General features: G+C 70.7%; 95 protein-coding genes, 6 tRNA genes and 2 pseudogenes (1 of these 103 cut by a window edge). 40 read left to right on the forward strand and 63 right to left on the reverse strand.

The genetic code is table 11. From position 1 onward, the window contains the following. Positions 1-97: 97 nt before the first annotated feature. Genes ACIBJG_RS09895 through ACIBJG_RS09905 form a run of 3 tightly spaced genes read right to left on the reverse strand, consistent with a single transcriptional unit; the run spans position 98 to position 3,728 of the window. Complete coding sequence (locus ACIBJG_RS09895; protein ID WP_399306319.1) at positions 98-2,668, reverse strand: ABC transporter permease; 2,571 nt, start codon at positions 2,666-2,668, stop codon at positions 98-100. Then, complete coding sequence (locus ACIBJG_RS09900; protein ID WP_399306322.1) at positions 2,665-3,441, reverse strand: ABC transporter ATP-binding protein; 777 nt, start codon at positions 3,439-3,441, stop codon at positions 2,665-2,667. Before ACIBJG_RS09900 ends, ACIBJG_RS09895 begins: the two co-directional genes overlap by 4 nt. Then, on the reverse strand, positions 3,438-3,728 hold the full coding sequence (locus ACIBJG_RS09905; RefSeq protein ID WP_399306324.1) for an SHOCT domain-containing protein: 291 nt from the start codon (positions 3,726-3,728) through the stop codon (positions 3,438-3,440). The genes ACIBJG_RS09900 and ACIBJG_RS09905 overlap by 4 nt, the downstream gene beginning before the upstream one ends. A gap of 201 nt (positions 3,729-3,929) precedes the next feature. Between ACIBJG_RS09905 and ACIBJG_RS09910 the strand changes: the two genes are divergently transcribed. Both ACIBJG_RS09910 and ACIBJG_RS09915 read left to right on the forward strand, forming a co-directional pair. After that, positions 3,930-4,526, forward strand: coding sequence for a TetR/AcrR family transcriptional regulator (locus ACIBJG_RS09910; protein WP_399306327.1), 597 nt, complete (start codon positions 3,930-3,932; stop codon positions 4,524-4,526). A gap of 1,445 nt (positions 4,527-5,971) precedes the next feature. Next, positions 5,972-6,139 carry a hypothetical protein gene (locus ACIBJG_RS09915; protein ID WP_399306330.1) on the forward strand — a complete coding sequence of 56 codons (168 nt, stop codon included), beginning with the start codon at positions 5,972-5,974 and terminating at the stop codon, positions 6,137-6,139. 1 nt (position 6,140) lies between these two features. On the opposite strand, the gene ACIBJG_RS09920 is transcribed toward ACIBJG_RS09915, so the two are convergent. Next, positions 6,141-6,620 carry a bifunctional DNA primase/polymerase gene (locus tag ACIBJG_RS09920; RefSeq protein ID WP_399306333.1) on the reverse strand — a complete coding sequence of 160 codons (480 nt, stop codon included), beginning with the start codon at positions 6,618-6,620 and terminating at the stop codon, positions 6,141-6,143. 404 nt (positions 6,621-7,024) lie between these two features. Continuing rightward, entirely contained in the window at positions 7,025-7,282 is a 258-nt protein-coding gene (locus ACIBJG_RS09925) for a hypothetical protein (protein ID WP_399306336.1), read from the reverse strand. A 589-nt stretch (positions 7,283-7,871) separates the two neighbouring features. On the opposite strand from ACIBJG_RS09925, the gene ACIBJG_RS09930 reads away from it, so the two are divergent. Beyond that, positions 7,872-8,114 (forward strand): hypothetical protein, encoded by a 243-nt coding sequence (locus ACIBJG_RS09930; protein ID WP_399306339.1) that lies wholly within the window; start codon positions 7,872-7,874, stop codon positions 8,112-8,114. Between the two features lie 268 nt (positions 8,115-8,382). Here the strand turns inward: ACIBJG_RS09930 and ACIBJG_RS09935 are convergent. The 7 genes from ACIBJG_RS09935 to ACIBJG_RS09965 form a co-directional block, all read right to left on the reverse strand. Further along, positions 8,383-8,456, reverse strand: a tRNA-Pro gene (locus ACIBJG_RS09935). 133 nt (positions 8,457-8,589) lie between these two features. Then, a tRNA-Trp gene (locus tag ACIBJG_RS09940) sits at positions 8,590-8,660 on the reverse strand. 74 nt (positions 8,661-8,734) lie between these two features. Next, positions 8,735-8,809, reverse strand: a tRNA-Arg gene (locus ACIBJG_RS09945). A 45-nt stretch (positions 8,810-8,854) separates the two neighbouring features. Beyond that, positions 8,855-8,926, reverse strand: a tRNA-His gene (locus ACIBJG_RS09950). 131 nt (positions 8,927-9,057) lie between these two features. After that, positions 9,058-9,130, reverse strand: a tRNA-Asp gene (locus tag ACIBJG_RS09955). Between the two features lie 102 nt (positions 9,131-9,232). After that, positions 9,233-9,317 (reverse strand) — tRNA-Glu (locus tag ACIBJG_RS09960). Between the two features lie 843 nt (positions 9,318-10,160). After that, positions 10,161-11,654 (reverse strand): recombinase family protein, encoded by a 1,494-nt coding sequence (locus ACIBJG_RS09965; protein ID WP_399306342.1) that lies wholly within the window; start codon positions 11,652-11,654, stop codon positions 10,161-10,163. A gap of 69 nt (positions 11,655-11,723) precedes the next feature. On the opposite strand from ACIBJG_RS09965, the gene ACIBJG_RS09970 reads away from it, so the two are divergent. Together ACIBJG_RS09970 and ACIBJG_RS09975 are read left to right on the forward strand one after the other, a co-directional pair. Beyond that, a complete protein-coding gene (locus ACIBJG_RS09970; protein WP_399306345.1) occupies positions 11,724-12,260 on the forward strand; it encodes a DUF4865 family protein in 537 nt (178 codons plus the stop codon). Next, complete coding sequence (locus ACIBJG_RS09975; RefSeq protein ID WP_399306347.1) at positions 12,254-13,159, forward strand: phosphotriesterase; 906 nt, start codon at positions 12,254-12,256, stop codon at positions 13,157-13,159. The genes ACIBJG_RS09970 and ACIBJG_RS09975 overlap by 7 nt, the downstream gene beginning before the upstream one ends. A 37-nt stretch (positions 13,160-13,196) precedes the next feature. Here ACIBJG_RS09975 and ACIBJG_RS09980 read toward each other — a convergent pair whose 3' ends face one another. Further along, on the reverse strand, positions 13,197-14,411 hold the full coding sequence (locus ACIBJG_RS09980) for an ROK family protein (RefSeq protein WP_399306350.1): 1,215 nt from the start codon (positions 14,409-14,411) through the stop codon (positions 13,197-13,199). 262 nt (positions 14,412-14,673) lie between these two features. On the opposite strand from ACIBJG_RS09980, the gene ACIBJG_RS09985 reads away from it, so the two are divergent. From ACIBJG_RS09985 to ACIBJG_RS10000, 4 genes are all read left to right on the forward strand, one after another. Continuing rightward, positions 14,674-15,795 (forward strand): MFS transporter, encoded by a 1,122-nt coding sequence (locus tag ACIBJG_RS09985; protein ID WP_399306353.1) that lies wholly within the window; start codon positions 14,674-14,676, stop codon positions 15,793-15,795. 115 nt (positions 15,796-15,910) lie between these two features. After that, positions 15,911-16,282, forward strand: coding sequence for an SCO4225 family membrane protein (locus tag ACIBJG_RS09990; RefSeq protein ID WP_399307183.1), 372 nt, complete (start codon positions 15,911-15,913; stop codon positions 16,280-16,282). A 21-nt stretch (positions 16,283-16,303) separates the two neighbouring features. Next, a complete protein-coding gene (locus ACIBJG_RS09995) occupies positions 16,304-17,059 on the forward strand; it encodes a maleylpyruvate isomerase family mycothiol-dependent enzyme (protein WP_399306356.1) in 756 nt (251 codons plus the stop codon). 63 nt (positions 17,060-17,122) lie between these two features. Then, entirely contained in the window at positions 17,123-17,437 is a 315-nt protein-coding gene (locus ACIBJG_RS10000; protein ID WP_399306359.1) for a DUF6332 family protein, read from the forward strand. Here the strand turns inward: ACIBJG_RS10000 and ACIBJG_RS10005 are convergent. From ACIBJG_RS10005 to ACIBJG_RS10015, 3 genes are all read right to left on the reverse strand, one after another. Further along, positions 17,398-18,063 (reverse strand): response regulator, encoded by a 666-nt coding sequence (locus tag ACIBJG_RS10005; RefSeq protein WP_399306361.1) that lies wholly within the window; start codon positions 18,061-18,063, stop codon positions 17,398-17,400. The genes ACIBJG_RS10000 and ACIBJG_RS10005 overlap by 40 nt on opposite strands. After that, complete coding sequence (locus ACIBJG_RS10010; protein ID WP_399306364.1) at positions 18,060-19,400, reverse strand: sensor histidine kinase; 1,341 nt, start codon at positions 19,398-19,400, stop codon at positions 18,060-18,062. Before ACIBJG_RS10010 ends, ACIBJG_RS10005 begins: the two co-directional genes overlap by 4 nt. A gap of 204 nt (positions 19,401-19,604) precedes the next feature. Continuing rightward, on the reverse strand, positions 19,605-20,399 hold the full coding sequence (locus ACIBJG_RS10015; protein ID WP_399306367.1) for a TetR/AcrR family transcriptional regulator: 795 nt from the start codon (positions 20,397-20,399) through the stop codon (positions 19,605-19,607). 128 nt (positions 20,400-20,527) lie between these two features. Here ACIBJG_RS10015 and ACIBJG_RS10020 point away from each other — a divergent pair, with 128 nt between their 5' ends. Next, positions 20,528-20,980, forward strand: coding sequence for a nitroreductase family deazaflavin-dependent oxidoreductase (locus ACIBJG_RS10020; protein ID WP_399306370.1), 453 nt, complete (start codon positions 20,528-20,530; stop codon positions 20,978-20,980). A gap of 114 nt (positions 20,981-21,094) precedes the next feature. Here ACIBJG_RS10020 and ACIBJG_RS10025 read toward each other — a convergent pair whose 3' ends face one another. Beyond that, positions 21,095-22,309, reverse strand: coding sequence for a geranylgeranyl reductase family protein (locus ACIBJG_RS10025; RefSeq protein ID WP_399306372.1), 1,215 nt, complete (start codon positions 22,307-22,309; stop codon positions 21,095-21,097). 183 nt (positions 22,310-22,492) lie between these two features. Here ACIBJG_RS10025 and ACIBJG_RS10030 point away from each other — a divergent pair, with 183 nt between their 5' ends. Then, on the forward strand, positions 22,493-23,857 hold the full coding sequence (locus ACIBJG_RS10030; RefSeq protein WP_399306375.1) for a dipeptidase: 1,365 nt from the start codon (positions 22,493-22,495) through the stop codon (positions 23,855-23,857). A gap of 123 nt (positions 23,858-23,980) precedes the next feature. Beyond that, a complete protein-coding gene (locus ACIBJG_RS10035) occupies positions 23,981-24,691 on the forward strand; it encodes an MBL fold metallo-hydrolase (RefSeq protein ID WP_399306378.1) in 711 nt (236 codons plus the stop codon). Here ACIBJG_RS10035 and ACIBJG_RS10040 read toward each other — a convergent pair. After that, the gene (locus ACIBJG_RS10040) at positions 24,650-25,687 is read right to left on the reverse strand and encodes an NUDIX domain-containing protein (protein WP_399306380.1); all 1,038 of its coding nucleotides are present in this window, start codon (positions 25,685-25,687) and stop codon (positions 24,650-24,652) included. The genes ACIBJG_RS10035 and ACIBJG_RS10040 overlap by 42 nt on opposite strands. A 216-nt stretch (positions 25,688-25,903) precedes the next feature. Here ACIBJG_RS10040 and ACIBJG_RS10045 point away from each other — a divergent pair, with 216 nt between their 5' ends. Beyond that, positions 25,904-26,080, forward strand: coding sequence for a hypothetical protein (locus ACIBJG_RS10045; protein ID WP_187284892.1), 177 nt, complete (start codon positions 25,904-25,906; stop codon positions 26,078-26,080). A 113-nt stretch (positions 26,081-26,193) separates the two neighbouring features. Here ACIBJG_RS10045 and ACIBJG_RS10050 read toward each other — a convergent pair whose 3' ends face one another. The 4 genes from ACIBJG_RS10050 to ACIBJG_RS10065 form a co-directional block, all read right to left on the reverse strand. After that, positions 26,194-26,460, reverse strand: coding sequence for a hypothetical protein (locus ACIBJG_RS10050; protein WP_362556150.1), 267 nt, complete (start codon positions 26,458-26,460; stop codon positions 26,194-26,196). Between the two features lie 89 nt (positions 26,461-26,549). Beyond that, positions 26,550-27,464: a carbohydrate ABC transporter permease gene (locus ACIBJG_RS10055; protein WP_399306383.1), complete on the reverse strand. Its 915-nt coding sequence runs from the start codon at positions 27,462-27,464 to the stop codon at positions 26,550-26,552. Further along, the gene (locus ACIBJG_RS10060) at positions 27,461-28,375 is read right to left on the reverse strand and encodes a carbohydrate ABC transporter permease (RefSeq protein WP_399306385.1); all 915 of its coding nucleotides are present in this window, start codon (positions 28,373-28,375) and stop codon (positions 27,461-27,463) included. Before ACIBJG_RS10060 ends, ACIBJG_RS10055 begins: the two co-directional genes overlap by 4 nt. Positions 28,376-28,391: 16 nt before the next feature. Continuing rightward, the gene (locus tag ACIBJG_RS10065; RefSeq protein WP_399307185.1) at positions 28,392-29,681 is read right to left on the reverse strand and encodes an ABC transporter substrate-binding protein; all 1,290 of its coding nucleotides are present in this window, start codon (positions 29,679-29,681) and stop codon (positions 28,392-28,394) included. A gap of 262 nt (positions 29,682-29,943) precedes the next feature. On the opposite strand from ACIBJG_RS10065, the gene ACIBJG_RS10070 reads away from it, so the two are divergent. Then, the gene (locus ACIBJG_RS10070; protein WP_399306388.1) at positions 29,944-31,986 is read left to right on the forward strand and encodes an NPCBM/NEW2 domain-containing protein; all 2,043 of its coding nucleotides are present in this window, start codon (positions 29,944-29,946) and stop codon (positions 31,984-31,986) included. 66 nt (positions 31,987-32,052) lie between these two features. Here ACIBJG_RS10070 and ACIBJG_RS10075 read toward each other — a convergent pair whose 3' ends face one another. After that, positions 32,053-33,009 carry an ROK family protein gene (locus ACIBJG_RS10075; protein WP_399306391.1) on the reverse strand — a complete coding sequence of 319 codons (957 nt, stop codon included), beginning with the start codon at positions 33,007-33,009 and terminating at the stop codon, positions 32,053-32,055. A gap of 184 nt (positions 33,010-33,193) precedes the next feature. On the opposite strand from ACIBJG_RS10075, the gene ACIBJG_RS10080 reads away from it, so the two are divergent. Further along, complete coding sequence (locus ACIBJG_RS10080; protein ID WP_399306394.1) at positions 33,194-34,222, forward strand: LacI family DNA-binding transcriptional regulator; 1,029 nt, start codon at positions 33,194-33,196, stop codon at positions 34,220-34,222. A gap of 21 nt (positions 34,223-34,243) precedes the next feature. On the opposite strand, the gene ACIBJG_RS10085 is transcribed toward ACIBJG_RS10080, so the two are convergent. From ACIBJG_RS10085 to ACIBJG_RS10105, 5 genes are all read right to left on the reverse strand, one after another. Then, on the reverse strand, positions 34,244-35,542 hold the full coding sequence (locus ACIBJG_RS10085; protein ID WP_399306397.1) for a DUF6986 family protein: 1,299 nt from the start codon (positions 35,540-35,542) through the stop codon (positions 34,244-34,246). Positions 35,543-35,716: 174 nt separating this feature from the next. Next, entirely contained in the window at positions 35,717-36,679 is a 963-nt protein-coding gene (locus tag ACIBJG_RS10090; protein ID WP_399306400.1) for an electron transfer flavoprotein subunit alpha/FixB family protein, read from the reverse strand. Between the two features lie 59 nt (positions 36,680-36,738). Then, complete coding sequence (locus ACIBJG_RS10095; protein WP_399306403.1) at positions 36,739-37,524, reverse strand: electron transfer flavoprotein subunit beta/FixA family protein; 786 nt, start codon at positions 37,522-37,524, stop codon at positions 36,739-36,741. A gap of 202 nt (positions 37,525-37,726) precedes the next feature. Further along, positions 37,727-38,233, reverse strand: coding sequence for a flavin reductase family protein (locus ACIBJG_RS10100; RefSeq protein ID WP_399306406.1), 507 nt, complete (start codon positions 38,231-38,233; stop codon positions 37,727-37,729). Between the two features lie 196 nt (positions 38,234-38,429). After that, the gene (locus ACIBJG_RS10105; protein WP_399306409.1) at positions 38,430-38,756 is read right to left on the reverse strand and encodes a thioredoxin family protein; all 327 of its coding nucleotides are present in this window, start codon (positions 38,754-38,756) and stop codon (positions 38,430-38,432) included. A 218-nt stretch (positions 38,757-38,974) separates the two neighbouring features. Here ACIBJG_RS10105 and ACIBJG_RS10110 point away from each other — a divergent pair, with 218 nt between their 5' ends. Further along, positions 38,975-39,697, forward strand: coding sequence for a lysophospholipid acyltransferase family protein (locus ACIBJG_RS10110; RefSeq protein WP_399306411.1), 723 nt, complete (start codon positions 38,975-38,977; stop codon positions 39,695-39,697). 74 nt (positions 39,698-39,771) lie between these two features. Here ACIBJG_RS10110 and ACIBJG_RS10115 read toward each other — a convergent pair. The 4 genes and pseudogenes from ACIBJG_RS10115 to ACIBJG_RS10130 form a co-directional block, all read right to left on the reverse strand. Then, a pseudogene (locus ACIBJG_RS10115) lies at positions 39,772-40,375 on the reverse strand (transglutaminase domain-containing protein). A gap of 70 nt (positions 40,376-40,445) precedes the next feature. After that, on the reverse strand, positions 40,446-41,528 hold the full coding sequence (locus ACIBJG_RS10120) for a threonine aldolase family protein (protein ID WP_399306414.1): 1,083 nt from the start codon (positions 41,526-41,528) through the stop codon (positions 40,446-40,448). Next, entirely contained in the window at positions 41,507-42,274 is a 768-nt protein-coding gene (locus ACIBJG_RS10125; protein ID WP_399307187.1) for an SDR family NAD(P)-dependent oxidoreductase, read from the reverse strand. The genes ACIBJG_RS10120 and ACIBJG_RS10125 overlap by 22 nt, the downstream gene beginning before the upstream one ends. Positions 42,275-42,300: 26 nt before the next feature. Beyond that, positions 42,301-43,698, reverse strand: a complete 1,398-nt coding sequence (locus ACIBJG_RS10130) for a DUF6421 family protein (RefSeq protein WP_399306417.1) — start codon at positions 43,696-43,698, stop codon at positions 42,301-42,303. A gap of 278 nt (positions 43,699-43,976) precedes the next feature. On the opposite strand from ACIBJG_RS10130, the gene ACIBJG_RS10135 reads away from it, so the two are divergent. Beyond that, positions 43,977-44,660 carry a glycerophosphodiester phosphodiesterase gene (locus tag ACIBJG_RS10135; protein WP_399306420.1) on the forward strand — a complete coding sequence of 228 codons (684 nt, stop codon included), beginning with the start codon at positions 43,977-43,979 and terminating at the stop codon, positions 44,658-44,660. Positions 44,661-44,678: 18 nt separating this feature from the next. Here ACIBJG_RS10135 and ACIBJG_RS10140 read toward each other — a convergent pair whose 3' ends face one another. Further along, entirely contained in the window at positions 44,679-45,248 is a 570-nt protein-coding gene (locus tag ACIBJG_RS10140; protein ID WP_399307189.1) for a GNAT family N-acetyltransferase, read from the reverse strand. Between the two features lie 243 nt (positions 45,249-45,491). On the opposite strand from ACIBJG_RS10140, the gene ACIBJG_RS10145 reads away from it, so the two are divergent. The 6 genes from ACIBJG_RS10145 (at position 45,492) to ACIBJG_RS10170 (ending at position 49,252) form a co-directional block, all read left to right on the forward strand. Further along, positions 45,492-46,085: a DUF5134 domain-containing protein gene (locus ACIBJG_RS10145; RefSeq protein WP_399306422.1), complete on the forward strand. Its 594-nt coding sequence runs from the start codon at positions 45,492-45,494 to the stop codon at positions 46,083-46,085. 86 nt (positions 46,086-46,171) lie between these two features. Next, positions 46,172-47,107 carry a M56 family metallopeptidase gene (locus tag ACIBJG_RS10150; protein ID WP_399306425.1) on the forward strand — a complete coding sequence of 312 codons (936 nt, stop codon included), beginning with the start codon at positions 46,172-46,174 and terminating at the stop codon, positions 47,105-47,107. A gap of 122 nt (positions 47,108-47,229) precedes the next feature. Continuing rightward, complete coding sequence (locus ACIBJG_RS10155) at positions 47,230-47,919, forward strand: phosphatase PAP2 family protein (protein WP_399306428.1); 690 nt, start codon at positions 47,230-47,232, stop codon at positions 47,917-47,919. A gap of 46 nt (positions 47,920-47,965) precedes the next feature. After that, a complete protein-coding gene (locus tag ACIBJG_RS10160; RefSeq protein ID WP_399306431.1) occupies positions 47,966-48,667 on the forward strand; it encodes an HAD family hydrolase in 702 nt (233 codons plus the stop codon). 70 nt (positions 48,668-48,737) lie between these two features. Then, complete coding sequence (locus ACIBJG_RS10165) at positions 48,738-48,917, forward strand: hypothetical protein (protein WP_359320212.1); 180 nt, start codon at positions 48,738-48,740, stop codon at positions 48,915-48,917. Between the two features lie 110 nt (positions 48,918-49,027). Continuing rightward, the gene (locus ACIBJG_RS10170; protein WP_327712705.1) at positions 49,028-49,252 is read left to right on the forward strand and encodes a hypothetical protein; all 225 of its coding nucleotides are present in this window, start codon (positions 49,028-49,030) and stop codon (positions 49,250-49,252) included. A gap of 258 nt (positions 49,253-49,510) precedes the next feature. Here the strand turns inward: ACIBJG_RS10170 and ACIBJG_RS10175 are convergent, their stop codons facing one another. After that, positions 49,511-51,001, reverse strand: a complete 1,491-nt coding sequence (locus tag ACIBJG_RS10175) for an LVIVD repeat-containing protein (protein ID WP_399306435.1) — start codon at positions 50,999-51,001, stop codon at positions 49,511-49,513. 175 nt (positions 51,002-51,176) lie between these two features. Here ACIBJG_RS10175 and ACIBJG_RS10180 point away from each other — a divergent pair, with 175 nt between their 5' ends. After that, positions 51,177-51,872, forward strand: coding sequence for a DUF305 domain-containing protein (locus tag ACIBJG_RS10180; protein ID WP_399306438.1), 696 nt, complete (start codon positions 51,177-51,179; stop codon positions 51,870-51,872). A 108-nt stretch (positions 51,873-51,980) separates the two neighbouring features. Beyond that, the gene (locus ACIBJG_RS10185) at positions 51,981-53,354 is read left to right on the forward strand and encodes an FAD-dependent oxidoreductase (protein ID WP_399306441.1); all 1,374 of its coding nucleotides are present in this window, start codon (positions 51,981-51,983) and stop codon (positions 53,352-53,354) included. A 116-nt stretch (positions 53,355-53,470) separates the two neighbouring features. Here ACIBJG_RS10185 and ACIBJG_RS10190 read toward each other — a convergent pair whose 3' ends face one another. Beyond that, positions 53,471-53,839 (reverse strand): ArsR/SmtB family transcription factor, encoded by a 369-nt coding sequence (locus ACIBJG_RS10190; protein WP_399306445.1) that lies wholly within the window; start codon positions 53,837-53,839, stop codon positions 53,471-53,473. A gap of 150 nt (positions 53,840-53,989) precedes the next feature. Between ACIBJG_RS10190 and ACIBJG_RS10195 the strand changes: the two genes are divergently transcribed. Continuing rightward, positions 53,990-54,574: a YdeI family protein gene (locus ACIBJG_RS10195; protein ID WP_399306448.1), complete on the forward strand. Its 585-nt coding sequence runs from the start codon at positions 53,990-53,992 to the stop codon at positions 54,572-54,574. 7 nt (positions 54,575-54,581) lie between these two features. Here ACIBJG_RS10195 and ACIBJG_RS10200 read toward each other — a convergent pair whose 3' ends face one another. From ACIBJG_RS10200 to ACIBJG_RS10230, 7 genes are all read right to left on the reverse strand, one after another. Beyond that, on the reverse strand, positions 54,582-54,998 hold the full coding sequence (locus ACIBJG_RS10200) for an acyl-CoA thioesterase (protein ID WP_399307191.1): 417 nt from the start codon (positions 54,996-54,998) through the stop codon (positions 54,582-54,584). A gap of 64 nt (positions 54,999-55,062) precedes the next feature. After that, positions 55,063-56,142, reverse strand: coding sequence for an aldose epimerase family protein (locus tag ACIBJG_RS10205; protein ID WP_399306451.1), 1,080 nt, complete (start codon positions 56,140-56,142; stop codon positions 55,063-55,065). Between the two features lie 100 nt (positions 56,143-56,242). After that, positions 56,243-57,268, reverse strand: coding sequence for a LacI family DNA-binding transcriptional regulator (locus ACIBJG_RS10210; protein WP_399306454.1), 1,026 nt, complete (start codon positions 57,266-57,268; stop codon positions 56,243-56,245). A gap of 98 nt (positions 57,269-57,366) precedes the next feature. Then, complete coding sequence (locus ACIBJG_RS10215) at positions 57,367-58,410, reverse strand: ABC transporter permease (RefSeq protein WP_399306457.1); 1,044 nt, start codon at positions 58,408-58,410, stop codon at positions 57,367-57,369. Then, positions 58,407-59,381: an ABC transporter permease gene (locus tag ACIBJG_RS10220; RefSeq protein ID WP_326734576.1), complete on the reverse strand. Its 975-nt coding sequence runs from the start codon at positions 59,379-59,381 to the stop codon at positions 58,407-58,409. Before ACIBJG_RS10220 ends, ACIBJG_RS10215 begins: the two co-directional genes overlap by 4 nt. Beyond that, positions 59,378-61,120 carry a sugar ABC transporter ATP-binding protein gene (locus ACIBJG_RS10225; RefSeq protein ID WP_399306460.1) on the reverse strand — a complete coding sequence of 581 codons (1,743 nt, stop codon included), beginning with the start codon at positions 61,118-61,120 and terminating at the stop codon, positions 59,378-59,380. The genes ACIBJG_RS10220 and ACIBJG_RS10225 overlap by 4 nt, the downstream gene beginning before the upstream one ends. A 186-nt stretch (positions 61,121-61,306) precedes the next feature. Next, the gene (locus tag ACIBJG_RS10230; RefSeq protein ID WP_399306463.1) at positions 61,307-62,392 is read right to left on the reverse strand and encodes an ABC transporter substrate-binding protein; all 1,086 of its coding nucleotides are present in this window, start codon (positions 62,390-62,392) and stop codon (positions 61,307-61,309) included. Between the two features lie 528 nt (positions 62,393-62,920). Between ACIBJG_RS10230 and ACIBJG_RS10235 the strand changes: the two genes are divergently transcribed. Further along, complete coding sequence (locus ACIBJG_RS10235) at positions 62,921-65,368, forward strand: RICIN domain-containing protein (RefSeq protein WP_399306466.1); 2,448 nt, start codon at positions 62,921-62,923, stop codon at positions 65,366-65,368. A 94-nt stretch (positions 65,369-65,462) separates the two neighbouring features. On the opposite strand, the gene ACIBJG_RS10240 is transcribed toward ACIBJG_RS10235, so the two are convergent. The 12 genes and pseudogenes from ACIBJG_RS10240 to ACIBJG_RS10295 all read right to left on the reverse strand — a co-directional run bounded on the left by ACIBJG_RS10240 (position 65,463) and on the right by ACIBJG_RS10295 (position 82,943). After that, the gene (locus ACIBJG_RS10240; RefSeq protein WP_399306469.1) at positions 65,463-65,975 is read right to left on the reverse strand and encodes a GNAT family N-acetyltransferase; all 513 of its coding nucleotides are present in this window, start codon (positions 65,973-65,975) and stop codon (positions 65,463-65,465) included. Between the two features lie 136 nt (positions 65,976-66,111). After that, on the reverse strand, positions 66,112-69,393 hold the full coding sequence (locus ACIBJG_RS10245) for a LamG-like jellyroll fold domain-containing protein (RefSeq protein ID WP_399306472.1): 3,282 nt from the start codon (positions 69,391-69,393) through the stop codon (positions 66,112-66,114). Positions 69,394-69,611: 218 nt separating this feature from the next. Then, positions 69,612-72,050 carry a GH92 family glycosyl hydrolase gene (locus ACIBJG_RS10250; protein ID WP_399306474.1) on the reverse strand — a complete coding sequence of 813 codons (2,439 nt, stop codon included), beginning with the start codon at positions 72,048-72,050 and terminating at the stop codon, positions 69,612-69,614. A 420-nt stretch (positions 72,051-72,470) separates the two neighbouring features. After that, positions 72,471-73,568, reverse strand: coding sequence for an NADH:flavin oxidoreductase/NADH oxidase (locus ACIBJG_RS10255; protein WP_399306477.1), 1,098 nt, complete (start codon positions 73,566-73,568; stop codon positions 72,471-72,473). Between the two features lie 114 nt (positions 73,569-73,682). After that, on the reverse strand, positions 73,683-73,955 hold the full coding sequence (locus ACIBJG_RS10260; protein WP_399306480.1) for a DUF1876 domain-containing protein: 273 nt from the start codon (positions 73,953-73,955) through the stop codon (positions 73,683-73,685). Positions 73,956-74,035: 80 nt separating this feature from the next. Then, positions 74,036-74,419, reverse strand: coding sequence for a hypothetical protein (locus tag ACIBJG_RS10265; RefSeq protein WP_399306483.1), 384 nt, complete (start codon positions 74,417-74,419; stop codon positions 74,036-74,038). Positions 74,420-74,453: 34 nt separating this feature from the next. Further along, positions 74,454-75,967: pseudogene (locus ACIBJG_RS10270) on the reverse strand (glycosyl hydrolase); the annotation flags it as partial. 165 nt (positions 75,968-76,132) lie between these two features. Next, on the reverse strand, positions 76,133-77,230 hold the full coding sequence (locus tag ACIBJG_RS10275) for an endo-1,4-beta-xylanase (RefSeq protein WP_399306486.1): 1,098 nt from the start codon (positions 77,228-77,230) through the stop codon (positions 76,133-76,135). Between the two features lie 166 nt (positions 77,231-77,396). Next, the gene (locus tag ACIBJG_RS10280) at positions 77,397-79,811 is read right to left on the reverse strand and encodes a glycoside hydrolase family 3 N-terminal domain-containing protein (protein ID WP_399306489.1); all 2,415 of its coding nucleotides are present in this window, start codon (positions 79,809-79,811) and stop codon (positions 77,397-77,399) included. 51 nt (positions 79,812-79,862) lie between these two features. Continuing rightward, positions 79,863-80,756 (reverse strand): carbohydrate ABC transporter permease, encoded by an 894-nt coding sequence (locus ACIBJG_RS10285; protein WP_399306492.1) that lies wholly within the window; start codon positions 80,754-80,756, stop codon positions 79,863-79,865. Positions 80,757-80,760: 4 nt separating this feature from the next. After that, positions 80,761-81,690: a carbohydrate ABC transporter permease gene (locus ACIBJG_RS10290; RefSeq protein WP_399306495.1), complete on the reverse strand. Its 930-nt coding sequence runs from the start codon at positions 81,688-81,690 to the stop codon at positions 80,761-80,763. Between the two features lie 2 nt (positions 81,691-81,692). Next, the gene (locus ACIBJG_RS10295; RefSeq protein WP_399307193.1) at positions 81,693-82,943 is read right to left on the reverse strand and encodes an extracellular solute-binding protein; all 1,251 of its coding nucleotides are present in this window, start codon (positions 82,941-82,943) and stop codon (positions 81,693-81,695) included. 214 nt (positions 82,944-83,157) lie between these two features. Between ACIBJG_RS10295 and ACIBJG_RS10300 the strand changes: the two genes are divergently transcribed. The 3 genes from ACIBJG_RS10300 (at position 83,158) to ACIBJG_RS10310 (ending at position 86,021) form a co-directional block, all read left to right on the forward strand. Next, complete coding sequence (locus tag ACIBJG_RS10300) at positions 83,158-84,216, forward strand: LacI family DNA-binding transcriptional regulator (RefSeq protein WP_399306498.1); 1,059 nt, start codon at positions 83,158-83,160, stop codon at positions 84,214-84,216. Positions 84,217-84,263: 47 nt separating this feature from the next. Beyond that, complete coding sequence (locus tag ACIBJG_RS10305; RefSeq protein ID WP_399306501.1) at positions 84,264-84,800, forward strand: GNAT family N-acetyltransferase; 537 nt, start codon at positions 84,264-84,266, stop codon at positions 84,798-84,800. 132 nt (positions 84,801-84,932) lie between these two features. Then, positions 84,933-86,021, forward strand: a complete 1,089-nt coding sequence (locus tag ACIBJG_RS10310) for a WD40/YVTN/BNR-like repeat-containing protein (protein ID WP_399306504.1) — start codon at positions 84,933-84,935, stop codon at positions 86,019-86,021. A gap of 11 nt (positions 86,022-86,032) precedes the next feature. Here the strand turns inward: ACIBJG_RS10310 and ACIBJG_RS10315 are convergent, their stop codons facing one another. Beyond that, on the reverse strand, positions 86,033-86,710 hold the full coding sequence (locus tag ACIBJG_RS10315; protein ID WP_399306506.1) for a uracil-DNA glycosylase: 678 nt from the start codon (positions 86,708-86,710) through the stop codon (positions 86,033-86,035). A gap of 157 nt (positions 86,711-86,867) precedes the next feature. Between ACIBJG_RS10315 and ACIBJG_RS10320 the strand changes: the two genes are divergently transcribed. Both ACIBJG_RS10320 and ACIBJG_RS10325 read left to right on the forward strand, forming a co-directional pair. Beyond that, positions 86,868-87,929, forward strand: a complete 1,062-nt coding sequence (locus ACIBJG_RS10320; RefSeq protein ID WP_399306509.1) for an N-acetylglucosamine kinase — start codon at positions 86,868-86,870, stop codon at positions 87,927-87,929. An 80-nt stretch (positions 87,930-88,009) separates the two neighbouring features. Beyond that, the gene (locus tag ACIBJG_RS10325; RefSeq protein ID WP_399306512.1) at positions 88,010-88,933 is read left to right on the forward strand and encodes a sirohydrochlorin chelatase; all 924 of its coding nucleotides are present in this window, start codon (positions 88,010-88,012) and stop codon (positions 88,931-88,933) included. A gap of 121 nt (positions 88,934-89,054) precedes the next feature. Here the strand turns inward: ACIBJG_RS10325 and ACIBJG_RS10330 are convergent, their stop codons facing one another. Then, positions 89,055-90,125, reverse strand: coding sequence for a lactonase family protein (locus tag ACIBJG_RS10330; RefSeq protein WP_399306514.1), 1,071 nt, complete (start codon positions 90,123-90,125; stop codon positions 89,055-89,057). Between the two features lie 104 nt (positions 90,126-90,229). After that, a complete protein-coding gene (locus ACIBJG_RS10335; protein WP_399306517.1) occupies positions 90,230-91,738 on the reverse strand; it encodes an FUSC family protein in 1,509 nt (502 codons plus the stop codon). 143 nt (positions 91,739-91,881) lie between these two features. On the opposite strand from ACIBJG_RS10335, the gene ACIBJG_RS10340 reads away from it, so the two are divergent. From ACIBJG_RS10340 to ACIBJG_RS10355, 4 genes are all read left to right on the forward strand, one after another. Beyond that, entirely contained in the window at positions 91,882-92,223 is a 342-nt protein-coding gene (locus ACIBJG_RS10340; protein ID WP_399307195.1) for a lytic polysaccharide monooxygenase, read from the forward strand. Between the two features lie 127 nt (positions 92,224-92,350). Then, positions 92,351-92,836 carry an Lrp/AsnC family transcriptional regulator gene (locus ACIBJG_RS10345; RefSeq protein WP_399306520.1) on the forward strand — a complete coding sequence of 162 codons (486 nt, stop codon included), beginning with the start codon at positions 92,351-92,353 and terminating at the stop codon, positions 92,834-92,836. 25 nt (positions 92,837-92,861) lie between these two features. Next, positions 92,862-93,587 (forward strand): HAD family hydrolase, encoded by a 726-nt coding sequence (locus ACIBJG_RS10350; RefSeq protein WP_399306522.1) that lies wholly within the window; start codon positions 92,862-92,864, stop codon positions 93,585-93,587. Positions 93,588-93,866: 279 nt separating this feature from the next. Next, the gene (locus ACIBJG_RS10355; RefSeq protein ID WP_399307197.1) at positions 93,867-95,003 is read left to right on the forward strand and encodes a serine/threonine-protein kinase; all 1,137 of its coding nucleotides are present in this window, start codon (positions 93,867-93,869) and stop codon (positions 95,001-95,003) included. Between the two features lie 10 nt (positions 95,004-95,013). Here the strand turns inward: ACIBJG_RS10355 and ACIBJG_RS10360 are convergent, their stop codons facing one another. After that, a complete protein-coding gene (locus tag ACIBJG_RS10360; protein ID WP_399306525.1) occupies positions 95,014-96,006 on the reverse strand; it encodes an aldo/keto reductase in 993 nt (330 codons plus the stop codon). A 74-nt stretch (positions 96,007-96,080) separates the two neighbouring features. Further along, positions 96,081-96,995 (reverse strand): aldo/keto reductase, encoded by a 915-nt coding sequence (locus ACIBJG_RS10365; RefSeq protein WP_399306528.1) that lies wholly within the window; start codon positions 96,993-96,995, stop codon positions 96,081-96,083. A gap of 449 nt (positions 96,996-97,444) precedes the next feature. Here ACIBJG_RS10365 and ACIBJG_RS10370 point away from each other — a divergent pair, with 449 nt between their 5' ends. Further along, positions 97,445-100,924: a M28 family peptidase gene (locus ACIBJG_RS10370; protein WP_399307199.1), complete on the forward strand. Its 3,480-nt coding sequence runs from the start codon at positions 97,445-97,447 to the stop codon at positions 100,922-100,924. 55 nt (positions 100,925-100,979) lie between these two features. On the opposite strand, the gene ACIBJG_RS10375 is transcribed toward ACIBJG_RS10370, so the two are convergent. After that, on the reverse strand, positions 100,980-102,410 hold the full coding sequence (locus ACIBJG_RS10375) for a helix-turn-helix domain-containing protein (RefSeq protein WP_399306531.1): 1,431 nt from the start codon (positions 102,408-102,410) through the stop codon (positions 100,980-100,982). A 396-nt stretch (positions 102,411-102,806) separates the two neighbouring features. On the opposite strand from ACIBJG_RS10375, the gene ACIBJG_RS10380 reads away from it, so the two are divergent. Next, positions 102,807-104,990 carry a discoidin domain-containing protein gene (locus ACIBJG_RS10380; RefSeq protein WP_399306534.1) on the forward strand — a complete coding sequence of 728 codons (2,184 nt, stop codon included), beginning with the start codon at positions 102,807-102,809 and terminating at the stop codon, positions 104,988-104,990. A gap of 70 nt (positions 104,991-105,060) precedes the next feature. On the opposite strand, the gene ACIBJG_RS10385 is transcribed toward ACIBJG_RS10380, so the two are convergent. After that, the gene (locus ACIBJG_RS10385; RefSeq protein WP_399307201.1) at positions 105,061-107,652 is read right to left on the reverse strand and encodes a SpoIIE family protein phosphatase; all 2,592 of its coding nucleotides are present in this window, start codon (positions 107,650-107,652) and stop codon (positions 105,061-105,063) included. Between the two features lie 610 nt (positions 107,653-108,262). Here ACIBJG_RS10385 and ACIBJG_RS10390 point away from each other — a divergent pair. Then, positions 108,263-109,588 (forward strand): geranylgeranyl reductase family protein, encoded by a 1,326-nt coding sequence (locus ACIBJG_RS10390; protein WP_399306537.1) that lies wholly within the window; start codon positions 108,263-108,265, stop codon positions 109,586-109,588. 43 nt (positions 109,589-109,631) lie between these two features. Here the strand turns inward: ACIBJG_RS10390 and ACIBJG_RS10395 are convergent, their stop codons facing one another. Continuing rightward, positions 109,632-110,330 (reverse strand): TetR/AcrR family transcriptional regulator, encoded by a 699-nt coding sequence (locus ACIBJG_RS10395; RefSeq protein WP_399306539.1) that lies wholly within the window; start codon positions 110,328-110,330, stop codon positions 109,632-109,634. 79 nt (positions 110,331-110,409) lie between these two features. Here ACIBJG_RS10395 and ACIBJG_RS10400 point away from each other — a divergent pair, with 79 nt between their 5' ends. Further along, entirely contained in the window at positions 110,410-111,864 is a 1,455-nt protein-coding gene (locus ACIBJG_RS10400; RefSeq protein ID WP_399306542.1) for a DHA2 family efflux MFS transporter permease subunit, read from the forward strand. Here the strand turns inward: ACIBJG_RS10400 and ACIBJG_RS10405 are convergent. Continuing rightward, a protein-coding gene (locus ACIBJG_RS10405) for a SpoIIE family protein phosphatase (RefSeq protein WP_399306545.1) crosses the window boundary here: on the reverse strand, positions 111,861-114,031 show its 3' portion. Its footprint extends 271 nt past the window's final position; 2,171 of the gene's 2,442 nt are visible here — the last part of the coding sequence; the start codon falls outside the window, past its right edge — the gene reads right to left on this strand; the stop codon is at positions 111,861-111,863. The genes ACIBJG_RS10400 and ACIBJG_RS10405 overlap by 4 nt on opposite strands.

A 114,031-nucleotide genomic window follows, 5' to 3' on the forward strand; every position in this document is an offset into this window, starting at 1 on the left:
GGCCGCGACATCGACCACCGCACCCGCAGGACCACCGTCCACATCGAGATCAGCACGTTGCCAAACCCGTCAGAGGGCTAACCGAACGGCATTGGCCCTAGTCTGTGGCGATGGCGCGGAGCACATCCAGCCGCGCCGCGCGCCGGGCCGGCCGCCAGCCGGCCAGCGCGCCCGCGCCGATGCCCACCAGGGCAATCACCAGCAGCCGCACCGGTGGGAGGGCGAAGGCGAACGGGGTGTCGCCCGCGCCTTCGGACGCCTTGACCAGGACCCAGCCGAGGAAGCCGCCCAGCAGGAGACCACCGGCCGTGCCGAACGCGGCGACCAGGACGGATTCCCAGCGGACCATGGCCCGCAGTTGCTTCCTGGTCTGTCCGACGGCCCGCAACAGGCCCAGTTCCCTGGTGCGTTCGTGGATGGCCAGGGTGAGGGTGTTCGCAATGCCGAGCAGGGCGATCAGGACGGCGAGTGCCAGCAGCGCGTAGACCAGGGTGAGCATCATGTCGATGCCGCCGGCCGAGGACTGCGCGTACTCGCCGCGGGTCTGCACGTCCGGGTTCCCGTACGCGGCCGAGGCCTTCTCGACCGCTGCCTTACCGTCCGCGGTGGACACCCCGTCCTTGAAGGACACGGCAACCAGCGAGTCGGAGTCCTGACCGCGGTGCGGAGCCCAGGCCTGGCGGGTGATGACGTAGTCGCCCGCCAGTTCCGACTGTGCGTACACGGCCCGGACGGTGAAGGTCCGCTCCTTGCCGTCGGTGAAGGTGAGCCGTGCGGTGGACCCGGCGTGCAGCCCTCGCTTGCCCGCCTCCGTGCCGGAGACGGCGATGCCGTTCGTACCCAGCGCCTTCATCGACCCGTCGACCTTGCCGAGGTCGAGGACCGCGGCGAGCGCGGCCGGGTCCGTGACGGTGAGCGCGCGTCCGGAGCCGTCGACCTCCGCGACACCCTTGCCGAGGCCTACGGCGGTGGCCACGTCGGGCAGCCGGCCGACGGCCGGGGCGAGCCGGGGGCTGAGCCCGCTGCCGCCGGCGCCGAAGGACGGTGCGCTGATGGCCACGTCGCCGGCGAACGAACGGTCGACGGTCTGGTTCATGGTGGCCTTCAGCGAGGCGCCGAACACCGTGAAGAGCGAGACCACCGCGACGCCGATCATCAGGGCGGTCGCGGTCGACGCGGTCCGCTTCGGGCTGCGCAGCGCGTTGCGCCGGGCAAGGTGCCCGGTGGCGCCGCGCAGCCGCCCGAGCGGCGCCCCGAGAATCCGTACGGCGAAGGAGGAGGCGACCGGGCCGAGTACGACGAAGGCGGCGAGTGCCAGCACCGCGCCGGCTGCCGACAGCCAGACGGACGGGTCTGCCAGAGCGCCGGTCAGGATCACGGCGATCGCGGCGAGCAGCAGTCCGAGCCCGGTGACGGCACGCGTCCGGGAGGCGGCCGAGTCGTCGACGGCGCTCTCGCGGAGGGCGGCGAGAGGTGCGGTGCGTCCGGCGTGGACGGCGGGCACCAGGGCAGAGCCGACGCAGACGAGGACGCCGACCGCGAGCGGCAGCAGCATGGACACCCCGCTGATGACCAGGGAGCCCCCGGGGAACGGGAATCCGATCGCGGGGAAGAGCGCCTGGAGGCCGGCGGCGATCCCGATGCCGACGGCCAGGCCGGCCGCGGAGGCGATCACGCCGACGACGGTCGCCTCGGTCAGGGTCGATCCGAGGATCTGCCGGCGGGACGCGCCGAGTGCGCGCAGCAGGGCGTTCTCCCGGGTGCGCTGGGCGACGACGATGGCGAAGGTGTTGTGGATGGAGAACGTCGCGACCAGGAGCACGATGCCGGAGAACACCAGCAGCAGCGTGGTGAACAGGCTGAGGAAGGCGCCGGAGATCATGTCCTGGTTCTCGGCGGCCGAGGCCTGTCCGGTGATGGCCTCGGTGTCCGGGGGCAGCACGGGGCGCAGTGCGTCGACGAGTTCCTGCTGACCGGTGCCGGGACCGGCCCGCACCAGGATGCTCGACGCCTGGCCGGGCTTCGGGGTGAGGTGCTTCTCGGCGTCGGCGAGCGTCATTCCGGTGTACGTCACCTGCCCCATGCCGCCCTCGCCACCGAAGGTGGCCAGGCCGACGACGGTGACGCGGACCGGGTCGGGGGTGCGCAGGACGGTCGTGTCGCCGATCTTCAGCCCGCCCTTGTCGGCGGTGCCGCGGTTGACGACGACTTCACCCGGTGCGGACGGGGCATGGCCCTCGGTCAGCCGGTAGGGGTTGAGCTTCGGGTCGTCGATCCAGTTTCCGGCCAGGGTGGGCGGCCCCTGGCCGCCGATGGGTTTGCCGTCGGCGCCGATCAGCTGGCCGGCGCCCTGGATGTCGGGGGCGACGGCGGCGACCTGGGGCAGTTGCCGGATGCGCTGCACCAGGACGGTGCTCACGGGCTGCCGGGTGCCCTCGGACTCGCCGGAGACGGTGACGACGTTGGTGGAGCGGACGACGGCGTCGGTGCCGCCGGCCGCGTTGCCGAACATCGTGTCGAAGCTCGCCCGCAGCGTGTCCCCCATGACGAGCGTGCCCGCGAGGAAGGCGACGCCGAGCAGGACGGCGGTCAGGGTGCCGACGAAGCGGCGCCGGTGGGTGCGGAGCGAGGAGAGGCTGATGCGCACGGAGGCGCGGGTGCTGGTCATGGCGTCCCCTGGGTGCTCGGCGCGGGGTCGAAGGCCTTGAGGCGGTCGAGTACGCGTTCGGCGGTGGGGTCCGGCATCCGGTCGACGAGCCTGCCGTCGGCGAGGAAGACGACTTCGTCGGCGTGCGCGGCGGCGACCGGGTCGTGGGTGACCATGACGACGGTGCGGCCCGTCTGCCGGACGGTGCGGCCGAGCAGCCGGAGCACCTCCTGGCCGGCGCGCGAGTCGAGGTTGCCGGTGGGTTCGTCGGCGAAGACGACGTCGGGGTCCCCTGCGAAGGCCCGGGCGACGGCGACGCGCTGCTGCTGGCCGCCGGAGAGTTCGCTGGGCCGGTGGTGCAGCCGGTCACGCAGTCCGACGGTGTCGACGATCGCGTCCAGCCGGGCCCGGTCGGGGCTCTCCCCCGCCAGGTCCATGGGGAGCGTGATGTTCTCGGCGACGGTGAGCGTCGGCAGGAGGTTGAAGGCCTGGAAGACGAAGCCGATGCGCCGGCGGCGCAGCAGGGTGAGCCTGCGGTCGTCGAGCGCCCCCAGTTCGGTGTCGCCGATGAACGCCGTGCCGGAGGTGAGGGTGTCGAGTCCGGCGGCGCAGTGCATCAGCGTGGACTTGCCGGAGCCCGAGGGCCCCATGATCGCGGTGAAGCGGCCGGCCGGGAAGTCGACGCTCACCCCGTCCAGGGCCCTGACCTCGGTGTCGCCCGTGCCGTAGACCTTCACCGCGTCGACGACGCGGGCGGCGGCCATGGTGCCGGTGGCGGGAACGGTGGTGGTCATGCCGCACCGCCCTTGCCGTGGATGCCGAACTGTTCGTCGAGGACGGAGAGGCGGCGCCAGTACTCGTCCTCGTCGATCTCGCCGGCGGCGAAGCGCCGTCCGAGCAGGGTGATCGGTGAGGGCTCGGCTGGGCCGTTCTGCGTCATGCGGGCCTGCCAGGGGCCGCGTCGGCCGCGCCATACGGTGCGGCGCAGGACGGTGACGACGGTGATGACGACGGCTGCCCAGACGAGCGGGAAGAGGAGGACCCACGGTCCGGGTCCGCCGTCGAAGGCCAGGGTGTTCATCTCGGTCAGCTCCTCGGTTCACAGTGCGGATGCACGCTTTCCTGTCACCACCGAGCCTGTCTCCGCAGGGGGGTCCGCGTCGTCGTACGGCCAGCGGCAGTGCGCGTACCCCGCCGGGAGTAGATGGCGGTCCTGTGGCTGCTCCCGGCCGCCGCGCGCCGGGATCCCGACTCTGTACCTACTGGTATGTACAGTGGCTGCATGAGCACTTCGGACCGTCTGATCGCAGCCACCCAGGAGCTCCTGTGGGAGCGCGGCTACGTGGGCACCAGCCCCAAGGCCATCCAGCAGCATGCGGGCGCGGGCCAGGGCAGCATGTACCACCACTTCGCCGGGAAGCCGGATCTGGCGCTGACGGCCATCCGCCGCACGGCCGAGGAGCTGCGCGGGACGGCGGGCCGGCTGCTGGACGCGCCCGGTTCGGCGTACGAGCGGATCTCGGGCTATCTGCTGCGTGAGCGCGACGTGCTGCGCGGCTGCCCGGTGGGGCGGCTGACGATGGACCCCGAGGTCATCGCGAGCGACGAGCTGCGGGCACCCGTCGACGAGACGATCGCCTGGCTCCGCGGCCGGCTCGCCGGGATCGTCCAGGAGGGCCTGGAACGCGGCGAGTTCGACCGTCCGCTGGTACCCGCGGACATCGCGGCGTCGATCGTCGCGACCGTGCAGGGCGGCTACGTGCTGGCCCGCGCCTCGGGCTCGACGGACGCCTTCGACGCGGCCACCCGCGGCCTGCTCGCACTGCTGGCCCCCGCCCCGACGCCGCCTGACTCCCTCACGTACGCCACCGACTCCTGAGGAGCGCACGATGCACGCTTGCGGAGGTTACGCGTCACCGTGGCGTACATGCGCCGGAGTTCGGGGGTGTTGTAGAGGTGGGTCTCGTCGAAGCAGACCCACGTTTCCTTACCGCCGTCCTTCGAGGAGGACGAGGCAGTGGACGGTGTGATCTCTCCGCCGTCGGGAAAGTTGATCTTCGTCAGACCGGGGTCCACGTTCGGAACGTGGCTGAGGCGCGCTGCCTCGTCGGTCAGGTTGAAGTAGACCGTGTCGTAGACGTTGCCGGTCTGGCCCTCTTCGGTAGCCATGATCCGGAGATACGGCACGGTGACCGGGCGACCCATCGGCTCGCCGGCCTCGTAGACGTACTCGAAGCCGAGCCCCCATGGATCGCGGTAGACCTCGCCGCCCTCCGCCCAGTTGAGGAAGCGGCAGGGGCCAAGAGCCTCAAAGAGACCGAGCCTGGCGCCCAGACCGGACTTGTCGCAGCCCTTCGGGCGGGAGAAGAACGCGGAGTCGTACATCATGCGACCGTCGTCCTTGCCGCCTTCGCCCAGTGCGTAGCAGTCGACGACGAAACCTGTGTACTCGTCTCCGTGGGAAACAGGCATGCCCTGGACGTCGCCAGGGCCGTGAACAACGAAGTACTCCATCCACGCGACCGCAAGCCAGCCCAGAGAGCGCGAGCGATCGTGTCCGGGGGCGCGTACTGTGACGTGCGGCATCGGCGCCCCCTCTCTGGAGTTGTCCGGTCAGCCTCGCTCGCCGTGAGTTGATGTCTGAGACGTTCTGAGGGGCCTGTACGGGCGCCTGCGGGCGTGCGGTGGGCTCGTCGACCTTGAGCTTCAGGCGTGCCCTGTCCTCCGGCGTGGCGCCGAACTTGGCTGCTCTGAGGCGGACTTCAGCGGCTAGGGTCCACTGACCCTTCTCCCACATCGCGTGATGCATCAGCGCCGTGTCGACGAGGAACGACCAGTCAGTTCCCGTGAACGTCTGCGCCTGTGGGGACGTCCGCCACTCGTGCCACCACGCCTGCGTCATCGGGTGCCACTCGATGAGTTCACCGGTCTTGGTGTTGACGCCTAGGACACCCTCCGGCAGCTCAGGGCCGCGAAGTTCGTCGTCTTGGGTGATTACCGTTTCCGGCTCCGCGGCGTTGCGCCGGCGGCGCTTGGATGGGTCTTTGGGGGTGGGGCCTCGTCCGGCCATGAATCCTCCCTTGCTCTGCTAGAGTTCAAGACGCTGTAGGGGCTCCTGACTGCCCCTGCCGCGCAACGGAAGAGGCTGGTTGCCAGCGTCGTAGGACACTTTCGAGCTCGTGCCGTGTACCAGTGCTTGGGTTTCCCATCACTGACGCACGCTGTCAGGGGACGAACTCGGTTCGACCATGCCGTAGTGAGCATGGGTCGGATCGAGCGCGCCCATGCCCGGTCCGACCCCGTATAGAGGGGTTGACAGACCGGATGGACATCTACGGACTGGCGGCGCTAGTCGTGGCATCTGTCAGTGCGCTGACGTGGATTCTCGTCACCGCACTGCGCAAGGTCCCCAGCGTCTGCAAAGAGGCGGAGAAGGCCGTTCGAGCTATTCGCTCGTTGCGCAACGTCATCCGCGGCCAGGATCGCGAGTAGGTCACCGACTCACAGTCAGCCTGGTCACCACCGCGGAAAGGTCAGCGAGGATCGACGGACAGGAGCCATGTCGGCGCCCCGTCATTGCGATGTACCGGCCGGTTCCGTAGATCTCCACGGCCGTACCGTCGGGACGTCGAATGCGGCGTCCCTGTCGGACGTCCGCGCGACCCCAGATGTGCAGCCCGTCGCCGGACGGGGACACCTCTACGTAGGTGGTGCCCGCGTCACGCACGATAGCTGCGGCCCACGGGGCGAGTCGCCCGGTGAGCCGGTCAAGGCAGTGGTCCAGGTCGATACAGACCACGTCGTCGACGTCGGATAGGACGAATCCCGTCCCGACGCCGGCCGTCGACTTCACGGCCTCGGTGTAGCTGCTCCACGTCCGCGGGTCCGTGCTGGACGCTGCCATGCCGGCAACCGTGAGCGGGACCTTCGTGGAGGAGCGTCGAACCCACCTGTCGCGGGTCGTCAGCTCCACGGGGAGCGAAGTCTTAGATGCGCGCGAAAGCGCCTTCCGGCACCGAGGCGAGCACGTGCGTGTGTGTGGGAGCGCGCCATGATCGGCAGCTCCGCGGGGCACATCGCACAGGTTCGGGTCATGGGTTCAGTGTAGTAGGGGCCGGTCACACTTTCAAGCCTCCCACCTGCACTGATGTCGTCGACCCGCTGTGCCGGCGAGTCACACTTTGACGCCTCCCGCGCCCCTCAGATGCCTCCAGGAGGCGCTGTGCGGGCACCTGACGGCCTACCAGGGCGGCCGGCTCGGAAGCCTGATTTCAAGTCCCCAGACCCGTACAGAAAGCGAGGCCCAGCACACTTACGGTCTTCATAGTCTTGATCATGGGGATACCCCCCTGGGTGATCATGGTCGGACGATCTTGATCACATGATCTTGGCAGTGAATCCGGCTCGACTCTCGCGACGATCACCGTCAGCGTGCTCGCCCTTGATCTCCAGGCGAGCCGGCACAAGCGTGATCGTCACTGTCGTCAGCGTTCGGTCAGCCTGAGTTCCGACTGCGATCTTCGGAGGCTTCGCAAGTCGACCAACATCAACGCCGTTGACGATCACTCGTGTGACGCTGAGTCCATCCTCGCCTGTGTCCTCTGCCTCCTCCAGCACCACGTGGGCGCCGCTCATGGGAGCCTGTGTGAGGGCGGGAACACCACTACCTCAGGCCCACGCTCACTCCTGCGAGTACGCACCACGCTGCACCACCGCTCCTCACCCACCATCACGTGCACATGCGTGCGCGGGGTGGTGGTAGGCAACAGCCCACCACGTGCGTAGGGCCTGCACATCCCCCACAGACTGGCGCTGAAGCGCTGTAGTACTGCTCTCATCAGTCCTCCAGGGCAGGGTGTACAGAAGGGGGCCTGTGCACAGAGGCCCGTGTGAGGGTGGCTGCTGTGCCTCCCTCACTGCTGGACTTCTGGGTGTGGCACCAGGAGCACAGGCTCTGTAGCGCCTCCATGCGGTGATCGTCTCCTGCCTCGATGTGGTCCACCTGATTCGCAGGCAGGCCACATCGTCGGCCGTCGGAGAAGAGCGCCATGCATGAGTGATTGTCGCGACGCAGTACGCGCCTACGCAGCGATGCCCAGTTCTTCGGGAGCCTGGCCCGGCGGTCAGATCCCGTCCATGCCGCCATCTCGCCACCTCCAGTAGGGATTCGCGCGTACGCTCAGGTCATTCGCGGCAGGGGGCTGCTCAAGATTCGGGGGACGTCGTGGAGTTCAAGCTGTTCGGGAAGCACATCGCTGGCGCACCTGCGCCGCTCACGCCCGACCGTGTCGCCCTGAAGGCGTACAAGAAGGGGCTGACGGTCCATGAGCGCGTTGCCGTCGGTGGCATTCACAACCCGGAGAAGCTGATCACCCGCGTCGAAATGGCAGGCTGGAAGCTTCAGTTTCGGGAGGTCCATCCAGCCGGCGACCGCACGCACCTGACGTTCAGGCGCGTCGGTGCGTGACGTCCTCGTCCGCCCACTCGCGGCGCCAGGAGCGTTCCTCGCGCACGCGCATCGCCCGAACGTCGTACTTCGGACGGGGCGTGTGCGTGCGTCGACAGCGCGGAGAGCAGCCGGAGCCGGCGAATCCTGCCGCGCCAAGCATGCGAACCATCGCTCCTCCTGGAAATTGCGCAGCCCCACTCACGGGTGAGTGCTCGTCACCGTGAGCGGGGCCGGTCTCTGCCTCCAGCGGAGCCCTGTGACCGGAAGGTCCGGACGCTGGATCAAGTCGGGGTGGCCAGGTTCGAACTGACGGCCTCCTGCTCCCAAAGCAGGCGCGCTACCAAGCTGCGCCACACCCCGAAGGTGCTGTCCGGGCCCCGCCGTCGGACAGCCACAGCGGACCACGCGTGCGGTCCAGAGCGCTTCTGGCCGCACGTCGGGAGCTGCTACTTAGGCCGCGCGCTAGCTAGTCGCAGCACGGGACGGCCCTATGCCCGGATGGAGGGAATCGGACCCCCGTAGGCGGCTTTGGAGACCGCTGCTCTGCCACTGAGCTACATCCGATTGACGTCGGCCGCAGTGTCACCGGACCGTTCTCCGGGTGCGATGGTTTCCCCTCGCCTACGTCCGTCCGTCAGTGGTCCCGGAAGGATTTGAACCTCCGCCCTCCGCGTTCGTAGCACGGCGCTCTATCCAGGCTGAGCTACGGGACCGTGTGTGCGTTAACCGGGCACACTGCCGGGACCTGCTTTCGGTCGTCCCTCCGCCCGGAGTCGAACCGGGATCAGCGCGACCACAACGCGCGGCTCTAGCCATTGAGCTACGAAAGGTGTGCGACGTCAGAGGCTGGCTCCCGGTCGCCAATCGGCGGGTCCGACAGTGCGTGACGTCGAAGCCGAGGCGTCCGGCGGACCGCACGGACATGCCGCCATCCCCGTTCTTCCGGACTTCGCCTCGTCAGCGCTCCCGATCGGATTCGAACCGACGCCCCTCCGCTCGACAGGCGGACGCTCTAACCGCTGAGCTACGGAAGCATGCGAGCGCCACGCGAGATGCGCCGTAGCGACTCGCCGCGCTCTCTGGGGCAGGGACGTGAACCCGAAGGCTCATTGGGTGTGCACGCCAGCGGGACGAAGCGTCGCGGACGGGATTTGAACCCGTGACGTCACCCCCAACGACTGAAAGTCGCTGAGGGCTGCTCTGCCAGACTGAGCTACCGCGCAAGCGTGCGCATCACTCCGCCTCGTCCTACCCCGTCGTTCGCGCACGGCGTCAACGGGGATACTGCTCAGGACGAGGGGAACACCGCGCCACTCGCCGGCGTCGCCACCCTCGTCCTGAAGTTCTAGTTGATGCTCAGCGCGCCCGGTGCCGTGCGCACTTCCCGTCGCTCCGGGCGAACCGCACACACCCCTCGGTGGTGCAGTCCTCCGCCGGCTGCACCTTCCGCACGACCTGCGCGCGGTATCGGGCGAGAGCGTGCGCAGGGCAGCGCGGGCCGACCTCCGCCAGGTTCTGGCAGTCATCGTCACAGCACGTGGGATGGATCATCGGAGCCCCTCAGGTTCTGGGGCGCCTCGCGCTCCCCTCCCCTTAGTTATGGGGCGATGGAGGCAAGATGTGACGCCCGACGTCGCTGCAACTTGCTCAACCGGAGGAGAGGTACGGGAGCGAAGGAGCGACGTCGGGCGCAGGAGGGAAGCGAGAACGCTTCCTGTTCTTACCTCAGTTATAGGGCGCTTGTGACGCGGGATCCTCCTCCGCCCCCGATCCGGCGCGGACAGACCGCTGGACAAAAAGACAAACTAACCCCCTATTTTACTTCTCTCTAACGCGCGTCAAGGAGAAAGGAAAATAGGGGGTTAGTTCGTCCTTTTGGCCAGTCTGGCACGCAAGCAGGTACGCAGCGCGACGAGTTGACCCCTCATCAGCACTCACTGTAGTTGTCCACAGGCGCTTGTGGACAACAGAGGCTGCGGGCGACGTCGACGAGGGGGCGGAGGAGGCGCGACGAGAGGGTCGACGAGGCCGCAAAGCCCTCTCGAAGCTTTACCTCCCCATTATCTAAAGGCGGTCTTCAGGCTGCGCCCACTTGATCACACAGCGCTCGTCACCCACGAACGGACGCCCGCGTGCTCCGCGGGTGATCGTCACCCGGTCGATGGCGAGGCGGATCAGGTCCCGACGGAGGTCAGCGTCGGCAGCCTGCCACGCCTCGCTCATAGTCTCCGGCTCGTCGAACAGCGCCAGATTGACCGGCCCGCCGTACTCCGCCGCCCGCTCCGACGCTACCGCTAGGTCTGCCTCCGCCTCTTCGACAAGCCGCGGGAAGAACCTCCCCATGGCGCCGCTGTACACGCCGGCCCGGCGGTCCATGGCCAGCTGCTCAAGCGCCTTTTCGGCACCCTTGACGGCCGCCAGCGCCCCTCGATGTTCCTCTGTCTCCTCCGGCTTGGTCAGAGCCACCCAGCGCTCCGCCACGACGACCATCAGCGGGCTGGCATCGTCAACGCGCGCCGACAGAATGGCCGCCTGCCACTCGTCGTACACGTAGCTCTCCAGCAGCGAGCGCATGACCGACGCAGGACGCGGGCAGGGCTGCCCCACCGTGTAGCGGTAGCACCTGTAGGACCGCCCGTGGATGGCCGTGCCTCCTCCGCAGCCCTCACACGTCAGCAGCCCCGTCAGAAGGTGTCTAGGCTTTCGGCTGCGGTATTCCGGCGCCACTACGGAATGGCCTGCGACTGCCAGTCGCGCGGCTTTGACGAGTTCCGGAGGCACAGGCTCTACGTCATCAGCAAGAACGGAGACACGTTCGCCCCGACGGTTCCGGTAGGCGATCGACCGCCCTCCCTTGACGAGTGCTACCGCCTGCCACCCTTCATACACCGGGCTTTGGATGATGCGGTGAATGGTGGAGCCGCCCCACGGACCGCCATTCGCCGCGGGCTTATTGTCGGCCGTCAGCCCCATTGCAATCGTGCGCCCGGACTTCCCCTCCGCCGTTTCCTCGAAGATGCGCAGCACGGTGGGCCACGCCTTGCTGTGCTTCAGTTTCCGCGACGTCGGGTCGGAGATTTCAAACCCGTACGGGGCCGCGCTTAGCCAGGCGCCTTCCTCGCGCTGCTGCGCTTTGGTGTCCAGCACACGATGGGACAGGAGTTCTGAATACTCGCGCGCCTCTTCAGCGCGGTTGATGATCTGTTTTCGGTCGCGAGGCTCGGCGGAGTCCAGTCGCTCGTAGTCGAATACGAGTCGCTTGCCCGAATCCAGGAGGGGGAGAACAGACCCCGCCCCCTTCCGCGAGAAACGGTCCAGTGCGTAACACCACAGCGCAGGTACCTCGTCGGCGCCCAGCGCTGAAATCGCCTTGTCGAACTCCGGGCGCGTGGAGTCGCTGTACGCGCTCAGGTTGTCGGACCACACCTTGCGTACCGTGTAGTCGTGCTCTTCCGCCCACCGTCGTCCGCGACTCTCCTGCGCGCGGAACGTCAGCGCGCGGTCCCGCTCTCGAGTGATCTTGGACTTGCGAAGGTAGAGGTCGATCTCTTGAGACATGCAGTCCTCCCCGGGGGTTCAATCCTAGTATGGCGTAGTGTCCATGCCGCTCTGCCCGCCGAGTACGACATGGGCGTCATCCGCGACCGGGTCGCGACGAAGGGCCACCTCATGGACGCCTTCCCGGGGCTCGGCATCAAGGCGTACCTGATGCGGGAGCGCGGCGAGCACTCCCCGGTCAACCAGTACGCGCCGCTCTATCTCTGGAGCTCGCCCGAGGGCATGAACTCCTTCCTGTGGGGGCCCGGATTCCAGGGCATCGTGCGGGACTTCGGGCGCCCCGAGGTGCAGCACTGGGCCGGCCTGTCGTACGAGGAGGGGCCGTCCTCGGCCACGTTCCCCCGCTCGGCCACCCGCCTCCGTTCGCCCGTCCCGCCCTCGATCGCTCCGGGGGACGCGATAGGGGCCGCGGTGGAGCAGAGCCGGCGCCTCGCCAAGACGCCGGGCGCGGTCGCCACGGCTCTGGCCGTCGACCCACGCCACTGGGAACTGCTCCACTTCACGCTCTGGGACCACCCCGCACCGCAGGAGGCCGGCGACGTTTACGAGGTGCTCCACCTCAGCCGGCCGGAGCGCGATCAGCTCGGGACGGGGCGCCAGTGGTAGCCGCGGTCCGCACCGTCCTCGGGGACATCCCGGCGGACGGGCTCGGTGTGTGCGACGCGCACGACCATCTCTTCCTGCGCAGTCCCGTACTGCCGGGCCAGGAGCTCGACGACCCCGTCGCGGCGGCCGAACGGCTGCGGGCCTTCGGCGGGTTCGGCGGCCGGTCCGTGGTGCAGTGGACGCCGTACGGTATGGGGCGCCGTGCCGATGTGCTGGCGGAACTGTCCCGTTCGACGGGGACACATGTGGTGGCGGCGACGGGTCTGCACCAGGCCGTGCACTACCCGGCCGCGGTGCTCGACCGGATCCGGGACGACCTCGCCTCGCTGTTCGTCTCGGAGCTGACCGACGGGATCGGCTCCACTACGGTGCGAGCAGGGCTGATCAAGGTCGCCGGCGCCTTCCACGCGCTCGACGCCCACGCCCGGCTCACCATGACGGCGGCCGCCGAGGCACATCACCGCACCGGGGCGCCGATCGCCGTCCACCTGGAGCTGGGCACGGCAGCGCAGGACGTACTCGACCTGCTGTGCGGCACGTTGGGCGTCCCGCCGCACCGCGTGATCCTCGGGCACCTCGGCCGGTCGCCCGACGGTGCCGCGCAGCGGGAGGTGGCGCGGGCCGGGGCGTTCCTCGCGTTCGACGGGCCGTCGCGGGCCCACCACGCGACGGACTGGCGGCTGCCCGAGGAGCTCGCGGCACTGGCCGGCGCCGGCTTCGGCGGGCAGTTGCTGCTGGGCGGTGACACCACCGTGTCGGAGACCCCCGGCATGCCGCATCTGCTGAACCGGCTGCGCCCCCGGCTGACCGAGGTACTGGGGGCAGCGGCCGTGACCGACATGCTGATCACCAACCCGGCACGGGCGTTCGCGTTCGAGACACCGGCGCAGATCGCCTGAAGGGGGAGGAGTGCCGCCCCGCAATGCCGTCCAATCCTCAGGCGAGCGCGCCCAGCGGGTCGTCCAGCACCGGCTGCCAGGCCAGCTCCGCCGCGCCGACCAGGCTGTTGTGGTCGAGGGTGCACGGCAGGATCGGCACACTGCCGCTTCGCCCCCACAGGCTGCGGTCCGCGACCACCGCTCGCAGCCGTTCCGGGTCGGCGTCCAGGAGGGCGCGGTGCAGCCCGCCGAGGATGATGCGGTCCGGATTGAGGATGTTGACGAGTCCGGCGAGCCCGAGGCCGAGCCGGTCGATCAGCTCCTCGGCGGCGTTGCGCACCGCCGCGTCGCCGTACTCGTTGCGCAGCAGGTCCCCGGACTGTTTGAGCAGTGACTCCTCGGGGCCGGGGGCACGTCCGGCCGCGGTGAGGAAGGCGAGCGGGTCGGTCTCGACGTCGAGGCAGCCGCGGCCGCCGCAGTGGCAGGGGCGGCCCTCGGGGTTGACCGTGAGATGGCCGACCTCCAGGGCAAGTCCCGAACTCCCGGTGTGCAGACGGCCGTCCAGGACGAGCGCGCCGCCGACACCGCGGTGGCCGGTGGCGACGCACAGCAGGTGCTGCGCCCCGCGCCCGGCTCCGTGACGGTGCTCGGCGAGAGCGGCGAGGTTGACGTCGTTCCCGGTGAACGCCGGTCCGGTGATGCCCGCTTCGCGGACGCAGGTGGCGAAGATCTCGCGGACCGGGGCGCCGGCGGGCCAGGCGATGTGGAGCGGGTTGAGGGCGGTGCCTTCCGGCTCGGCGACGGCGGACGGCACCGCGAGGCCCGCCCCGACGCAGCGCAGGCCACTGTCGCGCAGCAGCCGTGCGCAGTCGTCCACGACTTCGCCGATGACCTGGGCGGGGTCGGCCGTGATGGTGACGCAGCCGGGCGCGGTCGCGACGAGCCGGCCACCGAGCCCGACCAGCGCGGCCCGGAACCCGTCCGCGTGCACCTGGGCGGCGAGGGCCACGGGTCCGGACTCGCGCACGGCCAGCCGGTGCGAGGGCCGGCCCTGCGATCCGGCGGCCGAGCCGGGGCTGGAGTCGACCTGGATCAGGCCGAGCGCCTCCAGTTCCGCGGCAACCGCTCCGGCGGTGGCACGGGTGACACCCAGCTCGGAGGTGAGGACGGCGCGGGTGGGCGCGCGTCCGGTGTGGACCAGTTCCAGCGCGGGTCCGAGCGCGCTGCGGCCCCTCTCCAACTTCGTCCGGGTGGTGGTCCCCTTGCCGTTCATGGGGGCGAGTCTCCCATGATCCGGAGGTGGTGCCGACGCCGCGGCGTCCGCTCTCCCCGCCGCGCCACGCCGCTCCACGGCGTGGAACCTCCGCGCCCGGCACGCCGCCCGGGCCCGGTGGACGGCCGTCTTGCGCCCGCCGTCCGCGGGCCCCTATGCTGACTTTGTGCCGCAACTAAACAAACTGCGGACGGCACTGCCGGGGGGACCGGGCGGAAACACCGCCCCACCTTCATCGACACGCCTCCGTACCGCGCTGACCGTGTTCTTCGCCCTCGACGGGTTCCTCTTCGCCGGCTGGGTGGTCCGCATCCCGGCCATCAAGCAGCAGACCGGCGCCTCGGCCTCCACCCTCGGCCTCGCACTTCTCGGCGTATCCGCCGGTGCCGTGATCACCATGATGCTCACCGGGCGGCTCTGCCGCCGTTTCGGCAGCCATCCGGTGGCCGTGGTCTGCGGCGTTCTGCTGCCGCTCAGCATCGCCCTGCCCGCCCAGACCCATTCGGCACTCTCGCTCGGGCTGGTACTGCTGGTGTTCGGCGCCGCGTACGGCGGCATGAACGTGGCGATGAACAGCGCGGCGGTGGATCTGGTCGCCGCTCTGCGGCGCCCGGTGATGCCCAGCTTCCACGCCGCGTTCAGCCTCGGCGGCATGATCGGCGCCGGGCTGGGCGGCCTCGTCGCGGGCGGCCTCTCGCCCTCCGCGCACCTGCTCTGCCTGACCGGAATCGGACTGCTCGTCACCGCCTTCGCGGGCCCGGTCCTGCTGCGGTACCCGTCGCTCAAGCCCGCCCCGACGGCGGCCGACGGCGAGGCGGGCCCCCAGCGCCTGAGCGGACGGACGCGCCGTGTGGTGATCCTGTTCGGCGTGATCGCGCTCTGCACCGCGTACGGCGAGGGCGCCCTGGCCGACTGGGGCGCCCTTCATCTGGAGCAGGACCTGCACGCCCACCCAGGGATCGCGGCGGCCGGCTACTCGCTGTTCGCGCTCGCCATGACGGCGGGCCGGCTCACCGGCACGGCACTGCTGGAGCGGCTCGGGCAGACCCGGACCCTGGTCGCGGGCGGCGGCACCGCGGCGGCCGGGATGTTGCTCGGCTCGCTCGCCCCGACCACCTGGCTCGCCCTCCTCGGGTTCGCCGTCACCGGACTCGGTCTGGCGAACATCTTCCCGGTGGCCGTCGGCAGGGCAGGCGAGCTGGCCGGCCCCGGCGGAGTGGCCGCGGCCTCGACGCTCGGCTACGGCGGGATGCTGCTCGGGCCGCCCGCCATCGGCTTCCTGACCGACTGGTTCTCCCTACCCGTGGCCCTGACCACGGTGGCGCTGCTGGCGATCGCCGCGGCGGCCCTGGGTTACGGAGCCCGCAATGCGGCGCACACATGATCGAATGAGTAGCCGTACTCAGGCAGGAACGGTTCTCCCGTCGCAGGATGGAGACGTAACGACCTCCCGCACGCTGTCGCGGGTGAGGTCGTCGGACATCGACGGGGAGCACGCCATGAACAAGCCGGTCCTGACCAAGCAGCACCTCCACACGCTCGCACGCCTCACTTTCGGCAACGCCACGTCGCTGGTCTACCTGGGCGTGGTAGCGGCGACCGCGGTGTTCGTCACGGTGGACACGCTGTTCATCGCCCATGAGGACGCGTCGTTCGCCGGGGTGTGGCTCTTCTTCCTGGCGGCGCCGACCGTCTTCGTCTTCTTCGCCGGTGGTGCGATGCTGGGCGCGGATTCGGCGGCGCCGGACTGGCTGTTCTACCTGGCACTGGTGGTGTCCGTGCTGGTGCAGTCGCTCGCGCTGGGCTGGTTCGCCCGCCTGCTGCGCGGCGGCCGCGGCCGGACCGGCCGGACCCGCCCCCGGAGCGCCTGAGCCCCTGGCACAATCCCTGCCATGAAGATCGTGGAGCACATACAGTCCCTGGCCTCCGAGGGTCGGTTGCTGGCGGACGCGGCCCAGGAGGCGGGGACCGGCGCACCGGTGCCGACCTGTCCGGGCTGGCAGGTGCGCGACCTGCTCAGGCACACCGCGATGGTGCACACCTGGGCGGCCGCCTTCGTCACCGAGGGCCACACCTCGTACGTCCCCGACGCCGGGGAGCCGGACCTGGACGGGCCGGCGCTGCTCGACCGGTTCCGCGCGGGACACCTGCGCCTGGTGGAGGCGCTGGAGCGCGCACCGCAGGACCTGGAGTGCTGGGCCTTCTTCGCGGCGCCGTCACCCCTGGCCTTCTGGGCACGGCGGCAGGCGCACGAGACGACGATCCACCGCGTGGACGCCGAGTCCGCACGCGGCGGGCCCCTCTCCCCCGTGGCGTCCGGCCACGCGGTGGACGGCGTCGACGAGTTGCTGCGCGGTTTCCACGCCCGGCCGAAGAGCAGGGTGCGCACCGATGCGCCGCGAACCCTGCGCGTGCGGGCGACGGACACCGGCACCGTGTGGACCGTACGGCTCTCCACCGAGCCGCCGGCAGCCGTGCGCGAGGACGCGCCGCCCGTACTTCCGCCCGTGGACTGCGAGTTGAACGCCACCGCCGAGGAGCTCTACCTCACGCTCTGGAACCGGCGGTCGCTCACGGCCCTCACGGTGACCGGCGACCCGGGCCTCGCCCGGCTGTGGCGCGAGAACTCCTCGGTCACCTGGTCCTGAGACCGCGGGGACACGCGGCGGGCGGCCTTGTCCATCCGCCACCGCACCTGTGACACTTCGGACATGGAACACCGAAGCCAGGCGGACCGCGACGCCATGACCGTCGAGATCGGCTTCGCCGTGCTGACCGGGGCCCTGCTGGCAGGGGCGGCGTTCGTCGTGGTCTGCGCCCCCGCCCTCCTGCTGGCCCCGGGCGGCGGTGTGGGTCCCGGACTGCTCGCGGCCGCGACCGTCGTGGCCGCACTCGTCTTCATCGGCCGCGTCGTCGACGTCCTGTGGCGGTTCGGGCGCCGCACCACCGAGCGCGAGGTCGACGGGCGCGTTCCCGTGCTGCCGGATCAGCCCAGCCAGCCCGGGCGCACCAACCCCGACTCATAGGCCAGCACGACCAGTTGGGCCCGGTCGCGGGCGGCGAGCTTCACCATGGTCCGGCTGACGTGGGTCTTGGCGGTGAGCGGGCTGACGACGAGACGGCGTGCGATCTCGTCGTTGGACAGACCGATCCCGACCAGCGCCATCACCTCCCGCTCGCGGTCGGTCAGTTCACTCAGGGCGGTCGCCTCGGCGGGTTCCTTGGACCGGGCCGCGAACTCGGCGATCAGGCGGCGGGTGACGCCCGGCGACAACAGTGCGTCCCCGGCGACCACCGCCCGGACGGCCCGCAGCAGCTCTTCCGGTTCGGTGTCCTTGACCAGGAATCCGGAGGCTCCGGAACGGATCGCCTCGAAGACGTACTCGTCGAGTTCGAAGGTGGTGAGCATGACCACCTTCACCTCGTCGAACGCCGGGTCGCTGGTGATGGCGCGCGTCGCGGCGAGGCCGTCGAGGCGCGGCATCCGGATGTCCATCAGCACGGCGTCCGGCCGCAGTTCACGCACCAGACGGACGGCCTCCTCGCCGTCGGCGGCCTCTCCCGCCACCTCGATGTCCGGCTGGGCGTCCAGCAGGGCCCGGAACCCTGCCCGGACGAGCAGCTGGTCGTCGGCCAGCAGTACGCGAATCACGGTGTCTCCTTCCGGTGCGCCGCCCCGCCGGCCGGCAGCGGGAGTTCGGCCCTCACCCGGAAGCCGCCGTCGGGCCGGGTACCCGCCTCGATCGTGCCACCCAGGGCCGCAGCCCGCTCCCGCATGCCGGCCAGTCCGTTGCCGCTGCCCCCGGCGTCCGTGCCGGTGGCGGGCCCCTCGTCGTCGATGCGGAGCGTGATGCGGCCCGGCCCGTAGCCGACCCGTACCTCCGCGGTACGTGACCCGGAGTGCCGCACCACGTTGGTCAGCGCCTCCTGAACGATCCGGAACGCGGCCAGGTCCGCGCCGGGCGGCACGGCCCCGCGTGCGCCGTCCGTAGCGACGGTGACGGTCAGTCCGGCGCTCGCGGCCTGTTCGACCAGTTCGGGAAGCCGGTCGAGTCCGGGGGCCGGCGCCCTGGGCGCGTCACCGGGCGTACGCAGGGTGTCCAGGACCTGTCGCACCTCGCCGAGCGCCTCCTTGCTGGCGTCCTTGATGGTGGTGAGCGCGGTGCGGGCCTGCTCGGGGTCGGTGTCGAGCAGGGCGAGTCCGACGCCCGCCTGGACGTTGATGACGGAGATGCTGTGCGCGAGGACGTCATGGAGCTCGCGGGCCATCCGCAGCCGTTCCTCGTCGGCCCGCCGCTTCTCCGCACGTTGCCGCTCGGCCCGCTGTGCGGCCCACTGCTCACGGCGTACGCGGACGAACTCGGCGGCCGCGACGATGGCCACCACCCAGGCGGCGACGCCCACTTCCTGCCCCCAGGGCGCCGCGGCGTCGCCGTCGGGAGGCAGCCACCGGTAGAGCCAGTGGCCCACGACGAGGTGCCCCACCCACACCATGGCGACCGCCGACCACGCGGCCCGCCGGTATCCGGCGACGACGGCACTGAAACAGCCCACCGCGACGGCCAGGAAGACCGGGCCGTACGGGTAGCCGGCGCCAAGATAGACCGTCGCCGCGGCCGAGGCCCCGAAGACGGCTACCACGGGGTGGCGGTGGCGGAACAGCAGGACCGCCACGGCGACGAGGAGGAGCACCCGGGCGAAGAGGTCGAGCGGGGCCTTCTCGTCCAGCTGCCCGTGGGCCGCGATGGTCGAGCCGGCCATGACGACGACGCCGAGCAGGATCGTGGACGCCCAGGGCAGCCGGTTGGCGGACCGCCCCTGGGCGCCCGTCAGCCAGCGCGGCGGCTCTCCGTGGCTCCAGAAGCCCCACGGGGTCCGGGGGCCGGTCGTCCGTTCGCCCGGCCCGCCGCGCGCCCAGGGGGGCCGACGCGACGGTCCACCCCGAATCCCGGGAGGACCGCCGCCTGTCCGTGCGCGCTGCTCTTCCATGCCCGCCACGCTAGACCGCGCACCTGCGCCCGGGCGTCCGCCGGGCGTGGTGATCACCCGTACTCCCCGGGGAGTACGGCGAACGGGGCCGGCGCCTGCTGCCGGCCGCCGTGGTCGTCTCCGGCCGCTGCCCATGCCGGTGTCCCCGACGCCTGCCCCGGCCACTGCCGGCCGCTGCTTCCGGAGCTGCTGGTTCCGGAGCTGCTAGTTCCGGTCGCCGAGCAGGCCCACCGTACGGCCCAGTTCCGTCACGGACTGCCGGAAGAAGACCTCACGCGCCTCCACCACGTGGTTGAACTGGCCGAAGATCTCGAACGACAGCAGCCCGAAGAGCTGTGACCACGCGGCGACGAACGGCGCGACCACCGCCGGCGGCAGACCCGGGGCGAGGTCGGCGGCCAGCCGTTCGGCCTCGGGGCGCAGTTCCTCGGCGAGCGGTGGCAGGGCGAGCCCCTCCTCGCGCTGCGCGCCCTCGACGACGGCCATCAGAACGTAGGGAACCCGGGACGCGGGGCCGATGGTGACCTGCGGCGCGGTGTAGCCGGGCACCGGTGATCCGTAGATGAGGGCGTACTCGTGAGGGTGCGCGAGGGCCCAGTCCCGTACCGCGCACGCGACCGCGACCCAGTGGGCCAGATGGAGGGCGGGCCGGTTGGCTGCGGTGGCCTTCGCGGCGGGCCGGGCAGGCGCGGTGGCCTTCGCGGCAGCGGGCCGGGCAGGCGCGGTCACCTTCGTCGCCTCTTCCACCGCCGCCCGGTGGGCGAGCTCGGCGGCTTCGCCGACGGAGTCGTACGCATCGACGATCAAGGCGGTGAGCAGCTCGTCGCGGCTGGGGAAGTAGCGGTAGAGCGCCGAGGAGACCATGCCGAGTTCGCGTGCCACGGCGCGCAGCGAGAGTTTGGCCGCGCCCTCGGCCGCGAGCTGCTTTCTCGCCTCGTCCTTGATGGCGGCGGTGACCTCGATGCGGGCCCGTTCCCTGGCTCCCCGGATAGCGCTCATGGCCGCCAGTCTGCCACGGGACGGAAGCACCGACCAATAACGAGAGCAGCGCTCTTGATTTTGAGCGCCAATTCCGTGCACACTGATCTCAAGCGAGAGCACCGCTCTCTCAAACTGTGGGGGTCTCCATGTCGCAGCCGTACTACCTTCAGGGCAGCCCGTTCACCATCCGGATGAACAGCTTCATCGGGTGGCTGGCACGGCACGGGGTCAGCCTGCTCGGTTCGCAGGAGCTCTCGGTGCGGGGTCGCAAGAGCGGGCAGTTGCAGCGGGTTCCCGTGAACCTCCACACCTACGAGGGCGTGCAGTACCTCGTCTCCGCACGGGGCCACTCGCAGTGGGTGCGCAACATGCGGGCCGCTGGCGGCGGAGAGCTGCGGGTGGGCCGTAGGACCCGTGCCTTCACGGCCGTGGAGATCGCGGACGACGAGCAGAAGGTGATCGTCGTCCGCGCCTACCTGGAGCGCTGGGGCTGGGAGGTCAACCAGTACTTCAAGGGCATCACGGCCAAGTCCACGGACGCCGAACTTCTGGCGGCCTGCCCCGACCACCCCGTCTTCCGGATCGCCGTCGAGAGCTGACCCGCGGCCGTACGGCGACGGGCGCCGGGCCGCGGCCGACGAGCGCCGCCCGCGGCCGGAACGCCGCACCGTCCCGATCCGGCCGGGCCCTCGTGCGGCTGTGCTCCCCCGGGTCTACCGGTCCATCGCCGACAGCGCCCGCTGCGCCAGCGGGTGCGAACGGACCAGCTCGGCCAGCGAGGTCGTGCCCCGGGTGATGCCCGCGAACGCGTTCCAAGCAGGACGGAAGCCCGTCAGCACCGCGTGGAGCAGGCCCGGGCGCCGCTCGAAGAGCTTCAGCATGCGCCGTCCCACGCTCATCTCGACACCGAGCCCCGCCTTGATGGCGAACGCGTAGTTGAGCGCCTGGCGGCGGGCGTCCACCGCGTCGTGCGACTCCGCGACCCGCACCGCCCACTCACCGGCGAGCCGTCCCGAACGCAGCGCGAACGAGATGCCCTCCCTGGTCCACGGCTCCAGCAGACCTGCCGCGTCCCCGCACACGAGCACCCGGCCGCGCGAGAGCGGCGAGTCGTCGCTGCGGCAGCGCGTCAGATGGCCGGAGGAGATCTTCGGCTCGAAGCCCGCGAGGCCGAGCCGCGCGATGAAGTCCTCCAGATACCGCTTGGTGCCGCCGCCGTCACCGCGCGCCGAGATCACACCGACCGTCAGGGTGTCGCCCTTGGGGAAGACCCAGCCGTAACTCCCCGGCATGGGGCCCCAGTCGATCAGCACCCGCCCCGCCCAGTCCTCCGCGACCGTCTCCGGCACGGGGATCTCGGCCTCCAGACCGAGGTCCACCTGGTCGAGCTTCACCCCGACATGCGCTCCTATCCGCCCGGCGCTGCCGTCCGCGCCCACGACGGCACGCGCCAGGACGGTCTCGCCGCCGGACAGCACGACCGCGACCGTGCGCCGGTCGGGCACCGCGGCACCGTGCTGCTCGACCCGGGACACCGTCGCCCCGGTGCGCAGTTCGGCACCGGCCTTCTGTGCCTCCTCGACCAGGCCCGCGTCGAACTCGGGGCGGTTGATGAGGCCGAAGAGCATGCGCCTGGAGCGGCGGGTGCGTGCCAGTCTGCCGTTCAGCGAGAACGTGACCGCGTGGATCCGGTCCCGCAGGGGCAGTTCGAAACCGGGCGGCAGCGAATCGCGCGAATACCCGATGATGCCGCCGCCGCACGTCTTGTAACGGGGCAGTTCCGCCTTCTCCAGGAGCAGTACCCGACGGCCGGCGACCGCCGCCGCGTATGCCGCGGAGGCTCCCGCCGGTCCGGCGCCGACTACGACGACGTCCCACACGGACGACTCTTCGTGCTCATGTCCGACGTCTGCGTTCTCGCTGCTCACGATGTGCTTCTGCTCCCGATCCGACCAGTGGCCCAAGCTGCTTCCGGCATCCTACGGCGCGCTGCGGCCGAGCCCTGCTGTGGGAGGATCGGCCGAGCCTCCGTCGTACCTGCAACGCCGCACTCCTGGCGCGCATGTACGCGGATACGTACATATAACGTCGCACCTACGAGGAGCGTGCCCATGACCGCCCATCCGATTTCCGAGACTGTCGCCTCGCTGATGCCCCGCGCCAAGGCGGAGCTGGCCGAGCTGGTGGCCTTCCAGTCGGTGGCGGATCCCGCGGTGTTCCCGAAGAGCGAGTGCGAGGCGGCCGCCGAGTGGGTCGCCGACGCGCTGCGCGCCGAGGAATTCCAGGATGTCGCCCTGCTCGACACCCCGGACGGCACCCAGTCCGTCTACGGCTTCCTGCCCGGCCCGGCCGGAGCACCCACCGTGCTGCTGTACGCGCACTACGACGTGCAGCCGCCGCTCGACGAGTCCGCCTGGATCTCCCCGCCGTTCGAGCTGACGGAGCGTGACGGGCGCTGGTTCGGCCGGGGCTCGGCCGACTGCAAGGGCGGCTTCATCATGCATCTCCTCGCGCTGCGCGCCCTCAAGGCCAACGGCGGGGTCCCGGTCTCCGTCAAGGTGATCGCGGAGGGCTCGGAGGAACAGGGCACCGGGGGCCTGGAGCAGTACGCCCAGGCGCACCCGGAGTTGCTCGCCGCGGACACCATAGTGATCGGCGACACCGGGAACTTCCGGGTCGGTCTGCCGACCGTCACCTCGACGCTGCGCGGGATGACGATGCTGCGGGTGCAGCTCGACACCCTCAAAGGGAATCTGCACTCCGGCCAGTTCGGCGGCGCGGCACCCGACGCCCTGGCCGCGATGATCCAGCTGCTGGCGTCGCTGCGGGCCGAGGACGGCACGACGACCGTCGACGGCCTCACGACGGACGAGAAGTGGGACGGCCTGCAGTACCCGGAGGAGCAGTTCCGCAAGGACGCCAAGGTCCTCGACGGAGTCGGCCTGATCGGCACGGGTACGGTCGCCGACCGGATCTGGGCGCGGCCCGCCGTCACGGTCGTCGGGATCGACTGCCCCGCGGTGGTGGGCGCGATGCCCTCGGTGCAGTCGAACGCGCGGGCGCAGATCAGTCTGCGGGTGCCGCCGGGCCAGGACGCCGGCGAGGCGACGAAGCTGCTGACCGCACACCTGCGGGCGCACGCCCCGTGGGGGGCGAGGATCTCGGTCGAGCAGGTCGGCCAGGGACAGCCGTTCCGTGCGGACGTCACGAGCCCCGCCTACACCGCGATGGCGGACGCCATGCGGATCGCGTACGAAGGCCAGGAGATGCAGTCCTCGGGCATGGGCGGCTCGATCCCGCTGTGCAACGCACTGTCCGAGTTGTACCCGGAGGCGGAGATGCTGCTGATCGGGCTGAGTGAGCCCGAGGCGCAGATCCACGCGGTGAACGAGAGCGTGTCCCCGGAGGAACTGGAGCGGCTCTCGGTCACCGAGGCGCTGTTCCTGCAGAACTACGCCGCCTCCAAGACGGTCTGAGACAGCCAGGCGGCCGGCCGGAAGGGGCGCGCTCCCTTCCCGGCCGGCCGCTACGCGTAGGGCGAACCTCGCCCAGAGCGTAGATCCGTGCGGCGGACGCCCGGGGCTGCGTACGTTCAGCGCATGGATCTCGTCGAGGTGCTTCCCCAGCTGCACATGTTCCGGTTCCCGATCGGCCAGGCCTACCTCTGGCGCGACGGGGACGAGCTGACCCTGATCGACGCGGGCGACGTGAACGCGGCGCCGGCCATCGAGGACGCGGTGCGCGGCCTCGGTCTCGACCCCGCCCGCATCACCCGGATCGTCATCACCCATGGGCATCGCGACCACTACGGCGCGGCCCAGGAACTCGCCGACCGCCACGGTGCCCAGATCCTGGCGCACCGGCTCGACGCGCCGGTGATCCGGGGTGAGGAGGAGATCGGCGATCCCGTGCTGCTCGACTGGGAGCGCCCGCTGTACGAGCACGGGCTGACCGTGCCCGTGGCTCCGCCGACCCGGGTCGACACGGAGCTGTCCGACGGCGCGGTGCTGCCCTTCGGCGGCGGGGCCCGGGTGGTCCACTCCCCCGGCCACACCCCGGGAGCCATCGGTGTCCATCTGCCCCGGCACGGGGTGCTGTTCACGGGTGACTGCGTCGCCGAGGCGGGGCGCGTGATGCTGGGTGTGTTCAACATCGACCGCGAGCAGGCCGTGGCCTCGTTCCGGCGGCTGGCCGCGCTGGAGGCGGCCACGGTCTGCTTCGGCCACGGCGATCCCCTCACCACTGACGCGGTCGCGGTCATGCGCGCCTCAGCCGACCGGGATTCCGGCCTCCAGGTAGAGCACGGCTGAGCGCTCACGGGCGCGCAGCGCCCAGCGCAGCCGTTCGTACCGGGTGGGGGGCAGCATGGTGGCCGCCTCCTCCTCGGTGACGAACCGCCAGCCCCGCAGTTCGGAACCGGGCAGCAGCAGCCGTTCGGCGTCCGCCCCCGGCAGCGTCCCGCCGTCGAAGAGCAGCCGCAGACCTCCGTAACCGGGCGGCTGGGGCGCCTCCCAGTCGACGACAAGGAGTTCGGGCACCCGTTCGAGGCGGATCCCTATCTCCTCGGCCACCTCCCTGATCCCGGCCTGTGCCGGCGCCTCACCCGCTTCGACCACGCCTCCGGGAAACTCCCAGCCGGGCTTGTACGTGGGATCGACGAGCAGCACCCGGCCGTGTTCGTCGAAGAGCAGCACGCCGGCCGCGACGGTCTCCGCCGTGGGGTCGGGTGTCTGGACGATCTCGCAGGCCGGGGCCGCCCCGGTGCGCACGGCCTCGGCGATGACTTCGGCCGTCTCGCGGGGGGTGAGTGCGCTGTTGTCGATGGTGTGCGCGTCCCGAGTGATCCAGTCGAGCGCCGAGCGGTAGGGCTCGATGCGGTCGTACGCCCACTGCCCGGTCCCGTCCTCCGTCTCCGGATCGTCCGGGAATTCCACGCGGTGGGCGATCCGTTGGCGCAGGATCGTTTCCTCAGGTGAGAGCAGTACATGACGCACCGCGATGCGCCGGGAGGCGAGTCCCCCGAATATCTCGTCGCGATACTCCTGTCGCAGCAGTGTCATCGGCACCACCAGCACCCCACCGAGCTCGGCGAGCAGCGCGGCCGCGGTGTCCACCACGAGTCGTCGCCAGATCGGGAGGTCCTGGAAGTTGGTCACCTCGGCGAGCTTCTTCTGCGGCAACAGGGATCCCAGCCCCGTGCCGGTCAGTTCCGGGTCGTAGAAGGTGCTGTTCGGGATCAGATCGATCAGTTCACGCGCGGCGCTGGTCTTGCCCGCGCCGAACGCACCGTTGATCCAGACGATCACGGTTCCCCCTCTTCCGTAGCCCCCAGTGGCTTGCCCGCAACACCCTGCCGTGAAAACACGACTGTGGCGATGACGATGCGCGAACGCAACAGTGCGCGGCGGCCGGCCGGCGTCTTCCGGTACGGGAATGCTGCTCGCCCGGGCACCGTCCGGCCGTAACGGCGGCGGCGGGACGTCGTTGGAGCGGACAGCAGAACGAACGACAGGGGGCGGACCGTGCGTCGCACCGTACTTGAGCAGTTTCCCGCCGGGGGCCCGCGGGGCAGTTGGCCCGCGGAGGAGTTCGCCGCGGCCCGGCGGGGTGAGGGCGTGGCGGCGGAGGTCGTGATGGACCTGGAACAGGACGCGTTCCTGGTGGTCGTACCGCAGCAGTCCTCGGACCGGGGCCGCTGAGGCCGGCCCGGCCCGGCGCCGGCAGCCTGCCCCGGCTCGGTGTCGACCTCGTTGAGGCAGCCCTCGTCAGCCCCTGTCTCCACCGCGCGGAGTGCGGCCAGATACCGGTCGGCCTACGGCGTGTCACCCCGCCAGTCCCACTTGTTCGGATCCTCCGCCCGGGGCCCGTACTCGGCCCGGCCACCCGCTCCATAGGCGCCGATCTCGGTGATCAGGGCGGAGCCGTCCGCCAGTGCCACCTTCGTCCAGCCGGTCACGTCCAGGAGCAGCCCGTCGAGCGGGCCGCCCACCAGTTCCCGGTAGACGCGCCCCGGCCTGGGGCCCGGATCCGGGTCGTCGTGATCGGCGCCGTACACCCGCCGCCGCATGATCTCGTCCATGCATGCAGGATCGCACCCGCCACTGACAACCGCCGGTGCGCAGGCGCAGCGAGTCCTGGAACAGAATCGAGAACCGGAACCGGAAACCGTCACCCCTTGCTGGACCCCAGTGTGAGTCCCGCGATGAAGTGCCGCTGGAGCAGCAGGAAGACCACGAGGGTCGGGAGCGCGACGATCACCGAGCCGGCCGCGAGGAGGTTGTAGTCGGTGAAGAACTGACCGCGCAGGTTGTTCAGCGCCGAGGTGACCGGGAGTTTGTCGCCGTCGGAGATGAAGACCAGGGCCCAGAGGAAGTCGTTGTACATCCAGGTGAACTGGAGCGTTCCCAGGGCGGCGAGTGCGGGGCGGCACAGGGGCAGCGTGATCCGCCAGTACTGGGTCCAGACACCCGCCCCGTCCACGACGGCCGCCTCCAGGATCTCCTGAGGGAGGGTCCGCATGAAGTTGGCCAGGACGAAGACGCAGAAGCCGAGCTGGAATCCGACCTGCACCAGGATGACGGCCCAGTAGGAGTCGAACATCGTCATCGAGTCGGACATCCAGTAGGGCAGCGGGATGCGATTGAAGACGACGTACAGCGGCGTGACGATCACCTGCTGCGGAAGCAGGTTCCCCGCGGTGAAGAGCATCAGCAGGACGAGCCCGCCGCGCATCCTCAGCCGGGCGAGTGCGAATGCCACGAACGAGGCGAGGAAGAGGGTGACAAGCACCCCCGGCACCGCGATGATCATGGTGTTGACAAAGTACTTCATCATGCCCGAGTCGGTGAACGCCTGCCGGTAGTAGTCCAGCGAGAGATGGCGGGGCAGCGAGAAGTAGCCGTGCTCCGAGGTCTCGTCGTAGGGCCTGAGCGAGGCGTACACGGCGAGCAGCAGCGGGGCGAGGAAGGCGAGCGAGACCGTCATCAGGAAGGCGTGCACGCCGAGCCGGCCGGGGCGGACCCTGCGCCGGGTCGTGGCGGGGACGGTCGGCGCCGGGCGGGCCGCGGTTGCTTGCGTGGTCATCGGTCCTTCTCCCCTCGGATCTCCTGGACCAGATACGTCACGACGAACCCCAGCGAGACGACCAGCAGGACGACGGCGATGGCAGAGCCGAACCCGATCCGGCTGGCCTCACCGATGATGTTGTCGGTGACGAGCACCGAGAGCAGTTCCAGCCCGTTGCGGCCGTGGTTGACCGCGTAGACGATGTCGAAGGCGCGCAGCGACTCGATCACGGTGATGACGCCGACGATGATGTTGACCGGGCGCAGCGTCGGAAAGACGATGCGGAAGAAGGTCTGGGTCTCGCTCGCCCCGTCGATCGCCGCGGCCTCCTTGAGGGAGGTGTCCACGGCTTTCAGCCCGGCAAGGTAGAGGATCATCACATAGCCGGTGTGGCGCCAGGCGGCCGCGAGCAGGACCATCCAGATGTTGAGGTCGGGATCGCCCAGCCAGTCGGTCGGCGAGGCGGTGTCACCGACGATCGCGTTGAGTGCTCCCTGGTCGCGGGAGAAGACCAGCTGCGCGATGAAGCCGACCACGGCGAGGGAGAGCACGACGGGCATGTACAGGGTCGACTGGTAGAAGCGGCTGAAGCGGACGCCCTTGTCGATGAGTACGGCGAGCAGCAGCCCGAACGGTGTGGCGACCAGGCCGAGGAAGGCGAGCCAGAGCAGGTTGTGGCGGGCGGCCGGCCAGAACTGCGGGTAGTTCGTGAAGAGGTTCGTGTAGTTGCGCGTGCCGACCCACTCGATGTCGCCGATGCCGTCCCAGCTGGTGAACGAGAGGACGACGGAGGCGAGGGTCGGCCCCCACACGATGGCGATGTCGAGCAGGACGGGTATGCCGAGCAGCGCGCCGAGCACGACGAGGTCGCGACGGCTGAACCGTCGCGAGCCCCGTCGTCCGGTGCGCCGCCCCGAGATGAACGACACGGTCGGTACTCCCGGTTCAGTCCGAGGCGAAGATGGTCTTCTTCTGCCGTTCGATGCCGTTGACCAGCCCGTCCACGTCGTTCGGACTGCTGATGAACTTCTGGATCGCCGGGATCATGACCGTGGACGCGAAGTCCGGCCGGGTATCCCGGTCCAGGAACTGGGAGATCTGCTTCGCTCCCGACACCAGGTCGACGGCCTTCTTCTGGATGGCGGAGTACTGGGAGGTGTCCGCCCGGTCGTTGACCGCGATGTTGTTCGGGTCGCTCTTGAGGTAGATGTCCTCGGCCTTGCCGGTGGCGAGCCACTTCAGCAGGTCCTTGGCGCTCTCCAGGTTCTTGTCGTTCTTGAGACTCTTCGACTTCTTCGCCAGCAGGAACCCGTCGATCGGCGCCTCGACGGCATCCTGGCCGTGCTCCGGGTTGATGACGGGGAAGGGGAAGAAGTCGAGGTCGTCCTGTTCGGCCTTGGGGAACTGGGCCCCGGGATGCGGCAGACCGAAGACCGCCATCCCGGCCTCGCGCTTCTGGAGGCTGGTCGCCGCCTCCTGCCAGGTGCGGCCGTTGGCGCCCTGCTGGCAGTACGGGAGCAGGCGCCGCCAGGTGTCGAAGACCTCCCTGACCCGCTTGTCCGTCCAGGCTTCCTCGCCGGCCATCAGGCTCTTGTGGAATTCGTATCCGTTGGTCCGCATGTTGATGTAGTCGAAGGTGCCCATCGCGGGCCAGCCGTCCTTGTCGCAGAACGCGATGGGGTCCAGCTTGTCCTTCTTCATCTGCTTGGCGAGGGCCACGTACTCGTCCAGCGTCTTCGGCGCCTGATAGCCCCGTTCGGTGAAGAGGCTCTTCCGGTGGAAAACGGCCCACGGATAGTAGTAGTAGGGCGTGAGGTACTGCTTGCCGTCCTCGCCGGTGGACTGGGCCTTCAGGGCGTCCGAGAATCCCTCGTAGCCCTTCCAGTTGTCGCTGATGTCGTACAGCAGCCCCTTCTTGGCGAAGAACTGCATGCGGTATCCGGCGAACCACATGAAGACGTCGTCGGGCTTGCCCTGGAGATATCTGTTGATGTTCTCCTGGAAGGTGTTGTGGTCAACGGTGTTGACCTTCACCTTTCGGCCTTCGGACTGTGCGGCATAGGCCTTGAAGGCGTCGGCGAACGCCTTCTTCGGGATGGGGTCGGACGAATTCGATCCCAGGGTGATGGTCTTGCCGTCACCGCCGGGGCCCCCTCCGCAGGCGGTGAGCAGCGCGGGAAGCGTGACCGCGCCGGCGCCGACTGCCGCGCCACGCAGCAGACTTCGCCGGGACATCCGATGTCCCGCGACGCTGCCGGGCAGATCTGACCTGTCGTACGAGTGCGCCATGACCCCCTCCTCCGAAGGCAACTCAACACAACCGAACGTGCGCTTGGATCTCACCTCCAACCAGCAGCGGCGTCAAGGGTTTTGACGAGATACCGAACAACCGGCACCACCCCTCTTCCAACAGACTTCAACACGCTCTAACGTAATCGCTCGTCTTGGCGTGCACATGCTGCCACCCGATTCGGCACGAGTACGGAGGAACGTAACGATGCGTCATCTTCCAAGCCGTACAACCCGCACAAGCCGCTACAGAGTCATCGGAGCGCTGACGGCAGGCCTCCTGTGCGCGGCGGGAGCCACCGTTCCCGCCTCCGCTCAGTCCCCGGCCCCCGCCCCGGCACCGACGGCCGGCACGCGGGCCGACAACGGTCTCGCACTCACCCCGCCCATGGGGTTCAACAACTGGAACTCGACCCATTGCCGGGCCGAGTTCGACGAGGCGATGGTCAAGGGAACCGCCGATATCTTCGTCGAGAAGGGGCTCAAGGAAGCAGGCTACGAGTTCATCAACCTGGACGACTGCTGGGCGAAGCCGCAGCGTAATGCGGACGGCAAGCTGGAAGCCGATCCGGTGCGATTCCCGAACGGCATCAAGGCCGTCGCGGACTACGTCCACTCGAAGGGTCTCAAGCTCGGCATCTACACCAGTGCCGGCACCAAGACCTGCGACAGCGTCGGACTTCCCGGCGCGCTCGGGCACGAGTACAGCGACGCGCAGCAGTTCGCTGACTGGGGTGTCGACTACCTCAAGTACGACAACTGCAACAACCAGGGCGTGGACGCGAAGGAGCGTTATACGACCATGCGGGACGCGCTGGCCGCCACCGGCCGCCCGATCGTCTACAGCATTTGCGAATGGGGCCAGAACAAACCCTGGGAATGGGCCGCCGGACTGGGCAACCTCTGGCGCACCACGGGCGACATCAACGACAGCTGGAGCAGCATGCTGTCGATCATGAAGCAGAACCTGCCGCTCGCCGCGGCCGCGGGTCCGGGCCACTGGAACGACCCCGACATGCTGGAGGTCGGCAACGGCGGGATGACGGACACGGAGTACCGCACCCACTTCTCCATGTGGTCCGTGATGGCCGCGCCGCTGCTCATCGGTTCCGATCTGCGTACGGCGACGCCCGAGACGTATCGGATCCTCTCCAACCACGAGGTCATCGCCGTCGACCAGGACCCCTTGGGTAAGCAGGGCGTCGTGCTCTCCTCCGACGGAGGGCGCTGGGTCGTGGCCAAGGAGATGCAGGACGGCAGCCGGGTGGTGGCGCTGTTCAACGAGACCGGGAGCGCGCAGCGGATCTCGACGACGGCCGCGGCCGCAGGGCTTCCGCAGGCGGACGCGTACACCGTGCGCGACCTGTGGGCACAGACCACACGCAACACCGCGGGCGGCCTCTCCGCGTCCGTCCCGGCCCACGGGACGGTGATGCTGCGCGTCGCCGCCGACCGCCACTGGGCGGCGTACCCGCCCGCGGTGGAACTGGCTCTGGACGGAAGCCCGTTGGTGGAGGCGGGCCGCACGGCGCGGCTGACGACCACCGTCACCGATCTGGGCCGGACGCCCGCCCTGAAGGCGTCGGCGGCCCTCACCGGGCCGGCCGGCTGGCGGATCGGGGCCGATTCCGCGACCACGGCGCCGGCCCTGCCGACCGGAGGAGCACTGACCACCCGCTGGCGGGTGACGGCTCCGGCCGGCACCGCCACCGGTACGTACGATCTGACGCTCACCACGCAGTACCGCTCGCCCACCGGGGAACGGGTGCGGTCCTCCGTACCGTTCCAGGCCCATGTGGTGGTGGCGCCACCGGCCGGCGTCGGCTACCTGAGCGATCTGCCGCAGCTCACCGCGTCCAACGGCTACGGTCCGGTCGAGAGGGACACCAGCAACGGTGAGAGCGCGGCCGGTGACGGACATCCGCTGACCATCGGCGGCGAGGTGTACGCGAAGGGGCTGGGCGTGCACGCGGCCAGTGCCGTCGAGTACTACGCGGGCGGCGCGTGCAGCACGGTCACGGCGCGCGTCGGCGTCGACGACGAGAAGGGCGCCAAGGGGAGCGTGGCCTTCGAGGTCTGGTCGGACGGCACGAAGGCGGCGTCGACCGGGGTCCTGACCAACGCCATGCCGGCACAGACCCTCTCGGCGGACGTCAGCGGGGCGCAGGTCGTACGTCTGGTGGTCACCGACGGGGGCGACGGCGTCGACTCCGATCACGCCGACTGGGCGGACCTCCGCATCAGCTGCTGAGGCCATCCGCCCGAGGGACCGGGCGGCGGCGGCGTCCGACGTCGTCGCCACCCGCCGGAGAACGCTCTAGACGGAGACCACCCCGTCCGCGCCCGCGCGCGCGCCGAAGGCCGCTGCCGCCGCGCCCACCAGCCCCGCGTCGTTGCCCATGACCGCCGGCGCCACGGTCAGCTTCTGGACGAACGACAGCGTCGCGTACCGCCGCAGGGCGCTGCGCAGTGGGGCGAACAGCACATCACCCGCACCGGCCACTCCGCCGCCGATCACCGCGATGTCGATCTCGACCAGGGTGGCCGTCGCGGCGATGCCCGCCGCCAGCGCCTGTGCGGCCCGCTCGAACGAGGCCACGGCGACCGGGTCGCCCGCCCGGGCGGCTGACGCGACCGCCGCCGCTGTCGCGTCACCGTCCGGACCGGGCCGCCAGCCGCCCTCCTGCGCACGGCGGGCGATGTTGGGACCGCTCGCGATGCGCTCGACGCAGCCGCGCGACCCGCACGGGCACGGGTCGCCGTCGATGTCGACGCTGATGTGTCCGATGTGGCCTGCGTTGCCACTGGGGCCGGGGTGGAGCGAGCCGCCGAGGACGAGCCCGCCGCCGACGCCGGTCGACACGACCATGCACAGCGCGTTGTCGTGGCCGCGGGCCGCGCCCATCCAGTGTTCGGCCGCGGCGATCGCGACGCCGTCGCAGACCAGCTCGACGGGCAGACCGCCGGTTGCCGCGCTCACCCGCTCCACCAGCGGGAAGCCCCGCCAGCCGGGAACGTTCACCGGACTGACCGTCCCTGCGGCGGCGTCCACCGGGCCCGCGCTGCCGATGCCGACGGCCGTGGCCCGGCCCCACAGCGGCGAGGCGGACAGCTCCGCCAGCACGTCGGCCACCGCCGCCATCACCGTCTCGCCGTCCTCGCGGGCGGGCGTCGGACGCTGCACCCGCACGCGGAGCGTGCCGGCGCCGTCCACCAACGCGCCGGCGATCTTGGTGCCGCCGATGTCCAGCGCGGCGACGAGGTCGGTATGCATCGGTGTGGCTCCGTGGGTGAGGGGGTGGGACCTGCGGCTTCAGTGAACAGTCTGCCTAGTCTCCATTCCGCTGACAACGTTGTCCAGGGCCTATGCTCGACGCCACAGCCTCCGGCCACGCCCGCGGTACGCTCCGCGGCACATCCGGACAGCCAGCCCGTACCCGACGACAGGACAGCGCACCGTGGCCGAGACCGCCCGTCACCCCGAGCCCCGCTACGGCAACCGGCCGACCATGAAGGACGTGGCCGCCCGTGCCGGAGTGGGCCTCAAGACGGTCTCGCGCGTGGTCAACAGCGAGCCGGGCGTCACACCCGACACCGAGCGCCGGGTCCAGGAGGCCATCGACGCGCTGGGATTCCGCCGCAACGACAGCGCGCGCGTGCTGCGCAAGGGCCGCACGGCGTCGATCGGCCTGGTCCTGGAGGACCTCGCGGACCCGTTCTACGGCCCGCTGAGCCGCGCCGTGGAAGAGGTGGCCCGCGCGCACGGCGCGCTGCTCATCAACGGCTCCAGCGCCGAGGACCCGGAGCGCGAGCAGGAACTCGTGCTCGCGTTGTGTGCCCGGCGGGTCGACGGGCTCATCGTGATTCCGGCCGGCGACGACCACCGCTATCTGGAGCCGGAGATCAAGGCCGGCATAGCGACGGTGTTCGTGGACCGTCCGGCGGGCCGGATCGAGGCGGACATGGTGCTCTCGGACAGCTTCGGCGGCGCCCGTGAGGGCGTCGCCCACCTGATCGCGCACGGCCACCGCCGGATCGGGTTCATCGGCGACCAGCCCCGGATCCACACGGCCACCGAGCGCCTGCGCGGCTACCACACCGCCATGACCGACGCCGGGATCACGGTCGAGGACTCCTGGGTCGCGCTCGGCTCCACGGAGCCCGAGCGGGTCCGCCTGGCGGCCGAGACCATGCTCTCCGGCCCCGAACCCGTCACCGCCCTCTTCGCGGGCAACAACCGCGTGACGGTGACCGCGGTACGCGTACTGGCCGGCCGGGAACGTCCGGTCGCCCTGGTCGGCTTCGACGACATCGAGCTCGCGGATCTGCTCGGCATCACCGTCATCTCCCAGGACGCGGCGGCCGTCGGCCGCACCGCGGCCGAACACCTCTTCCGACGGCTCGACGGCGCCGACCACACCCCGGCACGCGTCGAGCTCCCGACGAAGCTGATCCCGCGCGGTTCGGGCGAGCTGCGCCCGGCCTGAGAGGCTGCCGGGCGCGCGGGACTACGGCGTGGTCACGGTCAGCCCGCCACGCCGCGGCGAGGCGAAGGCGTCCAGGTCCGCGCGGGTCAGTCCGGTCAGCCGGGCCACCTCCGCGGTGTCCAGGGCGCCGCAGTCGATGCCGCGCAGCAGGTAGCCGCTGAGCGCCTTGGCCGTGGCGGGCTCGTCCATCACGTCGCCGCCCGCCTTGGCCACGTAAGCGGCGAGCCGGGCCGCGGCCTGCTCCAGGCCCTCGCGGTAGAAGGTGTAGACGGCCGCGTAGCGGGTCGGGAGGTGGCCCGGGTGCATGTCCCAGCCCTGGTAGTAGGCGCGGGCCAGGGCGCGCCGGGTGAGGCCGTAGTGGAGCCTCCAGGCCTCGTGGACCTGGGGGGTGGGCCCCACGGGCAGCACGTTGGTGGAACCGTCGGAGACACGTACGCCGGTGCCCGCGGCGGCCACCTGCATCACGGCCTTCGCATGGTCGGCCGCCGGGTGGTCGCTCGCCTGGTACGCGGCGCTGACCCCGACGCAGGCGCTGTAGTCGAACGTGCCGTAGTGCAGGCCCGTCGCCCGGCCCCGGGCCGCGTCGATCATGCGGGCGACGGCGGCGGTTCCGTCGGCGGCGAGGATCGACTGGCTGGTCTCGATCTGGATCTCGAAGCCGAGCCGCCCGGAGGGCAGTCGGTGCGCCTTCTCGAACGCCTCGAGAAGGCGGACGAAGGCGGTGACCTGTTCGGGATACGTCACCTTCGGCAGGGTGAGCACGAGTCCGTCGGGGAGGCCGCCCGCCTCCATCAGGCCCGTGAGGAAGACGTCCGTGGTGCGGATGGACCGGTCGCGCACGCCGGCTTCCATGCACTTCATCCGGATGCCCATGTACGGCGCCGCCGTGCCGTTGGCGTACGCCTCGGAGATCAGCCGGGCCGCACGGGCCACGGCCTCGTCCTCCTCCGCGTCGGAGCGGGGGCCGTAGCCGTCCTCGAAGTCGATCCGCAGGTCCTCGACGGGCTCACGGGTCAGCTTGGCGCGTACACGGTCGTGGACCGGCCCGGCGAGCTCGTCCGGGATGCCGAGTACCGCGGCGAGCGAGGCGGCGTCGGGTGCGTGCTCGTCGAGCGCCTGCAAGGCCCGGTCGCCCCAGGAGCGGATGGTGCCGGCGGTGAAGGTGTCCCCCGGTACGTAGACCGTGTGGACCGGCTGACGCGTTCCGGGGTCGCCCGGGTATCGGCGGGCCAGTTCGGCGTCCACCGGTGTGAGGGAGGCACTGATCCCGTCGCTGACCGCACCGGCGAGGCTCGTCGCCACCTTCTCCTGCTGACCCATTTCCGCACCCTCCACGCTCTCGCTGTTTCCGCTTCCCGGAATCAACAATCCGTATAGTGAAGTTATAAGGCTGCCGTACCTGCGTCAATGGTGATCGGAAACGGCCCGGGGCCGCGCGGTGGGTTCACCGTGCGGCCCCGGGCCGTCGTCCGTGCCGTGCGTGGTCCGGCGGGGTCAGCCCTTGCGGGCGGTGACCTCATCGGTGAGCTGCGGGACGACGTTGAAGAGGTCGCCGACGACGCCGTAGTCGACGAGGTCGAAGATCGGGGCCTCGGCGTCCTTGTTGATCGCGACGATCGTCTTCGAGGTCTGCATACCCGCCCGGTGCTGGATCGCACCCGAGATACCCGAGGCGATGTACAGCTGCGGCGAGACGGACTTGCCGGTCTGGCCCACCTGGTTGGAGTGCGGGTACCAGCCCGCGTCGACTGCGGCGCGCGAGGCACCGACAGCGGCACCGAGCGAGTCCGCGAGCGCCTCGATGATCGCGAAGTTCTCCGCACCGTTGACGCCACGGCCGCCGGAGACGACGATCGCGGCCTCGGTCAGCTCCGGACGGCCGGTCGACTCGCGCGGGGTACGGGAGAGGACCTTGGTGCCGGTGGCCTGCTCCGAGAAGGAGACCGCGAGGGCCTCGACGACGCCGGCGGCCGCAGCGGGCTCGACCGGGGCCGAGTTCGGCTTGACCGTGATGACCGGGACACCCTTGGAGACACGGGACTTGGTGGTGTACGAGGCGGCGAACGCCGCCTGCGTGGCAACCGGGCCCTGGTCGCCGACTTCCAGATCCACCGCGTCGGTGATGATGCCGGAGCCGATACGGACCGCGAGACGGGCCCCGATCTCCTTGGCCTCCGCGGAGGAGGGCAGCAGCACGGCGGCCGGGGACACCGCGTCATAGGCGGCCTGGAGCGCGTCGACCTTCGGCACGACGAGGTAGTCGGCGAACTCGGGGGCGTCGGCGGTCAGCACCTTGACCGCACCGTGCTCGGCGAGCGCGGCGGCGGTGTCCGCGGCACCGTTGCCCAGGGCGACGGCGACGGGCTCGCCGATGCGGCGGGCAAGCGTCAGCAGCTCCAGGGTGGGCTTGCGGACGGCACCGTCCACGTGGTCGACATAGACGAGAACTTCAGCCATGGGACTTCAATCTCCTGCGTGTGCGAGGTAGGCGGGGGCGGTGAGGGAACAGCCGGGGCTCAGATGAACTTCTGGCCCGCAAGGAACTCGGCCAGCTGCTTGCCGCCCTCGCCCTCGTCCTTGACGATCGTGCCCGCGGTGCGGGCAGGACGCGCGGCCGCGGAGTCGACCGCTGTCCAGGAACCAGCCAGACCCACCTCGTCCGCCTCGATCCCCAGATCATCCAGATCCAGCGACTGAACCGGCTTCTTCTTCGCCGCCATGATCCCCTTGAACGACGGGTAACGGGCCTCGCCCGACTGGTCGGTCACCGACACCACGGCCGGCAGGGACGCCTGGAGCTGCTCGGACGCGGCGTCGCCGTCGCGGCGGCCCGTCACGACACCATCCTTGACGGAAACCTCCGACAGCAGCGTCACCTGCGGCACACCCAGCCGCTCCGCGAGCAGCGCCGGAACCACACCCATCGTGCCGTCCGTCGACGCCATCCCCGAGATCACCAGGTCGTAACCCGTCGCCTCGACCGCCTTCGCCAGCACCAACGACGTACCGATCGCGTCCGTACCGTGCAGATCGTCGTCCTCGACGTGAACAGCCTTGTCCGCACCCATCGACAACGCCTTGCGCAACGCGTCCTTGGCGTCCTCCGGACCCACCGTCAACACGGTGACCTCCGCATCGTCGGCCGCGCCCGCGATCTGCAACGCCTGCTCGACCGCGTACTCATCCAGTTCCGACAGCAGACCGTCGACATCCTCACGATCCAACGTCAGGTCATCGGCGAAATGCCGGTCACCGGTCGCGTCGGGCACGTACTTCACACAGACAACGATCCTCAAGCTCACGCCGGCTCTCCTACTGCATCGTCATTTCCGGGCTGCCTTGTTGCACGCAGCATAGGCGCCTGATGGGGCGATTTCCGGTCGGGGCGACCGACGCTCCGACCGTAATATTACTCGCCAGTACACCCATATGACGCCCATTGAGCAAGCGCTTGGCACTGTGATCTGAGCTACGCCTTTGCGCCCCGGTCCCGCCGGGGCGATCTCAGTCCCGCAGAGCTGTGAACCGGCCCTGGTGATAGACGAGCGGCCTGCCGCCGCCGGCCGGATCACCGACGACCGCCTCCGCGATCACGATCCGGTGGTCCCCCGCCGGGATCCGCGCCACGACCCGGCAGACCAGCCACGCGAGCACGCCGTCCAGCACCGGGACACCTTCCGGTCCGCTGCGCCAATCGGTGGAGGGACCGAACCGGTCGGCGCCGCTGCGCGCGAAGGTGGCGGCCAGTTCCCGCTGGTGTTCGCCGAGTATGTGGACGCCGACGTGCTCGGCCTCCGCGACGACCGGCCAACTGGAGGACGAGGTACCGACGCCGAAGGAGATGAGCGGCGGATCGGCGGCGACGGAGTTGAGGGAGGTGGCGGTGAAGCCGACCGGCCGGTCACCGGCCGCGGTGATCACGGCGACACCGGCTGCGTGCTGCCGGAACACGGAACGCAGGAGGTCCGGGGAAGCCGTCCGGGTGGTGTCGGTCTCGGGTGAAGCCGTCATGGAGATGTCCTTCTGCGCGTCGGATGTGCGGGGCCGTGGATGCTCAGGCATCCGGACAGCGCGCACTCGCGTTGCGGGCGAGGTCGACGTGGACCCGGCCGTAGAGAAGGAGTTCTGGCGGCATAGCGTCAGACTGACGATGCCCGGCGGGTGCAGTCAAGACCGTCCCACGAGGTGGGAGAATCATCACGGTCCGTCACATCGCCTGTCCCAGCGCGGCGACGACGTCGACGGTGCGTGGCTGTCCGACGGCCCGGCGGACGACCTGTCCGCCGGCGTCGAGGACCAGGACGGTCGGGGTGCGGCTGATGTCGAGCGCGCGCACGAGAGTGAGATGCGCCTCGGCGTCGATCTCCACATGCGCGACGCCCTCGACCATGCCCGCCACCTCCGCGAGAGTGCGGCGGGTGGCCCGGCAGGGCTGGCAGAACGCGCTGGAGAACTGGACGAGCGTGGCCCTCTCCCCCAATTCCACGCCGAGTTGGGCTGCATCGAGCTTGTCCGCACGTGTCCGGACATCCACCTTCGGCCTCCTGTCAGAGCTCTACGCAAAGGGTCAGCGCCCACGGCCGCCGGGACATTCCCTACCGTTCCACGTGACGAGAATCTCGCGCCCCGCGCCCGCCGAGACTGGCCACCACGACGCGCATGGGGCACGATCGGCCCAATGCCGAAAACCTACGGCTGCGTAACTTCCGCCGGGAGAACCCTCCCCAGGCGCTGAAGAAGGGTCTTCTCCAGATGGCAGAACTCGTCTATCGGCCGGTCATCGGCGCCGCTCGTACGTTTTTCAAGGCGCTCGACCTGAAGATCGACACCCAGGGTTCGGAGCACATCCCGAAGACCGGTGGCGCGGTTCTGGTAAGCAACCACATCAGCTATCTGGACTTCATCTTCACCGGTCTCGCGACGCTGCCGCAGAAGCGGCTGGTGCGGTTCATGGCCAAGGAATCGGTGTTCCGGCACAAGGTCTCCGGCCCCCTGATGCGTGGCATGAAGCACATCCCCGTCGACCGCAAACAGGGTGAGGACGCGTACGCGCACGCGCTGGCCTCGCTGCGTTCCGGCGAGATCGTCGGCGTGTTCCCCGAGGCGACCATCTCGGAGTCGTTCACGCTGAAGAGCTTCAAGTCGGGTGCGGCACGCCTGGCCCAGGAGGCCGGTGTGCCTCTCATCCCGATGGCACTGTGGGGCACCCAGCGCCTGTGGACCAAGGGCCGCCCGCGCAACTTCAGGCGCAGCCACATCCCGGTGACGATCCGGGTCGGAGAGCCGGTGGAGGCCCCGGCCGACCAGTACGCGGGTGCGATCACCCGGCGGCTCCGGGAACGCGTGCAGGAGCTGCTCGAAGCGGCCCAGCGCGCCTATCCCGTGCGCCCGAAGGACGCGAGCGACACATGGTGGGTGCCCGCGCACCTCGGAGGTACGGCTCCGACGGCAGCCGAGGTCCGCGAGCGCGGCTGACCGACCCGTGCGGGGCCATGGCTGAAACGTCACTCCGGGGCACGGACGGCGCTCCGTGCCCCGGACGCCGGTGGTCAGAGCGCCGTGGGCAGCGTGCACCAGAGCTCCGCACGGTCCGCGGACATTCGCAGGGCGCGCGGTACCGCCGGATGCGGTGCCGCGTGGAGCGTCGGGTAGTCCACTCCACCGAGCTCCGGCCGGACGGGCCAGGCCAGCCGTTCCCCGTCCAGTGAGAACTGCGCGTCCACACCAAGAGGCCGGTTGCCCCGCGGGTCCTGCCGGTCCCAGCGGTCGCGGCCGGGGCAGTCGCAGCGCGATCAGCCCGTGGACCGACCCGGGGTCGCCGTTGTCCTTCACGAGCCCCTGGTAGCAGAGGGCCGCGGGGATGCCCTCCGCGCGCAGCAGTGCGGCCAGGGCGTGCGCCTTCGCGTGGCAGATGCCGTTACGGGTGGCGAGGACGTCCGAGGCGCGCCACGTGACGCGCATGTCACCGGAATCGGCGGAGTGCGGGACGGTGTCGCGTACGAAGCGGTATGCCGCTTCGGCGTATGAGTATGCGTCTGCCGCCTGGGAGCGCAGCCCTGCGGCCGTGTCACGGACCAGCGGGTGTTCATGGTCGATCGCGTCGTCGGCGGCAAGATACGCGGAGATCTGGGGGACCTGCTGGATCAGTTCCATGGCCGCTGAACGTAGGGATGCGGCCGACCGGAGTCAATACTTTTCCGGTCGACCGCATATTCATACGCAACTACTGTGCGGCCATCTCTTCCTTGAGGGCGAGGACGAACGTGTCGACATCGTCCTCCGTGGTGTCGAAGGCGCACATCCAGCGGACGTCGCCGGCCTTCTCGTCCCAGAAGTAGAACCGGAAGCGCTTCTGCAGCCGCTCGCTCACCTCGTGCGGCAGCCGCGCGAACACCGCGTTGGCCTGGACGGGATAGAGGATCTCCACGCCGTCCACCGCGCGGACGCCCTCGACGAGCCGCTGCGCCATGCTGTTGGCGTGCCGGGCGTTGCGCAGCCACAGGTCGCCCGCGAGCAGCGCCTCCAGCTGCACCGACACGAAGCGCATCTTGGAGGCAAGCTGCATCGACAGCTTGCGCAGATGCTTCATCGCCCGGACGGCGTCCGGGTTCAGCACCACGACGGCCTCGCCGAAGATGGCCCCGTTCTTCGTCCCGCCGAACGAGAGCACGTCGACGCCGACGGTGTTGGTGAACGTACGCATGGGTACGTCCAGGGAGGCCGCGGCATTGGCTATGCGGGCCCCGTCGAGGTGGACCTTCATGCCGTGCCCGTGGGCGTGCTCGCAGATGGCCCTGATCTCGTCGGGTGTGTAGACCGTGCCCAGCTCGGTGTTCTGGGTGATCGAGACGACCTGCGGCATGGCACGGTGCTCGTCGTCCCAGCCGTACGCCTGCCGGTCGATGAGCTCCGGCGTGAGCTTGCCGTCCTCGGTGGGCACCGTGAGCAGCTTGAGGCCGCCGACCCGTTCCGGTGCCCCGCCCTCGTCCACGTTGATGTGCGCGGACTCGGCGCAGATGACCGCGCCCCAGCGGTCGGTCATCGCCTGGAGCGAGACCACGTTGGCGCCGGTTCCGTTGAAGACCGGAAAGGCCTCGGCGGTGGGACCGAAGTGGCTGTGCATCACGCGCTGGAGGTGACCGGTGTAGTCGTCCTCGCCATAGGCGATCTGATGGCCGCCGTTGGCGAGGGCGAGGGCCGCGAGGATCTCCGGGTGCGTTCCCGCGTAGTTGTCACTGGCGAATCCGCGTACCTGCGGGTCGTGATGACGACGCGCGTCGGTCCTTACGGTTGCGGGGTCAGCCACAGGCGCTTTCCGTTCACTTCCGGGGCGGGCCGGTCCCAGACGCCGGCGATGGCATCGGCCAGCTCCTTGACGTCGGTGAAGCCCGCGAACTTCGCATTCGGGCGCTCGGCGCGCATGGCGTCGTGCACCAGTGCCTTCACGACCAGGATGGCAGCCGCGCTCTGCGGGCCCTCGTCGCCCCCCGCCTTACGGAAGGCGTCCGCGAGCGCGAGGGTCCAGGCCTCGGCCGCCGCCTTCGACGCCGCGTAGGCGGCGTTGCCCGCGGTGGGGTTGCTCGCACCGGCCGCGCTGATCAGCAGGTAGCGGCCGCGGTCGCTGCGCTGCAGGCCGCCCTGGAAGGCCAGCGAGGTGCTCTGGACCGTGCGGATCAGCAGCTTCTCCAGCAGCGTCCAGTCGGCGAGGTCGGTGTCGGCGAACGTCTTGCTGCCGCGCCAGCCGCCCACGAGGTGGACCAGACCGTCGATCCTGCCGAACTCCTTCTCCGTCTTGTCGGCCCATTCACGGGCGGCACCGAGATCGAGCAGATCCACGGTGTCGCCGGTGACGGTGGCGCCGCCGTGGGCGTAGCGGGCCGCGTCCACGGCCTCGGCGAGCCGGGTGGCGTTCGCGTCCGAGGCGACGACGACCGCGCCCGCCTCGGCGAGGCGGAGCAGGGTCGCCCGGCCGGCCGGGCCGGCCGCTCCCGCGACCGCGACGACAGCGCCTTCGAGGGCACCGCTCCCGCTGCCCTTGCCGTTTCCGTTCATGGCCACCGCCTCCTCATGACGTGCGCTCACGCGGCCGCCTGCCCGGCGCCCGCGGCGGTGATCCCCTTGGTGGAGGCGATCACGTTCTTCAGTTTCTTGGAGAGCGCCTCATAGAACATGCTCAGGGGAAACTCGTCCGGAAGCACGTCGTCGACGAGCTTGCGGGGCGGCAGGGACAGGTCCAGCGCGTCCGGACCCTTGGCCCAGCGGGAGCCGGGGTGCGGGGCGAGATACGTCGCGACCAGGTCGTACGCGGCGAACCAGTGGACGAGCTTGGGGCGGTCGATGCCGTCCCGGTACAACTTCTCGATCTCGCCGCAGAGCTGGTTGGTGACCTGCGGGGCCCGCTCCCAGTCGATCTTCAGGGTGTTGTCCGTCCAGCGCACGACGTCGTGCTTGTGGAGGTACGCGAAGAGCAGCTGGCCTCCGAGACCGTCGTAGTTGCGGACGCGCTCGCCGGTGACGGGGAAGCGGAACATGCGGTCGAACAGCACGGCGTACTGCACGTCGCGGCCGTGAGGGTTGCCCTCGGACTCCAGCTTCACGGCCTCCTTGAAGGCGGTGAGGTCGCAGCGCAGCTCCTCGAGCCCGTACATCCAGAAGGGCTGGCGCTGCTTGATCATGAAGGGGTCGAACGGCAGGTCGCCGTGGCTGTGGGTGCGGTCGTGGACCATGTCCCAGAGCACGAACGCCTGCTCGCAGCGCTGCTGGTCGCCGACCATCGCGCGGATGTCCTCGGGCAGCTCGACGCCCAGGAGCTCGACGGAGGCCTCGGTGACGCGGCGGAAGCGGGCGGCCTCGCGGTCGCAGAAGATGCCGCCCCAGCTGAAGCGCTCGGGGGCCTCGCGCACGGCGATGGTCTCCGGGAAGAGCACGGCGGAGTTGGTGTCGTACCCGGAGGTGAAGTCCTCGAAGGTGATGCCGCAGAACAACGGGTTGTCGTAGCGGGTCGCCTCCAGGTCGGCGAGCCACTCGGGCCAGACCATCCGGAGCACGACCGCTTCGAGATTACGGTCGGGGTTGCCGTTCTGCGTGTACATCGCGAAGACCACGAGGTGCTGGAGCCCGTCGACGCGGTCCTTGGCGGGCTGGAACGCCAGGAGCGAGTCGAGGAAGTCGGGGACGCCGAACCCGTCGGCGGCCCAGCGACGCAGGTCCATGACAAGGGCGCGGTGATACGCGGCGTCGTGCGGGAGCAGCGGTGAGAGCTCCTCGACCGCGGTGGTCACCCGGTCCACGGCCGCCTCGGCGGCCGCCGGGGCGGGCGCGCCCTCGGCGTCGAAGTCGATGGATCCGTCCTTCGACTGCCAGGGACGGATCTCCTCCACGGCATTCTTGAGCGCGGGCCAGGCCGGGTGCTCGACCACCTGCTGGGCGGAAGCTATGTCGCCGGCGGCGACGTCGTGCACAAGAATTTCCGTCATAACACTTCCTCCACGGGAGAACCTCGCGTCAAACAACCGTATCCGTGTGCGGTTCCTTGAGACAAGTGGGGACCTGAAAATTATCCTGCCCACCCCCATGGTCACCGCGATTTTTCCTGCCATCCATCATTTCGACGACCTCTTCGGTGGACGAACGCGGTGCGACACCAGAGCCTCGGGCGGGGACAGAACGCATACGCCGCCTGGCTTCACGGTCATGCCGCAGCCCCGCGTGGGTAGGCACATAGGGAGAAGTTGTCGACGGAAGCGAGAGTCCCTTGTCTTTTCTCACCATCGGTCATCGCGGGGCAATGGGCGTCGAGCCGGAGAACACGCTGCGGTCGTTCGCCCACGCCGAACAGGCCGGGATGGACCTCATCGAGCTGGACCTTCATCTGAGCAAGGACGGCGCCCTCGCGGTCATGCACGACGCCGACGTGGACCGGACGACCGACGGCAAGGGCCCGATCGCCGAGAAGACCCTGGCAGAACTGCGCGAGCTCGACGCCGGCCAGGGGGAGCGTGTTCCGGTCTTCGAGGAGGTCCTGGACGCCGTGCGGTCGCCCCTGCAGGCGGAGATCAAGGACGTGGCCGCCGCCCGTACGCTGGCCGAGGTGATGCGGCGGCGCGGCCTCGTCGACCGGGTCGAGGTGATCTCGTTCCACGACAAGGCGATCGCCGAGATCGCACAGCTGGTTCCGGGGGTGCGCACGGCCCTGGTGGCCGACCACTGGGGCGACGACGTGGTGGACCGCGCCAAGGCGGTGGGCGCCACCCGGCTGGTGCTCAACATCCGGCGCATCACGCTGGAACTGGTCGAGAAGGCCCACGCCGAGGGGCTGACGGTGGTCGGCTGGGTGGTCAACACCCAGGACCACCTGCGGCTGGCCCGCGGACTGGGGCTCGACGGCGCGACCACCGACTTCCCGGAGATCCGCCGCGCGGGCCGATTCACCGCGTAGCCGCCGCGGGGAACCGGGTCAGCCCTCGGGCTGGTCCTTGACGAGGTCCTTCACCAGCAGCTCGAAGGCGAGGTCGTCGCGCTGCGGAATACCGAAGCGCTCATCGCCGTACGGGAACGGGGTCAGCTGTCCCGTACGGCGGTAGCCGCGGCGCTCGTACCAGGCGATCAGCTCGTCACGCACGGAGATCACGGTCATGTGCATCTCGCGCACGCCCCAGCCCTCCCGGACGCTGCGCTCGGCCTCGGCGATGATCACCTTGCCGAGCCCCGCGCCCTGGAGCGAGGGGCGGACCGCGAACATTCCGAAGTAGGCGGCCTCACCCCGGTGTTCGAGCTGGCAGCAGGCGACCGGCTCGCCGTCGCGCTCCACGACCAGCAGTCGGCTCCCGGAGTCCTCCACCACATCGCGCACGCCCTGCGGGTCGGTTCGCTGCCCCTGCAGGATGTCCGCCTCTGTGGTCCACCCCGCGCGGCTGGAGTCGCCGCGGTACGCGGACTGGATCAGCTCCACGAGCGCGAACACGTCCGTGTCGGTCGCGTCGCGGAAGGTCAGCTGGCCCGGGTTGCGCGGCGGGGCGGTGTCCATGGTGAAGCTCTCCGTTTCGCTGCTGTGGCTGTGCGGCAGCAGCGTAACTCCCGGGTGCGGATCCGGGTCCAGGACCGCGGTTCCGTGCGCCGGCCGGTCCTGATCCTGGTTTGACCTCACCACGGCGTCGCGGTTCACCCCGCCGCGCGCTCCCCCTTTGCCCCAGTGCGCCGCGTACGGGCGTCAGGCCGCGGGCATCGTCTGGACGACGGCGATGTCGTTCGCCCGGGGGGAGGTTCCGCTGTGCACGGACCTGCGATGTCCGGCTGGCTGCTGATGGCGTTGTGCGCGGTGACCGGCGCGTACTGCCTGCTGCGGGCCCGCGGCAGGACCGGCGAGGAGCGCAGGGCGGCGCGCGCGGAGGCGCTGATGGGCTTCGGCATGGCCGCGATGGCGGTGCCGGCCGCTGTCGTCGCACCGCCCGCGTGGGGATGGGTGCTGTACACCGTGCTGTTCGGCGTCGCCGCGTTGCGCGCCCTCTGGTTCTCCCGTCGCAGCGGTCACCATCTGCACCACCTGGTCGGCTCGTCGGCCATGGTCTACATGTCCGTCGTGATGGCACGGTCCGGCGGAGCGGGGCACGGCGCTCACGCGTCTCACGCCATGGCCGCCGCAGGGGGCGTTCCGCTGCTGACCGGGCTGCTCCTCGCCTATTACGCCGCGTACGTGCTGCACTCCGGCACCCGGCTGATACCGGTGACCGCGGCCACGTCCGGGGGCGGCACGCCCGTGGCCGGCGGACCGCCCGCGGGCGGCTGGGGCGCACGGCCGGAGCTGGCCCTGGCGTGCCGGCTGACCATGGGGATAGCCATGTTCGCCATGCTGCTCTCCCTGTGAGACACGGCGCCCGGCAAACCGTGGCGTACGTCACTTGCCGAGCGCAGCCATACCCGTGCGTGCCGTACCGCTCATAGGCTGACGTCATGTTGGTCTCCCTCGCGCTGCTGCTGCTCGGTGCACTGGCCGCTGTCGTGACCCCGCGGCTGATGGCGCGGGCCGAGTGGCCGGAGCGCGAGCCCGTGGTGGCGCTGTGGGTGTGGCAGTGCGTGGTGGCCGGGGTGCTGCTGTCGTTCGGGCTGTCCATGACGTTCAGCGCTGCCGCGGCCTGGCAGGCGGTGCGCGGCCATGTGTTCGCGCCCGCCCCGCACGCCGTCGTCGAGGCCTACGCGCTCGCGGCCTACGGACCGTGGTCGGCCGTGATGGCCGTGCTGCTGGCCCTCGGTGGTGTGTGGACGGCCGCGATGCTGACCCGCGAGATCCGCCGCGTACGCCTGGAGCGCAGGCAGCGGCGGGCCGAACTCCTGGTGCGATCACCGCTGCTGCCCGGCGAGGAGCCGGGCAGTGGCCGGCTGGTGGTCCTGGAGGGGGAGCGCCCCGACGCCTGGTGGCTGCCCGGCACGGCGCCGCGGCTGGTCATCACCACCGCCGCGCTGGGGCGACTGAAGGGCCGTCAACTGGATGCGGTGCTCGCCCATGAGCAGGGTCATGCGAACGCGCGGCACGACTGGCTGCTCAACTGCTCGGCGGCGCTGGCGTCCGGGTTCCCTCAGGTCCCGGTGTTCGCGGCGTTCCGCGGGGAGATGCACCGGCTCGTCGAGCTGGCTGCCGACGACACGGCGTCCCGGCGCTTCGGCCGGCTGACGATCGCACTGGCGCTGGTCGAACTCAACGAGGACCGCGGGGTGTTCGGCCCCTGCCCGACACCGGACGCACAGATGCCGCTGCGGGTGAACCGGCTGCTGGCGCCCGCCGGCCGGCTCACGGCGGGCCGGCGGCTGCGGCTGACGGCGGCGGCCACGCTCCTGCCGGCGATTCCGCTTCTGGTGGCGTTCGTTCCGGCGCTGAGCGCACTGGGGTAGGCGTCCCCGGCTCCTCCGGCTCCTCCAGAAGCCCGCTCGGCCGCTACCGGGTCACGGCGCCCGTCGAAGAGGCCCGCCGCGCCGGGATGGCCCTGGGCCCGCCCGTCGGCGAGGATCCCCTCATGCACTCCCCGCCCCTCTCCCCCACGCACCGCACCCGAACCCCGGCACCGGGACCGTGGACGGGATTCGTCTGCGGGGCCCTCGCACTGATCCTGCTGGCCCTGGTCGCCGAGCGGTGGTCCCCGCTGATGCGCCTGGACCGGGACATCGCCGAAGCCCTGCACCGGCGGGCGGTGACGGAGCCGGACCTCGTCCAGGTGAACCGGGTACTGACGGACTGGCTGTGGGATCCCTGGACGATGCGCACGCTGATCGCCGTCGCTGCGGTCGTCCTGTGGCGGCGCGGCGCGCAGCTGCTTGCCGCCTGGGTGGCGGTGACGACTCTGGCCTCCAGCCTTCTCCAGCAGGGTGTCAAGGCCGCCGTCGGCCGGGAGCGCCCCCGGTGGCCCGACCCGGTGGACTCCGCCCACTACGCGGCGTTCCCCTCCGGACACGCGATGACGGCCGTGGTGAGCTGCGGTCTGCTGCTGTGGCTGCTGCACCGGTCCGGTGCCCGCCCCTGGATCCGGCGAACGGCCCTGGCCGCCGCGGGAGTCTCGGTGCTCGGCGTCGGCCTCACCCGGCTCTATCTCGGCGTGCACTGGCCGTCCGACGTACTGGGCGGGTGGCTGCTCGGCGCGGCCCTGACCGCCTTCGCGACGGTGGCGTACGACCGGTACGCCCCCGGCCACCGCACGGACCCGGGCTGAACAGGCATCCTTGCCCCGCCCGCGCCGCCTCGGTAAGGATCGGGCCATGCCGATCAAGGGTGTGCTCTTCGACTTCTCCGGGACGCTGTTCCGGATCGAATCCGTCCGTTCCTGGCTCGCCTCGACCCTCGCGGAGGAGGGTGTGAGCGTGGACGAGGCCGACTTCGAGCGGTACGTACGGGAGCTGGAGGCCTCCGGCGCGCTGCCGGGCGGCCCGCCCCCGCAGCGGGTGCCCGGCAGCCTGGCATCGGCCTGGGCCTCCCGCGACGAGAGCGCGCACCGGCACCGCGAGGCGTACACGGGCCTGGCGCGCCAGGTGGAGCTGCCGGATCCGGGGCTCTACGACGCCCTGTACGACCGGCACCGGACCCCGGCCGCCTGGCACCCGTATCCGGACGCCGCGGAGGTGCTCTCCTCGCTGCGCGACCGGGGCGTCGCGATCGGCGTGGTCAGCAACATCGGGTGGGACCTGCGGCCGGTCTTCCGGGCGCACGGTCTGGACGCCTGCGTCCAGGCGTACGTGCTGTCCTTCGAGCACGGTGTCCAGAAGCCGGACACACGCCTCTTCCACACGGCCTGCACACTTCTGGCACAGCATCCGACGGATGTGGTGATGGTCGGCGACGACCGGCACGCGGACGCGGGGGCGGCAGCACTGGGCTGCGAGGTGCGGTTCGTGCAGCATGTGCCCGTCAATGAGCGGCCGGACGGGCTGCGGGAGCTCGGACTGGCCGCCGAGGTTGCCTGACAGACATGTGAGAGATGTCCCTGACGCGCCATGGGTCGGATTGTCACATCGGGGCCTTAGCCTGGTACGTATGCCCCCGACTCCGTGCCCGTCCGGTTCCGTGCGTTCCGCCGCAGTGGTGAATGAAGACATTCGCGACCTGTGGGAGCGCTCGGGCGGATGCCTGTCGCCGGAGGACGAGGAGGAGTACCAGCGGCTCCTGGTCGAGTGGGCCGCGGCCACGGGTGCGGGCGCCAGGTCCGCCGCCTGACCGCTGCGGCCCGATGGCCGGATCCGTCCGCGTCCGCCTGCCCGATCTGCTGCCGGGCCCGGTTTCCGGTTCACTGTGCGGCAGCCGTCGGCAGGTCGCACTCTGGAGGCATGGCCTCTCCCCCGATCGTGATCTTCCGGCCGTCCCCCTCCGGCGGGCGGCGCGTCACCGTGCAGCGCGACGGGCGGGTCCAGATACTCGGCCTCGCACACTCGGATCACGATGTGATCGTGTTCCTGGAGGGTGCGGGGCTCGACGACCCCGAGCGGATCCTGGACAGCCCCGAATGGGTCGAGTGGCGGGGCGGTCGGGCGCACCGGTACGAGGCCGCCTGAGACGCCTGATTCCGGCGATCCCCTGCGTCGCCGGAACCAGCCGGTCACCCCGGTCGGAGTGCGGGCCGGGGCCGCCTGACGGACTGCGTACGTAAGCAGGCCGGTGCGGGGGTACAGCATGTCCCGGCGCGCCGGATCGGTCAATGAACGGACAGGCCGCCAGAACGCCGGTCCCGCCCGGGAAACCCGGGCGGGACCGGCAGGATCGGCGAGCCGGTGGGCTCGGCGGTTTCAGCGGTTTCAGCGGTTTCAGCGGTTTCAGCGGTCGAAGTAGTCCGGCTGCGTCTGGACGTTGAGCTCGTCCGTCCGCACCCGCTTCGCCGGGTCGGTCCGCCGGTCGTCGATCTTCAGGACGTCGAAGCCCTTCGCGATGTCGTTGGAGTAGATGTAGCCGTTGTAGTAGTACGCCGACCAGGGGCCGGCCGTGGTGACGGCGTCGGTGCTGACGGGGCCCCGCTCGAAGAAGCCGATCTCCTTCGGGTGCGAGGAGTCGGTGAAGTCCCACACCGAGACGCCGCCCTGGTACCAGGCCTGGACCATCAGGTCGCGGCCCTTGACCGGGATGATCGAGCCGTTGTGGGCGACACAGACCTCCGTGTCGGCCTGCGGGCGGTCGATCTTGAAGTAGCTGCGGAAGACGAGCTTGCGGTGGTCACCGCGGCCGACTATGTCGTAGATGCCGTCGGCGCCGCGCTTCGGGCCGATCTCCGCGTTGCAGGTGGCAGCGCCGCCGCCACCGAGCTCATCGGTGAAGACGACCTTGTCCGCCCGCTGGTTGAACGTGGCGGAGTGCCAGAACGCGAAGTTCACGTTGTCCTGCACCCGGTCGATGATCTTCGGGTTCTCCGGGTCCTTGATGGAGAACAGCAGGCCGTCACCCATGCAGGCACCGGCGGCCAGGTCCTTGGACGGCAGCACGGTGATGTCGTGGCAGCCCGTGGTCTTGGAGACGCCCGGATTGGCCGGGGCGCCCGGGTTCCCGCCGTCCGGGAAGAGGACCGGGAAGTTCACGATGCGGGCCTCTTCGGGCGCCTTGCGCGGCACCTTGATGACGGAGATCCCGTCATGCGGCGGCTGGCAGTCGGGGAACGTCGCGTTCGGCGAGTACGAGGAGACGTACACGTAGACGTTGTTGCGCTCCGGAACCAGCGTGTGGGTGTGCGAGCCGCACGCGGTCTCGACGGCTGCGACGTACTTCGGGTTGCGCTTGTCGCTGATGTCGAAGACCTTCATGCCCTCCCAGGAGGACTTCTCCGTGGCGGGCTGGGTGGTGCTGCTGCACGAGTTGTCGCTGCGCGAGGAGTCCGTGGACAGGAACAGCAGGTTCCCGGAGACGGAGATGTCGTTCTGCGAACCCGGACACAGCACCTGGGCGACCGTGCGGGGCACCTTCGGATTGCTGATGTCGAAGATCCGGAAACCGTCGTAGTTCCCGGCGAAGGCGTACTTCCCCTGGAAGGCCAGGTCCGTGTTCAGCCCCTGGAGGGCGTCCTTGGGCACATTGGCGAGGTGAGTGATGTTGCGGCTGTGGACGATCTCGTCCACGCCGGGTATCTCACCGCTCTTGATCGCGGCGGTCGCCTCCGCCTCCTGGCTCGCGGAGAGATCGGTTCGGCTCGCGGTCGCGTCCCCGGGGTCGGGTGTCGCGGCCGCGGGCCCGGCCATCAGCAGAGTGGCGAAGAGCCCGGCGGCGGCTGCCGCCACGCCCAGACGTCTGCGCCGCACCGGGGTGGTGTGCAACGAGGTCACTGCGTCCTCCCATGGATCCGTATGTAGGTGACCAGTTCACGGACTCCGGCAGTATCGTCCTTGCCATGGGCATCTCAACAGATGGCAACAGAGACGTAATGAAAGTTTTTGATCGAAGCTGTGCGTTGACGTGCTAGGACAGAGCGCAACCAGTCCTGTGTCAACGGAGGTCGCTTTGTTGATTCGTCGTCAGACCCTGCGATTCCGCGGATTCGCCCTCGGCGCAGCCGTCGCGGCAGCTGTGCTCACCTCGGCCGGCTGTAACGCGGGCAGCGGTGACAGCGGCTCGAAGTCGGATGCGCACAAGGCCGGTTCGGTCGTGGCGCCCGGCAAGCCCGGCGAACCCGCACGGACGCTCTCCCCCTCGGAGGCCGTCAAGGAGGCCGGGGTGGACAGCCCCAACTCGGCGGACGTCCGGTATGTGCAGCTGATGATCCAGCACCACGCGCAGGCCCTGGAGTTGACCGGGCTCGTCCCCACCCGCTCCCGTTCGGCCACGGTCAAGCGGCTCGCCGAACGCATCACCGCCGCCCAGCAGCCCGAGATCGGCGCGATGGAAGGCTGGCTCACCCGGCACGGCCGGTCCGGGCAGTCCGAGCAGTCCGAGCAGTCCGAGCAGTCCGGCAAGCACGACCACGGTGCGATGCCCGGCATGGCCACGGCCGCTCAGCTGCAGAAGCTCGGGGCCGCGAAGGGGACGGCCTTCGACCAGTTGTTCCTGAAGCTGATGATCACGCACCACCAGGGGGCGATCACCATGGCGACCGAGGTCCTCTCCGAGGGGAACAACGTGCAGGTCGAGGAGATGGCCGACGATGTCGTGGCCCAGCAGACCACCGAGATCGGCCGGATGCGCGCCCTGTCCTCCTGAGGGACCGGCGGCCCGCGGGAGACGCGCTCCCAAGAGCATGGGGCGCGCCTCTCCCCCGCCGGCCCCGCCGGTGCGATGCTGGAGACACCCTCCGGGAAGAGGTCCGCCGTGCTTCGTGTCGCTGTCGTCGGCTCCGGCCCCAGCGGGGTCTACACCGCCCAAGCCCTGATGGCCCAGACCCTGGTGCCGGATGTGCGGGTGCACGTCCTGGACCGGCTGCCCTGCCCGTACGGGCTGGTGCGGTACGGCGTCGCACCGGACCACGAGAAGATCAAGTCGCTCCAGCAGAGCCTGCGGACCGTCCTGGAGCACGAGCGCGTCACCTTCGTGGGCAATGTCGCCGTGGGCGGGGACGGAGTGCCGCCCGAGCGGCTGGGCGACCTCTACGACGCGGTCGTCTACTGCGTGGGAGCGGCCACGGACCGCCCGCTGGGCATTCCCGGCGAGGAACTGCCCGGCAGCCACTCGGCGACCGAGTTCGTCTCCTGGTACAGCGCTCACCCGGACACGGCCGCGGGCCTCTTCGCGCTGCGAGCCCGTTCCGCCGTCGTGATCGGGGTCGGCAACGTGGCGGTCGACGTGGCGCGGATCCTCGCACGGGGCGCCGATGAGCTGCGGCCCACCGATGTGCCGCAGCCCGCACTCGGTGTGCTGGCGGGCAGCCGCGTGCGCGAGGTGCACATGGCCGGCAGACGTGGCCCGTCCCAGGCGCGGTTCACCACCAAGGAGCTTCGCGAGCTCGGCGCGCTGCCCGGGGCCCGGATGGTCGTGGATCCGGCGGAGCTCGCCCTGGACCCGGCGTACGGCGATGGCGCGCCGGACTCCCCGCCACTGCCGGCGCTGGTGCGGCGGAACCTCGACGTCCTGCGCGGATGGGCTTCCGAGGCACCCCGGGCGGGCGACAGCCGCCTCAGGACCATCGGGCTGCGGTTCTTCCTGCGTCCGGTCGAACTGCTGGAGCGGGACGGCCGGGTGGCCGGCGTCCGGTTCGCCCGTACGGCACCGGACGGAAACGGCGGGGTGCGCGACACCGGTACGTACGCGGAGATCGGTGCCGAACTCGTCCTGCGGGCGGTCGGATACCGGGGCATGCCACTGCCCGGCCTGCCGTTCGACGCGGTGCACGGCACGGTTCCGCACCGGGCCGGACGGGTGCTGCGGGACGGGGTGACGTCACCCGGGGAGTACGTCGCTGGGTGGATCAAGCGCGGTCCGACCGGGGTCATCGGGTCGAACCGTTCGTGCGCGAAGGAGACCGTGGCGTCGCTGATCGAGGACGCACCCCTGCTGGCGGGGCGGCCGTCGGCCGAGGACCCGCTGGCCGTGCTCCGGTCCTGGGGGCTGCGGCCGGTGGAGTGGGACGGCTGGCTGTCGATCGAGCGGGCGGAGGCGGCGCTGGGGCGGTCGCTCGGCCGGGGGCCGGTCAAGATCCCCGACTGGCCGGGGCTGATGGGAGCGGCACGCGGGGACGGCCGGGCGTAACGGACGGGCGCGGGGACCGGCCAGGAGCGGCTCTGATCGTCTTGGGCGGCCTTGGTGGTCCTTGGGTGGACGTGGCGGCCTTGATGGTCTTGGGCGGCCTTGGGTGGCCCCGGCAGTCAGCCCTTGTCGAGGCGGCGCGCCTGGAGGTTCGCCGCTTCGAGTACGCGGTCGAGCAGCCCGGGGAAGAGTGCTTCCAGGTCCTCGCGCCGGAGCCCGTTCATCTTGGCCGTCCCACGGTAGATCTGCTGGACGATGCCGCTCTCGCGGAGCACCCGGAAGTGGTGCGTACTGGTGGACTTGGTCACCGGAAGGTCGAAGCGGGAACAGGTGAGCTCGGCGTCGGCGGCAGCCAGTTCACGGACCACGCACAGCCGGACCGGGTCCGAGAGCGCGTGCAGGACCGACTCGAGCCTGATCTCGTCCCGCGCCGGGTGGGCCAGCGTACGAGCTCCGGCTGCCGGGTCTGTGGCGCTGGCAGGGGTCACGGTCGCTCCGCATCGTCGCATCGTCCGGGGCTCCCCATGATACGAGGCCCTTCGTAGTTCGATTCATTAGGACGGAATCCGTCCTGAAGGGTGACTAGCGTGGCGTTGTAGCCGGGCACGAGGCGCGGCGGCCCCAGGAGGCGCAGGTCGATGACGGACACCCCGGACACCCCGGAGAACGCACGCCCCTTCGCGCGGGTCACCCAGCTCGAATCGTGGCTGGAGAGGCACCACGCCGACCGGACCGGACTCTGGTTGAAGATCGCCAAACGCAACTCCGGCGTGGAGTCGGTGAGCGCCGCCGAAGTCATCGACTCCGTGCTCTGCTTCGGCTGGATCGACGGACAGCGCAAGTCCTTCGACGAGGTGTACTACCTCCAGCGGATCACGCCCCGCCGGCGCCGGAGCGCGTGGTCGCTGATCAACGTGGAGAAGGTGGCGGCGCTGACCGAAGCCGGGCGGATGCGCGCGGCAGGTCTCGCCGAGGTCGCGGCGGCGCGGTCGGACGGACGGTGGGATGCGGCGTACCCGTCGCAGAGCAGGGCCACCGTCCCGGCCGACCTCGCCGCGGCCCTGGAAGCGGACGAGCCGGCGCGGGCCTTCTACGAGGCACTCGGCAGGTCGGACCGCTACCTGGTACTGCTGCGCCTCATGACGGCGACGACCCCGGAAGTCAGGGCAGCCCGCCTCCAGAAGGCGGTGGCCTCTCTGGCGGCGGGCCGTAAGGTCCGCTGATGCCGGGTCAGCCGCTGAGCAGCTCCGGGTCCTTGGCGAGCGCGGCGAGACGGCCGGCCGGGTCGGCGACCAGTCTGCGTGTCGTGAGGTCGAGGACTCCGGCCACGCCCGTGATCTCGGCGGCCACCGTGCCGTCCTCCTTGAGGATCTGCTGGGCGACCGTGAAGGTCTTGCCCTGCCCGTAGTCGAACCGGCAGGACACGCGCACCCGTTCCCCGCCCCGCAGCTCCTTGCGGAACTTGACCGTGACCTCCAGCGCGACGGGCCCCACCCCGTCGGCCAGCAGCTTCTCCTGGGGCAGCCCGGCGGCCCGCAGCAGCTCCCAGCGCGCGTGCTCGGCGTACTGGAGGTAGACGGCCTGGTTCAGATGCCCCTGCGTATCGAGCTCGTAGCCCCGCACGGTCACGTCAACAAAGAAGGTCATGAACGTCGAAACAGCCCAGCTCATTTCCGCATTCCCGCACTGCTCGCCCGGGTGGCGCGCCGGTTCAGTCAGTTACGGCGATGAGGTGCGGGAACCTCAGTTCGGTGCGGCTGGAGAAGACGTCACCGGGGCGCAGAACGGTGCCGGGGTGGTCGGGGCGGTTGGGCGAGTCGGGGAGATGCTGGGTCTCCAGGCAGACGGCGCTGTGGCGTTCGTGGCGCCCGCCGCCGGGTGCGGCCAGGGTGCCGTCCAGTTGGTTGGCGGTGTAGACCTGGATGCCCGGTTCGGTGGTCCACACCTCCATGACCCGCTCGGCGCCGGGCGCGGTAAGCCGGGCGGCGCGGCTCAGGCCGCCCGGTGTGCCGGGGCCGTTGAGGACCCAGCAGTGGTCGAAGCCGCCGGCACGGCACAGTTGCTCGTCCGCGAGTGCGATGCGCTCCCCGATGCGGTGCGGGGCGGTGAGGTCGAACGGGGTGCCGTGCACCACCGTGGCAGGGCCTTCCGGGATGCCCTCGTCGTCGACGGGGAGGTATCTGCCGGCGTCCACCTGGAGCGTGTGGCCAAGGATGTCGCCCTGTCCGGTGAGGTCGAAGTAGGCGTGGTTGGTGAGGTTGACGACGGTGGGGCGGTCCGTGGTGGCGGTGTAGTCGAGCGCGAGGGTGCCGTCCGTGCCGAGGGTGTACGTCACGGCGACGTCCAGTGCGCCGGGGAAGCCCATGTCGCCGTCGGGGCTGTGCAGGGTGAGCCGGAGCGTCGCGGCCGTGTCGGTGACCTCGCCGGCCGCCTGCCAGACGCGGGTGTGGAAGCCGTCGGGGCCGCCGTGCAGGGCGTGGCCCCGGTCGGTGGCCGGGATCCGGTGTGACGCCCCGTCGAGGGCGAAGCGGCCGTGCGCGATGCGGTTGGCGAAGCGGCCGATGAGGGCGCCGAAGAACGGGTTCTTGCCCGTGTAGTCGTCGAGGGAGACCAGCGACCGCACGACCGACGCCGAGGCTCCGCCGGTGTCCGGCACCGTGAGGCGGTGCAGGATGCCGCCGTAGGTGAGGATCTCGGCCCGGACTCCGGCACCGGAGTCGAGCGTCCAGACATCGACGTCCGTGTGCCCGTGGGCGCCGAACGGTTTGCGGTTCACGGTGGGGCGAGGCATCAGAGATCCTTGGGACGAGCGGACGGCCCGGCGGGGCGAGGACGGCGGGCCCGGACACCATCGCCGGATGCCCCCGCCGATGCGGGGGTCCGGCGCCGGTCTACGGTCCGGCGGGCGGCCGGGGAACGGTGGATTCGCGGACGACGAGCCGGTAGCCGGGCCGGGGGCGCCGGGGTTCGGACACCGGGTCGCCGGAGAGGCGCTCGACGAGACTGTCGACGGCCAGCCGGGCGATCGCCTCCTTGTCGGGGGCCACCGTGGTGAGCGTGGTGGCCCCGTAGAGGCTCTCCTCGATGTTGTCGAACCCGACGACGGCCACGTCCTCGGGGATGCGCAGCCCCCGTTCGGACAGGGTGCGCATCGCCCCGATGGCGATGAGGTCGTTGTACGCGAACACGGCGTCGGGCCGCTCCCCGCGGTCCAGGAGGGCTGCCATGCCGGTGGCCCCGTCCTCGCGGCCGTAGCCGTCGGTGACGACGACGAGCGACTCGTCGGCCTCGATGCCCGCGGCGGCGAGCTCCTCGCGCCAGCCGCGCAGCCGCAGATGGGCCGGCTGGCGTTCACGTCCGGTACGCGAGCCGAGGAAGGCGATCCGGCGGTGGCCGTGGTCGATGAGGTGGCGCACGGCCTCGCGGGACGCCGCCACGTTGTCGATGGCGATGTGGTCGTACGGGGCCTCGTACTCGCGCTCACCGAGCAGCACCAGGGGCGCCGTCTCGGTCCGCGCCATCAGGTCCTCGGTCTCCAGATGGATCGGGCTGAGGATGAGGCCGTCGATCACATGGGACCGGAATCCCTGGCTGACCAGGAGTTCCTTCTCCCGCAGGCCGCCGGTGTGGTCGACCAGCACGGTGTAGTCGTGCCGGGCGGCCGCGTCGACGACCTCCCCGGCCAGCTCGGCGAAGTACGGGTTGCCGAACTCGGGGACGGCGAGGGCGATGATGCCGGTGCGGCCCTTGCGCAGATGGCGTGCGGTGAGGTTCGGCCGGTAGCCGAGCTCGTCGATGGCCTGCTGCACCTTGGCCCGCATCTTCGGTGTGACGTGCTGATAGTTGTTCACCACGTTCGACACGGTCTTGATGGACACGCCCGCCCGTTGTGCAACGTCCTTGAGGCTGACGCCCACGGCACTCCCTGAATCGACTTGTCGCGCGTTGACGCGCAGTGGCCCGGCTCTGCCGGCTCGGCTCGAACGGTGCCGGGGCCGCGGGCCCCGGCACCGGTTCAGGTGGATCTGCGGCTGCGCGACAGATAGCGCTGGGCCACGACGACAACGATAAGGAACCCTCCGCTGACGACGGACTGGTACGAGGAGTTCAGTGAGCCGATCTGGTTGATCAGGTTCTGGATGACGGCCAGCAGCAGTACGCCCCAGAGCGTGCCGCTGATCGATCCGGCGCCACCGATCAGGAGGGTGCCGCCGATGACGACGGCGGAGATCGCGTCGAGCTCCATGCCCACGCCGACGATGGTGACGCCGGAGGAGAGTCTGGCGGCGCTGAGCGCGCCGGCGAGTCCGGCCAGCAGTCCGCTGAGCGTGTAGACGAGGATCTTGGTACGGGCGACGGGCAGACCCATCAGGGTGGCCGCGTCGCTGCTGCCGCCGACCGCGAAGAGCGTCTGCCCGAACGAGGTGCGCTGGAGGACCAGTCCGCCGATGCCGAACAGGACCAGGGCTATGAGGATCGGGTAGCCGAAGCCCCAGACGCTGCCCTGTCCGAGCTCGCCGAAGGCGGAGTCCTTGGGGACGAGGTAGGTGGTGGCCCCCTCGTCGGTGATCGCGAGAAGCAGGCCGCGCGCCCCCAGCAGAGTGGCGAGCGTGACGATGAAGGGTGCCATTCCGGCGCGGGCCACGAGGAAGCCGTTGAGCAGTCCGATCGCACCGCACACCACGAGCGGGACGAACAGCGCGGCCAGGAGGCCCCATTGGGAGGCCCAGGCGGCGAGCACACCGCCCAGGGCGAAGACGGATCCGACGGACAGGTCGATGCCGCCGGTGATGATGACCATGGTCATGCCGAGGGCGACCACGGCGAGGAACGACGCCTGGACGGTCACGCCCCGGGCGTTGTCCAGGGTGCCGAACGTCGGGTAGACGAAGGAAGCGACGATCACGACCGTGAGCAGGACCGCGAGCACGCCCTGGCGCTGGAGGAGTTCGGCGATGCGCTGCCCGGCCGCGGGGCGGGGTGCGGCGCCGCCGGACGCCGCCGGTGTCTTGAGCGGTGCCGGGGCCTGGGCCGCGGGTGCGGGTGAGGTTTGGTTCATCGGGACCGACGCTCCCGGGCGACGTAGACGGCGGCGATGATGATGGCCGCCTGGGCGATCTGTGCGGTGGAGTCGGGCAGGTCGTGCTTGACGAGGGTGGCGCGCAGCAGCTGCATCAGCAGGGCGCCGGCGACCGTGCCGAGGACCCGGATGGAGCCGCCGTTCAGCGGGGTGCCCCCGACGACGACCGCCGTGATGGCGGAGAGTTCCATGAGGGTGCCGAGCGACGAGGGGTCGCTGGCGGTGAGCCTGGCCGTGGCGAGGATGCCCGCCAGGGCGGCCAGGACGCCGCAGAGCACGTACACACCGATGAGGACGCGCCGTACGGGAAGTCCGGCGAGGGCGGCCGCGGAGCGGTTGCCGCCGATGGCGACGACCTGGCGGCCGAAGGTGGTGCGCTGGACCAGGAAGGCGACCGCGACCGCGAGGACGGCCGCGATGAGCACGACCAGCGGGATACCGAGGAAGGAACCGGTGCCGAGCGACAGCAGGTCGGGGTTGACGATCTGCTTGAGCTGACCGTCCGCCATGACCAGGGCCAGACCCCGGCCGCCGACGAACAGGGCGAGGGTGGCGACGATCGGCTGCAGCCCGACGAGCGAGACCAGTGAGCCGTTGATCGCTCCGACGACGGCGCCGGCCAGCAGCGCCATGACGAGGGCGGGCACCAGCCCGTAGCCGAGGTAGAGGGGCAGCAGCGCGGTGGCCAGTGCCATGGTCGAGCCGACGGAGAGGTCGACGCCCTCGGTGCCGATCACGAGCGCCATGCCGAGGGCGACGATGACGATGGGGGCGACCTGTACGAGCTGGGTGCGGAGGTTGTCCGCGGTCATGAAGTGCTCGGTGAACAGGGCGTTGAAGAGGAGGACGACCGCGACGGCAAGGTAGACGCCGTACTCCTGGTACCAGGCGGGGTCGCGCAGCCGGGCGAGCGGCCGGGCTGCGGGGGTGCTGAGTGCGGCCTGGGTCATCGGGGGTCCTCCTTGGCGGCCGGGGTGTCGCCCGCGGGCGCCGGGGTCGGGGCCTTCACCGCGGGCGCCGGGGCGTGGTCGGCGAGCACTTCGAGCAGATGGCTCTCGGCCACCTCGTCGCCGGACAGTTCACCCGCGACCGCGCCGCCGCGCAGGACGACGATGCGGTCGGCGCCCTCGATGAGTTCCTCGATGTCGGAGGAGATGAGCAGGACGGCGAGGCCCTCGCGGGCGAGGTCGTCGATGAGGCTCTGGACCTCGGCCTTGGCGCCGACGTCGATGCCGCGGGTGGGTTCGTCGAGCAGCAGGACCTTGGGTTCCAGGCAGAGCCAGCGGGCCAGCAGTACCTTCTGCTGGTTCCCGCCGGAGAGCTCGCCGACCTTCTGCTCGGGGCTCGCGGCCTTGATCCGCAGCCGCTTCATGAAGATGTCGACGATGCGGTCCTGCTTGGCCCGGGAGACGATGCCGGCGCGGGAGAGGCGGGGCATCGCGGCCAGCACGATGTTCTCGCGGACCGAGAGGCCGGGCACGATGCCTTCGGCCTTGCGGTCCTCCGGCAGCAGGCTGATGCCTGCCCGGATGGCGCCGGCGGAGGTGAGCCGTCGCAGGGTGCGCCCGCCGATGGTCAGTTCGCCGGAGTCCAGGGCGAGCGCTCCGGCCAGAGCCTTGGCGGTCTCACTGCGGCCGGAGCCGAGGAGTCCGCCGAGGCCGAGCACCTCACCTGCGTACAACGACAGGGATATGTCGTGGAGTTGGTGATCGCGGGAGAGGCCGGTCGCGGTGAGTACGGGGGTACGGGAGGCGTCGTGGCCCTCGGAGCCGAAGCTGGTGACGCCGTCGCGGCGGACCTCGGCCATGTCGCGGCCGAGCATCATCGAGACGAGTTGCATGCGGTCGAGGTCGGCGAGGTCCCCGGTGTGGATGTGCCGGCCGTCGCGGAGCACGGTGACGCGGTCGCAGATCCGGTAGAGCTCGTCCATGCGGTGACTGACGTAGAGCACGGCGATGCCGCGTGCGCGCAGGTCCTCGATGACCCGGAAGAGGGTCTCGACCTCGCGCGGCTCCAGCGAGGAGGTGGGCTCGTCCATGATGACGACCTGGGCGTTGACCGAGACGGCGCGGGCCAGGGCGACCATCTGCTGGGTGCCGATGCCCAGGGTGTGCAGGGGCCTCTTCGGGTCGACACGTACGCCGAAGCCTTCGAGGAGTTCGGTCGTCTCGCGGTGCATCCGGGAGAAGTCGATCAGGCCGAAACGGTTCTTCGGCTCCCGGCCGAGGAAGATGTTGCGCGCCACGCTCATCAGCGGGACGAGGTTCACCTCCTGGTAGATCGTGGAGACACCGGCCTGCTGCGCCTCGAACGGCCGGGCGAAGGCGATCTGTTCACCGACGAGGCGCAGTTCGCCCTCGTCGGGCCGGTAGACGCCGGTCAGCACCTTGATCAGGGTGGACTTCCCGGCGCCGTTCTCCCCCACGAGCGCGTGGGTCTCCCCGGCGCGCAGGGAGAAGGAGACGTCGTCCAGGGCGACGACGCCCGGGAAACGCTTGCTCACCGAACGGGCTTCGAGGACGGCCGCGGCGGATGCGGAGTCCGGGCGTGCGTCGGCGGCCGGTGCAATGTCCGCCGGCCGGGAGGCCGGTCGCGCGGAGTCCCGCCGCTCACCGGCACCCGGCGCGGATGCCTCCTTCGCGTCGGCGGCCGGCTGCGGCGGCTGCGGTACTGCTTCGGGTGGTGCCATGGCTGTTCTTGGCCTTCCGCTCTTCCAAGGATGTGGGCCCGGGGGCCGCCGTGACGGGTGGCGGCGTCACGGCGGCGGGTGGTCCGGCGAAGTCCGGTACGGGCCGGGCCGCGTACGGATCAGTACGCGGCCGTCCCGGCCGGCGGGTCGTGCGCCGGCACTACGGGCAGGTGTGGCCGGTCCCGGTCAGAACGCGCCGCCGAGCGAGGCCTTGGCGTTGGACTCGTCGTAGGCGCGGTCGCTGATGATGACGTTCTCCGGGATCTCCTCGCCGCCGTAGAACTTCTGGGCGGTCGCGAAGGCGAGCGGGCCGAAGCGCGGGTTCGACTCGATGACGGCGTTGTACTCACCGTTGACCAGTGCCTGGACGGCGTTGCGGGTGCCGTCGACGGAGACGATCTTGATGTCCTTGCCGGGCTTCTTTCCGGCGGCCTTCAGAGCGGTGACGGCACCGAGGCCCATCTCGTCGTTCTCCGCGTAGACGGCGGTGATGTCGGGCTTGGACTGGATGAGCTGTTCCATGACCTGCTGGCCCTTGTCACGGGCGAACTCACCGGTCTGCTGGGCGACGATCTCCAGGCCGGGCGCCTTGGCCTTGAGCTGGTCGACGAAGCCCTTGGTGCGGTCGGTGGTGACGTTGTTGCCCGAGGCACCGAGGAGGATGGCGACCTTGCCCTTGCCACCGGTCGTCTTGATCATCGCGTCCGCGGCGCGCTTGCCCTGCTCCACGAAGTCGGAGCCGAGGAACGCCACATAGTCCTTGCAGGCGGTGGAGTTGACCTTGCGGTCGATGGTGAGGACCGGGACCTTCTTGGCGGCGGCGGCCTTGAGCGCCGGCTCCAGCCCGTCGGAGTTCAACGGGGCGACGATGAGGAACTGGGCGCCCTGGGACAGCATGTCCTGGATGTCGCTGATCTGCTTGGACAGCTGCGACTGGGCGTTGGTGGTGAGCAGCTTCTTGACGCCGACCTTCTTGGCCTCGTCCTTGATGGACTGGGTCTCGGCGATCCGGAACGGGTTGGCCTCCTTCTCCGACTGGGAGAAGCCGACCACGGCGTTCTTCAGGTCCAGCTTCGGCGCACCGTAGGTCTGCAGCGAGCAGCCCGCACCGGAGGAGGACTCGGGGGTCTTGGCCGCCTGCGCGCCCTGGCTGCTGTCGGCGTTCGCGGTGTCCGAGGTCTCCGACTTGGAGCAGCCGGAGGCGGCCAGCGTGGCGGTGGCGGCGAGGAGGCAGGCCACGGCGAGGGTACGGGTTCGGCGCTGGATCATCATGCGCGGGAGCTCCTTGGCGGGATGACGGCACGCCGATGGGCGTGCGGTCGGGCATGGCTGGACGATGCATCGGCTGCCGCTCGGCGGCTGATGTCACTGCATTCCTCACGACCCCGCCCCTGCCGCGGCACTGGCTGGACGAACTGCGGTCGTGATGGCTTGCGCGGCCTCTCGGCGGCTCGGTTTACAACGTTATATAGGCGCCGCGGCACGGGCGGCAAGAGCGTTGTCGATGCGTTTCCAAAATGTGTCGGAGTTACCCGGCGGCCGAGGACGGCCCGCGTCCTGCCGGCGACCGCCGCACCCCTGGACAGTCGCCCGACACCGTGCTGTCATACCGCCGGTACACATTTTTCCAACGTTGCAAGCACGTTGTCGCGTCACCCTCCGGTCGCGACGGCGTGCCGTGCCGTGTGCGCACGTCCGGATTCCGCCCCGGGCCGGTGGGCGTCATGGCGATCCCCGTACGTGTCATGTGCCGCCCCCGCGCCGGAGCCCGTACGGCCGGCAGAGAGCAGGAGCTCCTCCATGCCCCTGAACCGCAGACAACTCATGGCCGGTGCGCTGGCCACCGTCGCCGCCACCACCGCCGCGTCCGGCCGCTGGGCCACCACGGCGACCGCGGCCGAGCACCGCGCGAAGCCCGCCCACGGCGGCCACTACTCACCCAACGCCGCACCCCTGCACCCGACGGCGTTCCTGAAGCTGCCGCCCGGGCAGGTCACCGCGCGCGGCTGGCTCGCCGTCCAGCTACAGCTCCAGCTGGACGGGTTGTGCGGCCGGTACGAGGAGTTCTCGCACTTCCTGGACTTCACGGCCACCGGCTGGGTCCGCCCCGAACTCGGCGGCTGGGAGGAGGTCCCGTACTGGCTGCGCGGATACACCGATCTGGCGATCGTCACGGGCGATGCCAAGGCACTCGCCGCGGTGCGCCGCTGGTTCGACGCGATCCTCGCCACCCAGCAGTCCGACGGGTTCTTCGGACCGAAGGCGCTGCGTACGTCGCTGAACGGCGGCCCGGACTTCTGGCCCTTCCTGCCGCTGGTGCAGGCCCTTCGCTCCTGGCAGGAGTACTCCGGCGACACCCGTGTCATCCCCTTCCTCAGCCGGTTCTTCCGGTACATGAACGCCCAGGGGCCCGGCGCCTTCAACACCAGCTGGATCGCCCTGCGCTGGGGCGACGGCCTGGACAGTGTCTTCTGGCTCTTCAACCGCACCGGCGACACCTTCCTCCTGGACCTCGCCGACAAGATCCACGCGAACGGCGCAGACTGGGGCGACAACCTGGTCAACCCGCACAACGTGAACATCGCGCAGGGCTTCCGCGAGCCGGCCCAGTACGCGCTGCGCAGCGGTTCGGCCGACGACACCCGGAACACGTACGGGACGTACGGCAAGGCCATGGACCAGTACGGGCAGTTCCCCGGCGGCGGCTTCGCCGGGGACGAGAACGCGCGCCCCGGGCACGGCGATCCCCGGCAGGGCTTCGAGACGTGCGGGATCGTCGAGTTCATGGCCAGCCACCAGCTGCTCACCCGGATCACCGGCGATCCGCTGTGGGCGGACCGCTGCGAGGAGCTGGCGTTCAACTCCCTGCCCGCCTCGCTCGACCCTTCCGGCAAGGCTGTTCACTACATCACCAGCGCCAACAGCGTCGACCTGGACAACGCCCCCAAGAAGGACCGGCAGTTCCAGAACGGCTTCGCCATGCAGGCCTTCCTGCCGGGCGTCGACCAGTACCGCTGCTGCCCGCACAACTACGGCATGGGCTGGCCCTACTTCGTCGAGGAGCTGTGGCTCGCCACTCCGGACGGCGGTCTCGCCGCCGCGATGTACGCGAGCTGCGAGGTCACCGCGAAGGTCGCGAACGGCACCGAGGTCACCTTCACCGAGGAGACCGGCTACCCCTTCACGGACACGGTCACGCTGACCCTGAAGGCACCGAAGCGCCTGCGCTTCCCCCTGGTGCTGCGGGTTCCCGCCTGGTGCGACAGCCCGGAGATCAAGGTCAACGGGCGTCCGGTCGACGCCCCTGCCGGGCCTGCCTTCACCCGCGTCGACCGCACCTGGGCCGACGGCGACAAGGTGACCCTCCACTTCCCGCAGAAGACCGCCGTCCGCACCTGGGGGCACAACCACGGATCGGTGAGCGTGGACCGCGGCCCGCTCACGTACTCCCTGCGCATCGGCGAGGCGTACGAGCGCATCGGCGGCACCGATCGGTTCCCGGAGTACGCGGTGCACGCCACGGGTCCGTGGAACTACGGCCTCGTCCTCGACGACCGCGAGCCGGCCGCCTCGCTGCGCCACCACGCGGTACGCCCCGTCAAGGACGCCAACCCGTTCACGCTCGACGGCACCCCGCTGACCATGACGGCGAAGGCCCGGCGGATCCCGGAGTGGACGGCGGACGGCGAACACGTCGTCGCGCCCCTCCAGGACGGCCCGGCCGGCAGCACCGAGCCGGTGGAGGAGATCATGCTCGTCCCGATGGGGGCGGCGCGGCTGCGCATCACCTCGTTCCCCACGGCCGATCCGGGCGCGGAACCCTGGCTGTCCGGCCGCTGGTACCGGATCCGCAACCGGCACTCCGGCAAGGTCCTGGGCGTCGACACCATGTCCACGGCCAACAGCGCCCACGTCGTCCAGTTCGGTGACACCGGTACCGACGACCACGACTGGCAGCTGGTCCCGGAGGGCGACGGCTGGTACCGGATCCGCAACCGCCACTCCGGCAAGGTGCTCGGCGTGGACACGATGTCCACCGCCGACAGCGCCCACGTCGTCCAGTTCGACGACAACGGCACCGACGACCACCTCTGGCAGCTGGTCCCCGACAGCGACGGCTGGTACCGGATCCGCAACCGCCACTCCGGCAAGGTCCTGGGCGTCGACACCATGTCCACCGCCGACAGCGCCCACGTCGTCCAGTTCGACGACAACGGCACCGACGACCACCTCTGGCAGCTCGTCTGATCCCTGACCGTTCCCCGCACTCCGACCTGCCCGCTCCACCGCCGCGGCCGACGGCCCGGATGCGACGCCACCGCGTCGCGTCCGGGCCGTCGGCCTACCGCGTCCGTGCAACCGGGGCCAGATACGTGTGCAGCAGCGCCGTCCGGCCGTCGGCTGTCGTCCAGTCTCCGGGGCGGCTGCCGACGTGGCGCCAGCCGGTGCGCTCATAGAGGGCGACAGCGGCCCCGCCGCCGTCCTCCACCTCCAGGACCAGCCGCAGGCCCTCGGCTGCGGCGGCCGTCGCCGCGGTGCCGAGCAGGGCACTCGCCACGCCGCGGCGGCGGGCCGAAGCCATGGCGAACAGTCGTGACACCGAGGCCAGTTCATCCGACGGAAGCCCTGCCTGCGCTGCCAGGACATCGTCGGTACCGGTCAGTGCCACATGCCCCAGCACTTGCCCGGCTTCCACCACCACCCAGGCCTCGAGCAGCCCCTCGGGCGTCAGCCAGCGCCCCGGATCAGCCGGCCACGCGGCCGGATAGCGGTCCGCTTCGTGCACGGTGGCCAGTGCCTCGACGCACGCCTTCATGTCGTCGTCCCGGCGGCGACGGATCTCCGGCTCTCCCATTCCTTGATCCTCACACGGTGGCGCCCCGGCTGGTTGTCCGGGGCATGGTGCATGCCGCTGCCCGCTGCCGCACGGATGCGGCAGCAGGCAGCGGTTCAGAGCTTCAGCGCTTCAGCGCTGCATGAACAGCCCGGGGCTACGGCTGCTCGGTGTCGTGCAGCGCGCTCACCTCGTCGGCGGTCAGGGCCTTGTCGTACACCGCGACCTGGTCGACCGAACCGTTCCAGAAGTCGGTGTTACCGCCCGACCACTTGGCACGGCCGACGGACAGCGCGCCGGTGCTGACGTCGGCGGTGCCGGCTGCCGCGGTCGCGGCGAGCTTGCCGTCGACGTACAGCTTGATCTCGTCGCCGCTGCGGACACCGACCACGTGGTACCAGCGGCCGAGCTCGGGCTTCATCTCCAGCCGGGCACGGTGGGCACCCGGGGTGGAGAAGGCGAACCCGCCCTGACCGTACTGGAGGTAGAACGGGTTCTCCTGACGCCGGCCGTCCTGGCTGACGACGGTGGCGTAGTTGCCGGGCAGGGCGTCCAGCGACGCCCAGGCCGACACGGTGTAGTCGCCGGTGGTGTCGACGACCGGGCCGTCGGTCTCGGCATACTGGCCCTCGCCGTCGAACTTCAGCGCCGAGCCGTGCACGCCGGACGTCCAGGTCGTTCCCGCGGAGAGGGTCAGGTCCTTGTGGTTCGGGCCGCTGTCGGCGGCCTTGGCGCCCGCGTTCTCGTCGAGGGACCAGGCGCCGCCGCCCTTGATCTCGTCCCGCTCACCGGCGGCCGCGCCGGCGGCGATGACCTCCTGGTTGATCTTCCGCACCTGGGCCGGGTCGACCTTGATCTCCCGGCGGTCGTACGTCCAGAGGCCGTTGAGCTCGTTCTCCAGGTCGGTCACCTGGGTGTAGATGGAGCCGGAGAGCTCGGCGCCGGCCGCCTCCAGGTAGTACTTACGGGTGTTCTCGACGTACTTGGCGGTCAGCGCGGCCTTGTCGGCGACACCGCTGTAGATCGCGGTGGGCGCACCCGGCCACATGTGTCCGGGCGACCGCAGGGTGAAGCCGCCGTGCTCACCGTCCATCGCCGCACGGTTGTCGTCCGGGAAGGCCGGGTCGGTGTTGTTGTAGTCGTGGTGGTCGATGATGTCGCCCTTGCCCGAATCACCCTTGGAGTTGCAGCAGTTGACACCGCTGTGGGCGTTCACGACGCGGGAGGGGTCGGCGGCCTGGACCTGCTCGGTGATCTTTCCGGTCTCGGTGCGGTCCCACTCGCCCCAGCCTTCGTTGAAGACGATCCAGGCACCGATCGACGGGTAGTTGTGCAGCTGCTTCATCATCTCGGCGCCCTGGTCGAGGAAGGCCTTGTGGCCCTTCTCGCCGGTGAGGTTGCCGGAGACGAAGTCCTGCCACACCAGCAGACCCAGCTGGTCGGCGTGGTAGTACCAGCGCGCGGGCTCGACCTTGATGTGCTTGCGGACGGAGTTGAAGCCGAGGTCCTTCTGCGCCTTCAGGTCGAAGAGCAGGGCGGAGTCGCTGGGCGCCGTGTTCAGGCCGTCGGGGTAGAAGCCCTGGTCGAGCTGGGCGAGAGAGAAGAACGGCTTCCCGTTGAGGACCAGCTTCTGGTAGCCGCCGACCTCGGCGACGCCGAAGGACCGCATGCCGAAGTAGCTGTCGACGGTGTCCTTGGAGCGGCCGTCGTCGAGGGTGACCTTCAGGTCGTAGAGGTAGGGGTCGTCGGGCGTCCACAGGTGCTGCTTTGCCACCGCGAGGCTCAGCTCACGGTTGGCCGGGCCGGTGACCCTGCCGACGACCTTGCCCTTCTTGTCGCGGGCGACGGCGGTGATCGTGGCGGACTTCGAGGCGTCCTCGGAGTTGACCGTCAGCGCGAGCCGGCCCTTGTCGATGTCCGGGGTGGTCGTCAGGGAGTCGACGGCCGCCGGGGCGACGGGCTCCATCCAGACGGTCTGCCAGATGCCGGACGAGGCGGTGTAGAAGATGCCGCCGGGGTTGGCCGACTGCTTGCCGGTGGGCTGGTCGGCGCCGGTGGTGTCGGTGACCGCGACGACGATCTCCTGCTGACCGCTGCCCTTGACCGCGTCGGTGATGTCGGCGCTGAAGGCGGTGTAGCCGCCTTCGTGCTCGGCGACCTGCTTGCCGTTGACCCAGACGGTGGCCTGGTAGTCGACAGCACCGAAGTTGAGCTTCAGCCGGTTGCTCTTGCCCTGGCCGTGCTTGTCGCTCTTGACGGCCCAGTTCTTCGGGACGGTGACGAGCTTGCGGTAGAACATGTGGTCTTCGTGGCGCTCGAGACCGGAGAGCTGCGACTCGACCGGGTAGGGCACGGTGATGCGCTCACCGAGCTTCTTGCCGAAGACGGGCTGCTCACCGGCCTTGGCCCCGGCGAACTCCCACGGGCCGTTGAGGTTCTTCCAGTCGTCGCGCACCTGCTGCGGCCGGGGGTAGTCGGGCAGCGGGTGGTTGCGGTCGACCTTGTCGCCCCAGGTCGTGGTCAGCCGGTGGGTGGACAGGTTCGTGGCGGTGCGGCTGATCTGCGGAACGGCCTCGCCGCCCACCTGGAGACCGGCTTCGCCGTCGTACGCGACCCTGACCTGCTGGCCCTTCTGTACGGGCCCCGTCAGGGTGACGGCCAGCGCCTTGGCGTTGCCGGGCACCCGGGCGACGGACTTGACCGGGATCGGCGAGGTGTCGGCCTCGACGGTGAGGTGGTCCTTCAGTGCCGCGTAGTCGCCGACCTCGTCCTCGAACGTGGCCTGCAGCTTCAGGCCGTCGTCCGCGACGCTCAGCCCGATGGGGTAGACCTCGAAGTCCGCCGGCGGGGTGAAGGCGGACTCGGGCACGATCTGCCGGGCGAGCGTCGCGCTGGACCAGCGCAGGAACATGTTCGCGCCGCCGGTGTCCTGGAACATCTCCAGCTTGAACGTGTGCGGCTCGCCGGCCTTGAGCGCGACCGGCTTGCTGGTCTGCTCGTTGTCCCAGTCGGGCTCCCAGTGGTCGATGACCACCTGTCCGTCGATAAAGAGCCGGAAGCCGTTGTCGCCGCTGGCGGCGAAGGTGTAGTCGCCGTCCTCGGGGGCCGTGATGTTGCCGGTCCAGCGGGCGGTGGTGTTCTCGGTCCGGCCGGTGGTGGACTCGAACGTGCCGGTGAGACCGGGGAAGTTGATCTGCGGGTCCAGAGCGACCCCGCCGAGCTTGTCGAAGTCCCGCGCACCGGGCGCGGACATGCTGAAGTACTCGCCCTTCAGCCCGTGGGTGGCGGTGGCCGGGTCGTCGGCCGCGAACGTGGTCGCGGGGGCGGTGGTGGCGGCCGGGGTGGCGGCGGCCGCCGCCGGAACCAGAGTGGCACCGACGGGTATCAGGAGTGCGGTGGCACAGGCCACCGTTCTGAACACAGCGCGGGATCGGGGCATTGGTCGTCTCAAGGCGTCGTCCTGTCGAGAGAGCTCACGTGCCTCGAACCTGTGAGGCACAGCACATAATCGAACATTGAGCCACAGCACCAAACGCAAAACAACAGTCGTGCACAGAGAATTTTCAACGATATAAATCAGGCTGGGCGAACATGCTGATCCTTGCGCCGGATCACCGCGAACGGGACGCGGCGATCCGGCACACGGTCCCCCAGTGACTACTGCGGCAACCCCGAAGCAGCAGTGGCCCAGGAGGTATTGGCCTTCTCGGACAGCCGGTATGCCAGCTTTCCGCCCCTGGCCAGCAGGCTCGCGTCCGTCCACGACCGGTCGTGGACGCGTCCGTCGAGCGACACCGCGTCGATGTACGGATGGGCGGCGTCGGCGGCCGGCGCGGTGATGGTGATGTCCCTGCCGTGCGGCCGGTCGATCACCGCCTTCGGGAACAACGGGGCGCCCAGCAGCAGTTCGCCGCCGCCCGGCGTCTGCGGGTACAGACCCAGCGCCGAGAAGACGTACCAGGCGGACATGGTGCCCAGGTCGTCGTTGCCGGGCAGCCCGCGCGGGCCCGTCCCGTAGACCGTGTTCAGGATCTCGCGGACCGTCTCCTGCGTCTTCCATGGCTGCCCGAGGGCGTTGTAGAGCCAGGGAGCGTGGATGCCGGGCTCGTTCGTCGGGTCGTAGCGCACCGCGTCGCCGCCCTTCACCGACCAGGAACCGTCCGCCTTGTGGAAGAAGCCGTCCAGGCGCTGGGCCGCCACGTCCCTGCCGCCCATCGCCTCGGCGAGCCCCTGGACGTCCTGCGGAACCATCCAGGTGTACGTGGCACTGGTGCCCTGCGCGAAGCCCCGGTCGCTGCCCGGACTGAAGGGCGTCACCCAGGAGCCGTCGAGGTTGCGGGCCTGGATGTAGCCGTTGGTGCCGGCCCCGTCCGTGGCCCCGGGGTTGTACACGTTGCGCCACCAGCCGCCGCGCTCCTTGAACGCCTCGGCCTCCTCATCGCGCCCGAGCAGTTCGGCCCAGCGGCCGAGCGCGGCGTCCGCGACCGCGTCCTCCAGCGTCTCGGCGGCGCCGCCCCAGCAGTGGCAGACGTCCTGCGGCGCGTAGTGGGACTCCAGGTACTGGGCCAGGTTGGGCCGCTGGCCCGTGCACTGGCCCGGGCAGCCGGCGTCCGAGAGCCCGTCGTCCACGGGTACGGTCGCCTGGCGCGCCAGCGACTCGTACGCGCCCTCGTAGTCGAAGTTCCGTACCCCCATGGCGTAGAACGTGGCGAGGGTGGCCGCGGTGGGGTCACCGGTCATGACGTGGGTGGCGCCGTTGATGTGCACCCAGCGGTCCCACACGCCGCCGTTCTGCCGGGCGAAGTTGTACAGCGACTGGGCGAAGTCCCCGGCGATCTCCGGTTTCAGGAGAGCGAGCAGTTGTATCTGGGCGCGGTACTGGTCCCAGCCGGAGAAGTTGCTGTACTGCGCCCCCTGTCCGCGCCCGATCCGGTGCGGCTGCCCGTCCATCCCCGGGTAGCGCCCGTCGGTGTCGCTGACCAGGTTGGGCTGCATCAGGGAGTGGTAGAGCGCGGTGTAGAAGGTGGTGCGCTGGGCCTCGGTACCACCGCCCGTGCGTACGGAGCCGAGCTCGCGGTCCCAGGTCCGGCTCGCGGCAGCCGCCACATCGTCGACGCCCGCGCGCGGGGCGATCTCCTTCCTCAGGTTGGTCTCGGCGCCTTCCTGACTGACGTAGGAGATGCCGATCCGCATGTGGACGTCGTTGTCGGACGTGGTGTCGAAGCCCACCCAGCCGCCCGATCCGCGGCCTGCCCGGTCCGCGCCCGTGGCGTAGCCCTCACCGCCACTGCCCGTGGTCGAGCCGGGGGCGAGCGTGCCGTCCTTCCAGGTGCCGGTGGAGGAGAAGGCGCGGTCGAAGGAGGCGCTGAAGTAGAGGCGGTAGTAGCTCTTGCGGTTGTTGGTGCCGCCGTTGGCGCGACGGCCGCAGAAGGCGCCGGTGAGCACCGAACCCGTCACCTTGCGGTGCACGGTGTCGATCTTCACCTCGGCGTCCTCGCTGCCGTTGAGCGAGTTGGAGACGCGGAAGAGGAGGTTGGCGGGCTTCCCCGCCGGGAACGCGAAGTCGGCCACGCCCGCACGGCGGCTCACCGCGAGGTCGGCGGTGGCCCCGGAGTCGAGGCCGACGGTGTAGCGGCCCGGGACGGCGCGCTCGTCGTCGTGCGAGAAGTCCGCCGCGTAGACGGCGTCCTTGGTGTCCGCGGACGGCGACGAGGTGACATCCCCGACGAACGGCATGATCGGGATGTCGCCGGCCGCGCCGGGGTTGCATCCGGCGCCGTTGACATGAGTGAGGCTCAGTCCACGCAGCCGCGTGGCGCCGTACTCGTAGCCGTTCGCAGCACCGGTGCTCGTCTGGTCGCCCCGGGTGCTCGTGGGTGACCAGGCGATCATTCCGTACGGGAGTGTGGCGCCGGGAAAGGTGTTGCCGCCGTTGGCGCTGCCGATCAGCGGGTCCACGTAGGCGGTGGGGCGGGTGACGGGCGCGGCGGCCTCTGCGGCGGGGGGCAGGACGGCGGCGGCGAGTGCGCCGGTGACGACCACGGCGGCTGTTCGCGCGGCGAGGCGCCGAGTCGCGGTCAGCTGTCTGGGGGGCATGTCGCGGAACCTTCCAGGGAGTCCGGACAACGTTGTCACCGGCCGGGTGCGGCTGGTCGCAACGTTGATCGATTCGCGGCCGAGCGTAGGTGCCCGCGACGCGGGAGGGAATGCCTCAGCCGTCATCCCGGATGAATGCGCGGTGAACGGATGCCGCGATCCGGACGACACGCACGGAACCGCCCTCTCCGCTGGTCCGGACGACGCGCAACCGACCGCCCTCCCCACGGATCCGGACGACGCGCAACCGACCGCCCTCCCCACGGATCCGGACGACGCGCAACCGACCGCCCTCCCCACGGATCCGGGCGACGCGCAACCGACCGCCCTCCCCACGGATCCGGACGACGCGCAACCGACCGCCCTCCCCACGGGCGCCGGCGCGCGTGAGGAGGGCGGAAGAGTGCTGCGGGTGTGCGGTCAGATCGCGTAGTCGTACTGCTCGGGGGCGTGCACCCGGCCATTCAGCTCGCGTGCCGCGTCCCGCGCCCACGACGGGCTGCGCAGCAGTTCGCGCCCGAGGAGCACGGCGTCGGCGCTGCCCTCGCCGAGGATCTTCTCGGCGTGCTGCGGGTCGGTGATCAGGCCGACGGCCGCGACGGGGAGCGCGGTCTCCCGCTTCACGCGCTCAGCGAAGGGGACCTGGTAGCCGGGGCCGGTCGCGATGCGGGCGCGGGGCGCGTTCCCGCCGGTGGAGACGTCGAGCAGGTCGACGCCGTGGGCGCGCAGTTCCTCGGCCAGCCGTACGGTCTCGTCGGCGGTCCAGCCCTCGCGCTCGTCCTCGGCGTTCTCGGTGAGCCAGTCCGTGGCGGAGATCCGGAAGAAGACGGGGAGGTCCTCGGGCCACACCTCCCGGACGGCGTCGACGATCTGCAGGGCGAAGCGGACGCGGTTCTCGTAGCTGCCGCCGTACGCGTCGGTGCGGTGGTTGCTGTGAGGCGACAGGAACTGCCCGACGAGGTATCCGTGCGCGCCATGCACCTCGGCGACCTGGAAGCCCGCTTCGAGCGCGCGGCGCGCGGCCTCGCGGAAGTCGGCGACGACCGCCTGGATCTCGTCGACGGTCAGCTCGTGCGGCACGGGGTAGCCGGTGTCGAAGGGCAGCGGGCTGGGCGCGACGGGCGTCCAGCCGTGGGCGTCGGGACCGACGGGTCCACCACCGGTCCAGGGGGTCGCGGTGGAGGCCTTGCGGCCGGCGTGCGCCAGCTGGATGCCGATGACCGAGCCCTGGGCCTTGACGAAGTCCGTGATCCGGCGGAAGCCCGCGACCTGGGTGTCGTTCCAGATGCCGAGGTCGGCCGGGCTGATGCGCCCCTCGGGGCTGACGGCCGTCGCCTCGGTGAGGATCAGACCGGTCCCGCCGGTGGCGCGGGCGGCGAGATGCGCGAAGTGCCAGTCCGTGGGAACGCCCGTCTCCGGCCCTTCCACCGCGGCGCAGTACTGGCACATGGGCGCCATCCATACCCGGTTGGGCACGACAAGCGACCTCAGGGTGAAAGGCTCGAAAAGGGCACTCACGACGGACTCCGTTTCGCCGGGTACGGAAGGATCGCTAGTACGATACATCCCGTACTACGACGTCCGTCAAATTACGAAGTCTCTCGTACAAGAGGCGGAACGGAGAACCGCTCGTCAGGTCAGCGGGTACGACGTGCGGCCGGACGCGTCGTCGATCTCGTCATGGGCCTTGGTCAGCAGCTTCATCGCCAGTTCGTTGAGTGCGCGGGCCCCCGCGATCTCCTCGCCCACCCGGGGCTGTTCGGAGTCGGAGGGATGGCGGCTGGCATAGCCGTGGGCACGGACCTCGCTCCCGTCGGAGAGCCGCACCAGAGCGGCCGCGCGGGTGCGGTGGGTGTCCTCCTCGAATTCCAGCTCGATGTGCCATCCGACAGCCGTCTGCGTCATGGCGCTCACCTCCGGAGCATCACCTCCAGGGTGCGCCCCCTGCCGCGACCGTGCACGGCGGGGCGGGGCCGCCGACCGGATTACCGCCCGCGGCGGCGCAGCGTGATGCGGGCGTCGGCGTCGTAGAGCTGATTCCAGCTGCGTCCGGCGCCCGACTTCCAGGTGATGTGGGCGGTGGCCCCGTCGATGCGGACGGAGTCCACGGTCATGGTGCGGTCGCCGTCGCGTACGTCCCCGCGCCGCAGTTCGTCCGCCCTGATCGTGACCGGGTCCGCCGACCGCACGCTCTCGACCTCGTCCGCCGCAAGGCCGAGAGCGGTGGCCAGTTCCCGGGCCCGGGCCGGGGTGCAGATCAGCGAGAGCTCTCCCGACGGTGTGGCGACCCTGATCTCGACGCCCTCACCGACGGGGGTCGCCTCCAGGCGGCCGGCCTGCGCAGCGGTGTCGTCGTTGTCACTCGTCATTCGCCCTGCTCTCCCCTTGCCCGACCCCGGGCTCTCAGCGCAGCCGGAGGCTCTCCGGCGGGCCCAGGTAGCTGGGCTTGAGGCCGCCGGTGTCGACCACCAGGTTCTGCAGCACCACCGTCGGGTCGACCATCCAGAATTTCAGCACATGCACTCCGGCGGCGCCGATGTGGTGCACCGTACTGGTGATGTTGACGTTGTCGGAGGTGTGGCGTGCCCACTGCGCGTTCATGGTGCCGTCGTCGGCCCCCGTCCCCTTCGTGACGTTCACCGACTGCGGCGGGGCGTCGTCGATGGAGACCGCGTACGTCAGTCCGTCGGTCGGCAGCGGGTTGTTGCGGGGCGAGAGATGGGCGTGGACGGTGACCGGGCCGGTGGTGAACAGGCTGACGCGGTACTCCAGCCGCGGGCTGTCCCCACCGGGGGCCTGCCGGGTCGCGGTGACCGGGAAGGGTTCCATCCCCGCGCCGGTCCTGCCGATGTCCGGGATGCGCTGCCAGCTGATGCCGCCGCCCTCGACGGCCCGGCTGTAGTGGTCGGCCTCGATGGAGACGTACCCGTTGGCCTCGACATGGCCGTCGAGGCGCGAGCGGGACAGGGCGGGACGGTCGACGACCGCCTTGACGACCACCTCCGCCCCGTCCGGCCCGGTGACCGTGACCGGCACCTCGGTGACCCCCTGCGGGGCCCTGGCCCAGTCGACGCGCAGGGTGATCCGGTCCTGCTGCTCGACCCGGCCCCGGACGGGGTCCGCGGTCAGCCACGAGACACCGGTGCGCACGCGGTAGTCGAACGGGGCGCGGCCCCGGTTGAACACCTCGATGTACTGGGCGGGCTGACTCTGATACGGACTGAAGGCCGGCAGCACGGCCGGGCTCTGCTCGTACGGCCACCAGGACGCCGACCCGTCGACGGCCACACCCATCTCGGCGCCGGCCGGCAGGTCGATGCGCTCGACCGCCGGGAAGAGGACGTCCTTGAGCGCGACGTTGTTGCTCTCGGGCTGCTGCCAGGGCGCGTTCGGGCCGTAGCGTTCCACGTCGCCGTAGTCGATGTGTGGCTGGGTCTGGAAGCCCTGCCACTTGCCCCCGCGACCTGGGTGTTGAAGCGGTCGGCCAGGGCCAGGTCGTCGGCGAGCCTGGCCTCGGCGTCGGCCGCCAGATCGTTGGTGAGGGCCCGGCCCTGGGCGGCGTAGTGCAGGTTGGTGAACTCCGCCTCGCGCAGCGCGTACAGGTTGGCGGTGGCCGTGGCCTCGTATCCGACCAGTTCGTACCAGGCGTCCTGGGCGGAGGCCGGCAGCCGGCGTCCGACCTGCTCGGCCTCGGCGCCGAGCCGCCGCCATTCCTCGGTGACGCGCTCCAGTTCGCGGTAGTCGACGATGCTGAACGGAGTGGCCTCGTCGTCGTACACGATCGCCGAGCTGTCCTTGACGGGGTCCTTGGCCGGATCGAGGGTGATCTTCCGGTTGAGCAGTTCGGGCTTGCGCCGCGACTGGAGCCGGGCGTATGCACGCAGGACGGAGGCGATCGCGGCGGCCTGTCCCGAACCCGGCGCGACGGCCGACGCGACCGTCGCGCCGGTATCGAGCCCCGACGGTGACGACGAGCCGGCCACGACAGCGCAGCCGCAGCCCGTGGCGCCCGGCTCCGCCGGCCGGCCCGGCACACGTGACCCGGAGGCCGTTCGTCATGCCGACGCCCTTGCGGTGAGCGGTCAGCCCCGGCCGGCAGCGAGCTTCAGGTCCTGGGTCAGGGCCTTGTACGCGGGCTTGGCCGCATAGTTCTCGTCGAAGAGGTTGGCCGCGCCCTCGCCCTCGAAGGTGTCGGGCACCCAGGAGTACTTGTCGGTGAAGCCCCACACGGTGAAGTCGGTGCAGTGGCGGGTGAGCAGGCAGCCGCGCAGCAGGACGTCGTACCCCTCGGCCTGGGCCTCCTGCTTGGTGCTGTCGGAGGGCATCGGGATGCGGACGTCGGCCTCGGTGATCGCGGTCTCCAGACCGAGGTCGTCGAACCGCTTCATGTTGTCGGCGATGTCGTGCGGGGCGCTGTACTGGACGGAGAGGTGGCCCTGGATGCCGACGCCGTCGATCGGTACGTGCTGCTTGCGCAGTTCCACGACCAGGTCGTAGAGCGCGGTGCTCTTCGCGTTGACGCCTTCGATGTTGTAGTCGTTGATGAACAGCTTGGCCTTGGGGTCTGCCTGGTGGGCCCAGCGGAAGGCGTCCGCGATGTAGCCGGGGCCGAGCTTCCGCAGCCAGATGCTGTCGCGCAGGGTGCCGTCGTCGTTGAAGGCCTCGTTGACGACGTCCCACTGCCAGATCCGGCCCTTGAAGTGGCCGGCCTCGTCGGTGATGTGCTTGCGCAGGATGGCGCGCAGCTCGTCCGCGCTGAAGTCGCCCCCGGTGAGCCAGGCCGGCAGCTGGTTGTGCCAGAGCAGGGTGTGGCCGCGCACCAGCTGTCCGTTGGCTCTGGCGAAGTCGACCAGTTCGTCGGCGGCGGCCCAGTCGTGGGTGCCCCGCTCCTTCTCGACGACCTCCCACTTCATGACGTTCTCGGGGGTGACGGAGTTGAACTCGCTCGCCGCCTTGGCACGGTAGGGCGCGTCCGCTGCCAGTGCCGCCATGTCGACCGCTGTGCCGATGCGCAGGTCGGCCCGCTTGCCGAGGCTGCCCAGAGTGTCGGCGACGGGGGGCTTCGGCTTTCCGTGGGAGCCGGAGCGCTCGGGGGCCGCAGAGGCGCTGAGGGTGAAGGAGGAGACGAGCAGGGCCGCGGCGGCGGTGCCGATCATGGCGGCCTGCGTTGTCTTGCGCATGACATATCCCTTTCGGTGGACGCGCCTCCCCGGGAACCTGAGTGCCAGGATCGACGCGCGTTCGATGAAGGTGCTTCGAAAGTTTCGTGAACCTCCCCGCAGCCGGCGGAGAGGCCGGTCGGGCAGAAAGGGGAGGTTCACGAAAGGGATGGTGCGGCGGTGCCGGTCAGTGCGCGGCAGGCTCCGGTACGGGGGCGGGCGCGACCGAGGTGCCGCAGACGAGCCGTCGCGTGTGGTCGACGATGCGCTCGGGGCCGGTGAGCCGGAGCCGCAGCGTCCGGCGGACATCGGCCGCGTCGCTGGAGGCGGCGACCCGCAGCTCGAGCTCGCCGGGCTCGACGATGCGACGGCCGCCGATGCCGGTGAAGGACGCCAGGTCCGCGTGGAATCGGAACCGGACCCTGGCCGCCGCGCCCGCGGCGAGCGGCACCCTGGCGTAGCCGATCAGCCGTACCTGCGGCCGGGTGGTCTGGGCCACCGGGTCGTGGAGGTAGAGCTGCACGACTTCGGCGCCCTCGCGCTCGCCGGTGTTGCGGACCGTGACCTCGACCTCGGCGGAGCCGTCGGTGGGGATCTCGGCCGGGGCCGGATCGCCCTGCTCCCAGTCGAAGGTCGTGTACGACAGGCCGTGCCCGAAGGCGTACAGCGGTGTCGGGTCCAGGTTGCTGACCCCGCTCATCAGCCCCAGCGGCGGCTGCAGGTACGTCCACGGCTGACCGCCCGCACCCTGCGGGACGCTCACCGGCAGCCGGCCGGAGGGGTTGACCCGGCCCGAGAGCACCCCGGCCAGCGCCGGTCCGCCCTCCTCGCCCGGGAAGAAGGCCTGCACGACGGCTGCCGTCCGGTCCGCCCACCGTCCCAGCGCGTACGGGCGGCCCGTCAGCAGCACCAGGACCACCGGGGTACCGGTGGCCAGCAGGGCGTCGAGGAGCTCGCCCTGCACGCCGGGCAACGCGAGGTCGGTGGCGTCGCAGCCCTCGCCGGACGTTCCGCGGCCGAAGAGACCGGCCCGGTCGCCGAGCACGGCGACGCAGACATCGGCGTCCCCGGCCAGCCGGACTGCCTCCGCGATCCGGGACGTGTCCGTGCCGTCCACCTCACAGCCTGCGGCGAAGTCGACACCGGAGCCGGGGAACTCCCCGCGCAGCGACTCCAGCACCGTCGGCACGTCGATCCCCATCGCGAACTCGGGGTGCGAGACCCCGACGTGGCTGGGGAATGAGTAGCAGCCGAGCATGGCCAGTGCGTCGTCGCCGCGCGGTCCGACCACGGCGATCCGCCCGGCGTCCCGCAGCGGCAGCGCGCCACCGGGGTTGGCCAGCAGTACACACGCCTGCTCGGCGAGCTCCCGGGCCAGAGCCCGGTTCTCCGGGGGGTCGAGGTCGACGGTGTCGCGCGCCTGCTCGGGGTCCGCGCCCTTCAGCACGGCCGGCAGCGGCGACCAGTCCGGGTCGAGCAGCCCGAGTTCGCACTTCTGCAGCAGGACGCGGCTCAGGGCCCGGTCGACGATCGACTCCTCCACCGCCCCGTCCCGCACGGCGGCGACGAGGACGTCACCGTAACTGCGGACGGTGGGCAGTTCGACGTCGACGCCGGCGCCCAGGGCGAGCCGGGCCGCGTCGGCGCGGTCGGCGGCGACCTTGTGCAGCGTCTCCAGGAATCCGATGCCGAAGTAGTCGGCGACGACGGTCCCGGTGAATCCCCAGGTGTCCCGGAGGAGCCCGGTGAGCAGGGCCGGGTCGGCGGCCGCGGGTACGCCGTCGATCTCGGCGTACGAGTGCATCACCGAACGCGCCCCGCCCTCCAGCAGCGCCATCTCGAAGGGCGGCAGGATGACGTCCGCCATCTCACGGGCCCCGGCCCGTACCGGCGCCAGGTTGCGGGCGCCGGCGGAGGCCGCGTATCCGGCGAAGTGCTTGAGCGTGGCGATGATTCCGGCGGACTCCAGTCCGCGGACGTAGGCGGTGCCGATGGTGGCCACCAGATAGGGGTCCTCGCCGATGGTCTCCTCGACCCGGCCCCAGCGCAGGTCGCGCACCACGTCCAGGACGGGCGCCAGCCCCTGGTGGACGCCGACAGCACGCATGTCGGCGCCGATCCGGTGGGCCATCTCGGCGACCAGGTCCGGGTTCCAGGCGGCGCCCCACGACAGCGGTACGGGGTAGGCGGTGGCGCCCCATGCCGTGAAGCCGGCCAGGCACTCCTCGTGGGCGAGGGCCGGAATGCCGAAGCGTCCGGCCTCGGCGATCCGGCCCTGGGCGCGGGCCAGGGCGAGTGCCCCGACTCCGGCGTCGACCGGGGCGGTGCCGAACGGCCGGGTGAGCTGGCCGAGGCCGCGGGTGGTCAGGGCGTCCCAGTCCACCGGGTCGACCATGTCGTTCTGGTGCGGGGCGACCCCGTCGCCTTCGGCGTCGGCGCCCACCCAGATTCCGTACAGCTGGGCGGCCTTCTCCTCCAGGGTCATCCGGGGGATCAGGTCGGCCACCCGCTCCTCCGGGGTGAGGGAGGGGTCGCGCCAGGGGCCGTCGGCGGTCGGGGCCGCTTCGGTGCTGCGGGCGTGCGGGACAGCGGGCATTGCCATGGGGGCAGGGGTTCCTCTCATGAGTGCGGTGGTGCGGGGCGGCGTGGGGCGCTACTTGCCGCCCACCCCCATCAGTCCGTTGACCAGTGCCTTCCGTGCCACGAGGTACACGGCGAAGATCGGCACGACGGAGAGCACGATCGCGGCCAGCACGGCTGGGATGTTCATCCCGAACTGGGACATGAAGTTGAAGAGGCCCAGCGTCAGCACGCGGTTCTCCTCCGACTGGGTCAGGATCAGCGGGAACAGGAAGCCGTTCCACGCCTGGAGGGCCGTGTAGATGGCCACCGTGCTGATCCCGCCCTTGGACATCGGGATCGCCAGCTGCCACAGCATCCGCAGGGGCGACGCGCCGTCGAGCGCCATCGCCTCGTACATCTCCTCGGATACATCACGCATGGTGCCGCTGAGGATCAGGACCGCCACCGGCATCGCGAACGCCGCGGTCGGCAGGATGATCGCCGGGAGGCTGTCGTACAGACCCATCTTGCTGATGAGCAGGTACAGCGGAACGATCACGGCCTGCGCGGGGATCGCGACGCCGAGCAGGAAGGTCCGGAAGGCGAGCGAGGAGAGCCGGCTGCGGGTCCGTACCGCGACATAGGCGACGGGCACCGCGAGCACCAGGACGATGGCCACTGTGGACACCGCGACGATCGCCGTATTGCTGAGCATCGCCGAGAAGCCGCTGTCCAGCACGGTGCGGTAGTTGTCGAGCGTGGGGTTGGTCGGGATCGCCAGCGGGTCGCCGTTGAGCGCCTCGTCCTGGTGCATGAGCGACGAGGAGATCAGCGTGTAGAGCGGGACGACGACGAGCAGGAGCCAGACAAGTGAGCCCAGGCCGGCCAGTGGGTTGCCCCACTTCCTGCGCCGCCGGGCGGCGGCGAGCCGGCTCCGGGGCACGGGCGACACGGGGCGTGCCACGGGGCGGGTGTCGATTGACATCTCGTCACATACCTTCCCGGGTGGACCGCATGTTCCCGAAGCCGCTGAAGCGGACCAGGATCAGCGACAGGGCGGTGGCCACCACGACCAGGGCCGTTGCGATCGCCGCGGCGTAGCCGAGGTCGTAGGTCTGGAAACCGGTCCGGTACATGAGGTACGGGAGCACGGTGGTGTCCGTGCCGGGGCCGCCCCGGGTCATGATCAGCACGGTGTCGAAGTAGGTCAGCGAGCCGACGATCATCAGGACCGATGAGGTCGTGATGGTGTGGCGCAGCTGCGGCAGCGTGATGTGGAAGAACTGGCGGAACATGCCCGCTCCGTCGATCTCCGCCGCCTGGTACAGGACCTGGGGGATCTGCCGGGTGCCGCCCTGGTAGATCAGGGTGTGGAAGGGCATGAACTGCCAGCCGCCGACGAACGCCACGGTGAGCAGTGCCCCGGTGGACGAACCCATGACGTTCGGGTCGATTCCGAACCATGGCCCGATCGTCTTGATCACGCCGAAGTTGGGGTCGAGCAACGCGTGGAAGAGCATCGCGATGGCCGTGGTGGAGAGCAGCAGCGGAATGAAGAAGACCGCGGAGAGCACGGCCCGGCTGCGCTGCTTGCCCGCCGCCCAGACGCCGAGAAGCAGCGCCACGGGAGTCTGGAACACCCAGCTGACCGAGGTGAGCAGCAGGCTCAGCCAGGCGGCCTGGCGGAACTCCGGGTCCTTGAACAGCCGGGTCCAGTTGTCCATGCCGACAGGTGTCGGGGAGTCCAGCCCGTTCCACTCGCAGAACGAGAGATAGACGGCGATCGCCAGCGGGACGATCGCGAAGAGGGCGAAGAAGACGATGCCGGGCACGGCCCAGGCGACCGAGGGGCGGCCGACGTTGCCGGCGGCCGCCTTCCTTCCTCCGCGCACTTTTTTGTACGAAGAGACGTGGGACATTGTTACTTGACGGCCTTCATCGCGGCGACGAACTGCTCGGGCGTGGACTTGCCGGCGAACAGCTTGCTGATCTCGGTGAGCAGCGGGGTGGCGATACGCGACTCCAGCGCCTGGTCCCACGAGAGCGTGAAGCTCGGGGCCTTCTGGACCATGTTGTACTGGTCGGTCGCGTACGTCGGGTTGGGCGATCCGCTCAGCATGGAGGCGGCGTTGGACGTGGTCGGTACGTCACCGTTGTCGACCAGGGCCTGGGCGTAGGACTTGGCCGCCATGGTCTTGAGGAAGGCTATGGCCGCGTCCTTGTGCTTGGTGCGGGAGTTGATCGACCAGTAGTTGGTGGGGTTGCCGACCACATTGGCCGGGTCGCCGACACCGCCGGCCACGGTCGGGAAGTTGGCCCAGCCGAGGTCCTTCTTGGCGAAGTCCGGTGCCTTGCCGAGCTGGGTCGAGTACTCCCACGAGCCCATCAGGTGCATGGCCGCCTTGCCCTTGCTGAGCAAGGTGGGGGCGGCGCCGCTGCCGTAGTCGACGGAGTTGAAGTTCTTGCCGAAGGCTCCGCCGTCGACCAGTTCCTTGACGGTCTGGGCGGACTTGAGGACCGCGGGGTCGCCCCAGGCGGCGGAGTCGCCGTTCTGGATCCTATTGAACACCTCGGGGCCGCCGATCCGGTCGAGCAGGTACTCCATCCACATCAGCTCGGGCCACTTCTCCTGGCCGCCGAGCGCGAAGGGGGTGATGCCCTTGGCCTTGAACGTGCTGATGACGTGCTGGAGCTCTTCCCACGTCTTGGGGGCCTCCAGCTTGTTCTCGGCGAAGAGCTTCTTGTTGTAGAAGAGCATCACGGGCTGCATGCCGCGCATCGGCACCCCGTAGATCTTTCCGCCGAGACTGCCCGCCTCGACGATGGACGGGAGGAAGGCGTCCTTGAGGGTGGCGTCGTTCTTGACGGTCGAGGTCAGGTCGACCAGCTGGCCGGCGTCGCGATATGGCTTGATGGAGCCGGCGCCCCAGTTGTAGAAGATGTCCGGAGCGCTGGGTGAGCCCATGGCGCTGCGCAGCTTGTTGACGTACTCGGTGCCCGGTACCGGGATCAGCTTGACCTTGACCTTCGAGGTCTTGTTGAACTCCTTGACCGCGGCCTCCTGGACCTTGACCGCGTCGTCGCCGTAGACGTACGCGGTGAGGGTTCCGCCGCCGTCACCGCCACTGTCGCCACCCGACCCGCAGCCCGCCAGCACGCCCGCCATGACCATGGCCGCACCGGCCGCTGTCCATCTCGCCGTACGCGTACTCCGAGTGAAAATTCCCGACCCCATGACCGCACCTCTGTCGAATGTTTCGGCCCTGCTTGCGAATGTTGCCGGAACGGTACGGTCGCGTTTCGGGCCAGTCAAGAGGTCCGGACGGGAGAATTTTCGTCGGGGGCCTACCCCTCCCTCTCGGCGGCGGGCAGTTACGATTCCCTGCATGAGCCCCGCAAACGTCCAGTCACATCAGGAGAATGCGCCTGCCGGCGAGTCGTCGGACGGCACCGCCACCCTGGCGGAAATCGCCCGAGCGGCCGGAGTCTCGGCTCCGACAGTTTCGAAAGTGCTGAACGGGCGGGCCGATGTCGCCCCCGGCACGCGTACGAAGGTCGAGGAGCTGCTGCTGCTCCACGGCTACCGCCGCAGACGCGGCTCCACGACCCAGTCGCAACTGATCGACCTGGTCTTCCACGAGCTGGACAGCGCGTGGGCCATGGAGGTCGTGCGCGGCGTGGAGAACGTGGCGCGCGAGGAGGGCCTGAGCCTGGTGCTCTCGGAGAGCGCGGGCCGTCTCACCCCCGGGCAGACCTGGGTGGACGGCGTCCTGGCCCGCAGGCCGGTCGGGGTGATCCTGGTCCTGTCGGACCTCACCGCCGCCCAGCGTGCCCAGCTGACCAGCCGCAGCATCCCGTACGCGGTGGTCGACCCGGCCGGCGATCCCGGCGACGACGTCCCGTCGGTCGGGACGACGAACTGGCAGGGCGGGCTCGCCGCCACCCGCCACCTCACCGCGCTCGGGCACCGCAGGATCGGGGTCGTCAGCGGCCCGTCGCGCATGATGTGCAGCCGCGCCCGGGTGGACGGCTACCGTGCCGCCCTGGAGACCGCGGGCCTGCCGATCGACCCCGATCTGGTCCGCGAGGGCGAGTTCCAGCACGAGGCGGGCTACGCCGCGGGCCTGGAGCTGCTGCGCATGGCGGACCGGCCGACGGCCGTCTTCGCCGGCAACGACCTGCAGGCGCTCGGTGTGTACGAGGCCGCGCGCGAGCTGGGGCTGCGCATCCCCGAGGACCTCAGCGTGGTCGGGTTCGACGACCTGCCGCTCACCCGGTGGATCGGGCCGCCGCTGACCACGGTGCGCCAGCCGCTCATCGAGATGGCCGAGACCGCGGCCCGGCTGGTCCTCGACCTCGGACGCGGCCGGCAGCCCGCGACCACCCGCGTCGACCTGGCCACCAACCTGGTGGTACGCAGCAGCACGGCGGCGCCCGGCCGCTGATCAAGTCCGTTGCGACCGCGGCCGGGCGGTGGGTAGCGTCGCGCGGCATGAAGACCCCCGTCCTGCACACGCGGCGCTTGCTGCTGGAGCCGTACGCACCCGCCGACGAGGAGGACTTCGTGGCGCTCTTCCAGGACGCCCGGGTGGGACGCTGGATGGGCGACGGCCCGGCCGCGGAGGACGAGGACCGGGCGCTGTTCGGGCGGATCTTCACGAAGGTGTACGCGCAGGACCTGTTCGGCGTGTGGGTGGTGCGGCAGGGCGGGCGTGCGGTCGCGCACGCGGAGATCAAGCCGTCCCCCACCCCCGGCGTGGACGGCCACGAGATCGTCTACGCCGTGGCCCCCGCGGCGTGGGGGCGGGGGCTGGGCACCGAGATCGCCGAGGCGCTGGTCGCCCACGGCTTCGGCGCCCTGGGCCTGGCCGAGGTGCACGCGACCGTGGACGCCGCCAATGAGGCGTCGCTCGCCCTGCTGAGCCGGATCGGCTTCCGCCATGTCCGCGACATCCCCGAGGACGACGGGGGCACGACCCGCCTCCTGACCCGCTCGCAGGCGTCCGGCTCTGACCGCGGGAGGCCCTAGGACTTCCGGGCGCACGAAACCCGTCACCCGCCGTGGAAGCGGCGGTGTCCGGAGCTGTCCTGCGCGCCACTGTCAGTGGTCGGGTGCAGACTGTCGCGTATCCGGCACAACGGCGTTTCGGGAGGTTCGGTCATGACCGATGTTCTGCTCACCGTCGGCACCCGCAAGGGGCTCTTCATCGGCCGCAGGAGCGGTGGCGCGTGGGAGTTCGACGAACCGCACTTCAACGCGCAGGCGATCTACTCGATCGGCATCGACAAGCGCGGGGACGTCCCCCGGCTGCTGGTGGGCGGTGACAGCGCGCACTGGGGCCCGTCCGTCTTCCACTCCGACGACCTGGGTTCGAGCTGGGTCGAACCGAAGCAACCGGCCGTGAAGTTCCCTGAGTTCACCGGAACGTCGCTGGAGCGGGTCTGGCAGCTGCACCCGGCGGGCCCCGAGGCACCCGACGTCGTGTACGCGGGCACCGAGCCGGCCGCGCTGTTCCGCTCGCGGGACAGGGGCGAGTCCTTCGAGCTGGTGCGTCCGCTCTGGGAGCATCCGACGCGCTCGAAGTGGGTGCCGGGCGGCGGCGGCGAGGGGCTGCACACGGTGCTGACCGACGAGCGGGACCCGCGGTCGGTCACCGTTGCCGTCTCCACTGCCGGGGTGTTCAGGACGGCGGACGGCGGCGAGAGCTGGGCCCCGGCCAACCGGGGGGTGTCGGCGGTCTTCCTGCCCGATCCGGACCCGGAGTTCGGTCAGTGCGTCCACAAGGTCAGCCGGGACGCCGTCGATCCCGACCGGCTCTACCTCCAGAACCACTGGGGTGTGTTCCGCAGCGACGACGCCGGGGGCCACTGGACGGACATCGGCGCGGGCCTGCCCTCCGACTTCGGCTTCGCGGTGGCGGCGCACCCGCACCGCGCGGACACCGCGTACCTCTTCCCGATCAACGCCGACGCCGACCGGGTGCCGGCCGGGCACCGCTGCCGCGTCTTCCGGACCACCGACGCGGGCAACAGCTGGGAACCCCTGTCGTCGGGGCTGCCCGACGGCGCGCACTACGGCACGGTGCTGCGCGACGCCCTCTGTACCGACGACGCCGATCCGGCCGGGGTGTACTTCGGCAACCGCAACGGCGAGGTGTACGCGAGCGCGGACGACGGGGACAGCTGGCAGCAGCTCGCCTCGCACCTGCCGGACGTCCTGTGCGTCCGGGCGGCCACGATCGGCGGGTGACCCGATCTGTGCTACGGCAGGCGCCAGTCCACGGGTTGCGCCCCCTGGCGGGCCAGGAGTTCGTTGGCCTTGCTGAAGGGGCGCGACCCGAAGAAGCCGCGGTCCGCCGACATGGGGGACGGATGGGCGGCCTCGATCGCCGGGAAGTCCCCCAGCGACGGCCGGAGGTTGCGGGCGTCGCGGCCCCACAGGATGGAGACCAGCGGTGTGCCCCGCGCGACCAGCGCCCTGATGGCCTGCTCGGTGACCTCTTCCCAGCCCTTGCCGCGGTGGGCGGCGGGCTTGCGGGGTGCGGTCGTCAGCGCCCTGTTCAGCAGCAGCACGCCCTGGCGCGTCCACGCGGTCAGATCGCCGTTCGACGGCCGGGGCAGCCCCAGGTCCGTGTGCAGCTCGCGGTAGATGTTCTCCAGGCTGCCCGGAAGCTGACGTACCTCGGGTGCGACCGCGAAGCTCAGCCCGATGGCCATCCCCGGTGTGGGGTAGGGGTCCTGACCGACGATCAGCACGCGCACCTCGTCGAACGGCTGCTGGAACGCGCGCAGCACGTTCGCCCCCGACGGCAGATACGTGCGGCCTGCCGCGACCTCCGCCCGCAGGAAGTCCCCCATCTCGGCGATGCGTCCCGCCACGGGGGCCAACGCCTGAGCCCATCCGGGCTCCACAACTTCGTTCAACGGTCGCGCTGTCACGTGCCTCACCCTACCGGCGTAACGAGGGTGGCCCCGCCCCTCCCCCACCTGCGGTGAACGCCCGGCCCGGAAGGCGCGTCGCCGACACCAGCGGCTCGTCGCGAAAGGCCCGGAGGTAGGCTGCCGCCGTCATTCCACCGCTTACGGGAGCCGCTCCATGGAGTCACACGGGCATGCGACCGGAGAGTACGTCCTCGGCGTCGACTCGGGCGGTTCCGGCCTGAGGGTGGCACTGGGCACGGTGGGCGGGGACGCGCCACTGGGCACGTCGGCGTGCGCCGAACCGGTGCGGACCGGCCCCCGCGGTATCGACGCCGCCCACCTCCTCGATCAGTTGCTGCCCGCCGTCCGGCACCTGCTCGCCCGGTACGGCGGCGGCGACCGTATCGCCGCCGTCGCGATCGGGGCGGCAGGGATGGCCACGCTCGGCGACCAGCTGCGCGCCGAACTGCCAGCGGCCCTGGCGGACGCGCTCGGGCTGCGACAGCTGGCGCTCGCCGCCGACGCGGTGACCGCGTACGCCGGGGCGGTCGGGCAGCGGCCCGGCGCGGTCGTGGCCGCCGGCACCGGGCTGATCGCGCTCGGTACGGATCTCACGCAGTGGCGCAGGGCCGACGGCTGGGGGCATCTGCTGGGCGACAGCGGGGGCGGCGCCTGGATCGGGCGGGCCGGACTCGACGCGGCGATGCGCGCCCATGACGGACGGCGGGGCGGCTCCCCGGCGCTGCTGGCCAGGCTGGAAGCGGTGTTCGGTCCGGCGACGGACCTGCCCGGCCTGCTCTATCCGCGTACCGACCGGCCCGCGGTCCTTGCCTCGTTCGCTCCCGAGGTGGCCGCGTGCGCGCCGCACGATCCCGTCGCCGAAGCCATCCTGCGTGACGCCGCCGGGCACATCGCCGAGGCCGCCGCCGCGGTGTGCCCGAAGGCCGGTGCGGACGGCGGGGGGTGCGAAGTGGCGTTGACGGGCGGCTTGTTCCGGATGGGCGACCCGCTGCTCGTACCGCTGCGCGAGGAGCTGGCGCGACAACTGCCGCACGCACGGGCGGTCCCCGGTTCGGGTGATCCGCTGATCGGTTCGCTGCGCATCGCGCAGGCACTCGCCACGGGAGATCTGCGGTTGCCGCTCCACCCCACACTGCTGCGGGTCACCGGTTCCTCTCCCGAAATCGGTACCACCCCGGGGGCGACAGAGCAGGGCAGTCGGCCGGTAAGCCACTGATCGGATAAATGCGGACAGACGACGCTCGACCGGCCCCTCCCCGAGCAGCGGGGTACCCAAAACCAGTAGCATGCGGCGCCATGAGCACCCCCACTGGGCCCGCTTCCGGCCTGCCTGTACGAATGCCGCGACCTCGCCAGTCCGGACGGCACCGCCGCCCGGAGCCCGTGGTCGCACCTGAGGGCGCTGCCGCGCTCGTTCTCGCCGTTCCCGGTACCCCCTCCTCGGCCAGCCGCAGTCTGGCCGAAGAGGTGATCAGCATCGCCCGTTCCGAGCTTCCCGGTCTGAACGCCTTGATCGGTTATCTCGACGGCGACGACGCCGAGTACCCCACCGTCGCCTCCGTTCTCGCCCACGCCGCCGCCGAGCGCATCGCGCGCTTCGAGCAGGCGAAGGCCGCCGGCCGTGAGGTCGCCGAGCCCGAGGGCCCGGCCGCCGTCGTGGTCCCGCTTCTCGCAGGGCCCGACAGCACGCTGGTGCAGCGGATACGCCTCGCGATCGAGGACAGCCGGACTCAGGCCGAGCTGACCGATGTGCTCGGCCCGCACCCGCTGCTGGCCGAGGCACTGCACGTGCGCCTCTCCGAGGCCGGTCTCGCCCGCGCGGACCGGGCCAGGCTGTTCACCGTGGCCACGGCCGCCGACGGCATCGTGCTGGCCACCGTGGGCGGCGAGGAAGCCGTACAGGCGGCGGGGATCACCGGCATGCTGCTGGCCGCGCGGCTCGCGGTGCCGGTGATGGCGGCCGCGCTCGACGTCGAGGGCTCGGTCGCCTCGATCGCCGAGCAGCTGAAGGGCTCCGGCTCGCTGCAGCTGGCAGTGGCGCCCTACCTGGTGGGCCCCGAGGTGGCCGACGGGCTGCTGGACGCCGCTGTGAAGGAGGCCGGCTGCGCGAGCGCCGAGCCGCTCGGCGCGTACCCGGCGATCGGCAAGCTGGTGCTGTCGATGTACACGACCACGCTCGGCATCGCTCCGGCGGTGGCGCAGGGAGCACAGGCCCACTGACCTGTACGGCAGGCCGGGTGCGTCGTCCGTCACGGGAGCGGGACGGACGACGCACCCCGCCCGTCCGTGACGCACGTACGCCCCGGGACCCGTTCGCGGGCCCCGGGGCGTTCGCCGTTCCTCAGGCGAAGATCACGCAGGAGGCAGCAGGGACCTCCAGGGACCCCTCCGGGGCCGGGACTCCGGTCTCCGGGTCCACGGTGAACCAGCTGACGTTCCCCGACCGTTCGTTGGCGGCGTACAGCCGCCGTCCGGTGGGGTCGAGGGCGAGGTCGCGCGGCCAGTGTCCGCCACAGCTCACGGTCGTGACCAGGGACGCCTGCTCGCCCGTGGCGTCGAGGGTGAGCACGGAGATGCTGTCGTGCCCGCGATTGGCCACCCACAGGAACCGGCCGTCGTGTGCGACGACGACCTCGGACGGATAGCTCGCCGGGTTGGATCCGCCGCTCGCCCCGGTGGGCAGCACGGGCGCCTCACCGACCGCCTCCAGGGCCCCGGCGGCGGAATCCCACCGGCACACCGTGACGGTGGGCTCCAGCTCGTTCAGCACATAGGCGTGGCCGCCCGCGGGATGGAACGCGAGATGGCGCGGCCCGGTACCGGGCCGCAGCGCCGTCTCCCCGTGCGGACGCAGCTCCCCGGTGGCCGGGTCCAGCGCGCAGATCCGTACGGAATCGGTGCCGAGGTCGACGCTGAGCACCCACCTCCCCAAGGGGTCGGGGAGGACCTGGTGGGCGTGCGGCCCCTCCTGGCGTTCGGTGACCGGCCCGCTGCCCTCGTGCGCGAGTACGCAGCCGGCCGCGCCGAGCGAGCCGTCCGCGAGCACGGACAGCACGGTGACGCTGCCGGAGCCGTAGTTGGCGGTGAGCACATGGCCCCCCGCGAGTGCGAGATGGGTGGGGCCGTCGCCGTCGACCTGCCGGGTCTCCCCGAGGGGCCGCGGAACGTCGTGGCTGATGTCGAGGGCGGCTGCCGCACCCTTCTCCATCTCGCTCACCGCGTAGAGGACCGCACCGCCGGGGCCGGTGCCCCGGCCGAGCGCGAGGAAGGAGGGATCGGGTACGGCGTCGGTCGTCCCAAGGGCGGTGAGCGCCCCGGTCTCGTCGTCGACGGCGGCGACGGTGATGCCGCGTCCGCCCGCCGAGGTGAACGACCCGATGAATGCCCGTCCGGCACTGTTGCTGCTGTCCACCGCACTGCCTCTCTCCGCCGACTGATCGCGACGGCGGCGGCCGCCGCGATCTTCCGCGGCGACCGTAGCAGTGCCCTCGCGTGGTCTGGACCAGGGGTGTGCGATCAGGCCGGGACGAGGGGCGCGCGGGGCGGGGCGTGCAGGGGCGCGGCCAGTTCGGCGAGGGCGCGCTCCAGGCCGTGCAGGTGGGCGAGGGCGGGTTCTGTCGCCGCCGGGTGCGCCAAAAGACCGACGGCCACCGAGGCGCGGGCCGGGCGTTCGGGGGCGGTGAGCGCTTCAACGGCGCTCTCGACGCGCCAGCATGCCGCGGCGAGCCGGGCGTCGTGGGAGGCTTCCGGGTCCGCCGCCACGGAGGCCAGTCCGCGCACTTCCCGCGCACAGTCGTCGAGCAGGGCGAGCACGTGCCCGGCCCGGGCCCTGCGGGCACGCAACGGGCTCAGCGGGTGGACGAGCGGGGCCAGCGAGAGCCGGACACGGCCGAGCAGCGCCTCCAGTTCGGCGACGCGGGGCGCCGGGTCGGCGGTGGCCGAGCCCGAGAGCCGGGCGGCGGCCTCCTCGGTGCAGGCGTGCACGCAGCGCAGGGCACGCTGGATCCAGGCGTCGGTCGTGGCGTGCGTGGTGACGGGCAGCACGAACAGCACCGCGAGCATCGCACCGAGCGCGCCGACGGCCGTCTCGCCGAGCCGCAGGGCGAGCAGGTCCGGGTCGAGCACGCCGAGAGAGCCGTAGAGTGCGCCGGCCATCACCGTCACGGAGAGCATCATCCAGGTGTACGAGACGGCCGCGGTGTAGAAGATCCCGAACACCCCGACGGCGACGAGCAGCGCGGTGGGGACCGGCGCCCCGTGCAGCGGGACGACGACGGCGAGGCCCACGGGAATGCCGATCAGCGTGCCCAGCACCCGGCGAAAGCTGCGCACCAGGGTCTCGCCGCGCGAGGCCGTGTTCACGAAGACCCACCATGTGGCGCCGACGGCCCAGTACCAGCGCTGGTCCGACAGGAGCTGCCCCGCCATCAGCGCGACGGCTCCGCCGGCGGCCGCCTGGACCGCCTGCCGCGTGGTGACCCGGGCCAGGCCCGTGCCGCTGACCGGTGCGGGTACGGCGGGGGGTGTCAGCCGGCGCTCGTAGCACCACAGACCGAAGCGGACGGCCGAGGAGGACAGCAGGGAGAGGGCGACGGCGGAGTACAGCTCGGGCAGTTGTCCGGGCAGCGTGTGGAGGAACTGCGTGGTGAAGAAGGCCATGAAGGCGAACACGCCGAGGGAGTGGCCACGCGGGCCCCATCGCCGTGCGTACACACCCACGCCCATGACCGCGAGGAAGGCGGCGTCGCGCGCGATCGGGTGGTCGTGGAGGACCGCGGCCAGCGCGAGCACCGGGAAGCCGACGGCGGGCAGCAGAGCCGTGGTGACGGCCTGACCGAGGACGGTGGGGTCGGTCACCGTGAACAGGGCGAGGAGCGCCGCCAGCCCTCCGGTGATGGCCGCGACGAGCGAATGGCCGGCCAAGCCGCACACCGTCACCGCGAGCCCGATGCCGAGCACGGCCCGCCCGGCGAAGCGCAGCCGCAGCCGGCCCGGGTCCCGGGCCACGAACGCTCTCTTCAGCACTGCTGTTCCCCGCCTCCGCTCACCGGTTCCGCGTACCGGCATGAAAAAGGCGCCACGGGATCCGCAGCGCCATCGACGGGTACATCAGAGCACCCGCAGGCCTGTTGGCTCAAATTGGCCTCCGAACACTGTGCCAATGGCTCATTCGATCACTGGCGCGGGGCACCAGCGGTCGGCCAACGGACCACCGGGTGCCCGCCGGGCAGAACTACACGTTCAACTGGAGGATCGAGGCGCGTCACGCGACGACCGGCTTCCGCTACTACGTCACCAGGAACGGCTACGACCCGTCCCAGCCGCTCACCCGGGCCGATCTGGAACCGCAGCCCTTCCTCACCGTCCCCTTCGGCGGCCGGCTGCCCGGCTCGGCCGTGTCCCACTCGGGTGTGCTGCCGCAGAAGTCCGGCAAGCACCTGATCCTCGGCGTCTGGACGATCTCCGACACGGGCAACGCGTTCTACGCCTGCTCCGACGTGCAGTTCTGACTCCCCAGCCGCCCAGGCCTCCTCCTGCGCCCGCGTGCGGGAGGGGGCCTGCGGCGGGGCGGCCCGGCGGTGCGCCATTGGTACAGTCGCTGCCCCGACCGATGTACCACGGAAAGGCCGGCGGACCATGGCGGTGGACGCGCTCGACACCCGGATCCTGCGGTTGCTCATCGAGCAGCCCCACACGAGCGTGCGTGAGTACGCGCGGATCCTGTCCATCGCCCGGGGCACCCTCCAGGCCCGGATCGACCGCCTCGAACGGGACGGTGTGATCACCGGCAGCGGCCCGTTCCTCTCCCCCGCCGCCCTCGGTCACCCGGTGCTCGCCTTCGTGCACCTGGAGGTGACCCAGGGGCACCTCGACGACGTCGGCGAGGCACTCGCCGCCGTACCCGAGATCGTCGAGGCCTTCTCCACCACGGGCGGCGGCGACCTGCTGACCCGGGTGGTGGCGCGGGACAACGGGCACCTGGAGGACGTGATCCAGCGGCTGATCCAGCTTCCGGGCGTCGTCAGGACACGGACCGAGGTGGCGCTGCGCGAGCGGGTGCCGCACCGGCTGCTGCCCCTCGTGGAGTCGGTGGGCCGGTCGGCTCCCCCCGGCCGGGGATGACCGCCGTGCTGAGATCATGACGACCATGAACTCATCACCCGCAGCGCCACCTTCGGTCATCTTCGACCTGGACGGCACGCTCGTGGACAGCGAGCCGAACGCGTACGAGTCGATACGGCTGCTGCTCGAGCGGTACGGAGTGCCCGACTTCACCTGGGAGCAGAACGCCCGCTTCATCGGGATCAGCAACCCCGAGGCGCTGGCTGTCCTGCGCACGGAGTACGGCATCGCCGCCTCCGTCGACGAACTGGTGGCGGGTCAGGACGCGCTCTATCTGGAGCTGGCGCGGAAGTCGACCGAAGCCTTTCCCCGGATGCGGGAGTTCGTCGAGCTGCTGCACGGCCGGGGCGTGGCCATGGCGGTGGCGTCGGGCTCGTCCCTGGCCGGGATCGAGGCCGTACTGACGAGCACCGGCCTCGGTGCGTTCCTCCCGACCTATGTCTCCGCCGACGAGGTGAGGCGCGGCAAGCCGGAACCGGATGTGTTCCTGGAGGCCGCCCGGCGCCTGGGGGCCGCACCGGCCGACTGTGTGGTCGTGGAGGACGCGGCCCCCGGCGCGAGGGCCGCGCACGCGGCGGGGATGCGCTGCATCGCGGTCCCCTACGTGCCGGCGAGCGCGACCGATCCGGCGTTCACCGCGGCGGAGCTGCTCTTCCCCGGCGGACAGGGCGAGTTCAGCGCCGGGGCCGCGTACGCATGGCTTTTTCCCGGAACCGCACCGCTGCCGCACGGGCCCGGTCCGGCTTCCTGACCATGGCGGGCGCCGCGTTCCGGGGGAGGCCTGCCGGCCCGTCACCGTCCGGACGGCCGGAGCGGAGTGACGGCCGGTCGCCCCGGGTCCGCGCGCCGGATATCCTGATCTTGCCGTGTGCCCCCACCCCGTTCCTCGTTCCACGCGAGGTCGCCGCCGCGGCAGCCGAAGCGGTCCTCGGCCCGAGCTGTTCGAGATACGCGAGCTATTCGAGATAGGTGTGCGCAGGTGCTGGTTGCTGGTCGGTACCGATTGATATCCGCCATCGGCCGTGGCGGGATGGGTGAGGTCTGGCGAGCCACGGACGAGGTCCTCGGCAGGGCCGTCGCCGTGAAGCTGCTGCTGGGCGAACACGCCGACGAGTCGGCGACCGCGCGGTTCCGGCTGGAGGCCCAGACCGCCGCCCGGCTGAGCCACCCGCACCTGGTGGCCGTGTTCGACTTCGGGTCCTGGGAGGACCGGCTCTTCCTGGTGATGGAACTCGTCGAGGGCAGGAGCCTCTCCGACCTGCTCCTGGCGCAGGAGCGGCTGGGTCCGGAGCAGGTCGCCCGGATCGCCGGCCAGGCAGCCGCCGGACTGGCCGCGGCTCACCGGCAGGGCATCGTCCACCGGGACATCAAGCCGGGAAACCTGATGCTCGATGCCGAGGACTCCGTAAAGATCGGCGACTTCGGCATCGCCCAGTTCGTCGACGACCCCTCGGCCGCCCTCACGACGACGGGGCACATCGTGGGCACGAGCCTCTACCTCGCTCCGGAACGGGCTCTCGGCCGCACCGCCGGTGCCGCCTCGGACATGTACTCCCTCGGCTGCGTCATCTACCAACTGCTGCTCGGCCAGCCGCCGTTCCGTTCGGACACCCCGACCGCGACGCTGTACCAGCACGTGGACACGCCTCCCGTGCCGCTGCGGCAGCGGGGCGTCGACATGTCCGCGGCCTTCGACTCGTACCTGCTGGGCCTGCTCGCGAAGCAGCCGGAGGACCGGCCCACCGCACAACAGGTCGCCGACTGGTTCCACAGCGAGGCCTGGCGGGGGCAGGCGGAACCGCTGCCGCAGCACCGGCCCGCTCCCCCGAGGGCTCCGGCCGCCGCCTACGCGCCGGCGCCGGCACCGCGCGCGCCCGTCACGCAGCACTCCGGCGCGGACTCCGGCGCCCCGACGACGTACCGGCTGCCCCAGGCGCAGGGCCGGGGGCGGCGGGCGGCGAGCCGGCCCCGCAACGCCCGGCGGCGCAGCGCCCGCGAGGCGATAAGACGCCGGCCCAGAGTGGCCAGCGCCATCGCGGGTACGGTCGCCTTCCTCGCCGCCGTCTACCTGGGGATGAGCCTGTTCTCGCCAGAATCCAGCTCGGCCACCACTCCGGACGGCGACACCTCGACGAGCGCGCCGCCGTCCCCCGCCCCCGGCCGGTAGCCGGGGCCCGCTACCAGCGGTCGTGGACCGCCGCGCGGATCCTGCGGTCGTAGAGGTCCCGCACCGCGTCGAGCGTGCGCTGCGGCAGCGGGTCCTGTGCCGCCGCGGCCGCGTTGGCCCGGGTCTGCTCCACCGAGCGGGCACCGGGGATGACGCTGGTGACGCCGGGCTGCTGAATGATCCATCGCAGCGCCGTCTGCGCGGGGGTCGCCCCGTCCGGAGCGAGTCCGGCGAACTCGGCCGCCGCGGCCACCCCGGTGCCGTAGTCGATCCCGGAGAAGGTCTCGCCCTGGTCGAACGCCTCCCCGTGCCGGTTGAACGTGCGGTGGTCCTCGGGTGCGAAGACGGTGTCCGCGGTGTACTTCCCGGAGAGCAGGCCGGAGGCGAGCGGCACCCGTGCGACGATGCCGACCCCGGCCGCACGGGCGGCCGGCAGGACCTCGTCCAGAGGCTTGAGGCGGAACGGGTTGAGGATGATCTGGACGCTCGCGACACCAGGGCGGGCGATGGCAGTCAGCGCCTCGGCACACGTTTCGACGCTCACCCCGTAGGCGGCGATCCGCTGCTCGGCGACCAGGGTGTCGAGGGCGTCGTAGACCTCGTCCGAGGAGTAGACGGCCGTGGGCGGGCAGTGCAGCTGCACGAGATCGAGGGTGTCGACCCCGAGGTTGGCGCGTGAGCGGTCGTTCCACGTACGGAAGTTGTCCAGGACGTAGTTCTCCGGCACCTGATCGACGCGCCGGCCCATCTTCGTCGCCACCAGGACGCCCGCGTCGGGGCGCTCCTTCAGATAGCGGCCGATGAGCTGCTCGCTCCGTCCGTCCCCGTACACGTCCGCGGTGTCGAAGAAGGTGACGCCCGCCCCGACGGCGGCATCGAGGACGTCGAAGGCATCGGCCTCGCGCACCTCGCCCCAGTCCCCGCCGAGCTGCCACGTGCCCTGCCCGACGACCGATACGTCCCGTCCGGTCCTGCCCAGTTCTCGCTGCTCCATGAGGATCATGCTACGTCCGCCGAGTGGCCGGCCGGCGGGCGCCGAGGCGGGTCGCCCCGCCTCCCGCCCCGGCCGCCGGCCGATCAGCCGTCACCCTGGCCCAGCGCGGTGAGCCGCCGCGCCTCGTCCTCGGTGAGCCGCAGGGCGCCCGCCGCCACGTTCGCCTCCAGGTGAGCGTGGTTGCCCGTGCCCGGGATGGCCAGGACGTGCGGGCCCCGTCCGAGCGTCCAGGCGAGCCGGACCTGGGCGGGGGACGCGTCGTGAGCACGGGCGATGTCGAGCAGTGCCTCGTGCTCCGCGGTGAGGTCCGCGCCGGCCTCGCGGCCCCCGGCGGCGATCGCGTAGAACGGCACGAAGGCGATGCCGAGTTCGCCGCAGGTGCGCAGGATGTCCTCGGAGTCGGCGCGCCGTTCGCCGATGCCGTACCTGTTCTGTACGCAGACGACGGGCGCGATGGCCCGGGCTTCGACGATCTGGTCGGGCCAGGCGTTGGAGAGGCCCAGGTGGCGGATGAGGCCCTCCTCCCGCAGTTCGGCCAGCGCGCCGAAGTGCTCACTGATCGGGGCGGGCCCGTTCATCCGCAGGTTCACCACGTCGAGGTGGTCGCGGCCGAGCTGCCGGATGTTCTCCTCGACCTGCCCGCGCAGCTGCTCCGGCTCGGCCCACTCGGGCCAGTCGCCGCCGGGCCTGCGGCTGGGGCCGACCTTGGTGGTGATGACCAGTTCGTCCGCGTACGGCCCCAGTGCGCGGTTGATCAGTTCATTGGCCGAGCGCAGAGGTGAGAAGTAGAAGGCGGCCGTGTCGATGTGGTTCACGCCGAGCTCAACGGCCCTGCGCAGCACGGCGATCGCCCGGTCCCGGTCGTGCGGGCCGCGGTCGCTGCCGAACGCCGCACCGTTCTGGGTCAGGCGCATGGCGCCGAAACCGATCCGGTTGACGGTCAGGTCGCCGAGCTGCCAGGTGCCGGCAGCCGCCGCGTCGGAGGTTTCCGAGGTCAAGAGTGAGGCCTTCCGTGAAGCTGTACATGAAGATCAGCCAAGTGATGGCGCGTCAGATGCCTTGCGTTTGTTGCTGATTCATGATATGTTTTTTGCAACGCTTATGTCGTTTTCTGGACTTGGTGTGCGTGCAGGATAGATCCACTCCGCCGCTCCGTCCAGCCCCTCCCTGACCTTCACGCCCCGACGGGCCCTCAGTCCCGCAGCCCGTTTCTGTGTACCGGCTGTGCGATCGCACCAGGGTGACTTGACCAGACTTGCCAAGTCCCGTTCACCTACCCGTAGTTCGTTGACGAGGTCATGTCCACGTGTGAGTGTTCGGTCGCCCGATCACGGACACCACCTGGGCGGACGACCGGTGCCGCCGTCACGGACGGGCCCGTCCGCCCACGCCGCTGCCCGTGACCGAGGTCCCCACGAACCGAGGAGCCTCGATGAAACGCAGACCGATGACGGCCGGGACAACCCTGGCCGTCCTCGCCGGAATGCTGGTCGCCACCAGTGGCCAGTCAGCTTCTGCAGAACCGTCTCCGCCTGCCCCGACCGCGCTCTCGGCTGCCGTGTCGGCCGCCGACCGGGCGGCGGCCAGTGGTCTCGACGCCCTCGCCAAGGGGCCCGAGGAGCGGTACGAGCGGCAGATGGTGACCCCCTGGGTCAACGGGCTCTACTCCATCGCGTACGAACGCACCTACCGCGGCCTGCCGGTCGTCGGCGGTGACGCCGTCGTGGTGGCCGACTCCAAGGGGCGCATCCGCGGATCCCAGTCGGCCGTCTCCCGGCGCATCAACGTGCCGGTCACCGCGACCGTCTCCGCCAAGACCGCCGAAGCCACCTCACGCAAGAAGCTCCGCACGGTGGAGCGGGTCGACAGCCACAGGCTGGTCGTCCGGGCCACCGGCACGAAGTCCCGGCTTGCCTGGGAGACCGTCCTCACCGGCCGGACCGCGAAGGCACCGAGCCGCCTGCACGTCTTCGTCGACGCGGGCACCGGCACGGTGCTCGACAGCTACGACGACGTCAAGGCCGGCACCGGCAACAGCCAGTGGAACGGACCGTCCCCGCTCTCCATCAACACCACGTCATCAGGTGGCAGTTACTCGCTGCGCGACCCGGCCCGCCCCGGGCTGAGCTGCGCCGACTACAGCACAGGGAGCGTCTTCACCAAGTCGAGCGACTCCTGGGGAACGGGCAGCGCCTCCAGCAAGGAGACCGGCTGCGTCGACGTCATGTGGGCGGCCCAGCACGAATGGGACATGCTGCGTGACTGGCTGGGGCGCAACGGCCACGACGGCAACGGCCGCAGCTGGCCGGTCAAGGTCGGGCTGAACGACGTGAACGCCTACTGGGACGGCTCCACCGTCTCCATAGGCCACAACAACGCCAACCAGTGGATCGGCGCCATGGACGTCGTCGGTCATGAGTTCGGCCACGGCATCGACCAGTACACGCCCGGCGGCGCCAACAACGAGTCCGGGCTCGGCGAGGCCACCGGCGACATCATGGGCGCCCTGACCGAGGCGTACACCAACGAGCCCGCCCCGTACGACGACCCGGACTACACCGTCGGGGAGAAGATCGACCTCGTCGGCAACGGGCCGATCCGGATCATGTACAACCCGGGCCAGATCGGCGACCCGAACTGCTACAGCTCCTCCATACCCAGCACCGAGGAGCACGCGGCGGCCGGCCCCCTCAACCACTGGTTCTACCTGCTGGCGGAGGGCTCGAACCCCGGTGGCGGCAAGCCGTCCAGCCCCACCTGCAACAGCTCCTCGGTGACCGGCGTGGGCATCCAGAGCGCCGGCAAGGTCTTCTACGGCGGGATGCTGCTGAAGACCAGCGGTATGACGTACAAGCGCTACCGCACCGCCACGCTGACCTCGGCCAAGAACCTCGACGCCACCTGTGTGCTGTTCAACCGGGCGAAGGCGGCCTGGGACGCGGTGAGCGTCCCCGCCCAGAGCGGCGACCCGACCTGCGCCCCCAGCGGCAACAGCGACTTCTCCGTTTCGCTCGACCCGGCCTCCGGCTCGGTGAAGCAGGGCAGCTCGGTGACGGCCACGGTCAGGACCACCGTGTCGTCCGGCAGCGCGCAGACGGTGAACCTGTCGGCGACCGGGCAGCCGAGCGGTGTGACCGTCTCCTTCAGTCCGTCCTCGGTGCAGTCCGGCGCGACCTCGGCCATGACGGTGTCGACGACTTCGGCCGCGGCGCCCGGCACGTACACCCTCACGGTGAAGGGTGCGGGCACCCAGGACCACACCGCGCAGTACACCCTGACCATCGGTGACGGCGGCAATCCGGGTGGCACGGCCCCCGACATCAGCGTCGCCAACGTGCAGACGCATCTGTCCCAGCTCAACACCATCGCCTCGCAGAACGGCGGCAACCGGCGGGCCGGCAGCAGCGGCTACACCGCCTCGCTCGCCTATGTGAAGGGCAAGCTGCAGGCCGCCGGCTACACCGTCAGCGAGCAGACCTGCACCACCTGCACCTACCGGGGCAACAACCTGATCGCGGACTGGCCGGGAGGTCCGGCCGACCGGACCGTGATGTTCGGCGCCCACCTGGACGGTGTGGCCGCCGGCCCCGGAATCAACGACAACGGTTCCGGTTCCGCCACGCTGCTGGAGAACGCGCTCGCCCTGGCCCAGCAGAACCCGACGATGACCCAGCATGTGCGCTTCGCCTGGTGGAACGGCGAGGAGCAGGGCCTGGAGGGCTCCGAGTACTACGTCGGCCAGCTCTCCGCCGCCCAGCGGTCCGCCATCTCCGCGTACTACAACTTCGACATGGTCGCCTCCACCAACGGCGGCTACTTCATCAACAACCTCAACTCGGCGGCATCGGCCCCGATGAAGGAGTACTGGGCGTCGCTCGGCCTCGCCCCGGAGGAGAACGTCGAGGGCCAGGGACGCTCCGACGACTACTCGTTCCAGCAGGGCGGTATCGCCACCTCGGGCTACGCGACCGGTGCGAGTGACACCAAGTCCTCCGCCCAGGCAGCGAAGTGGGGCGGCACCGCGGGCCGTTCGTACGACCCGTGCTACCACCAGTCGTGCGACACCACGGCCAACATCAACGCGACCGCGCTCGACCGCAGCGCGGACGGGGTCGCCTACACCGTGTGGAAGACGGCGGTCGGCACCACCGCGCCCGCCGACGACTTCTCCGTCGCGGTGAACCCGGTATCCGGCAGTGTCCAGCCGGGCGCGTCCGTCACCGCGACCGTGTCCACGGCCACCACCGGCGGGTCCGCGCAGACCGTGCGGCTCACGGCCTCCGGTGCGCCGAGCGGGGTCACCGTCTCCTTCGCCCCGTCCTCCGTGCAGTCGGGCTCCTCGTCCACGATGACCGTCTCCGCCGGGGCGCAGGTCACCGCCGGTACGTACACCCTCACCGTGACCGGCACGGGCACCGCCACCCACACCACCACGTACTCGCTGGTCGTCGGGGGTGGCGGGACCTGCCAGGCACGGCAGGTCGTCGCCAACGGAGGTTTCGAGAACGGCACCACGCCGTGGACCCAGACGAGCGGGGTCATCAACAACCGGACCTCCGAGAAGCCCGCGCACAGCGGCGCCTATCAGGCCTGGTTCGGCGGCTGGGGCAGCACCCACAGCGACGCGGCCACGCAGTCACTGACCGTTCCGGCGGGCTGCTCGACGTACCGGCTGTCGTTCTACCTGAGCACCGACACCGACGAGTCGGCGGGTGACCCGACCGCCTATGACACGTTCACCGTGAAGCTGGGTTCCCGGACACTCGCGACGTACTCGAATGTCGACGCGAGCAGCGGTTATGTCCAGCAGTCCTTCGATGTCGGCTCCGCCGCGGGGCAGACGGTGACGCTGGGGTTCACCAGTAAGGAGGACGCCTACCTGCAGACCAGCTTCGTCGTGGACGACGTGGCGCTGAACGTGAGCTGACCCACCGTCGGTGGGCGGGGGCGGGGCGTGATCCACACGCCCCGCCTTCCGCGTGTCAGCGGACCACCGCCGCCAGTCTGCGGACGAAGTCGGCGGACTCCGGGCCTCCGCCGGTGCGGGAGGCAAGTCTGGTGTGAAGTCCGCGCAGTTCCTGGCCGAGCAGCGTCGCCGGAACGACCTCGGTGGTGTCGAGGACCGGGCCTGCCACGGCCTGCGCCGCCGCCGGGTCACCGGCGCAGGCGTGGGCATCGGCCATCCGGGCCAGGAAAAGCATCCGCGCCGAGTGCATGCCGGGCGGCAGCAGACCGAGAGCGGTGCGGGCCGCCGCGACAGCGCGGAGCGCGAATCGGCGGTCGCCGGTGGCCGCGGCGAGATCGCGCAGCGCGCCGGCCGCGCCCGACTCCACACGCAGGCGCACGGAGGCGACGGAGAGCCAGGGCGCCTCCGTCTCGTCCCGTTCGCCGGCCCGGTCCATCTGGGCCCAGGCCCGGTCGAGGTGCCTCAGGGTCCGGACGGCGTCACCGCGGACCGCGTGACCGCGCGCCTGGTACAGATCGCTCATGGCGCCCGCCCAGTGCCGGCCCTCGGCGGCCTGGCCTATCGCTTGGCCGTAGGCGAGTGCGGACGGCCCGTCACCCTCCAGCCGGGCCAGGGTGCTCATGTCGCTGAGGGCCGCGACCTGCGTCCCGACATGGCCGGCCATGGTGGCCCACAGCAGAGAGCGGTCGAGCCAGGCCATCGCGGTCCCGTTGCGGCCCCACAACAGCCGCAGGCAGCCGGCCGACTGCGCGTACTCTGCGGCCAGCGGGGCCAGTTGGGTCTGGTACGACGCCGCGGGGAGCGCCATCCACCGGAGCATGGCGTGCAGTGTGCGCTCGACGACGGCGGTCGCTCCGGGCCAGGCTCGTTCCTCGTCGGCGCGCAGACAGACCGCGAGCAGGGCGGTCAGCGCGTGCACGGTGTCGTTGTCCAGAGCCGGGCGGGACCGCGTGTCCGGGCCCAGCGCGCAGAAGGCCGCGTGCAGGGCGACGACGTCCGTGAGTACGGGGACGGAGCAGCCGTCCCGGCCGTGCACCGGGCAGACGAGGCCGTATGCGGGCAGGCTCGCGGGCAGGACCGTGCCCGACGGCAGCATCGCCGGGAGGGCCCCGCCCGCGGGTTCCCCGGGCAACGGGCCGCTCCGCACGGGGGCAGGCGCGCCCGGTGCGTCCCCCACGCGCTCCTGTTCCTCGGCCGCCTCGCAGGCGGCCAGCAAATCGCCCTCGGCACACAGCAGTTCGTCCAGCCGGCGGGCCAGCGGCAGCGGCGTCCTGCGACTGCCGTGCTCCAGTTTGCTGATGGCGGTGTGGTCGTAGCCGACTCGGGCGCCCACCTGGGCCTGGGTGAGCCCCGCCCGCCTGCGCCACCGGCGCAGCCGGGCTCCGAACGAGCGCCATATCTCCGCGGTACGGGCGTCCGCCGGAACAGGACCCATCGTCTCGCTCACCCGGAACCCCGTCGCACCTGGTCAAGGGCGCCACCCGTGCCACGCTCACGGCTCATGCCCCGGAGGATAGCGAGCGGCCGGGTCCGCTGTCCCCGGGCGTCGACAAGATGTCCGGTAACGCCATGGTGCGCCGCCCGGGTCGCCCGGTGCCCCAACATCATCATCTGAATCAACGAACCGTCGGATGTGCGGCAGGGATGACCTCAAGGCGTAGGCAATGAGGTCAATCGTGAGGTATCAGTCGTCAATTCTTGTTCCCAACAGCCCGCTTTCAAGCGGGTGTTGCACACCTATTGACGCATGGGGACGCGAGGGAGAAGTATCCCCATCGGCCGGAGAGAGCGCTCTCCGGCTTCGTGTCGTGCACCCGTACCGCGACTCAGGAGACAAGCCCCCATGTACGCACCCCCCTTGTTCCGCAGACTCGCGCCCTCGACCGGAGGGAGACGCACCGGCGTACTCGCCGCCGTCGCCGGCCTCGTCGTCTCACTGCTGGCCTTCGTCCCGTCCACCTCCGCGAACGCCGCGCCCTCACTGCTCTCGCAGGGCAGGACGGTGACCACGTCCAGCCAGGAGAACGGCGGCACCCCCGCCACGTCCGCCGTGGACGGCGACGACGGCACCCGCTGGTCGAGCGCGTTCTCCGATCCCCAATGGATCAAGGTCGACCTGGGCTCCACCGCCTCGGTCAGCCAGATCGCTCTGAAGTGGGAGGCCGCCTACGCCAAGAGCTACCGGATCGAGTTCTCCACGGACGACAGCACGTGGAGCACCGCCTACTCGACCACCACGAGCCCCGGCGGCACCGAGACGCTGAACGTCTCCGGCACCGCCCGGTACGTCCGGCTGACCGGCACCACCCGGGCCACCGCATACGGGTACTCGCTCTGGGAGTTCCAGGTCTTCGGGACCACCGGCGGTGGAGACGGCCCCCAGATCCCGGGCGGCGGCGACCTCGGTCCCAACGTCCTGGTCTTCGACCCGTCGACTCCCGGCATCCAGGCCAAGGTCGACGAGATCTTCAAGCAGCAGGAGTCGGCCCAGTTCGGCACCGGCCGCTACGCGCTGATGTTCAAGCCGGGCACGTACAACAACATCAACGCACAGATCGGCTTCTACACCCAGATCGCCGGCCTCGGCCTCAAGCCGGACGACACCACGTTCAACGGCGACGTGACCGTCGACGCCGGGTGGTTCAACGGCAACGCCACCCAGAACTTCTGGCGCTCGGCCGAGAACCTCGCGCTCAACCCGGTGAACGGCACCGACCGTTGGGCCGTCTCCCAGGCAGCCCCGTTCCGTCGGATGCACGTCAAGGGCGGACTCAACCTCGCACCGAACGGCTACGGCTGGGCGAGCGGCGGGTACATCGCCGACAGCAAGATCGACGGCCAGGTCGGCCCGTACTCGCAGCAGCAGTGGTACACCCGCGACAGCTCCGTCGGCGGCTGGGGCAACGGCGTCTGGAACATGACGTTCTCCGGCGTCGAGGGCGCCCCCGCCCAGAGCTTCCCCAACCCCCCGTACACCACCCTCGACACCACCCCGGTCTCCCGCGAGAAGCCGTTCCTCTACCTGGACGGCAACGACTACAAGGTCTTCGTCCCCGCCAAGCGCACCAACGCCCGCGGTGTCTCGTGGAACGGCACACCGCAGGGCGAGTCCATCCCCCTGAGCCAGTTCTACGTGGTCAAGCCCGGGGCCTCCGCCGCCACGATCAACGCCGCGGTGCAGCAGGGCCTGCACCTCCTGTTCACGCCCGGCGTCTACCACGTGGACCAGACGATCAACATCGACCGGGCCAACACGGTCGTGCTGGGGCTCGGCCTCGCGACGATCATCCCGGACAACGGGGTCACGGCGATCAAGGTCGGTGACGTGGACGGTGTGAAGCTCGCCGGACTCCTCGTCGACGCCGGTCCGCAGAACTCGCAGGTACTGGTCCAGGTCGGCCCCGACGGAGCCTCGGCCGACCACGCGGCGAATCCGACCACCGTCCAGGACGTGTTCGTGCGGGTCGGTGGCGCGGGAGCGGGCAAGGCCACCACCGGCATGGTCATCAACAACGACGACACGATCGTCGACCACACCTGGCTGTGGCGCGCCGACCACGGTGACGGTGTCGGCTGGGAGACCAACCGGGCCGACTACGGCCTCCAGGTCAACGGCGACGACGTCCTGGCGACCGGGCTGTTCGTCGAGCACTTCAACAAGTACGACGTCCGCTGGTCCGGGGAGAGGGGCAAGACGATCTTCTTCCAGAACGAGAAGGCGTACGACGCCCCGAACCAGGCCGCCATCCAGAACGGCAGCACCAAGGGATACGCGGCCTACAAGGTCGACGACTCCGTCACCACCCACGAAGGCTGGGGACTGGGCAGCTACTGCTACTTCAACGTCGACCCCACCATCCGCCAGGACCACGGCTTCCAGGCCCCGGTGAAACCAGGCGTGAAGTTCCACGACCTGCTCGTCGTCTCCCTCGGCGGCCAGGGCCAGTACGAACACGTCATCAACAACACCGGATCACCCACCTCCGGCACGTCCACCGTTCCCTCGAACGTGGTGTCGTTCCCCTGACGCGACGCGTGAGGTGAACCGACTTCCCCGCGGGGCCCGGCAGTCGCTGCCGGGCCCCGTCGGCGTACGCCTACGCGGTCGGCGGCCCGCCGAGCGTCTGCTCGGACCAGATGACCTTGCCGCGCTCGGTGTAGCGGGTGCCCCAGCGCTCGGCGAACTGGGCGACCAGGAACAGCCCACGCCCGCCCTCGTCCGTCGTCGCGGCGTAGCGCAGGTGCGGGGACGTGCTGCTGCAGTCCGACACCTCGCAGATCAGGGCCCGGTCGTACAGCAGCCGCACGCTGATCGGCTCGGAGCCGTACCGGATCGCGTTGGTGACGAGTTCGCTCAGGATCAGTTCGGTGACGAACCCCTCCTCGTCGAGGCCGTGGTCGGTGAGCCAGCGGATGGCCTCCTTGCGGACGCCGGCGACGGCCGCGGGGTCGGGTGCCACGTCCCACTGGACGCGGCGGGCCGGGTCCAGGGTGCGGGTGCGGGCCACCAGCAGGGCCACGTCGTCACCCGGGCGGGTGGGCAGCATGGCCTCCAGCACGTCCTCGCAGGTCTCCTCCGGTGTGCGGTCACGGCCGGCCAGGGCGTTCCGCAGCTCCTCCAGACCGTCGTCGATGTCCCGGTCGCGACGCTCGACCAGACCGTCCGTGTACAGCACCAGGCGACTTCCCTCCGGCACCTGCAGCTCGGTCGCCTCGAAGGGCATGCCCCCGATCCCGAGCGGCAGACCGGCCGGGATCTCGGGGAACTCCACGGTCCCGTCGGGCAGGACGAGGGCGGGTCCGGGGTGACCGGCCCGGGCCACCGAGCAGCGGCCGGAGACGGCGTCGTAGATGGCGTACAGACAGGTGGCCCCGGTGATCCCCCCTCCGCCGGCCTCCTCGTCCTGGTCCATCCTGACGACGAGTTCGTCGAGATGGCCGAGGAGTTCGTCCGGCGGCAGGTCCAGCGTGGAGAAGTTGTGCACCGTGGTGCGCAGCCGGCCCATGGTGGCCGCGGCGTGCAGACCGTGCCCGACCACGTCGCCGACGACGAGCGCGACCCGGGCGCCGGACAGCGGGATCACGTCGAACCAGTCCCCGCCCACCCCCGCCTGCGCCGGCAGGTAGCGGTAGGCGACGTCCAGGGCGTTCTGTTCGGGGAGGCCGCTCGGGAGCAGGCTGCGCTGCAGGGTCACGGCCATCTCGTGCTCGCGGGTGTAGCGCCGGGCGTTGTCGACGCTGACCGCCGCCCGGGCCACCAGTTCCTCGGCGAAGGACAGGTCCTCGGCGTCGAAGGGGGCCTCGTTCTGCGCGCGCCAGAAGTTGGCCATGCCGAGAATGACCCCGCGCGCGTGCAGGGGTACGGAGAGCAGCGAGTGGAATCCGTACTCCAGGATCCGTGCGGCCTGTTCGGGATCGGGCAGGCGCCACTGCTGGGACGCGGTCAGATCGGGCACCATCCAGGTGTGGCCGCTGCTGCTGCCGATGCCTTCGGCGCTGGTCGGTACGAAGCCGATCACACGGCCCAGCGGGTAGAGCGGATGGCCCGGGCCGACGCCCCCCACGGCGGTGCGCCGCACATCCATCACCTCGCCGGCGGGCGGCTCCGGTTCCTCCCCGCGCAGTACGGAGTCGGCGAGGTCGACCGTCGCGCAGTCCGCGAATCCGGGCGCGGCGACCTCCGCCAGTTCCTGTGCGGTCGTGGTGACGTCGAGGGTCGTGCCGATGCGGGCCCCCGCCCGGTACAGGAGCAGCAACCGTTCGCGCACGGTCTCGGCGCGGCCGGTGACGGCCCGCAGTTCCGTGGTGTCACGCAGGGTGGCGACCGTGCCGGGCGGTCCGCCGCGCTGGCCCGTGGGGCGGAGGTTGACGGCCAGGAGGCGGTTCCCGGCGGGCCTCACCTCGTCCGTGGCCACCCGCTCGGAGGCGAGCAGTTCGGCGATACGGGGCTCCAGCCCCAGCTCCGTCACTGCTCGGCCCTCGGCGTCGGCGGGCAGCCCCAGGAGCCGGCGGGCCTCGTCGTTGGCCAGCGCCAGCCGGCCGTCGGCGCCGATGATGAGGACGCCTTCGCGGACCGAGTGCAGTACCGCGTCGTGGTGCTCGTACATTCGGGTCATCTCGGCCGGGCCGAGGCCGCGCGTCTGACGGCCCAGGCGGCGGCTCACCAGCCCCGCGCCGCCCGCAGTGAGGGCCAGTGCGACCACTGCGGCGCCGACGGCGAGCGGGATGCTCGGATAGGCGAGCTTGTTCACGGTGTCGACCTTGATGCCGACGGAGACCAGGCCGGCGACCGTGCCGTCGGGCCGTTGCACGGGGACCAGTGCGTTGATCGCGAGGCCCCGGCTGCCCGTCAGGGTCTTGGTGAAGGGCTCGCCCTGCAGGGCTTCCTTGTACGGGCCGATGATGTGTTTTCCGATCAGCGCGATGTCGGGGTGGGTGTAGCGGATGCCGTTGGTCCCGGCCACCACGACGTACTCCACGCCGGTACTGCGCCGGATCTCCTCGGCGCGGGGCTGCAGCAGAGCGGTGGGGTCCTTGCTGTCGAGGGCCGCGGCGATGCCGGGCGCGTGGGCGAAGGTCTCGGCGACGCTCAGCGACCGGGCCCGGGCCACGTTCATGCTGTCGCGTCTGCCCTGTACCACCAGGGCGACGACGGCCGTCGCGACGAGCAGCGCCACGATTCCGAGCATGAGGAAGAAGACCTGGCCGGCCACGGTGTGGACGCTGAAGAGGGCGCGCAGCCGACGGGCCCGTGAGGACCTCCTGCGGCGCGGGCCGGAGGGCGCAGACTCGTCACCGCCCGGGCGTCCGTCATCCTGCCGATGCGGCTGCTGGGCGGAGTGGCGAAACCGCGTCCGGAACCGACCTTTACCACCCACATCTTCAGGTTTAACACGATTCGCCGTGACTGCCCTTTCGGGACCGGGCTGCGTTCATGACCGCTGGACGTGTGAACGGCGCACCGCCAGGGCATATGACGGATTAACGACAGGAGGTGGTGTCAGTGGGCCGCATCAGGATCGTCCGACGCCCCCAGCTTCCGTCCCGGCCGCCGCCACTCGATCTGCGCACGCCGTCCGGGCGCCCGCTGCCGTACTGACTCCTGCGCGACTCGTCCGTTGCCCTCGGGGCCGCACACCGTGCGGCCCCGAGGCACGTTCCGGAGCGGACACCGGAGGGCCGACTGCCCGCCTGTTCCGGGTCGTTGATCACCTGCCGCGGCGCGGCGCGAACCGGCAGGATGTCGGTGTACAGGGCCGCCGTCCGCGGCGGCGCCGGCCGTTCCAGGAAAGGGTTCCCATGCGGGAAGCGCACGCAGACCGGTCCACCCTGGACGAACACTCCGCCTCCGGCCCGTCCGAGGAGGCCCAGGTGATCGTGGTGGGTGCGGGACCGGCCGGCTCGTCCGCCGCGTTCCACCTCGCCAGGGCGGGCGTCGACGTGCTGCTGCTGGAGAAGTCCGTGTTCCCCCGGGAGAAGGTGTGCGGGGACGGCCTCACCCCGCGCGCGGTGCACCAGCTCATCCGGATGGGCGTCGACATCAAGGCCCCCGGCTGGACGCGGTCCCGCGGGATGCGCTGGGTGGCCGGCACGCGGCAGGTGCAGATCGAGTGGCCCGCGCTGGGCGGCTACCCGGACTTCGGTCTCACGCGCAGCCGGCACGACTTCGACGACATCCTGGCCCGCCATGCGGTGGCCGCCGGGGCCCGGTTGCGCACCGGCGTGAAGGTGACGGAGCCCGTGACCGACCGGGCCGGCCGGGTCACCGGAGTCATGGCGGTCTCCGGCGCGGGTGATCCGGTGGTGCACCGGGCTCCGGTCGTCATCGCCGCGGACGGCGCCTCTGCGCGGCTCGCGCTCGCGATGGGGCTGCAGCGGGACACGAAGCGGCAGATCGCCACGGCGGCCCGCCGCTACTACCGCAGTCCCGAGCGTTCCGGTGAGGAGTTCCTCGAACTCTGGGCCGACCTCCGGTTCCCACGGAGCGACCGCTATCTGCCGGGATACGGCTGGATCTTCCCGATGGGTGACGGCCGCGTCAACGTGGGTCTCGGTGCCATCCCCCACCGCCGTCACGGCAACGCCGACCTTCGGGCCACCATGGACAGGTGGCTGGCCCGGACACCCGAGGCGTGGGGGCTGCGCGAGGAGAACGCCGAGGGGCCGGTACGCAGCGCCGCACTGCCGCTGGGCTTCAACCGTCATCCGCTGTACACCAGGGGGCTCCTCCTGGTCGGGGACTCGGGAGGCATGATCAGCCCGTGGAACGGTGAGGGCATCGGCCAGGCGCTGGAGGCCGGGGAGGTCGCGGCCGAGACCGCCGCACTCGCGCTGGCCCTGCCGGCGGGCCCCCGGAGGGAGAGGGCGCTCCACCACTACCCGGTCGAGATGAACCGCCGCTGGGGCAGCTACTACCGGCTCGGGAACACGGCCGCCGACCTGGTCTTCAGCCGGTCGGGGTTCCAGCCCGTGCTCAACCGCTACGTGATGAACTCCCCTTTCCTCCTCAACACCCTGGCCCGGCTGCTCACCAACCTCACGGACAAGCCCTCGCGCGATGTGATCGACCATGTCCTGAACACCGCGGTGCGTCTCGTGCCCGCTCCGGCCGCTCGCCGGCGCTGAGCCGCCCTCCCCAGACCCGGCCGGGCGCGCCTGACCGCTACTGTCAGGCCTCTCCGGTGCCGCGCACGGCCGGGGCCACGGCATCGGCGGGGGCCGAGCCGAAGGCGCGCAGGAACGTGTCCACGCCCGCTGTCACGACCTTCGAGACGTCCGCCGGGTCGAGAGGGCGGGTGCCGAGCGCACTCATCGCCGGGACCTCCTCGTAGACCAGCGCGATGAACTGGTTGGCCGCCCGGACGGGGTCCTCGATCCGCAGGTGACCGGCGTTCGCGAGCCGGGCGATACGGCCCGCGAGCGCCTCGGTGAACTGGTTGGGCCCGCTGCCCCGTACCGCGTCGAAGAGGTCGGGGAAGCGCACGGCCTCCGCGTACAGCAGCCTCCGTACGGCCTCCGACTGCTCGTCGCAATAGCAGTCGACGAGCTTGTGCGCCACGTCCTCCAGACCCGACCGGAGCTTCGCCGGGTCGGTGGGGAAGGCCGTCAGCACGTCCAGCGTCTTGGCGTTGGCCCGGGCCGCCGTCTCCGTCATGACGTGCCGGAACAGGTTCTCCTTCGACCCCAGGTGGTTGTAGATCGTCGGCTTGGAGACCCCGGCCTCGGTCGCGATCACGTCGAGGCTCGCCTGCGCGTATCCGACCTGCGCGAAGACCCGGAGTGCGGCCTCCACGATCGCGCGGCGCTTGTCCAGCCGCCCTCGGTCCGCCGGGCCACCGGCCTTCTGTGCGTTCTCGCCGACACTCATGCCGTCATGCTACCGTCCCAGCCACAGAATTTAACTACCCAGTAAAGCTCTCTGACCTATACGGTTAAAAGGAGTTGCTGTGTCCGATAAGAAACAAGCACGGAGCGGGTCTGCCGGGCTCGATACCGCACTGCTCACCCTGGTCGGCGTCATGGTGCTCGGCGGGATGATGTCGTACCTCGACGCGACGATCGTCAACGTCGGGATCAGCACGCTGGGCGGCGAGTTCCACGCCACCCTGGCCACCGTCGAGTGGGTCACCACCGGCTATCTGCTCGCGGTCGCCCTCGCCATCCCGCCGGCCGGGTGGTCCGTGGTCCGCTTCGGCGCCAAGCGCATGTGGCTGCTGGGCCTCTCGGTCTTCCTGGCCGGGTCCGCACTCTGCGCCTTCGCCTGGAACGTAGAGAGCCTGATCGCCTTCCGTGTGGTCCAGGGTCTCGGCGGCGGCATGGTCGACCCGATCATGATGACGGTCGTCGCGAGAGCCGCGGGGCCCGCCAGGATCGGCCGGGTCATGGGGCTGGTCTCCGTACCGATCACGCTCGGGCCGGTGGTCGGCCCGGTCATCGGCGGGCTGTTGCTGGACAACTTCTCCTGGCAGTGGATGTTCCTGGTCAACATCCCGTTCGCGCTCACCGCGATCGCGCTGGCGGCCCGGGTGCTGCCGGCCGACCCGCCGCCGGACGGGAACCCCGCCCCGCTCGACGTGCTGGGCGTCGCCCTGCTCTGCCCCGGCTTCGCCGCGCTCGTGTTCGCACTGTCGCGGGCCGGCGGCAAGGGGTTCGGGGACGCCGGCGTGGTCATCGCCCTGGTCCTCGGCCTCGGCCTGTTCACCGCCTACGCCGTGCACGCGCTGCGCACCGCCCGCACTCCGCTGCTCGACCTGCGCCTGTTCGCCAACAAGGGCTTCGGTGCGAGCGTCACCACCATGTTCCTGCTCGGCGGCGGGCTCTTCTCCCTGCTCTTCCTGCTGCCCCTGTACTACCAACAGGTGCAGGGACACGGCGTGCTCCGATCCGGTCTGCTGCTCGCCCCGCTGGGTCTGGGCACGCTCGTCGGCATGCCGGTGGCGGGCCGGCTCGCGGACCGTGTCGGCGCCCGCCGGCTGGTGCCCGTCGGCGCCCTGCTGATCGGGGCCGGCGCCCTGGTCTTCACCGGTTCCGACGCCGGCACGCCACAACTCGCGCTGACCGCCGCACAGTTCGCCGCCGGCTTCGGCATGGGCCTGGTGGGCGCGCCCACCATGGGCTCCGTCTACCGGACGGTGCCGGGCGAGGCGGCGGCGGGCGCCACCGGCGGTGTCTTCATCCTCAACCAGATCGGCGCGTCGCTCGGCATCACCGTCGTCGCTCTGATCCTGCAGGGCGGCGGCTCCGTCACGGCACCGACAGCCGCCACCTTCTCCCACGCCTTCTGGTGGCCCGTGGCCGCAGCGGCCGTCGTCCTCGTCGCGGGACTGCTGCTCCCGGGCAGGCCGCGGGACGAACCCTCGGAAGCCGGCCCGGCGGCCGCCGCTCTCCCGGGGACCTCCTAGGAGATCCCGGCCCCGTCGGCCCATCGGGCGGCAAGGAGCAACGCGATGTCGTCGGGGCGGTCCGCGGCCTGCCTGGCACGGCCGATCACATGGTCAGCCGTCTCGGCCAGGGTGGCGTCCGGGGCGAATCCTGCGATCGTGCCGCGCAGCCGCTCGATGCCGACGTCGATGTCCGTCCCCGACTCCTCGACCATGCCGTCGGTGTACAGCGCGATCATCGCGCCCGGGGCGAGGTGCAGTTCGGTGACGGGGTAGGACGCTTCGGCGTCGATGCCGAGCACGATGCCGCCCGGCAGGTCCATGACCTCGACCGCGCCCTCCGGCCGGCGCAGCACGGGCTGCGGATGGCCGGCCCGCACGGCCCGCGTGACGCCGGTGGCCGGGTCCATGACGATGTAGCAGCAGCTGGCGAACTGGCCGGGGTCGAGATCGATGAGCAGCCGGTTGGTGCCGCTCATCACCTCCTGGGGATCATGTCCGCTGAGCGCGAAGGCCCGCACCGCGCTGCGCAGCTGGCCCATGGTCGCGGCGGCCGCGACACCGTGGCCCTGGACGTCCCCGATGACCAGGGCCAGCTTCCCGCCGGTCTCGATGACGTCGTACCAGTCGCCGCCGACCTCCATGCCCTGGGTGCCGGCGAGGTACCGTCCCTCGGTGGCGACGCCTTCCACGACGGCCAGCCTGTGTGGGAGCAGGACGTCCTGGAGTCCCCGGGCCAGCGCCGCCTCGTTGTCGTACCGCTGGGCTCGTTGCAGCGCCTGCGCGATGAGGCCGGCGAGGGCCGTCAGGATCGTGCGCTCCTCCGGGCTGAAGCCGCGCGGCTGGTCGAATCCGAGGATGCAGGAGCCGACGCGCTGCCCGGAGGCGATCAGCGGGAGGAAGGCCCGCGCGCCGACGTCGGTGTCCATGGGGATTCCGGGGTACGCAGCGGCCAGGCGCTGCATGGACTCGAAGAAGATGGGGCGCCCGGTGGTCAGTGTCTCGACGCCGGGGATGCGGGCGTCCAGGGCTACGCCGTCGAAGCGGTCCAGGAAACCGTGGGGGAAGCCGGTCTCCCACTCCAGGTAGAGGTGGCGCTCCCTCAGCAGGTAGATCGCGAGCTGACGGCCGCCGAACGCGGGGAGCAGTTCCTCGGTGACCACTGCGGACACCTGCCGGGCGGTGACGGCCTCGGTGAGGGCGATGGCCAGGGCGACCGGCCGGTAGAGCGCGGCGGAACGGTCGGCCGGGGAGCCGAGCCCCATCCCGGGTGAGACGACGGACCCCGGCGCGTAGACCGGCTGTTCGGCGGGGTCGAGCACCACGGTCAGGCCGTCGTGACCGGGGTAGAGGGAGACGGACAGCCAGGGCGGAGGGGTACGCCTGGCGAGGAAGTGGACCGGGGCGTCGGAGAGCATCGCGGCCCGGTAGTGGTCCTCGTAGGCCGGGTTCGCGAACCAGGGAACGGCCTCCCAGAGCACCCGCCCGACCAGCTCCGACCGGGGGTGGCCGAGGATCTCCTCGGCCAGGCCGTTGATGTAGGTGATCCGGGCGAAGCGGTCGAGGGAGAAGATGCCGCGCGGCAGCCGGTCGGCCGCCTCGGCGACGACCGGGCCGATGCCGAGGTCGACCAGGAAGCCGGTCAGACGGGTCGCGGCGCCGGGGGCCGCGCCCTTGTCCCGGCGGCCCGAGATCTCCAGCAGGTGCGAGCGTCCGTCGGGGCCGCGCAGCCGCATCCTGCGGACGACCGGCCCGCCCGAGTCCGCCGCATGGCGGCCCAGGGCCCACAGCCCGTACACGTCCTCCGGGGCCAGCCGCGCCGCCAGTGCGTCGATGGTGCCGGGGAACTGCTTCCGCCCGGTGCCGAGGATGGCGCACAGCTCGTCGTCCGCACCGACGGCACCGCTGTCGAGGTCCCAGTCGAAACGACCGATCCGTACCGGCGGCGAACTGCCCGCCGGCAGCTGGACGGGGAGCGGCTCCTCGTCCCATTCCACTGCCGTCCCCGCGGACTCCAGGCCGGCCAGCGCGGCGCCGAGTCCTTCGGCGATACTCCGCAGCCTGCGCCGGTCGGCGGGCTCCACCGGCTTCCCGGGGGTCGCCACACGCAGCACGACCAGGACGCCGACCGGCTTGCCTCCGATGACGACCGGCACGTACAGGGAACCGAAGGGGAACGGCAGTCCTG

It is taken from the genome of Streptomyces sp. NPDC050422 (assembly GCF_044458665.1).
Lineage (GTDB): Bacteria > Actinomycetota > Actinomycetes > Streptomycetales > Streptomycetaceae > Streptomyces.

Coding starts and splice junctions, on each gene's coding strand:
- ACIBJG_RS10350 (WP_399306522.1), top strand. CDS start 92,862: ATGAACTCATCACCCGCAGCGCCACCTTCGGTCATCTTCGACCTGGAC.
- ACIBJG_RS10140 (WP_399307189.1), bottom strand. CDS start 45,248: ATGGACACCGCCCCGCCGCGCAACCCGGGCCAGCTGACCTTCCGCGAC.
- ACIBJG_RS10085 (WP_399306397.1), bottom strand. CDS start 35,542: ATGGGTCAGCAGGAGAAGGTGGCGACGAGCCTCGCCGGTGCGGTCAGC.
- ACIBJG_RS10230 (WP_399306463.1), bottom strand. CDS start 62,392: ATGATGATCCAGCGCCGAACCCGTACCCTCGCCGTGGCCTGCCTCCTC.
- ACIBJG_RS10075 (WP_399306391.1), bottom strand. CDS start 33,009: ATGCATACCGACCTCGTCGCCGCGCTGGACATCGGCGGCACCAAGATC.
- ACIBJG_RS10110 (WP_399306411.1), top strand. CDS start 38,975: ATGGCAGAACTCGTCTATCGGCCGGTCATCGGCGCCGCTCGTACGTTT.
- ACIBJG_RS10240 (WP_399306469.1), bottom strand. CDS start 65,975: ATGGGAGAGCCGGAGATCCGTCGCCGCCGGGACGACGACATGAAGGCG.
- ACIBJG_RS10055 (WP_399306383.1), bottom strand. CDS start 27,464: ATGACCACGCAAGCAACCGCGGCCCGCCCGGCGCCGACCGTCCCCGCC.
- ACIBJG_RS10355 (WP_399307197.1), top strand. CDS start 93,867: ATGGGTGAGGTCTGGCGAGCCACGGACGAGGTCCTCGGCAGGGCCGTC.
- ACIBJG_RS10220 (WP_326734576.1), bottom strand. CDS start 59,381: ATGACCCAGGCCGCACTCAGCACCCCCGCAGCCCGGCCGCTCGCCCGG.
- ACIBJG_RS10200 (WP_399307191.1), bottom strand. CDS start 54,998: ATGACCTTCTTTGTTGACGTGACCGTGCGGGGCTACGAGCTCGATACG.
- ACIBJG_RS10385 (WP_399307201.1), bottom strand. CDS start 107,652: ATGCTCGGAATCGTGGCGCTGCTCGTCGCGACGGCCGTCGTCGCCCTG.
- ACIBJG_RS09910 (WP_399306327.1), top strand. CDS start 3,930: ATGAGCACTTCGGACCGTCTGATCGCAGCCACCCAGGAGCTCCTGTGG.
- ACIBJG_RS10100 (WP_399306406.1), bottom strand. CDS start 38,233: ATGACGGCTTCACCCGAGACCGACACCACCCGGACGGCTTCCCCGGAC.
- ACIBJG_RS10380 (WP_399306534.1), top strand. CDS start 102,807: ATGTACGCACCCCCCTTGTTCCGCAGACTCGCGCCCTCGACCGGAGGG.
- ACIBJG_RS10030 (WP_399306375.1), top strand. CDS start 22,493: ATGACCGCCCATCCGATTTCCGAGACTGTCGCCTCGCTGATGCCCCGC.
- ACIBJG_RS10205 (WP_399306451.1), bottom strand. CDS start 56,142: ATGCCTCGCCCCACCGTGAACCGCAAACCGTTCGGCGCCCACGGGCAC.
- ACIBJG_RS10150 (WP_399306425.1), top strand. CDS start 46,172: ATGTTGGTCTCCCTCGCGCTGCTGCTGCTCGGTGCACTGGCCGCTGTC.
- ACIBJG_RS09980 (WP_399306350.1), bottom strand. CDS start 14,411: ATGAACGGCAAGGGGACCACCACCCGGACGAAGTTGGAGAGGGGCCGC.
- ACIBJG_RS10395 (WP_399306539.1), bottom strand. CDS start 110,330: ATGAGTGTCGGCGAGAACGCACAGAAGGCCGGTGGCCCGGCGGACCGA.
- ACIBJG_RS10250 (WP_399306474.1), bottom strand. CDS start 72,050: ATGCCCCCCAGACAGCTGACCGCGACTCGGCGCCTCGCCGCGCGAACA.
- ACIBJG_RS09965 (WP_399306342.1), bottom strand. CDS start 11,654: ATGTCTCAAGAGATCGACCTCTACCTTCGCAAGTCCAAGATCACTCGA.
- ACIBJG_RS09925 (WP_399306336.1), bottom strand. CDS start 7,282: ATGAGCGGCGCCCACGTGGTGCTGGAGGAGGCAGAGGACACAGGCGAG.
- ACIBJG_RS10020 (WP_399306370.1), top strand. CDS start 20,528: ATGTCGCAGCCGTACTACCTTCAGGGCAGCCCGTTCACCATCCGGATG.
- ACIBJG_RS09915 (WP_399306330.1), top strand. CDS start 5,972: ATGGACATCTACGGACTGGCGGCGCTAGTCGTGGCATCTGTCAGTGCG.
- ACIBJG_RS10320 (WP_399306509.1), top strand. CDS start 86,868: ATGGAGTCACACGGGCATGCGACCGGAGAGTACGTCCTCGGCGTCGAC.
- ACIBJG_RS10285 (WP_399306492.1), bottom strand. CDS start 80,756: ATGTCAATCGACACCCGCCCCGTGGCACGCCCCGTGTCGCCCGTGCCC.
- ACIBJG_RS10225 (WP_399306460.1), bottom strand. CDS start 61,120: ATGGCACCACCCGAAGCAGTACCGCAGCCGCCGCAGCCGGCCGCCGAC.
- ACIBJG_RS09905 (WP_399306324.1), bottom strand. CDS start 3,728: ATGAACACCCTGGCCTTCGACGGCGGACCCGGACCGTGGGTCCTCCTC.
- ACIBJG_RS10195 (WP_399306448.1), top strand. CDS start 53,990: ATGACGGACACCCCGGACACCCCGGAGAACGCACGCCCCTTCGCGCGG.
- ACIBJG_RS10245 (WP_399306472.1), bottom strand. CDS start 69,393: ATGCCCCGATCCCGCGCTGTGTTCAGAACGGTGGCCTGTGCCACCGCA.
- ACIBJG_RS10345 (WP_399306520.1), top strand. CDS start 92,351: ATGGCGGTGGACGCGCTCGACACCCGGATCCTGCGGTTGCTCATCGAG.
- ACIBJG_RS10260 (WP_399306480.1), bottom strand. CDS start 73,955: ATGACGCAGACGGCTGTCGGATGGCACATCGAGCTGGAATTCGAGGAG.
- ACIBJG_RS10215 (WP_399306457.1), bottom strand. CDS start 58,410: ATGAACCAAACCTCACCCGCACCCGCGGCCCAGGCCCCGGCACCGCTC.
- ACIBJG_RS10275 (WP_399306486.1), bottom strand. CDS start 77,230: ATGCGCAAGACAACGCAGGCCGCCATGATCGGCACCGCCGCCGCGGCC.
- ACIBJG_RS10065 (WP_399307185.1), bottom strand. CDS start 29,681: ATGTCCCGGCGAAGTCTGCTGCGTGGCGCGGCAGTCGGCGCCGGCGCG.
- ACIBJG_RS10325 (WP_399306512.1), top strand. CDS start 88,010: ATGAGCACCCCCACTGGGCCCGCTTCCGGCCTGCCTGTACGAATGCCG.
- ACIBJG_RS09990 (WP_399307183.1), top strand. CDS start 15,911: ATGAACAAGCCGGTCCTGACCAAGCAGCACCTCCACACGCTCGCACGC.
- ACIBJG_RS10170 (WP_327712705.1), top strand. CDS start 49,028: ATGGCCTCTCCCCCGATCGTGATCTTCCGGCCGTCCCCCTCCGGCGGG.
- ACIBJG_RS10125 (WP_399307187.1), bottom strand. CDS start 42,274: ATGAACGGAAACGGCAAGGGCAGCGGGAGCGGTGCCCTCGAAGGCGCT.
- ACIBJG_RS10280 (WP_399306489.1), bottom strand. CDS start 79,811: ATGGCAATGCCCGCTGTCCCGCACGCCCGCAGCACCGAAGCGGCCCCG.
- ACIBJG_RS10235 (WP_399306466.1), top strand. CDS start 62,921: ATGCCCCTGAACCGCAGACAACTCATGGCCGGTGCGCTGGCCACCGTC.
- ACIBJG_RS10090 (WP_399306400.1), bottom strand. CDS start 36,679: ATGGCTGAAGTTCTCGTCTATGTCGACCACGTGGACGGTGCCGTCCGC.
- ACIBJG_RS09895 (WP_399306319.1), bottom strand. CDS start 2,668: ATGACCAGCACCCGCGCCTCCGTGCGCATCAGCCTCTCCTCGCTCCGC.
- ACIBJG_RS10290 (WP_399306495.1), bottom strand. CDS start 81,690: ATGTCCCACGTCTCTTCGTACAAAAAAGTGCGCGGAGGAAGGAAGGCG.
- ACIBJG_RS10165 (WP_359320212.1), top strand. CDS start 48,738: ATGCCCCCGACTCCGTGCCCGTCCGGTTCCGTGCGTTCCGCCGCAGTG.
- ACIBJG_RS10010 (WP_399306364.1), bottom strand. CDS start 19,400: ATGGAAGAGCAGCGCGCACGGACAGGCGGCGGTCCTCCCGGGATTCGG.
- ACIBJG_RS10000 (WP_399306359.1), top strand. CDS start 17,123: ATGGAACACCGAAGCCAGGCGGACCGCGACGCCATGACCGTCGAGATC.
- ACIBJG_RS10295 (WP_399307193.1), bottom strand. CDS start 82,943: ATGGTCATGGCGGGCGTGCTGGCGGGCTGCGGGTCGGGTGGCGACAGT.
- ACIBJG_RS10015 (WP_399306367.1), bottom strand. CDS start 20,399: ATGAGCGCTATCCGGGGAGCCAGGGAACGGGCCCGCATCGAGGTCACC.
- ACIBJG_RS10300 (WP_399306498.1), top strand. CDS start 83,158: ATGAGCCCCGCAAACGTCCAGTCACATCAGGAGAATGCGCCTGCCGGC.
- ACIBJG_RS10155 (WP_399306428.1), top strand. CDS start 47,230: ATGCACTCCCCGCCCCTCTCCCCCACGCACCGCACCCGAACCCCGGCA.
- ACIBJG_RS10310 (WP_399306504.1), top strand. CDS start 84,933: ATGACCGATGTTCTGCTCACCGTCGGCACCCGCAAGGGGCTCTTCATC.
- ACIBJG_RS10035 (WP_399306378.1), top strand. CDS start 23,981: ATGGATCTCGTCGAGGTGCTTCCCCAGCTGCACATGTTCCGGTTCCCG.
- ACIBJG_RS10070 (WP_399306388.1), top strand. CDS start 29,944: ATGCGTCATCTTCCAAGCCGTACAACCCGCACAAGCCGCTACAGAGTC.
- ACIBJG_RS10050 (WP_362556150.1), bottom strand. CDS start 26,460: ATGGACGAGATCATGCGGCGGCGGGTGTACGGCGCCGATCACGACGAC.
- ACIBJG_RS10390 (WP_399306537.1), top strand. CDS start 108,263: ATGCGGGAAGCGCACGCAGACCGGTCCACCCTGGACGAACACTCCGCC.
- ACIBJG_RS09900 (WP_399306322.1), bottom strand. CDS start 3,441: ATGACCACCACCGTTCCCGCCACCGGCACCATGGCCGCCGCCCGCGTC.
- ACIBJG_RS10265 (WP_399306483.1), bottom strand. CDS start 74,419: ATGACGAGTGACAACGACGACACCGCTGCGCAGGCCGGCCGCCTGGAG.
- ACIBJG_RS09995 (WP_399306356.1), top strand. CDS start 16,304: ATGAAGATCGTGGAGCACATACAGTCCCTGGCCTCCGAGGGTCGGTTG.
- ACIBJG_RS09970 (WP_399306345.1), top strand. CDS start 11,724: ATGGGCGTCATCCGCGACCGGGTCGCGACGAAGGGCCACCTCATGGAC.
- ACIBJG_RS10305 (WP_399306501.1), top strand. CDS start 84,264: ATGAAGACCCCCGTCCTGCACACGCGGCGCTTGCTGCTGGAGCCGTAC.
- ACIBJG_RS10130 (WP_399306417.1), bottom strand. CDS start 43,698: ATGACGGAAATTCTTGTGCACGACGTCGCCGCCGGCGACATAGCTTCC.
- ACIBJG_RS10360 (WP_399306525.1), bottom strand. CDS start 96,006: ATGATCCTCATGGAGCAGCGAGAACTGGGCAGGACCGGACGGGACGTA.
- ACIBJG_RS10160 (WP_399306431.1), top strand. CDS start 47,966: ATGCCGATCAAGGGTGTGCTCTTCGACTTCTCCGGGACGCTGTTCCGG.
- ACIBJG_RS10370 (WP_399307199.1), top strand. CDS start 97,445: ATGACGGCCGGGACAACCCTGGCCGTCCTCGCCGGAATGCTGGTCGCC.